Raw genomic sequence first — 115343 nt, forward strand, 5'->3', positions numbered from 1 at the left:
CGAGCAATAATCTTTATAAATAATGAAAGGTTTCACGCTGTAAAAGTAAGAAAAGATCAAAGCAATGAGCAAAAAAAAGCCCCATCAAGAGTATGATGGGCAAAGAATCAAACAGGAAATACAACGAGCAATAGTCTTTATCAATAGTGGGAGGTTATACGCTGTAAAAGTAAAAAAAGATCAAAGAAATGAGCAAAAAAAAGCCCCATCTAGAGTCTGATGGGGCAAAGAGTCAAACAGGAAATACAACGAGCAATAATCTTTATCAATATTGAAGGGTTATACGCTGTAAAAGTAAAAAAAGATCAAAGCAATGAGCAAAAAAAAGCCCCATTAAGAGTCTGATGGGGCAAAGAGTCAAACAGGAAATACAACGAGCAATAATCTTTATCAATATTGAAGGGTTATACGCTGTAAAAGTAAAAAAAGATCAAAGCAATGAGCACAAAAAGCCCCATCTAGAGTCGGATGGGGCAAAGAGTCAAACAGGAAATACAACGAGCAATAATCTTTATCAATAATGAAAGGTTTTACGCTGTAAAAGTAAAAAAATATCAAAGCAATGAGCAAAAAAAAGCCCCATCAAGAGTCTGATGGGCAAAGAGTCAAACAGGAAATACAACGAGCAATAGTCTTTATCAATAGTGGGAAGTTATACGCTGTAAAAGTAAAAAAAGATCAAAGAAATGAGCAAAAAAAAGCCCCATTGAGGGGCAAAAGGTCATGCAGTAATTTTTCCAGATAGTCAACGCCAGTTATAACAATCAATTCAAGGTGTTATTGACAGCTTTTTACTGGTGATTCTTTATCAAAAAATAAAGTGATTTCAGCCACAGTAACACCAAACTTCTTCATTTTTGTTCGGTTAAAAACTCGGTACTCATCAATTCGATACATCCAATCGTCAAGTGACAACTGTACTTCTTCACCGTCTATTGGTACCAGTAACTCATATTGCCATTGAAAGGCAAAGCCCATTTGTTGACCAACAGCTTTGCCAACAACGTCTCCAGCACTACCCAAGTATTTACCCTGCTTTAATTTTGTTAGCTGCCAGTTACGAAAAGTGACTTCACCATCAGCAAAATAAAATACTTCTTTTAACACCCCTTCGTCACCTTGCCATTGGCCATCAAGCTCAACACAAAAACGCCGAGTCACTTTACTGGTGAAATCTTGCACCATGCCCCAAGCTATCGACTTGCCAGAAAAATATTGCTGTATATCAAGTTGAGGAGCAGTAGCTTGGTAATCTTCTAATTTAGTTGTACAGCTTGAAAGTACAAAGACCAAGCAAAAAAGTGCCGCTGATTTAGCATGTTTATTCATATACTATTCCCTAATAGCTGTTGTCGTAGTTTAGGCTCACTGGTGTTTTCATCTAACCAAATACGAAGAAATATCTTGGCAAAAGCTAAACTTTCAATTTCACCTATTTTTTGCCTATTCAAATAGAATACGCTTGTACCTTTTTGGCTTAACATCGACAAGCGATCTCCAGCATTAATATCTAGCCATATTTCTTCTAGTAAAGGCAAAAAAGCTAGATATTCATTTTCATTAAGCGATAGATGTTGCCATTGCGATACGGTGTTATCTATCAATTCTTTTTTACTGATATCGCGTAAGTAATGTATTTCAAACAATGCATGCTGACATAGATTACTAAAGGGTCTTTGGCCATCGGTAGTGAATAACGAGCTTTCATAAATATCCCAAAAAAAAATGGAGAACTTGGCTTGACCCAATAAGGTAAAGTGCTGCTCGGTAGTCAACTTTGTTAAGTCGCTAGCTATAATAGTTGCTTGATCAGAAACTTGACACTTCATCAAACCTTCATCACTGACGACTGCCACTTCACTAACGGCCGCCACTTCACTAGGGGTAACACTTTCAATCGGGTTATTCGCTAGCGCATTTAAAGAAAACAACCAGACTAATAGTGTAAGCGTAGACATAACATTGACATTAACCAACATAACTTTTTTCCTTTATCAGTAACCAACGACTTAGCGCAAACATAAATACCATTAAAGGGCCCCACAAACAGGCTAGTAATAAATAACTAGCCTGTACTGATAGTCCTAAACCAACTACAGCTAATTTTGCCCCGGCAAGATAACTGAGTGGTGCTGATATTGCGCCAACAACAAACTGCAATAGCTTCGAGTTGGCTAGAAAAGCTAAACTATGGCGTATGGTACTAGCGAAAAAAATCCACAAGGTAATAAGCCAAAAAGGAATACCCTCGGTACCTGGAAAAACAAAAAAACCTGAATAAACTAAAGCAAGGTCTAAGAAAATACCAAGTGTTGCCACTAAGGAGATTAATAATATTTCGTTTTTAGTGCTCTTAAAATACCAAAGCTGTACGCCAAAAAAAGTGGCTGCAATCGGAATAAATAAATTGCCAATAAAAACCAAACCAAGCCAAGCCAGATTGAAAGCGACTAAATTCCATAGTGGAGATTTAATTTTCATCACCTTATTCTCCATAACTTTATTCTCCATAACTTTATTATGATACCCTTGCCCTTATGCAAACTTAGTCAGTCGTACTTACATACGTAATAAGCTGCAAACAGGATTAGTCTGCTAAGGTTTTTTATGATCTATATTCTAAAAAATTTCGTATGCTGGACGATGAACATTGAACATTGAAAAGAGCTTACAATGCAAATGCAACAAACCTTAGGTTATTTAGGATTAGCCCCCTTCGTACTAGCACTAGTATCTGAAAGTTTCAGTCCTACATTATTTAATATCGCCGCCGAGCAGGTATTTATATTTTACAGCGCCATCATCTCTAGCTTTATCGCTGGCACACTGTGGCGCAAGCACAATGATAAATTAAGTATTAAATTACAGCTCTGCAGTAACATATTCAGTTTAGTTGCTTTTTTTGCGCTGCTACTGCCAAACTGTCTAGCACTTGTCGTATTAGCGGTGATTTACCCAGCGACTTTATGGTGTGAATACTACTTTGATCACGCTAAAAATGAACACAAGGCTTATTTACGCATGCGTCTTAACCTTACTACGCTGGTGGTAATAATACATATCATTGCGCTTCTCTTGTGGTGTACCTAGCCGAGCAGATATATAGATTCAGTTATATATGTTCAGAAATGAAAATAAAACTTAGCATTGCTATAAAATACTGTGCTAAATATAAAAACTCGCTCACTATGGCAGTAAATGATTAGTGAGCATATACTTAGTTAGCATGTACGGACAGTTTATCGTTAAAACTATCAACAAAACTCATCGCAAAGGTATGCTTAATCTAATGCAGGGCTTAATCTAATGCAGGGCTTGATATAGTAGAGGGTTACTATTTTTCTAAGCCTGTAAATTTAGAGTAATGATTGGATAATTGGGCTTTACACCAGAACAGAGTATTATTAGAGTCCTTGTCAGGGATGTAAATAATATTTTCCCTAAATTTGCATTAACTAAAAGTAGTATTTAAATGTATCATTCGAGTACAATTATCAACCACATAGCTGATTTCACATCTCAGCGTAATACAGATCTATTAGCTTTCAGTCTATTAAAAAGCGTTAATAGTATGATAAGTTGCTCATCAACAAAGATAATTACCATTGATAAAAAGAAAGATATTAGAGCTAACATTTCCTTTGAGAACAATCATTATACTGTTCATGACACCTCTATTGAGATAGATAGTGCGTTAAGACATAGTTTTGAGCACATGAATAACTCTTCTATGGCAGCCTTTACCTTAAAAACTAAAATCGGTTATTCAGTAATACATCTATTGCACCATGATAGGAAAACCGAGCAATTCTTAATCATTAATTTAGAAAAAAAAATGGCCAAAGAAAATGCTTATATTCTGTCAGGTATTCTTAGCATATACAGCAACTTTATTAAACTATTAAATGAATCTCAAACAGATGAATTAACCGGGCTTGCCAATAGAAAAACATTTGACTCTGCTATTTCAAGTGTTTTTAATGCGTACCCTCAAGAGTACGAAAAAATAGAAGATGAAAGAAGAGCACCGAATGAAATCATAGTTAAAGAGCAACATAAATATTGGTTAGTGATAATTGATATTGATGATTTTAAGCGTGTTAACGATGAATTTGGACACCTTTATGGTGATGAGATATTAATTCATTTAGCACAAATTATTCGTTCAAACTTTAGAAACGAAGATTTACAATTCCGTTTTGGAGGAGAAGAGTTTGTTATTCTATTAAGTGCTAATAACCAAATGGAATGCATGCAAATTCTAGAACGTTTCAGACGTAATGTGGAAGAATATCAATTTCCAAATTTAGATACAGTAACTGTTAGTCTTGGCGTAGTTGAATTTAAGAAAGAAACCTTTCATATAACGTCTATTGATTATGCGGATCAGGCTTTATATCAAAGTAAAAGAAGTGGTAAAAATCAAATTACTTTTTTTGAAAATATGCTGAGTCAAGGACTAGCTAAAAAATCTGACATTCAAGGTGGTAGCGTGGACTTTTTTTAAAAAATTTTAAAAAAAGATAAATAAGTGCCAATTAACTTCTATGCCAAACATAAATAATTTTTTTTAGGACCATCAAAGTGGACGTTTGAGTACCTTTTGGCACTAATCAATATGTTCTGACAGAGCAGTGCTGTGTAGTAATATCTGTTTTTTCATTTGCAATAGGGGCAAGCTAGATAGATTCATAATATTAATACCAGCGCTTCGTCAATATAGTTAAATATACTAAAGCTAGCAATAGACTGAGTTCAAATGGTGGAGGCGACGGTACTGTTGTTGATTAGCATATGTTTATATTGTAATAACTCGCTTATAAAATGAGTTATTCACATGATTGATTTAATATTTTTTGGTTTTAAAATATTAAATCATATCAGAAAAACACAAAATAAAGCGTCAACTAATCCGTTTGCCAAGACTTACTGCCAGCCAAAGCGCCAGAGCGTAGGCTGTTTTAAATCTCGCCAGTTTATTGAGTATGCATTATGATTAATAACAGCGGTGATAAGACACTCAATAACATTTTTCTGCTCATCAAATTCTACCTCAGTGATGACAAAATGCTTTTCTCGGTTTTCAACACTCACCTTGGTCCACTTACTATGCAACAATACTTTTGGATTTACTCTGTTCATGCTTTTGCAATCAATAATTTATTTACCTTAGATAAGAACACATCTAAAGTTTCTTGCTGCTCGAAATCAAAAGTATAACGACCATGAAACAACATGGTTAAGGTCAAGTCTTTATACCCTAAAAAACAAGTATAACCATCGAAGTCATGCCAAGCGGTTATACCTTGATACTCATAATTACCCTCAGTTTTGCTACCTTGGGTGGTGACTAAATTAAACACCTGTAATAAATCACTTAAGGCGACAGTATTATTTTTCATCATTAGCACAAGATCCTCTGACGGTAACGGCTTTTCTTTGATTGGCCACACATTTCATCAAAAGCACTATCCATCTCAAGCAGTGCAGAAAATATATTGTTGCCTCTTAAATACGCTTTTGCTTCGACGATAGAATTGACAACTTCTACCGAATTTTCTCCTAATCCAATAAAGTTATCACTTGAATCGATAACCCCGACTAAATAATGGGTAGCACCTGCAACAGCGATAATAATGGGTTCTGAAGAAGGTATTGAACTTGATTGTATCATAAACCTCCAATGGTCTAATGCTCGTATTAATCGCTCATGTTTATTAACCACTCATACGAGTTAAATAGCAATAAAGTTCAATATTGTTGACATTATATAGCCGTTCTACTTCAAGCTGAGCTTTTCTCGGCTTACCAACAGGTAACTAAGCTAAAAGTGGAAAGGCTATACACTAGAGATGCTTATTATTGATAAGCGCCTTGAGCATAAGTTAATTCATAACTATGGCTATAAATCTCAAGAATATTACCAAAGGGAATTGTTTCTTTACTTAAATCTATTAATTATTAAGTCTAAAGCTACCATTAATAAGTAACCTTATGAGGGCCTCTTAATGAAGATACTGTAAGAGCGACCTCATGCACTTGAGGAGCTAAATCACTGAGGTTTCCCTTCAGACATATCGTGCCCATTAGAGAGTGATAAGAACATCAATCTAATAGGAAATCTTGGCCACTACAAAGTTAATGGTGATGGTAGTTTGTTGAGTCTGGAAACCAAAAAAGCCTCAAACCTATTCAGTTAGTACAAAATTGAAAAATCTTTTTAGATATATCATTTTTTTCAATATGATATATCCACGCCAGCACTGTCTATATCCGTAAAGATTTAAAGAGTCAATTGCCTTCAGTAGTTTTTAATACAGCTATTTGGTTATTGCTAATTTTCTCATAAAGCTTTGTTGCTTCTTCTTGTGCCTCTTCTAGTTCTCTAAGTAATAAATTTTTAGCAGATAGGTCTCTATTTATTAACGCACCTTTGTGGCCATTAGCTGCTGCTATAGCATTCCAAATATAAGACTGTTTATTACTTTGCATAACACCCTTACCATTGAAGTATTTATTAGCAAGAGTATATTGAGCATTTACATCACCTTGCTCAGCCGCTTTTAGATACCACCTAACAGCTTGCTTATGGTCTTGTATAACGCCTTTACCATTTTCATACATGACACCAAGGTTATATTGAGCACCTGTAATACCTCGTGCTTCAGCTTTTAAATACCATTTAACAGCTTGTTTGTAGTCTTGTATTAAACCTATACCATTATAATACATAAGACCAAGATTAAATTGAGCATCTGCATAACCTTGTTCAGCCGCTTTTAGATACCAGTTAACCGCTTTTTTATACTCTTGTATAATGCCTTTACCATTATAATACATAAGCCCAAGATTAAACTGGGCATCTACATCACCTTGCTTAGCAGCCTGTAGATACCAGTTAGCCGCTTGTTTATACTCTTGTATAACGCCTTTACCATTATAATACATAAGCCCAAGATTAAATTGAGCATCTGCATCACCTTGCTTAGCTGCCTTTAGGTACCACTTCACGGCTTGCTTATGGTTTTGTATAACACCTTTACCACTTTCATGCATAACCCCAAGATTATATTGAGCACCTGCATGATCTTTTTCAGCCGCTTTTAGATACCACTTAACGCCTTGCTTATCGTCTTGTATAACGCCTTTACCCTTAGAATACATATGCCCAATCTTATACTCAGCACTTATTGCACCTTGCTCAGCAGCCTTTAAAAACCAATTAAAAGCTTGCTTGTCATCTTGTAATGCACCTATACCAATATGGTACATTTCCGCAAGAGTTAATTGAGCAATTGTATGACCTTGCTCAGCAGCTTTTAGATACCACTTAAGGGCTTCCTTGTAGTCTTGTATTAAACCTATACCATCATAGTACATAACCCCAAGATGTGATTGAGCATATTCATTCCCTTGCTCAGCAGCTTTTAAAAACCACTTACCGGCTTGTTTGGCGTTTTGTAATACACCCTTGCCACCCCATCGATACATAAGCCCAAGATTAAATTGATCATCTGCAGCGCCTTGTTCAGCAATCTTTAAACGCCAGTTAAAGGCTTGCTTATGGTCTTGTATAACGCTTCCAACTTCATTGTACATAAATACAAGATTTTTTTGAGCAACTACATCACCTTGTTCAGCGGCTTTTATATACCAATTAAAGGCTTGCTTATCGTCTTGTACAACACCTCTGCCCATATTATACATTAAAGCAAGATTAGATTGAGCCTTACTATGACCTTGTTCAGCAGCTTTTAAATACCACCTAGCAGCTTGCTTAAAGTCATTTAATACACCCTGAGCATTATTATACATAAGTCCAAGCTTAAATTGAGCCTCCACATCGCCTTTCTCAGCGGCTATGGTTGTTGACAGAAAATCATCTGCTTCATTAGCGCATAAATTAAAGGTGAGAAAACAGATTAATAAAGGAATTATTATCTTGATGTTTTTAAGGAGATTAGTAATAAAGTACACCTTTTAATCAAAATCAAAATCAAAATCAAAAAATAACATAAAATAACATAAAATAAATTGGTTAGTACCTTAATTTCATTAAACTAATTATCCTGATCAATCTAAATAACACCTAATGCACTAAAACATTGAATATTAACAGTATTAAATTAGATGATGATACTTAATAAACTTAAGAGTATTCGTAGTATATTTATAAATTAGAACTATTATTATAAGCTAAAAGTTTCAATAAAACGTTTATTGTGAAAGCATAAAATAACGTAATCGCAAAGACTATCGACTACCCCCCAACACATATGTCTGTTTATAATCAAACATAATAAATTGAGAATAACGGCAGAGGATGTAGTGGTGACCCATGTGTGGCTTTCTGATTAGTTGTTCCATCAAAAAAACACTACATAATTAAGATATGAACACTAAATGTCTAAGTCAGTCTGTGTTACCGTTTGAATTGCAGTCTAAACAGATAGCTATGACGATAATCAATCTTATTTCTATATATCTCGAATAAAGCGTTATCAGAAAAGAAATTACTTTCATTTATCCAAGCGGTTGTAAACTCCTTGTTGATTGACATATCAAGGATATGAGAATCCATAATATCAAATACTCTTATACGCTAGCGTTTATTACTTAAGGCGACAGTATTATTTTTCATCATTAGCACAAGATCCTCTGACGGTAACGGCTATTCTTTGATTGAGCACACATTTCATCAAAAGCACCGTCTATCTCAAGCGCTACAGAAAATATATTATTGCCTTTTAAATACGCTTTTGCTTTGACGATAGAATTGACAACTTCTACCGATCTTTATCCTAATCCGACAAAGTTATCACTTGAATCGATAACGCCAACTAAATAATGGCTAGCACCTGCAACAGCGATAATAATAGGGTCTAAAGAAGATAGTAAACTTACTTGCATAATAAACCTCCATTGGTATATTTCTCGTATTAATCGCTCATATTTATTAATAACAAGAAATATACAAATAATTAACAAAAGTTTGACCACAAGCTAACAAAAAATAAGAGTTAAATAGCAATACGAGTTAAATAGCAATAAAGTTCAACATTATTTACCTTACATACCCGTTCCACTAGAAATGCTTATTATTGATAAGCGCCTTGAGCATAAGTTAATTCATAACTGTGGCTGTAAATTTCAAGGATATTACCAAAGGGGTCTTCCATGTAAATCATACGGTAAGGTTTTTCACCTGGGTAATAGTAACGTGGCTCTGCCATACGTTTTTTACCACCGGCAGCGACTATTTTATCAACTAACTCTTCAAGATTTGGATCTTGCACGCAAAAGTGAAAGATACCTGTTTTCCAATATTCAAAGTTATTTTCTGGATTTTGCTGATTTTTGAATTCAAATAACTCGACGCCAATACGATCGCCAGTCGACATATGGGCAATTTTGAATTTATCCCAATTAGCACCAAAAACATCAGTGCACATTACGCCAATGGCACTGTCGTCTTCAATAACCTCTGTCGGTGCCATAATTAAATACCAACCTAAAACCTCAGTATAAAATTTAACAGCTTTTGCTACGCTCGGTACTGATATACCAATATGTGAAAATGTTCTTGGATAGGCTTTGCTCATTTTAATAACCTCTTTAATAACTTATTTTAATGTGATGGACAAAGTATAGACAATGTTATAAATTATGAAAAATTATCATTAGTTATTAAATTAAGTACGTTTTGTTATGATAAATCTTGTTTGGTTAAAGACTTTTTGCACATTGGTTGATGTTGGCCATTTCACTAAAACTGCTGACCGGCTTTTTATGACGCAGTCTGGGGTTAGTCAACAAGTAAAAAAGCTAGAGCAGCAGCTAAACATGCTATTACTGATGCGCGAAGGCAAGTCTTTTTCGCTTACCGACGCCGGCATAAAATTGCATCAACAAGGACAAAGCTTATTGCAAAGCTCAGCAGAGTTAGAAAAATCAATCCAACAAGATGATCCTTACATAGGTACAATAAAAATTGCCTCGCCTGGCAGTATTGGCTTAAAGCTCTATCCTTATATGCTCGATATTCAACAACAGCATAGGCAATTAGCCATCGACTACAAATTTGCGCCAAATAAAAATATTGAGCAAGACTTAACTGAGCGTAAAATCGATATTGGCTTGGTCACTGAGTTGAGTAAGGCGGCCACTATTATCAGCCAAAAAGTCGCGATTGAGCCACTGGTGCTAGTCACAGCAAATACAGTCAGTACCCTCACTTGGCAAAAACTAACCAGACTAGGCTTTGTCGGCCATCCTGACGGTGAGCACCATGCACAGGCGCTGCTCGGTAAAAACTATACTCAATTTGAACACATTAGCCAATTTGAGCACCAAGGGTTTTCTAATCAAATTAGCTTAATTCTTGAACCAGTTAGTCGCGGACTTGGTTTTACCGTTTTACCCTTATATGCTGCCAAAGCCTTTAGTAAACCAGAAAAAATAAAGGTGCATTTATTAGCACAATCGGTAAATGAAACCCTGTATTTGTGTCAGAACCGACACTCACTTGAAAACAACCGCAGTAAATATATTAAAAGCGCCATTATTAACTTTATCGCTTAGTGATCTTGCTTATTGAAACAAAGCCACTATCACTGATGTAATGCTAACTGATGAAATTAGATCAGTGAACATGGTTATATTTAATGCCGTACAGAACGAATGTATTCGCTCACAGCCATTGTTAAGCACAGTAGCTAATTGCACCAAAATAAAGCAATTTTTTTATTAACTGCCCTTTATGCCACATTTTCATTTTTTAAATTCATTAACAAAAATAAAATAATCATTATTTTACAATAGATTACAGCCTAAATTTAGTGACTAAAATAATGGCATAAGAGTTGATAGTATAATCATATTACTATTTAGATAAAGTAAAAATTATGCTCTCAACTTTTATTAAACACCACAAACTGCCTGAAAAATTTAGACTAACAGCACAAGAGCACTACCAACCGCTCGCCGAGCGAATATTCAGTCAGTTTACAGAAAATAATGGCGCTTATTTTGTCGGTATTAATGGCTGTCAAGGCAGCGGTAAATCAACACTGACTGATTTTATCGCTGAATATTTAGCCACCACCTATCAATTAAGCATTGTAGTGATGTCGTTAGATGACTTCTATTTCACCGGTAAAAAACGTCAGCAGCTTGCTGATGACATTCACCCGTTATTAGCAACTCGTGGTGTGCCTGGCACGCACGACATGACAATGTTAGCAAGTACCTTAACAAAGTTAAAAGCCCAGCAAACAGGGTTTGCTATCCCAAGGTTTAATAAAGCCACTGACGAACCATATCCTGAAGCACACTGGCCAATAGTTAAAAAGCCAGCAGACATTATTTTATTAGAAGGCTGGTGTTGGGGCGTAAAGCCACAAACTGACGAGCAATTAAAAGCCCCCGTTAATGAACTTGAACTCAAGCATGACAGCAAGGGTGAATGGCGCCATTATGTTAATCAACAACTTAAAAATAACTATCAACCTTTATATAAAACAATGAATTTCTGGTTAGCACTGCAAGCACCGTCATTCGACTGTGTTTACCAATGGCGCTTAGAGCAGGAGCAAAAATTGCAAGACAAAAATATGGGTTTACCGAATTCAAAAATAATGAAATCTGCTGGTATCTTAAATTTCACGCAATATTTTCAACGATTGAGTGTGCAAGCATGCCTGAGCATCTCACAGTCTGCTGATGCTATTTTTTACTTAGATTATGCAAGAAACATTTCAAAAACGCCCTTCATGGAAGGTCTATGAGTGCGACAAAAACCATTATTTTCAGTGATCTCGACGGCACGCTACTTGACCATTATAGCTATCAGTCAACGCCGGCAAATCAAACACTGCAACAGTTAAGCAAAGCCAACATTCCGGTGATCTTAAATAGCAGTAAAACACTGGCTGAATTAGTCATTATTCGCGCTGAACTCAAGCTTAATACACCCTTTATTATCGAAAATGGTGCTGCCGTTTACATCCCTATTAACACCTTTATTACCCAACCGGCAGATACAGAACTCATCGGTAACTATTGGGTAAAATCATTCTGTTTACCAAGGCAGCATTGGCTAAAATTGCTTAACGAGCACAGTAAAAAATTCCAGCCATATTTTCACGGCTTTTCAACCCTGTCAGCAGCAGCCTTATGCAAAATAACGGGCTTAGATTTAGCGCAAGCTGAACGGGCAAAGCAACGACACTACAGTGAGCCCGTAAAATGGTTAGGTGATAAAAGCACCAAAGAATCCTTTATCGAACATTTAGTTGCATTAGGCGCCAGTATTGTCCAAGGAGGACGCTTTATTCATGTCGGTGGTTATTGTGATAAAGGCCAAGCGCTCATTTGGTTAACCCAACAATATCGTGAATATTTTAGCCGCCACACGGTTTACACCATTGCCCTAGGCGACGGTGAAAATGACACGCCAATGTTAGAAGCCGCAGATATTGCCGTGCAAATACGCTCACCGGTGCACGACTTTCCGCCACTGTATCGACAATACAAAACCAGCCAAACCCAATTATATGGCCCCGAAGGCTGGGCAGAAGCGATTCAACAACTCTTAGCAAAACAACTAGGTTCACAAGCAACTTAATCTGAGGTAAATCATGGCTGACTTCTATCAAAATGGTACGGTAACAACATTACATAACTTGGCCCAGCGCAAACCAGAAAATATGGCCACTGAGTTACTAGCGTTTTCGAAAAAGCGTTCCTTAGGGCTCATTTTACCCTCGCTTTTTTCCGAGTTAGAAGGTAAAGCTTTACCCGATATTATTCATAAAATAAAAGAGGTAAAGTATCTATCTGAAATTGTTATCGGCTTAGACCGAGCAGATTTAGCGCAATACCAACAAGCGTTGTCATTTTTTTCTCAGCTACCTCAACACCATAGGGTCTTATGGAATGATGGCCCTAGACTACAAGCAATAGATGCAAAATTACAGGCCTTAGGTTTAGCACCAAAAGAGCTCGGCAAAGGCCGCAATGTTTGGTATTGCATGGGCTATATTTTATCCTCAGGTAAAGCCGAGTCCATCGCCCTTCATGACTGCGACATTCTCACTTATGAAACAGAGTTACTCGACCGACTACTGTATCCCGTGGCCAACCCATTATTTAACTATGAATTTGCCAAGGGGTTTTATGCCCGTGTTGCTGACGGAAAAATAAATGGCCGGGTTTCTCGCTTGTTGGTCACACCGTTGATCAAAGCGCTGAAAAAAACGGTTGGCCATTGCGACTACCTCGAATATATGGACAGTTTTTTGTATCCCTTAGCAGGTGAATTCTCCTTTCGACGCGATGTATTAAATGACATTCGTATTCCAAGTGATTGGGGTTTAGAAATTGGTGTATTATCTGAAATGTATCGCAACTATTCACCAAACCGCTTATGCCAAGTGGATATTGCCGCCACTTATGATCATAAGCATCAAGACTTATCGTTAGATAATACCGCTGGTGGTCTATCAAAGATGTCGATTGATATCAGCAAAGCTTTCATTCGTAAACTTGCCACTCAAGGTGAAACTTTCAGCGCTGAAAAATTTAGAACCTTAAAAGCAACTTACTATCGCATTGCTTTAGATTATGTTGAAACCTATCGCAATGACGCGATGATGAATGGACTGGAACTTGATATTCATAATGAAGAAAAAGCAGTAGAAATGTTCGCGCAAAATATTTTAACTGCAGGTAACACTTTCTTAGAAAATCCAATGGAAACGCCTTTTATTCCCTCTTGGAACCGTGTGGTGAGTGCTATTCCCGATATCTTATCTCAATTAAAAACCGCCGTAGAGTTAGACAACGCAGAATTTAATCAAACATAAGGGAAGATGTCGCCAATGCCAACAAAAATTGAACCGTTAAAAAACAAGTTAATTCAACAGCTTTCAACTATTTATCACGAGGTAGCACTTGAGCAATCAACGGATGATATTGCCGATGCGCTGATGGAAATTATGCGCTTACCAAGCGAAGTACTGACGCCAACACCTTTTAGCAATCATTGGTCAGAGGCAGACATTGTCTTAATTACCTATGGTGATAGCATCATAAAAGCAGCTCAGCCACCGTTACAGACTTTAAAAGTATTTTTAGATAATCATCTAAAAAACACTATCAACAGTGTACATATATTGCCATTTTTTCCATATAGCTCTGACGATGGTTTTTCGGTCATTGACTACTCCTCGGTTAATGAGTCACTGGGAACATGGCAAGATATCACTGAAATAAGTCAAGCTTATCAACTGATGTCAGATCTTGTGATTAATCATTGCTCAAGCCGCAGTGTTTGGTTTGATAACTTCATCAAAGGCGAAGGAACCGGGCATGATTTTTTCTTTACCGCGCAGTTAGATGATGATTTATCTGTGGTGGTGCGACCACGAACATCACCCTTACTAAAAGAAGTGATCACCGGCAAAGGGCAAAAATTTGTCTGGTGTACCTTTAGCCACGACCAAGTCGATTTTGACTTTCGTAACCCCGAAGTATTAAAAGCATTTGCTGCAATTATTCGGCAATATCTTGATAGCGGGGTGAAAATATTTAGGTTTGATGCCATTGCCTTTATATGGAAAATTGTTGGCCGCGATAGTATCAACCTCCCTCAAACTCATGAAATTGTGCGCTTATTGCGCACCTTAATTGAATCTGCAGACCCGCAAGCAATTATCATTACTGAAACCAATATTCCTAACACCCAAAACCTTACCTACTTTGGTAACGCTAATGAAGCGCACGGTATCTATAACTTTTCACTGCCTCCCTTACTCATAAACACTTTACTAACCGGTAATTGTTTATATTTAAAACGCTGGCTAATGAGCATGCCACCTTCACAAGACGGCACCCTGTATTTCAACTTTATTGCCTCACATGACGGCATTGGTCTGCGTCCAGCAGAAGGATTATTAAGTGACACTGAGCTTGATAGTTTAATTCATACTGTTGAGAGCTTTGGCGGTAAAATTTCATGGCGAACCTCAAACACTGGCGAGCAAAAAGCTTATGAAATGAATATTGCCCTTTATGATGCTCTACAAGGAACGGTTGCAGGTAAAGACCAATGGAACTTTGAACGCTTTATTTGTGCACATGCTGTTATGTTTGCCCTTGAAGGTATACCCGGGATTTATATTCACAGCATGCTAGGAACACAAAACGACTATAAAAAATTGACCAACACGCATAATAACCGCTCAATCAATCGCCATCGTTGGCATGAAGAGGCCCTAGAGACCGCATTGGCTGATAGTAGTTTACATCATGCAAAAGTGCTTTTAACCTTAAAAACATTGTTAAATATTCGCATTAGACAACCCGCATTTCATCCCAACGCCACCCAATTTACTTTACATTTAGGCTTACAGTTATTTGGTTTCTGGCGACAAAGCCAAAACAGAAAACAAAGTATATTTTGTGTCAGTAACGTCTCAGACCAAGCTATCACCTTGCCATTAAGCGAACTTAATTTGATCGTTACAGAAGCTTGGATAGAATTAATCACAGGGGCAAAAATTACCGAGTTAAGCCAAGAGATAATATTATCTCCTTATCAAACCGTATGGATAGCTAACAAAAGTTGATAAGTTCAAACCTGATAATTTTAAGTGCGTTGAGTGATCGCAAACCTACCTAATTACGTATGAAAGATACACAAGTTAACTTATATGACAGCACTTACATGCAATATATTATCAATCACGACGAACTGGTTAGTATGGAACCTCGCTATAGAGCACAGGTTATCAACAGCTTGTCTGGTTTTAAAAGTGCTAATCTTATTGGCACCCGCGACGAGCAAAATATCAATAACTTGGCTATGTTTAGTTCAGTATTTCATCTTGGGGCTTCACCGGCTTTAGTGGGTTTTATTTCACGCCCCGACAGTGTTAACCGACACACGTTAAGCAATATTCAGCAAACTAAACAATTTACGATTAACCAAGTGAATGAAAGCTTTTGGCAAGCAGCTCATCAAACCTCTGCACGCTACGGCAATGACGAGTGTGAATTTAAACAAACTGGATTAACACCACATTTTATTGATGGAGTTAATGCGCCATTTGTGCAAGAAAGTCGACTTAAATATGCTTTAACGCTAAAAGAAATAGTGCCAATAGAGCTCAATAACACGGTATTAGTTATCGGCGAAATAACTGATATCCTCTGTGAACAAGACGCGATTAAAAGTGATGGTTACATTGATATTGAGTCATTAAATACCGTCATGGTTTCCGGGCTCGACAGCTATCACACCAGTAAACGATTATCGCGTGTTAGTTATGCAAAGCCTGATGAATCGCAACAAAAACTTTCAGTCGATGGTCAAGCAGAAAAGTAATCGAGCTAAGCATTAATCTGATGTTAAGCGTGTTAAAGGTAGAGTAAAAATCACCTCGTTATGCCAACTTAATGTATTGAGATTTTTCCGAGGCTTAAATGCCATATATAGTAACTTTTAGGGCTAATTTAATGTTAACAATATTTTATGATGGTAACTGCCCATTATGTGCCACAGAAATGGCTCAGTTAAAAAAACATGATCAAAACGATTTAATAAGTTTGGTAGATATTCACCAAGAAAATTTTGCTACGCTCCACCCTAGCGTTAGTTTTGATGGCGCAATGAAAATATTGCATGGCCATTACAACGGGCAAGTTTTACTGGGGCTAGCTGTTACACACCGAGCATGGACTTTAGTTGGCAAAGGCTTTTGGGTTGCACCACTTAATTGGCCAGTCATTAAAACTTTCAGTCATTGGGTCTATTTAGGCCTAGCTAAATATCGTCACCCAATTTCAGCGCTACTCGCCAAACTGTTTAGTATTAAAACCACTCACTGCAATTCAGGAACTTGTCATGATAACCCAACAAACACTGATCATCGGCGCAAATAGCGATATTGGCCAAGCCATTGCTGCGCAAATACAAGCTTCAGAAAATACTGGCTTAATACTTATTAGTCGGGACTTAGCGCAGCCTAATCCTGTTGCTAGTGACTTGACAGCCGCTAATGTGACAAAAATTAGTCTTAAAGACTATCAAGCAGAATCAATCGACCAAGCGGTCGCAGAATTATCTCAGCACAAGCATGTGCCAATAACACGGGTATTTGTCTGTAACGGCATACTGCATAATGATCATATTCGTCCAGAAAAACGTTTAGAAGACTTCAATGCACAAGCCTTTATTGAAATTATGACCGCAAATTCTCTCACACCAATGTTGTGGATACAAAAATTAACCCCTTTATTGACCGGGAAGTCACCCTGCAAATTCGTGCTATTTAGTGCCCGAGTAGGCAGTATCAGTGAGAATCGTTTAGGAGGTTGGTATAGTTATCGCGCGTCGAAGGCGGCATTAAACATGATAGTTAAAACTGCATCAATAGAGTTAGCCCGTAGAGCCAAAAACATAAAGCTAATCGCTTTTCATCCAGGTACTACTGATACGCCATTATCAAAACCGTTTCAAAAAAATGTTCCAGCTAATAAACTTTTCACTCCAGAGTTTGTCGCCAAACAACTGCTAGACATTGTTGAGCACACTGCGTTAGACCAAACAGCAAGCTATCTCGATTGGCAGGGAGAGTCTATCAATTGGTAGTCTTAAGTAAAGGCTATGACAATACCTAGTCAATAGCATCACTGCTAGGTATTGTGCTCAATAGGATCAACACTCGTTACTGCTGCTATTAGGTTTCTCACAAGCTTTCTTTGTTAGAATCAACAGGAAAGCTTGATTAAGTCATTGATAAATAATTAATCAGCCGTTGTTTATAAAGCAATTAGTTATCTTTGAGTTAGAGTTCTATTTAACTGGTTTTTTCTAAACTCTGTAACTATGGTAGTTACACACTGGCAGTTTAGTCGGAATACGCTGTAAACTGAGCGTTAGCGTGTAAAGCTCAGATTATAAATACTTAATTACACCCTAGTAATAGAAGCAACCTATAAGCCAAAGCCATAGGCTAGTTTATTGAAAAGACATACTAGCAATAACTAAAGAGAATTCGCCACCGACTTTACTAGTCACTAGAAAACCCACTTCACGAATTTTTTCAGATTTTAGTACCGGCGCATTGGGTATCTCGCGGCCTCGAAATGATGCTTGAAAGTCAGCCAGTGTAAAACTTAGTTGTGTTTTTTGGCCTGCCACCGTATCGAAACTCTGTTTATAAGCCATACGATAACCGTCAAGGTTAACAATCATTCTTAATTGATAAGTCAGTCCATCACCTTCAATATCTATTGTTACGGTTTCAAGCGCTTTAACTAAGGACTCGACTGGCCGAAATACTGAGCTGAAACCACCGTTATTAGCAAGTGATATATCACCTGAAAATATCGCTTTGTCCGCTTGTAATGAAATCTGACCTTGAGATTGACCTCCCATGACACCGTCATTAGTAATGCGCCAACTATCAAGGCTTTTTAGCTCAGTAAAATTAATCATAAGGGCAGACTCTTTTTTAGCCATAGCATGAAGCTGCTTATCTTGCTTGGCCTGTATTTGAAGATCAGTGCTAGCAAGGCTATAACCAGCAAAAACAGTAGATAATAAAAGTGTATAAATGTTAACTCGCATTAGGCTTGCGCTCCTATTCTTGACTGGTGAATGTTGAGTGATAAACTTTAGCCAGAAACACCAGCAGCCTCACCCGTAAAAATTTGCCTAATAACCTCACTTAACTCGGTTAGTTCGTTCACTACAATATTCGCTAAGTTGGCATAATCAGGCGTTTCGCCATGTGTAACCAGACACGACATAGTATTAGCATTTTTTGCGGCTTGTAGATCGTATAAATAGTCACCGACATATAATAAATTTTCAGCAGGTGCTTGCCATAATTGTGCTAAGTGCAATAAAGCATCAGGCGCAGGTTTAGCCTTGTGATCGGCCCTAGTTAATAGCAGGGTAATAGCAATATTATTATTTTGCATTTTTATCAAAGCCGCTTGACGACAGTTTCGCGTAACAATAGCACAAGGTATATCCAATTCAGACAATAGCGCTATAAGTTGGTCAGTGCCGAGCAGTTTTTTCGCATTAAGCGCGTCACTAACTTCAAATTCAACCAACGAGCTATTGGCATGCATCTGCTGCTCTGTTGGCAAAGCATCAACAAAATCTAATAAGTCGATATCTTTTGCGCAACCTAAATATGCTCTTATTTCTTCAAAATTTAAAGATGAAGAAACTAAAGTATTATCTAAATCAAATATAACGCCTAATAATTTCTGAGCTAACAATGTTCAATCACTCCTATTTTTTTTATAATCCATTCATCAGAACGGTGAATTAACTTTACCCTTAATTAAACTACAGCTAACGAGTATTTATTTAACTAGAGCTAAATACGCAAAAAAATGAAATTAAGATCAAACTGTCCCCGCTTTAGCTCTACAACTCAGACGATAAAATTAATAAACACTCTTTTAATAGCAAATATTTAACTATCTTTTAGCTAACTTATATACCACAGTACAAGTATTCACTTTTGTATCAAATGCCATGTAGAGCGTGTATATTACCGAAAAATCCCGCTAAATATTCATGCCATGCCTGAGGTTTAATATTAATGAATCACGACTATAACGGTATAACTGTTGCAGCGCTCACAACCACTTATGATCTCAAATTAGTCTTTCTATCCATGGTAATTGCCATGTTAGCCTCATTCACTGCTTTTGGCATAGTTGAACGAAGTGTGTCGAATTCCCAACAAAGTCAGAAAATATTATGGAATTTATTTGGTGCTTTAATGATGAGTCTCGGTATTTGGGCAATGCATTTTATTGCCATGTTATCGTTGACATTTCCAATACCGGTTAGCTATGACGTAGCCACAACTATGGTATCTATTCTACCAGTAACTTTTGCCTCTACTATTGTCCTGTGGTTGATGACACTAAAAACATTTAGTTATTATCGATTATTAATTGGTGGGCTGTTGTTAGGTCTAAGTATTGGCCTTATGCATTACATAGGCATGACCGCCATGAGATTACAAGCCGTAATGGTTCATGATATAACTTTAGTTTATTTGTCGATCTTGATTGCGGTAATCTTGGCTATGGCGGCACTAAAGATACAGTATCGTGCTATTAATCAAAACCGATATCAATTTATAACTAAAAAACATTTAGTGAGTGCTGTGGTAATGGGATTGGCATCTTCGAGTATGCACTATAGTGCGATGACAGCCGTGCACTTTATTCCGCAAACTACAGATCAAGTCATAGATGCAGTCCCTCCCACCACATTAGCCTTAATTGTCACTGTGGTGATTTTAGTGTTATTACTGCTTACTATGCTCATTCCGCACTTACTAAGGTACAAACAACTAGTCAACCACTTAAACGCAGAAGTGCTAGTTCAAACAGAAATTTTACATGAACTTGATCACCGGTCTAAAGCACAAACAGAACAAAAAACTCAAGCGGTCAAAGCTGCTCAGGCTGCGCTCCTAGCACAAAAAGCAGCCATGGATGAACATTCGCTAGTGTCGATTACTGATGTTAAAGGCACGATTAACTATGCCAATACCAAATTTTGTACGGTCAGTGGTTATAGTCAAGAGGAACTCATTGGCGCCAATCACAGCCTGCTTAATTCTAAGCAGCAACCAAAAGACTATTGGCGTGAGATGTATTTAATTATCTCTAAAGGCGGCTTCTGGAATGATGATATCTGTAATCTTGCCAAAGATGGACAAGAGTATTGGGTTAATACCACTATTATACCCTTGTATGTAAACGAAAAGCTTAGTGGTTATACTTCAATTCGTACCAATATTACTGAGCATAAAAAAAGTGAGAAAAAGCTTAAACTTGCCAATGAAGAGAAAGATAAACGCGCAGCTGAGCTAGCCCTTGCCGCTATTGTATTTTCTCACACTCGTGAAAGCATTATAATCACTGATGCGAGTACGAGCGTAATCAAAGTCAACAATACCTTCACTGAAGTCACCGGTTACTCACGTCAAGAGGCAGTTGGTAAGAACCTACGCTTCTTTCAATCAGACAGTCAGTCAGCTGAGTTCTATACTTTGATGTGGCAAGCCGTTAACACCAAAGGCTATTGGGTTGGTACCATTTGGAGTCGTCGTAAAAATGGTGAAGTATGTCCAGAAAACCTGACCCTAAGTGCGGTGAAAAATGCGGCTAGCGAAGTCAGCCATTATGTTGCACTCTATTCTGACATTACAAAGCTTAACAAAACCCATCAAAGTCAACTGCAGCAGATGGCTCATTACGACGACTTAACCGATTTGCCCAATCGCACATTACTTGCTGAGCGCCTGAACCAAGCTATATTACAAAGCAATCACCAGCATAACTCCCTCGCTGTAGCATTTCTAGATTTAGATGATTTAAAGACTGTTAATGATGCCCATGGCCATCATGTCGGTGATGAACTGTTAATTATTATCTCACTACGCATGAAAGAGGCGTTACGTGAGGGCGATACACTTGCCCGTATAGGTGGTGATGAGTTTGTCTTGGTATTAACCGATTTAGAAAAAACTGAAGAGATTAGCAAGATATTAGAGCGTTTACTGCTGGCGGTTTCAGAGCCAGTAATAGTTAATGATCTGGTATTAAATGTCTCTGCTAGCATAGGTGTTACCCAATATCCTCAAGATGATGCCGATGCAGAAATACTTATCCGTCATGCCGACCAAGCCATGTATATGGCGAAAAAAGTGGGTAAAAATTGTTATAAATTGTTTGATAGCGCCCTCGATGACGCCGTTAACCTTGAACAGGAAAACATCAACAATATCAGTGCAGCACTCGATAAAGGTGAGTTAGTTTTGTATTATCAACCGAAAGTCAATATGTCTACGGGTGAAGTAGTAGGTGTAGAAGCGTTGATCCGCTGGCAAGATCCTGTCCGTGGTTTAGTGCCGCCACTAGATTTTTTACCGCTAATAGAAAACCACGCTACTAGCCTTGAGATAGGTGAATGGGTTATCGATAGCGCGCTGAGCCAAATAAGCCAGTGGCAAAGTATCGGAGTTACTGTCCCCATTAGCGTTAACATCAGTGCTTATCAGCTCCAACAAATTGATTTTGTTGCACGCTTGACCACATTATTGGCTGCACACCCTGATGTGTCACCGCATTTATTGGAACTAGAGGTATTAGAAACCAGCGCATTAAATGACATCAACTATATTATAGCGACCATGAAATCTTGTATCAGCCTTGGTGTGCAGTTTGCCCTAGATGATTTTGGTACTGGGTATTCCTCACTAACTTATCTCAGGCGCCTACCCGCTAGCCAGATCAAAATAGATCAGAGTTTTATACGCGACATGCTCAATGACCCCGAGGACTTAGCCATTGTTAAGGGGGTTGTTAGTTTGGCGAAAGCCTTCCAACTTGAGGTGATCGCAGAAGGGGTAGAAACTATTGAGCATGGCACTGAATTATTACAACTGGGTTGTAAATTAGCACAAGGTTACGGCATTGCAAGGCCAATGCCCGCCAGTGAAGTGCTAGTATGGCTGGACAGTTGGAAGCCTGATAGCGCTTGGCTGTCCTAAAAAATATACTTTAATTATTTCTGGCAATAGTTAGGCTTTACAATCTAGCGAACACCTTGCTTTTTAGTGATTATAACCGTTTCATTAATTAGCGGGTCTACTTTATATGCAGGAAAAACTAATCGATAGTATCGATAATAATCACTTCACAGTCGGTAGCAGCGCTGAGTAAAATAACATTGGACTGGGTAACTTCCAGCCCATCGCCCTTGTTCACCGTTACCGTTTTTAAGCTGTCTGCTACTTTAAACATACCATCAGAGGCTAAAATATAAGCTTGATGGCTTATTTTATGTTCAATAACGGTTCCTTTAGCTAGTTTTCCACCATAGATTCGCGTTTCTTGGTTAAGAAACAATGCCTTACTTTTATCTTCTGGATAACCTGAAACTAACAACGTCAGCTCTGAGCCATACTCGCTAGGAAATTTTTTACTTTCCCAGCGAGGTGTTACGTTATCTTTATTGCTTTCAAGCCAAATTTGATAGAAAGTTAACGGTTTATTCGTTCGGTTATATTCTGAATGCACGATCCCCGTACCTGCACTCATCACTTGTACTTCACCTGCTTTAGTTATGCTTTTATTACCTGTGCTGTCTTGATGAGTAATAGCACCTGAGCGAATAAAACTAATAATTTCCATATTACGGTGTGGATGCGAAGGAAAGCCCATACCGGCTTCGACCCAGTCGTCATTGACTACGCGTAGTTTTCCAAAGCCCATACGTGTTGGATTATAGTAATTAGCAAAACTAAAGTGATGGGTAGACTTCAGCCAGCCGAAGTTAGCTTTGCCTAAACTTTTATAGGGATAATGTTTGATCATGGTCTTTCCTCAGCACTCATTGAATAAAACCGTGTAACTCATGGCTTTGGTAATACATTTTTAGCGCTATAAAGCTATATTTGTTAGTTAAACGATTAACACTTTTTAGCTCTTAATATTGACGGTCTCTATCGTGTGGCGCATCAAAGTGTTGACTCGCACCTAAAGGGACAATACGAGTAGGGTTAATCGTTAAATGACTCGCGTAGTAATGGATTTTAGTGTATTCCAGATCAACCGTTCCTTTCACACCAGGCATTTGATAAAGCTCATTAACATAATTACTAATATGATGAAACTCAATCAGTTTTTCGCGATTACACTTAAAGTGACCATGATATACCGCATCAAAACGAATCAGGGTAGTAAACAAACGCCAATCAGCTTCAGTCATGTTTTCACCCACGAGATAACGCTGTGTTGATAAAAGATCTTCTAACCAGTCCAAACTAGCAAACAAGGCCTGGTAAGCATTATTATAAGCGACTTGTGTGGTGGCAAATCCTGCTTTATAAACCCCATTATTAATGCTGTCATAAATACGGGCGTTCACGGTTTCTATTGCTGCTCTTTGAGCAAGCGGGTAGTAATCATCGACGTTACTCGTTAATTCATTGAATGCTGAATTAAACATTCTCATGATTTCAATTGATTCATTATTAACAATAGTTTGGGTCTTTTTGTCCCATAAAATAGGGACAGTAACACGGCCTTGGTAACTGGGATCTGCTTTTAAGTATAACTGGTAGGCATAATTTAACTGATAAAGCGGATCACCTTCCTCACCAAACTCCCAACCATTCTCCATCATAGCGGCTTCTACAACACTGACCGAAATAACATCTTCGAGTTGCTTTAATTGGCGAAATATTAGGGTTCTATGTGCCCAAGGACAGGCCAATGAAACATATAAATGATAACGACCTGCCTCGGGTTTAAATTGACTATTTTCTGTGGCTGAAATTTGACTTCTAAAACGACTATCTTGACGAACAAATTGTCCTTTACTTTTATTGGTGTCATACCATTGGTCGACCCATTTACCGTTAACAATTAATCCCATAATAAACTCCTAAATTTTTTTCTTTAGCCAATAGCATCGCTAATGCCTGTGATAAAAGATGGTAAGCGTCAGTTAAGCATTTTTGTTTAACTGACGATAAGCTGCGTTATCTATTGAGTATTTACCGCCGCCTTGAATAAATAAGGCAAGAGTCATAGCTAATAGCGCTAAAGCAAATTCATAGCCATTGTTACTGATAAATAAGCCACTCGTTATATGCACACTAAAAATGGCAACTATCATGGTAACGGCTAAAACAAAACTTGTCGGTCTAGTAAGAAAACCAACGATTAGTAACAAACCACCAAAAAATTCAGCACTACCGGCCAGCAATGCCATTAAAAATCCTGGTGTAAGCCCTATCGATTCCATCCACTGGCCTGTACCGTCTAGGCCATAACCACCAAACCAAGCAAATAATTTTTGCGCACCGTGAGCGCTAAAAATAAGCCCTGCGATTAATCGTAGTGGTAACTGTGATAAAGATTGCTCAGTTTTAGTGATGTTATTAATGATACTTGTAATTGCCATGATAAATGCCTTTGAGTGATGTTAATTGAGTATGTAGCTATTGTATAAGTTGAATTGCTGTTGAATAACCCCTAGTATTTGTTTGTTATGTTCAAGTAATTTGAACAATTAAGTATTTGGATTAAACAACATGAAGAAACCACCTATAAGCCTGGAAGCATTACTTGTATTAGACGCCATTGAAACTCGTGGCAGTTATGCGGGCGCAGCAGAGCAATTAAATAAAGTGCCTTCAGCGCTTTCTTATATTGTTCAGAAGCTTGAAGAACAGTTAAATGTCACACTATTTCAGCGTCAAGGTCGTCGTGCTGTTCTTACGCCAGCAGGCAAGCATTTATTGTCTGAGGGGCGTAAAGTTTTGAGTGCGATCAATACGTTGTCAGAGCAAACGCAAACCATTGCTAATGGCTGGGAGCCAAAAATTCGTCTTGCTTGTGATTCAATTATGGATATAAAAACTGTTTTTAATGGCATAGAAAGCTTTTTAGCTGTACATCACAGCATTGAGATTGATGTGCAAGAACAGGTTATGAACGGCACCTGGGAAGCGTTAATTGACGACCGAGTTGATTTGGTGATTGGCGCCCCTGCACCGGTGCCTAATCAAAAAGGTATCCGTGCAATAAAAATAGCGGAGTTAAACAGTGTGTTAGTGGTCAATAAAGCACATGAGTTATCACTTATTAAGCAGCCAATTAAATCAGAACAGTTATCAGGCTATAGAAATGTGGTTGTTCATGACTCAGCACAGCATCAAATTCCATGGTCGGTCAATATGATTGCAGGCAGCCAACATTTTTTTGTCAGCTCTATTGCCATCAAAACTGCCGCTATTATTGCAGGAATCGGTATTGGCTATTTACCCAAAAACCTGATCCAAAATCACATTGAGTCAGGCGAGCTTATTGTGATCAAATTAGCTGAAGAACGTCCACCTCAAGATTTATTTATGGCATGGAAAATAACGAACAAAGGCAAGGGCTTAAATAAGTTAATAACAATTTTATCAAGGCATTAAGACTAGTGTTAAGCATTAACAGCACAAATGCTGATACTTACGATGGAGACACTCAACAGTACAGAAAATAATGTGAATGCCACATTAACAATTCAGCAAATGGTATACAAATTCAATGGATATCAGTTATTGCAGACGAGTCTGTAAGTTCAATACCATGGCGTTTGTTATTTTGGGTTGGGGTTTTGGAGCCAGGACTAATAGCGTTAGTCCTGGCTAGATTTAAGGCCATCAATTTAATAGTTCAGGTTGGCAGTCAGCATTCGTCAGTTTGGTGCTTTTTTAGTGCTAATATTAATTTTATAAAGGCATTAGAAGCGACTGCTGGTCTTGCTTGGGCATCTTGCTTACTACTAGCATGTATGAGTTATCAATCATGCGTTCAACTTCACCTTGTGGAATTGAACCATCTAAAATGACCGTATTCCATTGCGTTTTGTTCATATGGTAGCCTGGTATAACCGCAGCAAAAACATCACGTAGCATGACCGCTTCCTCAGGGTCACATTTTAAGTTGATACAATAATGTCCTGCCATTTTACCATTAGTGCCTTTTTCATTACCTTTGCCTAACGATAATGTCGCATACATTTTATGCTTTACTTTAAAAACACTCACATCAGGACCAAATGGAGTATATTCAATAGTTTCAGTTTTATTCAGTAAATAACGCTTTGCTTGTATGTTATCCATATTTTCAATACTGCTTTTTACAACTAAGATTAAATATAGCCTAAGCTGTTTAGTAATGTTCGACAAGATAAATAACGCTGTGTTGTTCAAAGATAGCGTTATCAGGTGCTATATCAGACGAATTGATGACTTAACGATAATTAAAGACCTGAGTGTTAACGATAAGAAACCAACGCAGGTATGGTAAGAATGTTTTTACCTGCTCATTTTAAAGCGTAATATATGCTAAAAAATACTGCTATGATCACAACAATACTGATGAACAAGTGAACAGGTTGTGATGAAAACACCGTAAGTTGTTAACATGCTGCTGCCGATAAGTAGGCTAACGTAAAACTCCATAATGCAGCAAAAATTGCCCAACGAGTACCCACTTCATTTTTAATTGCCCCCATTTCTGCCGCGCATGGTGTATAAAGTAAAATAAAAAGCAAATAAAAAAATGCGCCAATTTTACCCGCAAAAGCGGCTTGCATGATGTGTTGCCGCAAGCTTGGCGCTCTAATTCAAGTGGCATGCCTGAGTAAGCAGCTAATGCTTCGGGCAGGGTCAATAAATGCCTAACGACGCTTGAGCTAGGAATATTTTGTAATGCGGCGGTGATTTTTTTGCCAGCATGTTTTCCAACACTATTTTAAGTGACTACTGGGCAACCTAACTGAGCAGATAATTTTTGCAGATCTATATTAGCGGCTTCTTTACGATCTGATTTATTTAGCACCACTATCATAGGTAAACCAAGCTCAAGTAGCGGTGTAGTTAAATACAGCTGGCGCTTAAGTTGTGTGGCGTCAATCACATTAATTAAACAATCAATGGGATTTTGCTTAATAAAGTCATGAGTAACCGACAGATTTTTACTTTGCTGACTTCGCTGCGCTAAAGAGCTAATGCCAGATAAATCAGATAGTAATGTCAGTTTTTGATTTAGCTGACATTACTGCTGTTTGGCGGCAACCGTGACACCTGTCCAGTTACCTGTTTTCTGTTTTGCCACCGCCAATGCATTAAAAAGTGTGCTTTTCCTGAATTAGCAAAACCGACCAGTACAATATTTTTTTCGATCATTTGCTTAATAACTCAATGTTAATTTGCTTGGCAATGCTCGCTGACAGGCATATTTTTGTGCCATGCAAATGAAAGGTAAGTGGACCGTTAAAAGGCGCTTTATGGGCTAATGATATTTCACTTTTCAATGCGAAGTCCTGTGCAATTAACTGCGCACTTAAAGCGAAGTTTGCCGGTAAATAACTGATATGAGCTGGCTGATTAAGGGGTAATTCGTATAAGGTCATAGTCACCCACACCTAAATGATAACAAGATATTAAATAAACGTTTTAACGGTAGCTTGATCTGATACCGCTTTCATTAAATTATTAGCCACTTATGTTAGTTAAAACACAACACGGCAATTTGGCTATCCATCACAATAACCTGCTGCGGTGATTGAGAGTATATTACCGACAAATATTTCGGCACTTGTGCTTAATCTGGAACAATAACAATAGGATTTTATGTGCCTTATCTGCAGACAACAAGCTCACAAAGTTAATACCTGTGATAAACGCATAATCTAACGCTGTTATTACTTAAATAGACACCTATTAGTTTCATAAGCTTCTGTAGGTATTAAGTGGGCATTCAGATAGCACAAATTAATTTGGCTATTCATCATGGCTTTTTCTGTCCCATTAAACGTATTGCATCAAGCAAAATAGTCATATTATCGGATAAAAGATGACAAATTTGATTACACTGGCACAATGGTAGTCAGACAAGATCTGCTTTGCCTAAATATCAAACAGCTCCCAAAGTAACAATACAAAAGGATATGCAATGAAAGCTATTTTTGCTCTGCTACTTATGTGCTTTAGTGCATTAAGTTTCGCAGCTGAGCAGGCCGAAGAAATTTTTAAACAACTGGCCCCATCACTTTATCAAATTCGCTTAATTGACAAAGCCAGTGGTGAAAAATCATCCATTGGTTCGGGTTTTCAAATTAGCAGCAGTGGCCTTATTGCCACTAATTATCATGTTATTTCCGGTTTTGCACGTCATCCCAATAAATACAACATTGAATATTTAGACAACCAAGGTAACCAAGCTCCATTAACCTTAAAAAGTGTTGATGTCATTAATGACCTAGCCATAGTACAACGTGAAGTCACGGCTAAAATGCCCTTTTTTCAGCTTGCCCAACAAGCCCCAACTAAAGGTGAAGAACTGTATTCATTAGGCAATCCGCATGATTTAGGCATGATAGTTGTGCCCGGCACTTATAATGGTTTAAAAAAGGAATCATTTAATGACCGCATTCATTTTACTGGCTCGGTTAACTCAGGTATGAGCGGCGGCCCAGTGGTTAACAAAAATACCGAAGTTGTTGGTATTAATGTCGCTACTTCGGGTAATCAAATTGGCTTTTTAGTACCGCACGATAAGCTACTTGAGCTTTATCTGGCCTATAAAAATAAGCCACCAAAAAGTATTGAGCAGCAAATGGCTGCACAACTTATGCAAAATCAAGAAAAGTTAATCACCACAATACTGAACAGTGATTGGCAACTAAAACAGTTAGGACAAGGCTTAATTCCAACCATTGACGTGCCTTTTGTACGTTGTTGGGGTGAATCCAACTCAGATAAAACCGACGCACAAATTATGGCGGCTGTTGCTAATTGTGACCTAGATGAGAACACTTACATTTCTTCTGACTTTTTTACCAGTTCGTTAGAAATGGAATATCGCTACATGGAATCAGATAAAATTAGTAGCACTAAGTTTTACCATATTTTTGAACGTCAGTTAAACCAAGCCGCGCCAGGTAATAAAGCGGGTAAAGATGATGTCACTGAATATCAATGCCACCATGACATTGTTATGCCCAACAGCAGTAATATGAAGAATAAAGCGGTGTTTTGTACCCGCGCTTATAAAGACTTCCCCGCACTTTACGATGTGCTCTACATTGCCATCTCGGTAGATCACGAACAATACGCATTGCTCAGCCATTTTACGATTTCAGGTGTTGCACAAGAAACCTCATTAGCCTTTCTAGCTAAATTTATGGAGTCGGTTTCATGGAAATAATTATTGAAGAAATCAGTCATGGCCATAAATTATTAAGCCGCCACAAGTTTGCCTCAAATAACATTACCATTGGCCGCGGTTACGATAACGATATTATCATTAGTGACCCTCACGTTTGCGCTGATCACCTGCAACTGCGTTTTAATGGTGAACATTGGCTAGTCAATGATCAAGGTTCAATTAATGGCAGTTACCTTGAAGACAGTAAAGACAACGTTATTCAACACCAAGTACGTTCTGGCGACATTATCACTATTGGAAAAAGCCAAGTTCGTTTTGTCTTTCCCAGCCATCCGGTTTCAGAAAGTATCGCGATTAGTCCATTTGAAGGCTTAATTAACTTAGCACGTCACCCTATGGTACTGGCGTTAAGCATAACCTTATTTGCCTTTATTGGCGGTTGGATTATTAATTTAAACAATGTTAACGAAGTTAGCTTAACGCAAATACTCGTGCCAACTATTGGCTTAACGCTAGGTTTTGCCTTATGGCCAGCAGGTATTGCTTTAGTGTCGCATTTAACCAAACACGATGGCCGTTTTTGGACCCAAATGGGCATTAGCTTTATCTTCTTTAACTTAATGTGGCTCAGTGATATTTTTGAAAACATTGTGCACTTTAATACCTCAAGCAACGCTTCAATGTTATCGCTACTCGCCATTATTCCTTTGTTATTGGCGTTTTGTTTGTTTTGGCTCAACTGTTACGTTGGCTTTCATATGACATTAAAACGCAGAAGTTTCGTGTCTTTATGTTTGGTATTGTTGTTATTTGGCGGTAGTTTTATCGTCCAATTAAGTAAACAACCCGACTTTAATCCTCGACCGCGGTTTGACACCACAATAATGTCGCCAGCCTTCTTGTTTACACCGAGCAGTGATGTTGAAAGCTTTGTCAGTGACAGTGCTAAATTATTTGAAAAAGTAACGAAAAAGGCGGCTGAAGATAATAAAGAGTAGCGTTCATTCAGCCCTAAATACTTAAACAGGCTTAAGACTGCATTGAAAAATAAAAACTAAAAAGCCGTCGTAAATACGACGGCTTTTTTATGTCTGACTTAATTACTAGTTTAATAACGCATCAGCATGAGTAGTGCAGAGATTAAGGCTTAGCGATAAAACCAACCGCCTGATAAACCTCCGCAAGCAATTTACTCGCACGCGCAGAGGCTTTTTCAGCACCTTTGCGCATGACTTCATCCAGATAAGCTTGGTCATTACGAAATTGATGATAACGCGCTTGAATGGGCGCTAATAAAGCAACCACGGCTTCAGCTACATCACCTTTTAAATGACCATACATTTTATCTTCATATTCAGGGACAAGTTCAGCCACTGATTTACCGGTTGTGCACGATAAAAGTGATAACAAGTTTGACACACCTGGTTTTTCAGCTATGTCAAAATAGATATTCGCTTGCTCGTCCGAGTCAGTTACTGCACGTTTAATTTTCTTGGTAATTTTCTTGGTGTCTTCTAATAAACCAATAAAATTACCCGGGTTAGTATCAGACTTTGACATTTTTTTAGTGGGCTCTAATAAACTCATCACCCGGGCGCCAAATTCTGGAATATAAGGCTCTGGTACTTTAAAGGTTTCACCATGTAGATTATTAAATCGAGTTGCTATATCGCGGGCTAATTCTAAATGTTGCTTTTGGTCATCACCAACCGGCACTTTGTTCGCGCCATACAATAAAATATCTGCCGCCATTAATACCGGATAAGTAAATAAACCTGAGTTCATATTAGCTTCAGACTTTGCTGACTTATCTTTGTATTGCGTCATTCGGTTTAACTCACCCATTTGGGTGTAGCAATTTAATACCCAACTCAATTGCGCGTGTTCCGGCACATGCGACTGAATAAAAATGGTGCTTTTTTCTGGGTCAACACCACAAGCTAAATACAAAGCTAAACCATCTAAGGTTGCTTTACGTAAATCTTCAGGTTTAGGGCGCACCGTAATCGCATGTTGATCAACCAGCATATAATAACATTCGTGGCTATCTTGCATGTCCACCCATTGCTTTAACGCGCCAAGGTAATTACCAATAGTTAACTCGCCCGATGGCTGACAGCCACTTAATACAATAGGTTTGCTCATTTTTTATCCTTCAACTTTTCTTAATGTCAATGTAGTTTAATCGTGTTTTAATCAATAATTTTTTATTTTACTTTTGCAAGTTCTACACGCATTTCATCAATCGCGACTTTGTAATCTGGCTTGGAGAAAATAGCTGAGCCCGCAACAAACATGTCAGCCCCCGCTTTGGCTATTTCAGCAATATTGTCAACTTTAACACCACCGTCAACTTGCAAGCGGATGTCGTAACCACTGGCAGCAATTTTTTCACGTACTAAACGTAACTTATCTAAGGTGGTAGGAATAAAAGATTGGCCACCAAAACCAGGATTAACTGACATTAATAAAATAACGTCGAGCTTATCCATAACAAAATCTAAAACATGCAGTGGCGTTGCTGGGTTTAACACTAAACCTGCTTTACAGCCGTGATCTTTAATCAACTGCAAAGTTCTATCAATATGATCGCTCGCTTCTGGATGAAAGGTAATAATATCAGCGCCCGCTTTGGCAAAGTCAGGAATAAGGCGATCAACGGGTTTTACCATCAAATGCACATCAATCGGCGCAGTAATACCGTAATCTCGTAATGACTTACATATCATTGGACCAAAGGTCAGGTTTGGCACAAAATGATTGTCCATTACATCAAAATGAATTACATCAGCACCAGCGCTGAGTACATTAGCAACGTCTTCACCCAAACGAGCAAAGTCTGCCGATAAAACTGAGGGAGCAATTAAAAAATTAGACATAATGATAACCTTAAAAAAATTTTTGCTACTTTACCTCAATTATCGTGATTTTGCGACTGAGAACCCACACAAAAATCGATATTAAAAGCAATAATAACAGCTAGATTAACGCTAAAGTTTTGGCTCATGACGCAATATTGAGCTCAATACTGGTGGTTATTGTGAGCAATGCTGTGCACCTTTTTTGTACATTAGTCTTTTTTTTGCACCAAGCCTGTACAAAGTGGCCAATTGGCTAAAACAAGAAACACCTTAATAAAATTACTAACTAACTGAAAATAAAGACTTTATAAAAAATTAATTAAATAGGCACTGTCTTTGCAGTGTCCTTAGTAATTATAAAAACTTAGTGGAATAAAATATGAACAAAACAATGACCTCTCTATCAATTGCGATGATATTAACAACTTCTGTACTTACAGCAACGTCAGCATCTGCTACTGGCATAGAAGGCTTAAGTGCCAATGTTGGCGCGGTATCACAATATATTTTCCGTGGTGTAGTACAAACAGACACTGCCTCAGCTAGTGCTGGTGTTGATTATGAAAACAGTGGCTTTTATATTGGCACTTGGGCAGCTGACGTGCAAGAGGGTTTAGAAGTAGACGTTTATGGCGGTTACGGTGGCGAACTCGACGGTGGTATAAGCTATAGCCTTGGCTTTACGACTTACCAATACACGGGTGATTTTGATACTTCTTATAATGAAGTAAACTTAGGCTTAAGCTACGGCATGTTTTCACTTTCTTATAATGTCGGTGAGTGGGAGGTTGAAGGTGCTACAAACCAAGACTATGACTTCTTATCTGCAACGGTTGAACATAAAGGATTTTACGCCACTTACGGCACTTGGGGTGACGATTTTGATGGCGATTACCTAGAAGCGGGTTACAGTACAGCAGTTTCAGGTTTCGACGTGGGTATTGCTCTTGTGGCTAATTCAAAAGAACTATCGGGTACTGAAAGTGACGAAAACCTAGTATTTAGCATAGGTACATCTTTCTAAGTAATCGCTTATTAACAGCTAACAAAACAAGAACAACACTTTTTTGATGGCTAATAAAACACAGGTTAATTAATTTCCTGGTGAATTTGGTGCGATACTTTTATTATAAAATATCGCACCAAAGCTTTACTTAACCTTCCTGGTAACGCTATTTATTTCCCCTTGGCATAACTTCCTACCAGCAAAAAAATTTAATTTAAACCTTTGATTTTAACTTGCTGCTGACGATGATTTAGCTGCTGGCAACTAATGACTAAATCAGCATGAATACCACCCGCAGTGACATCACGTCCAGCACCTGGACCACGAATAATCAGCGCATTTTCTTGATACCACTCGCTTTTAATTTGAAAAATATTATCACATGGGGTTAATTGTGCAAACGCGTCGTTATAGCTTAATTCTTCCAAACTAACTTTCGCACTCACTTGACCATTATCACTGATAAACCGAGCAACATAACGAATGCCACAGGCTTTTTCCTGTGCTTGCTGTAAGCGCAATAAAAACAACTCATCAAGTTCAGATGTTCGTTGCAGAAACTCCTCTAAGCTAATATCTCGTAATAACTCTGGCACTAAATTCTGACAGTCAATATCAGCTAAGGACAATTCAAAACCTGCGGCACGTGCTAAAATTAATAATTTACGCTGTACGTCTCGCCCTGATAAATCTTCTCGCGGATCCGGTTCAGTCAACCCTTGCGTTAAGGCATTCGACAACAGCGCCGAAAATGGCGTTGTACCATCGTAAAATTGAAATAGCCAGGATAAAGTGCCCGAGAATATACCCGAAATTTCTGTTATTTTATCACCGCTATTGATCAACTCTTTAATGCTTGAGTTAATAGGCAACCCAGCACCAACCGTGGTATTACCCAGCCATAAGCTATTATTTTTTTCTGCTGTTTTAAGCAATTGCTGATAATTTTCAGTACTTGAAGATGCCGCCCACTTATTGGCGCCAATAACATGAATGCCACGGGAAAAAAATTCTTCATACAACTGACTAAAGTCTTCGCTGGGTGTAATATCAACAACAATCAACTCGTCATAAGGGTGATTAGTCAACCAAGTTAACAGTTGCTTACTGTCGTAGGGCTGCGCTTGTTGTTGATAATGTAACAAAGCATTAGCGACATCGATGCCATCGGTATTTATTAAGGCTTTACTGGCACCCACTAAGGCGACTAAATGTACATTGTCTAAACCTGGAACACGCGCTATTTGCTTGGGTAACAGGGTTAAAAATCGTTGGCCAATATTACCTAATCCGGCGACAACAAGGGCAATATTTTTCGCGTCTTTGGTCATATCCGCGTGAACATTATTGAGTATTTCACTCGAGCATGGCTCAGGTAAAATCGCAATATAACTGTGTTCATTAAAGGCATGTAAAAAATGTAAGCTTTGTTGATGCTTAAGCGCTCTTTTAAATCTAGCGCGCATATCGCCTTGTTTCGCCACACTATGACCAACAATGGCAATAATTGCTACCGGCCTAAAGGTCACTTCGGTGTCATGACTGGCTAGCCATTGGCTGACCGCCTTTTGTTGGGCCTGCGTGACGACTATATAACCTTCGTCAATATTGTAGCAAATCGGTGAAAATTCACTTACCGCTAATTCACCAGACTTAGCTAAAAAGCTGCTTGATTTCGCTAATATTAAATCGTTTAAACTGGTGACTGAAAGTTCTTGTTTCGCTATTTGGCCAAACTTGCCTATTTCAGTGCCGCTAACCTCTGGTGCAAAACTACTGGCAACATGTAAATGGGTATTATGGTTGGTTAATGGCTTTAAGGTTTTGGCATGTAATACTGGGTTACCCAAACGGCCAAGTTCATTGGCAACCGCATTAGGTAAACGGTGTAATTTTCTCGCTAAGGGTACAAGCCTTGGGTCAGCACTATAAATACCATCAACGTCAGTCCAAAGCGTTACATTGCCCGCGCCTAACAGTGCCGCCATTATAGTTGCTGAGTAATCACTACCATTGCGCCCTAACGTGCAAGCTTGTTGCTGTTGATTACGCGCAATATAACCAGTAACGATCACCAGTTGGTCTTGTTGTTGAAGCGGTAAAAAGTTTTCTTGGCTCACGCTATAGTCAACGGCACAATTTTTTTCATCTTTTAGTAAAAGAAAGTCTCTGGCATCCAACATATAACTTGGACACACACTTTCACTCAATACCGCAGATAATAATCGTGCTGACCAAATCTCACCAAAGGCCAATAAATCATTTTGATAACTAAATAGATCACTAAGGGGATCACTCAGCGGATCACTGAGTAAATTTTCTGTTATTTGTGCAACATCCTGCTTCAGTAAACTTTTTAGTCTAGCAGCACTACTGACATTTAAGAGTTGATCAATTAACTGAGCTTGCGTCGCATCAAGTGCAGTAATAGTTACCCCTAAATGCTCACGCAAGGTTTTTACGTCATGACTCTTGCTCACTTGCTCAGTGTTAAGGGAAGTTATTTCCTGAAGCTCAACCGCGAGTTGATAAATATTAAATAATGCATCTGTGGTATTGCCATTGGCAGATACCACAATAATGTCATTGAGCTGGCAATGCTGCCGAATAATATCCACCACACGTTCCACACAAGCACTGGTTGCTAGACTACTGCCACCAAATTTATGGACATTACAGGCAACTTTTGCCAAGTGATTTTTTGCAGAGCTAAGCTTTACCGCTGTATTTGAATCGATCATTTTACTACCACAGGTATGACAGCCTTGTCATACCGCCTTTAAATTATTTATATATAACGCTTAAGATTATAAGTAACTGCTTTAAGCTTGGCTGGCATCGAGCGCCTGAGATAGGTCGGCCAGTATATCGTCAATATCTTCAATACCAACAGAAAGTCGCACTAATGACTGGGTAATACCGGCGGTAAGTTGTGCTTCAATTTCCATCCCAGCATGGGTCATGGTTGACGGATGACAGATTAAACTCTCAACACCACCAAGTGATTGTGCCAGGGTGAACAGTTCAAGTTTATCAAACAGTATTTTGACGGCTTCAACGCCGCCTTTAATCTCAAAACTCATCATAGCGCCAAAATCATACTGCTGTTTTTTAGCTAATTCATGTTGCGGATGGCTAGCTAAACCCGGAAAATAAACCTGTTGAATAGCTGAATGCTGTTGCAAAAATTTTGCCACAGCATTGGCATTAATTTGATGCTGCTTCATCCGTATTGGCAAAGTTTTTAAGCCACGTAAAGCTAAAAAGCTATCGAAAGCTGAACCCGTAATACCAATGCAGTTTGCCCACCAAGCTAGTTTTTCACCTAAAGCTTGTTCTTTGGTGACTAGCACACCGCCTACTACGTCGCTATGACCATTAATGTATTTAGTGGTGGAGTGAAAAACAATATCTGCACCTAATAATAAGGGTTGCTGCAATACCGGCGACATAAAGGTGTTATCAACCGCCACTAATGCGCCAACTTGATGGGCTTTTTTGGTAATAGCAGCAATATCAACTAAGCGTAACAATGGATTACTCGGTGATTCAACTAACACTAATTTAGGTTTTGTTGCTAAGGCTTGGGCTAAGGCTTGTTGATCGTTTTGATCAACCACCACGAGAGTAAACTGACCCCGTTTGGCAAGATGGGTAAATAATCGAAAACTTCCACCATAGCAATCATGCGGAATAACCACTGTGTCTTGTGTATTGAGTAATTGGCAAATAAGATGCACCGCTGACATGCCGGTATTTGTCACAATGCCAACGGCACCCTTTTCTAAATCTGTAATAGCTTGGGCAAACGTAGCGCGAGTTGGATTACCAGTGCGTGAATAATCAAACTGACGCTTGTTGTTAAAACCTTTCAGTGCATAGGTGCTTGAAAGATGAAGAGCTGGAATAACAGCGCCATGGTGTTGGTCGCTATTAATACCTGCTCGAACAGCGGTAGTGGCAATTTTTTTCTCGCTCATGTGTACTCCGGTAAAAATATTTTCTTTATAGATGTTTGGACGTCTATCAATCTAAATGCTTTAAAGCTTGCGGTCAAGTACTTTAGACTTCTAAACTTCTACACATTCGTTATTGACTCACGCCCCACAACCAGTAAAATCAAGTAGTAAGAATAAATTTATCACAAACTGGCCTACCAGACCGGTTTAACAACGATAAATTTATCTCAATTAATTAGCATAGAGGAATATTCATGGCAGAGTGGAATGGCGAGTATATTAACCCATACGCCGAACACGGGAAGAAAAGTGAACAAGTCAAAAAGATCACCGTGTCTATCCCTTTACGTGTGTTAAAAGTGCTCACTGATGAACGTACACGTCGCCAAGTGAATAACTTGCGTCATGCCACCAACAGTGAGCTGTTATGTGAAGCGTTTTTACACGCTTTTACTGGCCAACCATTACCTGATGATAGTGACTTGGCTAAAGACAACACACAAAAATTACCCGCGAGTGTTCGTCGGGCTTTGGCAGCAAAAGGTATAACTGACTTTAGTGAACACGAAGCGGAATTAGAAGATTAAAACCAGTAGTACAACAAGCAAATAAACAAGGCGCTGATTAGCGCCTTGTTTATTGCTGAAAATATAGGTGATTAGCAAGAGTTGCTTTGAAATATAAAGCGGGATGACTCCTGTAGTATGTGGCTAAAGATCAAAAAATAATTATTTTTGTTCATCAGAATTATTTGAATATACATCAAACTTGGACGATATTGCTTTAGTTTGCATTGAGAGTGCTGCCAACAAAGTCAGCATCGTTTAAATAAAGTAAAATTATGCCCGTCACTCATATGGCCTCATCCACCTTTACATCATCTTGATTTACTTAAACTTAATTTCTCATCGTTGCCACAAATTAAAAAGCTTAATAACTGAACTTGAATATCATCGAATTTAACTAAGCAGCTAAATTAACTCATGACTGACGGCTGATAACTGATAGCTATGAATCTACCCAGTCGCATCATGCAACTGCAATAAATCCCACTTAGTACCATATAAATCTTTAAACACGACAACCGTGCCATATTCTTCCACACGCGGCTCTTCGTTAAACTCGACACCTTGGCTTTTCATCTGTTGATAGTCGCGCCAAAAGTCATTGGTTTGCAGAAATAAAAATACTCGTCCGCCCGCTTGATTACCCACTGATTGACTTTGCTCGTCGTTACTGGCTTTAGCAAGCAGTATGTTGGTGCCATTTGAATTTGGTGGTGATATTTGTACCCAACGTTTTCCACCGCCTAAGTCAGTATCTTCAATAAGCTGAAAGTTTAATTTTTTGCTATAAAATGCAATCGCATCATCGTAGTCTTCAACCACGAGGGCAATATTTGATATGCTTTGTTTGATCGTTTTAGTCATGCTTTGTTCTCTATTCATTTTCATTACTCATCGTCCAAGTAACGCTATTTTAACGTATTTTTTTCTCCGTAATGAACTTTGCATGATTTAATTAAAAAAACCTCACCTAGAGGTCTTTTTTCACCATAACTAGCCACTAGCTCTACCTGCGACAACATTTTGGTGATTATTGGGCTTCTACCCACCAAGCCAGCAGACGACCACTCTTGCGCTAACTCGTTCTGTAGATCGGTATTTTCAGCCTGAAGTTGCTCAGTAAGCGATTGTACATTTTCCAAGGCACTGCGCAGTGCCAACTCAATTTGTTGTTGCTGACTAACATCACGAAATACCGCAACAGCACCAATAATATGGTTATTTTTATAAACCGCTCGTGTTGTGTACTCAACAGGGAAGTTACTGCCATCTTTACGCCAAAAAACCTCACTACTAACCTGTCGAGAAATACCATCAAGCGCGGTATTGAATATTTTACATTCACAAGCAGGATAAGGCTCACCATTGCTATAACTATGATGATGAAACTAATGAATATTTTGTCCCAATAGTTCAGCGTAAGACCAGCCGGTCATGGCTTCTGCAGTCGGGTTAATAAAAATAGCCCGCCCTTGTGTATCTGAACCGTAAATACCTTCACCTATGGAGTTTAGTAATAGTTCAGAATCGGCGAGATAGGCTTTAATTTCTTTATCCATTAATATTCCTAAAGTGACTTACTAGGTGCAAATAAACTCTGTTATTTACGCTAAATATCGAGGTTAATCTTAAGCCACGATATAGCGTGGCTATATTGGCAACAGCCTTGATAGTGGCAATTTTTTAACGACGGTAGCAAATTTTGCCAATCACATTCACTGTTATCAATTTATTAGCAATGTTTGATGTCGGCGGTACCTAAGTTAAAAGTTGAATTTAAGAGAGCCCAAAAAGAAAGGGAAGCTATAAGCTTCCCTTCTATTTGATTATCAGTTTAAAACTGCATTACTTAAAAGCGCAGCCGTTAGCCTTGGTAATTCTCTGGCATTGCGAGTGCCGCTACACCTGAGTCTACCGCCGCTTGTGCAACCGCAATAGCGACGGCCGAACGTAAACGTGAGTCCATAGGTTTTGGAATAATGTAATTTCTACCAAAATTTAAGTCGTCACAGCCACTAGCCGCTAATACTTCCTCTGTCACTTGCTCTTTTGCTAAGGTGCGAATGGCATGTACGGCGGCAATTTTCATTTCGTCATTAATGATGCGTGCCCTTACGTCTAAAGCGCCACGGAAAATAAAGGGGAAACAAAGTACATTGTTAACTTGGTTTGGGTAGTCTGAACGACCGGTAGCGATAATTAAATCATTGCGTGTTGCCAACGCCAGTTCAGGTTTAATTTCTGGATCTGGGTTTGAACATGCAAAAATCACTGGCTTAGCGGCCATCAGCTTTACGTGTGACGGTAATAATAAGTTAGGCCCAGATACACCAATAAATACGTCAGCACCATCGATGGCGTCTTCTAGCGTGCGCTTATCAGTATTGTTAGCAAATAATTTTTTATATTCATTTAAATCGTCACGGCGGGTGTGAATAACACCTTTCGTGTCGAGCATATAAATTTTTTCACGTTGTGCGCCGCATTTAATCAACAATTCCATACAGGCAATGGCTGCAGCACCAGCCCCCATACAAACAATGTTAGCGTGTCGAAGTTCTTTACCTTGAATTTCTAGCGCATTTATCATTCCTGCTGCCGTTACAATAGCAGTACCATGCTGATCGTCATGAAATACCGGTATTTTACAGCGTTCAATGAGTGCTTTTTCAATAACAAAACATTCAGGTGCTTTGATGTCTTCTAAGTTAATGCCACCAAAGCTGTCAGCAATATTGGCTACCGTATTAATGAAGTCTTCAACGGTTTTATGGTTAACTTCAATATCAAACGAATTAATGCCAGCAAAACGTTTAAACAATAACGCTTTTCCTTCCATCACAGGTTTAGAGGCCATTGGCCCTAAGTTCCCTAGACCTAAAATAGCGGTACCGTTGGTAATAACAGCAACGGTATTACCTTTGCCAGTATATTTATAAACGTCATCAGGGTTTGCAGCAATAGCGCGAACAGGCTCAGCAACACCGGGGCTATAAGCAAGTGAGAGATCTTTGCTTGTTTCAGCAGGGGTCGTTAATTCAACACTAATTTTGCCCGGCGTTGGGTATTGGTGATAATCAAGTGCTTGTTGGCGAAGATCTGTCATGTTTATTCCTAATGTGTGAGTCTACTACGTTAATTTTATGTGTTAACTTGAGTCGATACTATTATTGTTGTTTACATGTTATTGCAATGCGCTGGCTAATTTCAAGCTATTTTGTATATATTAATTCGCTACAAGCTATATTTAATATAGGCTTTTAAAATTCATATTTCATATAACTTAGCTAAATATTCAACATATATTGTTAACTATTCATAGAGAAATAGCGCTTAGAATCGCTAATCAAACCATAAGTAACTTAATCATAAGCTTTAAGTGTAAATCCGCTGCTCTACTTATGAAACTCAGCACCTTTGTATCATTTCATGATAGATAACAGAATTTCACTGCTATTCTTCTAACCTGACTTCTTAGCAGAAGCTAAACTGGTTAACCTCTTTACTTCAATTGCCATCCAACAGGATAGCACTTTAGATACTACAGGGAGCTTATCTTGAATGAATAGTTAGGTAATTGGAGGTATAAAAAAACCACCTAAAAGGTGGTTTTTTAAAACGATTCAATGAAATTTAATTATTCGTCAAACGGATTAACTAAAATCATGGTCTCGATACGATCTGGGCCAGTTGAAATAATATCAATAGGTACGCCAGTAATCTCTTCAATACGTTTAATGTAAGCAATCGCATTGGCTGGTAGAGCGTCAATAGAAGTGGCACCAACAGTGGTTTCACTCCAACCTGGCATTTCTTCATACACTGGGGTAATTTTTTCGTAACCCTCAGCGGCTGTTGGGGGCACAGTAATAATATCGCCTTCAGCTGTTTTGTAGCCAGTACATATTTTTAATGTTTTTAAGCCGTCTAAAACGTCAAGCTTAGTTAAACAAAAGCCACTAATACTGTTAACTTGCACCGCACGATGCATAGCGACAGCGTCAAACCAACCACAACGACGTTCACGGCCAGTAGTTGCACCAAATTCGTGCCCTACAGTGCCTAAGTGATTACCTACTTCGTCATTTAATTCAGTTGGGAAAGGACCCGAACCAACACGTGTTGTGTATGCTTTAGTAATACCTAGCACGTAATCTAAGTAAAGTGGACCAAAGCCGCTACCAGTAGCAACGCCACCAACTGTGGTATTTGATGAGGTGACATACGGGTATGTTCCGTGGTCAATATCAAGCAATGTACCTTGTGCCCCTTCAAACATAATAGATTCGCCCGCTTTACGCGCTTGATCTAGCATTTCAGAGATATCAGCAACCATACCTTTAATTATGTCAGCAACAGCCATAGCATCAGCAAGTACTTCTTCATAACTTACTGGTTCAGCTTGGTAATATTGCGTTAACACGAAATTATGGTATTCCATAATTTCTTTTAATTTCACGGCAAATGATTCTGCACAAAATAAATCACCGACACGTAAACCACGACGAGCCGCTTTATCTTCATAAGCTGGACCAATACCACGGCCTGTAGTACCGATAGCTTTGCTACCACGCGCTTTTTCACGAGCGGCATCTAATGCGTTATGATAAGGAAGAATTAATGGACATGCATCGCTGATTAAAAGACGGTCACGTACTGGTACGCCACGTTCTTCTAACATGGCCATTTCTGTCATAAGTGCTTTAGGACAAAGAACAACACCGTTACCGATTAAACATTTTACGTTGTCACGTAATACGCCAGATGGAATAAGATGTAAAACGGTTTTTTCACCATCAATGACTAGTGTATGACCCGCATTGTGGCCACCTTGATAGCGCACTACATATTTGGCTTTATCAGTAAGTAAGTCGACGACTTTACCTTTACCTTCGTCACCCCATTGGGTGCCTAGAACTACGACGTTTTTACCCATGTTCACATTTTGGTAAGAAAATTAGGCGAGGATTCTATCAAATATCAATATTGAGTCCAAGCAATAATTGTTGAATTTTAATGCGTTATTAAAAAAACCAGTGGTAGTGCAGAGTTAGCAAAGGAATTAATTTACCGTCCAAAGCAGCATAATACCGATTAACAGCAAAAATAAACCTATTTGACGAATAGTATTAACCGGTTCATTAGCTAATTTTAAGACATAGGCTCGCCATTTATTCGGAAATAGTGCTGGAATCACTCCTTCAATAATTAACGCAATAGCTAGTGCCATGAGTAACGTAGACAGCATATAAATCCCTTATCTAAACCAATACAATCAAAACCAAATTTAAGACGCTTTGAGTGCATTTTTTAAGTGATAGAAACACAAAAGCCATGACAATGTCATGGCTTTTAAATCACTATTTAACCTTAGGTACTAATTAGTTTTTTTACCATTCTTTAGGTAATTAAAGAAGTCACTGTCAGGTTTAACAATTAAAATATCACTCTTAGAACTAAAACTGTTTTCATAAGCTTCTAAACTACGGAAGAAGTTATAAAACTCAGCGTCTTGGGTGTAAGAGTCTGCATACACTTTCGCTGCTAGGGCATCACCTTCACCACGAACTTCTTGTGCATTCTTCTGTGCTGTTGCTAACATAACAGTTACTTTAGCATCAATAGTGGCACGAATGATTTCAGCTTGCTCTTGACCTTGTGAGCGATGTTCTTTCGCCACAGCGGTACGTTCAGCACGCATACGTTCGTAAATTGAATTACTGACCTCTGTAGGTAAGTTAATAGCTTTGATGCGAACATCAATCACTTCAATACCTAAATCTTCACGGCTACTTGTAGCACTTTCTAATGCTTGGGCCATGATGTCATCTCGATCACCAGAAACAATTTCTTTAATCGTACGTGTACCAATCTCGGTACGTAAGCCATTATTTACTTTCTGTTTCAATAACGCACGAGCGTTCTCAATTGAACCTGTAGTACGTAAATAATAGGTTGAAAAGTTAACAATACGCCATTTAACAAATGAGTCGACCATTAAATCTTTCTTCTCAGATGTTACAAAACGATCTGGCTCTTCGTCCAAGGTTTGTATACGCGCATCAAGTTTACGTACTGTGTTAATAAATGGAAATTTAAAGTGTAAACCTGGCTCATAAACTTTCATGTCGCCGGTATCACTGTCACGCGTAATTTTTGAGAACTGGAAAACTATGCCACGTTGGCCTTCAGTCACAACAAAAACAGACGAAACTGTTAGCACAAGTATTAAGGCAATAATTGCCAATATAAAATTCTTCATGGCTTAGTCTCTCCCATTATTGAAACGATCATTACGACCGGATAATGCTGGTGCAGTATTAGTACTATTTGACGACTGGTTTATCGCCGGTGCTGATTGTTGCGTAGCACGTTGACTACTAGACTGCTGTTGCATAATTTTATCTAGTGGTAGATAAATCATGTTATTGCCGCCGTCAACATCAACCATTACTTTACTGGTGTTGCTATAAACTTTTTCCATCGACGTTAAATACATACGCTGACGTGTAACTTCAGGTGCTGCTTGATATTCAGGTAATAACTTGTTGAAACGAGCAACGTCACCTTCTGCATCAAGTAGTATCTGCGCTTTATAAGCGAATGCTTCTTGTTCTAAACGCTTAACACGACCACGAGCACGAGGTTCAATGCCTCTTGCATACGCCTCCGCTTCACGTAAGAAACGCACTTCATCTTCTTGTGCAGCAATGGCGTCATCAAAAGCGTCTTTGACTTCTTCAGGAGGACGAGCGTCCTTGAAGTTAACATCGACAACAATCAAACCTAAATTATAAGGTTCAATAATTTCTTCTAACTCTTTCCATACCGCTTGGCGCACAGCTTCACGACCACTGGTCAAAATGTCATCCATTTTTGAGTGACCGACCACATAACGCAAAGCACTATCAAGCGATTCACTTAAGCTTTCATCGGCATTAGTAACGCTGAAAATATAATTACGTGCATTAACCACACGATATTGAATTTGCATTTCAACACGAACAACATTCTCATCTTTTGTTAGCATAAAGCCTGAAGAAGGAAGGTTACGCGTGGTTTGCATATCAACTGGAATAATACGTTCAGCGAACGTCCACTTCCAACGTAAACCAGGTTCTACCGTGCCAGCATACTGACCAAAGCGTAAGACGATACCTTTTTCAGCTTCTTTAATGGTAAAAAAGCCAGCGAAGGCATAGCCCAAAATCGCCACAATAAGCACTACCATGATGCCGATACTAGAAAAGTTTTTCCCTGCACCGCCTCCTGATTTGTTGCCACCGAAAAGACCGCCAAATTTATTGCCGATATCCTTTAATAAATCATCTAAGTCAGGTGGGCCTTGATTTTTGCCACCTTTGTTTTTCCAGGGGTCTTTCTCATTATTCCCCGGTTCATTCCAAGCCATGCTATTCTCCGCTATAAAAAATTAATGCGCTAACTGCTATATTAACCACGCTAATATAGCAGTCTGTTAAGTGTGAATAAAGTGCTCTATTTCTGCTTCGTCTTGTTTTAGTAACTGATTCCATTCTCTCACCGGTAATTTTATATCTAATAAACAATTACCTTTCTCGTCATAATGCTCATTAGTAATACAATTTAACTGGTAAAGTTGACCGCGAAGTTTACCGGCACTAGGCGGTAAACAGAGCAAGTGTTTAATGATTTGTTTACCTAATCGTTCTGACAGTGCTTGAAATAAGAGCTCAATGCCAATGCCTTTCTGGGCTGACAGCCAAACACGAATAGGTAGCCCTTGATCATCACGATCAATTCTGGGTTCAACATCATCTAACTGGTCTATTTTATTACAAATCAATAGTTGTGGAACATCGCCCGCTTCTATCTCTTTTAAAACTTCTTCTACTTGTTCAATATTTTCGCTACGTCGTTCATCAGCAATGTCAATAATGTGCAGCAACAACTCTGCTTCTCTTGTTTCAGTTAACGTCGCTTTAAATGCGGCCACTAAATCATGGGGTAGATGACGTATAAATCCTACGGTATCGGCCAAAATGACACGGCCGACTTCATCCACTTCAATTTTGCGCAGAGTTGGGTCTAAAGTGGCAAACAATTGATCGGCCGCGTACACACCTGCCTGGGTTATTTGATTAAATAATGTTGATTTGCCGGCATTGGTATAACCCACTAAAGAAAGTGTTGGGATTTCAGCTCTAGTTCTCGCCCGACGCCCCTGTTGCCTTTGCTTTTCAACTTTCCCCAAGCGTTTACGAATGTTGACCATGCGCTCACGTAATAAGCGCCTATCTGTTTCCAACTGAGTTTCGCCTGGCCCACGTAAACCAATACCACCTTTTTGGCGCTCTAAGTGAGTCCAACCGCGAATTAATCGTGTACTCATATGGCGTAACTGTGCTAATTCTACTTGTAATTTACCTTCGTGAGTTCGAGCTCGTTGGGCAAAAATATCTAAAATTAGCGTCGTACGATCAACCACACGACATTGACACAAGGCTTCAATATTTTTTTCTTGAGATGGCGATAAACTATGATTAAACAAGACAATATTCGCATCGAACATACGCACAGCATCAGCCACTTCTTCTACTTTACCAGTACCAACAAAATATTTCGGGTGCGGGGTAGCGCGTTTACCTGTGATGGTATTTAACGCACTTATACCGGCAGAACTTGCAAGCATTTCAAATTCTTGTAAGTCTTCACGGGTATTATCGTCGGGAAAATCTAAATGAACAAGTATAGCCCGCTCACCTGCCTGATATCTATCAAACAAATGAGCAACTCAATACAATACTAGCTTTTTGCATCAATCTTCTATGTCCTGATTTATTTGTGGGACTGGCATACTAGTTACAGCTCTAGCCGGCACTACCGTTGATATAGCGTGCTTATACACCATTTGACTAACGGTATTTTTAAGTAAAATTACAAACTGATCGAATGACTCTACTTGCCCTTGTAGTTTAATGCCATTAACCAAGTAAATTGCTACAGGAATACGATCACGACGTAACGCATTCAAAAATGGGTCTTGTAAAGATTGCCCCTTTGCCATTATTAGGTACCTTTTTTATTTTTGGTGAAAGTTAAATATTCTATTTGAATATTTTATTAAAAATACTTTATTAAAATTATTCAATAAAACTAGCTAGTTAATACACAGCCGTTTTAATTATACATCAATGTTTAAAGTTTGCTTACTGCCGATAAAATAACTTTTAAGTTATTTTCATCATCCATATGTAACCACTGTAAGTTTTGCCAATTCCGTAACCAGGTTAACTGTCTTTTTGCTAACTGACGTGTTGCACAGACACCTCTGAAAACCATCTCATCGTGATCATAGTCACCCGCTAAATGTTGCCACATTTGTCTGTAGCCAACACAACGAATAGCCGGCAAGTCAAGATCCAAATCAGCCCTTTCTTTCAAGCCGGTAACTTCTTGTTCAAAGCCTTGTGCTATCATTTGCGTAAAGCGTAACTCTATCCGTGCATGCAAGTCACTACGCTCTTTCGGTGCTATCGCAAATTGTAAAATATTTCCGTTGACTTTATCACCTTTTATTTCGGTCAATTGTGTCAAAGTGTTACCTGTTTTTCGATAAACTTCTATCGCTCTTGCAAGTCGCTGCGGATCATTTGGATGAATGCGCTCTGCTGAAACAGGGTCAAAACTATGTAACTCTTCGTGCATAGCAAACCAACCTTTTTCAGCCGCTTCTAACGCTATTACATCTCTAATATTTTGGTCAGCTTGAGGCAATGGCGAAATACCATCAATCAAACTTTTAAAGTACATCATAGTACCGCCAACCAATAAAGGAATCCGACCATTTTCTCGACTTTTTGCAATGGCCTTAAGCGCGTCTTGACAAAAATCAGCGGCAGAATAACTTTCACTGGGATCTTTAATATCGATCAATTGATGTGGATAAGCAGCTAATTCATCCGCTGTTGGTTTCGCCGTACCAATGTCCATACCTTTAAAAACTAACGCTGAATCAACACTAATAATGTCACAGGGTAGTACATCATATAATGCCATTGCTAGAGCAGTTTTACCTGAGGCTGTGGGCCCCATTAAACAAATAACGGGTGGCTGTTTATCGTCAATATGCTCTTGGTTTGCCAGCTTAGTCATTTCGGTAATATTTTATCTAACTCATTTATAGAAGATGTGAGGTCTATGGCGACCGAATTCAAGCGTAGTTGCTGTTCAAATTGACAATTAAAATCACTTTCAGCATTTCGCCACACCTGTAATGCCTGTGCTTGCGTACATTCTTCGCTTAGCATAAGGCTAGCCAATGCCATTTGCCAATCAATTTCAGCGTAGACACCTTCTTGATTTTCAACGTCTAACTGTTTAATTAGCTTATCAAAACTATAAGCTATATCTTTATTTCTTAGCAAAGCAGGAAATTGTCGAATTTGTAATGTGCTGGTCTGTAACTGGCGAATTTCCATACCCATATGCTGAAATTGTTTTTCATTTATTTGCACAAATTTAGCTACTTTTTCACTGACCTTAATTTTTATTGGCAGTAATAACGGCTGGCTCACCAATTTTTCATGCCAACGTTGCTGGATGACTTGCAGCCGTAACAAGTGTTCGAGCTTGTTCACTGATAATAAACGTAACGCCTGGCGTTGTTGAATAACAAGATAATGTGGTGCCTGCCAGAATAAAATTTTTGTCGCATCTGTCATTTCGTCTTGCGTTGATGATGCAGTATTTACCAATATTGGCATGGCGACTGTTGACGCTAACTCAGTCGTTATGGCTGGTAGTTCAGGCTCAGTTACCTGTGAATTAAGCGCTAACGGTGTCATTAAATCACTGTAGGCTTTACTCGCTTGAGGATTTATTTTTGTCGAATAATGTCGCGCGTTAGCTTGAGAAGAATTGCTGCTAATTCGCTGGTCTGTGTTATCACCGGTATATTCGGCTTTTTGGCTTGCAGCCTGATCTCTAGCTAAAGTATTACTTTGCAGATCACTATCAGTACTTGCCCGTAAAGGGGTAATAAAGCTAGAGGCTTGAATCTCAGCTTGCTGATGGCTTTGAACCCCGTTATCAGGCGTTAGAATTTCGCCGGTACTATTGTCAACCTTGAGCGGTAACTCATGGGTTAAGGCACGATTACAAACCGAATAAATAAAATCATGCACATAACGCCCTTGATGAAAACGTACTTCATGTTTGGACGGATGAACATTGACGTCAACTTCACAAAAATCGAGTTGTAGAAACAAGACAAATGCAGGGTAGCTATCACTGGGCAATAAATCAGCATAAGCTTGACGAATAGCATGATTAATTAACTTATCGCGCATCATACGATTATTAACATAACTGTAAGTAAGATCATTTTGGTTACGATAATAACTTGGTTGGGCAATCCAACCCTGTAAATTTAGGCCATCATGTTCGCAATTAATTTCTATCGCATGATCAATAAATTTTTGTCCACAAACTTGTGCAACCCTTTTACTGCGCTGTATCGATGAATTAGCGATGCGAAATTGTTTAACCACTTTATGGTTATGGGTAAGAACAAAAGTAATAGCAAAATTTGCCAAAGCAATGCGTTTAATCACTTCTTCAATATGAGCAAACTCTGTTTTTTCTGTACGTAAAAATTTTCGTCTTGCTGGCGTGTTAAAAAATAAGTCGCTCACATCAATTGTCGTACCATTTGGGTGAGCAGCAGGCTTGATTGACACCACCATGTCACGCCCTTCCGCATTCGCTTGCCACGCTGACGCTTGTGCTTCAGGCTTAGAGGTTAAAGTTAACCGGGCGACAGAACTAATACTGGCTAATGCCTCTCCACGAAAGCCCAAACTACTAATGGCTTCAAGATCATCAAGGTCTTTAATTTTACTGGTGGCATGTCGGCTCAGCGCTAACGCTAACTCTGCTTTAGCAATACCCTTGCCGTTGTCGATAATGCGAATCCGCTTGGCGCCGCCTTTTTCAATGTCTATTTTAATGCTTGTCGCGCCAGCATCGATACTATTTTCTACCAGTTCTTTAACCACAGAGGCTGGACGTTCAACGACTTCACCGGCGGCAATTTGGTTGGCGAGACGAGCGGGTAATATGGCAATGGTCATGCGAAGGTTAATCTGCCTGTGGTATTTTGAGTGTTTGGCCAATTCTAACCAAATTAGATTTAAGATTATTGGCAGATTTTAATTTTCTAACGGATACTTTATAACGCTCAGCAACTACAGAAAGCGATTCACCGCGGCTGACCTTATGTTCACGAAATCGTGTCGCAGCGATTAATGTGCCATCAGGTGGATTGCCAGAGAAATAGTCATCTACAGCAATATATATTGCCTTAGCCAACTTATACTGATGATTGGCATTATTTAAACGTCTTTCTTCCTGTGGATTAGAAATAAAACCAGTTTCAATTAATACTGACGGAATATCAGAAGATTTTAATACCGCTAAGCTTAAACGTTCTGGCTTATGCTTATGTAGCCTTGTGACTTTCTTAAGCTGCTTAACCACATGTTCAGCAAAATCATAACTGCTTGCCATAGTATATTCTTTCTTCATATCACCCAGTGCTATCGCTAAGTTGTTATCCTTGGTTTTTCTAATAGTTTCACCTGCACCACCTAGTAGTTCAGAATTTTTTTCTCGGTTTTGAATCCAGTGGCTAAATTCTGAATCAGCACGACGCGTAGCTTGTACTAACACTGAAGCGCCGTTGGGCTGTGATGACGTAAAGGCGTCAGCGTGAATAGAAATAAGCAGATCAGCCTTAGATTTTCTGGCTAATTCAGTTTTACGATCATGGTTAACGTAATAGTCACCACTGCGGATCATCACCGCTTTTAGACCTGATTTTTTGTTAATTAAATTAGCGAGCTTTTGGGCTATCTTTAAGGTTATACGTTTTTCATAAGTTCCTGCAGCACCTATAGAACCTGGATCTTCACCACCATGACCGGCAACAATAGCAATCACGATATCGCGTTTACCTTTGCTATTGTCGTGTTGTGCAATGCTCTGACTTTGTTTATCGTAGAGATCAATAACCAGCCGGTCACCATATTGCCCCGCAGGCGCCAGTGGAAATATCGAGATACGAAAGTTATCCGCTAATTCAAGTACTAAGCGAGTTGTTCCTTGCTGTTTTGAGCGACTGGTACGAATTTTTTTCACGCGACGGTCAGCTTTTATCACCGACATTAAATCGACATAGTTTTTACTATTTTTAAAATCAATCACTAAGCGTTGAGGCGATTGTAATGAAAAGTATTTAAAATCAGGTTGTTTACTAAGATCAAAAACAATACGGGTATTTTCAGGCGCAGGCCAGACCCGCACACTGTCAATACTGTTGCCCGCGTTAGCAATACTTGCTAAGCCTAGACAGAGCATAAGTATGACTATGATTTTTGTTGAAAAAATGGCTAAACGCATTGAATTAATTACCTTTTACGGGCCTTTCAAGAGCCTTTTTTAGCGGTTACTTTTCTTATTACACTGCGCTGGAACTGCCTGTGTTCAATAAAGCGCGCTACGGCGCTAAAATTGACAGTAAGTGTGTACCTAAAGCTGTTTTAGCCGAGAGTGAAACTTGACGCTGCTCTTCATGATAAGCTAAGTTTATAATCATATCTGGCTCTGGTAACATGCCCTGACCTTTTTCGGGCCATTCTATAAAGCTACAACACTGGCTATTAAAGTAATCTCGAATGCCCATATACTCTAATTCTTCAGGGTCAGCTAGCCGGTATAAGTCAAAATGATACACTTGCCAGTCTGCTAAGTCATAGGGTTCAACTAAGGTATACGTTGGGCTTTTAACATTACCGACATGCCCCATTCCTTGCACAAAACCTCGTGTTAAGGTGGTTTTACCGGCACCAAGATCACCATTTAAGTAAACAATAATCCCTTGTTTTAACTCTGCTTTTACAATATCAGCTAATTGTTTACCCAAGGTGATTGTTGCCAATTCATCGGCCAATATAAAGTTTTTTTTTGTCACAAAATTATTCATCGTATTGTTATTACTTCTAAAGTATCTTATCTGCAGCGCAATTACCATTAATTAGCCACTGAATTTCGGGGTATAGATCACTCGCAAGTAACCCTATTCGTCCGTGCTTTAGGGCAATAATATCAGCTGCACGACCATGAATATAGACACCTAAGCGGGCTGCGGCAAATAAATCCTTACTTTGTAAGATTAGTGCGCCAATAATACCACTGAGCACATCACCCATACCACCACTGGCCATGCCTGAATTCCCCGTACTATTGACCCAAACAATATCGCCATCAGATACCAGTGTACCTGCGCCTTTTAACACACATACGCCGCCATATTGTTGCGCTATTTTTTTTACCGCTGAAAATCGGTCCGCTTCAACCTCAGTAATCGAGCATGATAACAAAGCCGCCGCTTCACCGGAATGCGGTGTTAATACCCATTGAGCACTTTTTAATGAACTTTTGCCAAGTAACCTTAAGGCATCAGCATCAACTACTTTTGGCTCAGGCCGCTTAATTACCAACTTAAATAACGCTTTTGACCATAGCTCTTGCCCTAAGCCAGGCCCAAGTATAATGACTTTTATTTTTTTTAGTAGCGCTGAACGGTTTAAGCTTTCGGCTGAATTTGCCACTAACATTAGCTCTGCTTGTCTGGTCAGTAAAGTGTTACGTGACTTTTCGTGACAACAAACACCGACTAGTGCAGCACCCGTTCGCAAAGCCGCCTCTGCAGCCAAACAAATAGCGCCGGTAAAGGTGTGAAAACCACCAACCGCTAGCAACATGCCAATATTACCTTTATGGCTGCAAGGGGCTCTGGGTAACATAACCGGTAAGTTTTTCTCACTTTGGCGAAAACATACTGATGAGGTTAACGCAGCTAACGCCCGATTTACGCCTAGCGTTTCAAGCTCTAAATTACCGACATAGTTTGCCGCTTGCCCAGTCAATAAACCTTGCTTATAGGCTATTAATGTCACCGTTAAATCGGCCTTGACCGCAACACTTGATACTATACCTAGGTCAGCATTAAGTCCTGATGGCACGTCAACCGACACCCGTGGGCATGGCTGGTTATTTATCTGAGTAATCAAGTCGACAAGGGATGGAGATAGTACTCCACTGAAACCAATACCAAATAAGCAGTCAACAATAACACCTCCTTGAAACCCAGCTACAAGGGTTTCCATTGCCTCACTTTGTGGGCAAAAATCAATTTTTATTGGCAGCGCGGTAAGTAAGGTTAGCGCTTGTTGTGCATCGCCAGTAATAGATTCACGCTCAGCATTAACCAGTACAGTGACAGCTAGACCGGCTTGATAGGCTAATCTGGCAACAATATAACCATCGCCACCATTATTGCCTTTACCGCACACAATAAGGAGCTTAATCGCGGTAGGGAAATGTTGCTGTATTTGACTTAACACCGCACGGCCTGCTCGTTCCATCAGCTGAAATAGATCGATACCAACAGCTTGTGCTGCGTCAGCCTCAAAGCGTTGTAGTTGATTAACCTTATAAGCATGATGTGTTAAACTATTTGACACTTTTAGTACCACCTTTATTGTTTGAAAATTCGGCTGCCATGACTACACCTGCTCTTAACTATCAAGATTTAACAGAAAAAATCAAGCTTTGGGGCCAAGAACTTGGCTTTTCACAAGTAGGTATTAGCAATGTCGACTTATCTGAACACGAGGCCGCGTTAACCCGTTGGCTAGACAATAACTATCACGGCACTATGGATTATATGGCCCGCCATGGCTTAATGCGTGCCAGAGCTAAGGAATTAGTTGCCGGCACCCTGAATGTTATTAGCGTGCGCATGGATTATTTGCCTACTGATGCGAAATTTGCCCGCACTTTAAAAAACCGCGATCATGCTTATATCAGCCGATATGCCTTAGGTCGCGATTATCACAAATTAATGCGTAAACGCCTAAAGCAATTAGGTGAGATCATTAAAACCCATTGTAACAACTTTAATTATCGCCCTTTTGTTGATTCTGCGCCAATACTTGAAAGACCTCTGGCTGAGAAAGCAGGTTTAGGGTGGGTGGGTAAACATTCATTACTGATTAACAAGCAAGCGGGCTCTTGGTTTTTTATCGGCGAGCTCTTGGTTGATATACCGCTAATTAGTGATACTAAGGCAGAAAATCACTGTGGTAGTTGTGTGTCTTGTATCAAAATTTGCCCAACTCAAGCCATAGTTGAACCTTATGTGGTCGATGCAAGACGCTGTATATCCTATCTAACGATAGAATTACGTGACGCCATACCCGTAGAGTTTAGGCCTTTAATTGGCAATAGAGTGTATGGTTGCGATGACTGCCAATTAATTTGCCCATGGAACAAGTTTGCCAAGCTTGGCAGTGAAGATGATTTTAAACCTCGACAAAACTTAGACAATATCACTTTATTAACTTTGTTTTCGTGGGATGAAGCAACATTTTTAAGTAAAACTGAAGGCTCACCTATTCGTCGTATTGGCTTTCAGTGTTGGCAGCGCAATATCGCTGTTGCCCTGGGTAATGCCGACTTCTCAACAGCTAATATTGAGGCGTTAACAGAAAAAACAGCAAGCTCAGCCCCTATGGTTGCTGAACATATTGAGTGGGCAATATCACAACAAAAACTTAAACAACAAGCTTTAACTAAAGATCAAAATTTACGTTTAACCGCACGGTTAATTCGTTCGGTTGAAAAAGGTATGCCTCGCGATGCTTAGCAACTAATGCATTAAATAATACCCGTTTCATTCATTAGCGGGTCTGCTTTATTTATTAAAAAAACAGAAAAATACATGGTTTTTATTTTAATAACGTAGTAATAAATTTTTTACCCTGATGAAATGCTCAGGGTATTAGTGATATTGGTAAAATCATGGCGTTTGCCACTAGTTTAATTTTTGCCATTTCAGTGTTAATTCGTTAAGCGTTGCCAGGCCTTTACCCGCAAAATTTAGCGTTGAAAGTACAGCGAGAATACCCTCTACTGACACCCGATGCTCAGGTGTGTCCTGATCTTCTTGCTTAATTTTTATCAATATTTTTAATTGGCTAAACAGTAATTTGACATTATTTGGACTCAGTTGTAATGCTTGTTGAATGGCCTTTAACGCCGGTAGTAATCGATGCTTATGAAAGTGCTCAACCGCCATGCGGTTAAGTTCTTTGGCAGTAAAGTGTATCTCTTCACGCTGTTGACTTTCTTGCGCTATATAATGCCTAACCACTTGGCTATTTAACGAATTACCAGCAATTTGATTATTGATGGCTTCAAGTAATTTTATTGCCTCTTCACGCATACCTAACTCATGCAATACTTTCACCCGATCTAAATTATCCTCTACTACTTTGCTGGGTATAAGCGACATATGATTTTCAACTAATTTTATCGCTTTAGCTTGTTCATTACGGACATTGTGTAACCTAGCTTTAACCACTAATAGTGGTTGTTTAAAAAGGCTCACATCTTTGCAGACATGCTCAAATTGTGTGATATAACGATCAGTTTGCCGCAATAATTCATTGGCACTGTCATCTGGAGTTGCACAAGCAAGATCAATACCCGCTCTGATCACATTCAGTAAAAGTTCGGGGGAGTCATGAATTGAGTTTTTCGCTTGTTGTGCTATGTTGCGCGTCGCTACATATTGTCCTTTATAATCATGAGTTAAGCGGGCTAAATCCCACGACTTTCTATTACGTTCAATATTTCTTGGTGCCAATGCCATGGCTTTTTTAATTTCTTCATAGGCCTGTTGGTATTGTTCTTGTTCGATGAAATACTGCGCCATCATATCGTGGGCACCAAAACGTGTGTCTGGCTTATCAATCAAGGTGTTTATCATATCGCTAATTTCACCCAAGCGACCTTGCTTTAACAAAGATTTCGCATAGCCTAAATACACCCACGAGTATTTATAGGTTTTAAATAATCGGCGATAAAAAGCTTCTGCTGTTTCAAACTCGAGCAAGGAAAGATATGACTCACCTTTAATGCGGTTAATATTAGGATGATAATGGGCTAACTTTTCATTTTGCAGGTGTCGATCAGCAAAATAAAGTGCTTTGGCGTAGGCTTTTTTGTCTATCGCATTGTTGATATTAAAAAGTACTTGCTTGACCTTTAATATCGCGATGAAGCGGGTTCTCACTTTTTTTATCGCTAACGGTTTTGTCCAAAAGTCATCGGGTTGCAACTCGATGATAGAGTTTACTAAAGGTTCATTGGTTTCTGTACTGAGGAATATTAATACCGTAGTTTTAGTTACATGGCCTTTAAATTTCAATTCTTCTAATAAGTGAAAACCGTCTTTGTCGCTTTGAATGTTAAAGGCGCAAATAATAATATGAAAATACATTTCATCGCACAACCTAAGACCATAATAAGCATTTTGTACACAACGCACTTCCTTTATACCAAGCGCGAATAGGGTTGTTTTTAAAACGCTGTGTACGAGCAGGTTATCGTCGATAACTAAAACATTAAGTTGATCAAGTTGCGCTAAGGTATTTTTTTCAACATCTTGCATGATTTACCTTACTGGCTATGATCTTAGCCTGCTACTTTCCATATTGTAGTTGACGTTGTTGGCACTGGTTAAGTACCTCTTTTTTTGCCGCGACATCAAGCTGGCGCCATGTCATAATTTCATCAATATTGCGAAAGCAGCCTAAACAAACATCGTCCTCATTTAGGCCACAATGACTTACACAAGGACTAACAATATCTTTAACTTTGTCTTTTGACTGGTAGTATTGAACACTCATATCGCTTCTGCAAATTCAGTTAACTGTAATAGACATAGTTTGAGGTGATTTAACTGACGTTGCAATGCCTCTTTTTCTAGTACTGAAAAAGAGGCATTTAACGCTTTTGGGCTAAGCAATTGACTTAACTGTCGACATTGCGCCAATAAAGGTCTGGCAGCAATAACATTAGCTAAGGTAGTTAACGACTGTAACAGCGCTAAAGCGAGGCGGTAGTCTTGCGCCGCTAGTGCCGAGCTTAACGCTTGGAGATTGGTGCTAATGTCCACCAAATATTCATCTAACATATAAGCGGCTAACTCAGCAGAGCCTTGATTTTCTGCGTATTGGTTTAAATCCAAAGCCTCTGCTGTTGATTTATTTATTTGCTCAAAGCCAAAAGAGAAGTCTAACGACTGCTCAATATCCGCCATATTCAATACTTGCTCACCAGTCACATTGCTCTTGTCAGGTACAGAATTTGGTATGGCCGTGTACTTATTATCTTGCTTACTTAGCGGTGGGGCTAATATGGCTTGATTTTCACCCGTGCCTGCAGCTGACTTTAACCAAGGAGATAATTGCTGAATTAATTTTTGAATATCTAATATTGGAGCTAAATAGCCACTATGCCAAGACGTTGGTAAGTTAAATTTATCGAAAAAATCGTCTGACTTATCCTTATTATCGCTCAAAGCAAACAGGCCACGAACAGAAGTTAATGTATTATTAATAGTACTATTAAAACTGGAAAACTCATAAATAGCCACTAAGTAACGCCCTGACTGCCATAAGTTTTCGAGCTGTTCTTGTTGAGAAACCACAGTCACCTGTAAACCAAGCCAATGCAATATTCTCAGTAAAACTTGGTGTTTACTGGCCATGATCACACCAAGTAAAACTTCAACTTGGCTAGGTATAAAACGATAAGGTGAGAAAATCTCTGGCTCAACTAATAAGTTAATCTTGTTGTTATTACTTAACAACGCAATAATATTGGTGATTAACTCACCGGAAAACCAAGGTAAGTTACTGGCTGAAAACAACCCTGCTCGTTGTAATGTAGTACAGTTAACTGGCTGAATAACTAATATTTTAGGTTGTATTTTAGCCGGTAAACTCGCCAAGTGTTGGGTGATCAAATCATAATCTGAAAAGTAGACTTCAGGCGATAAAACAATCACATCCAAGCGATACGTCATTAGGTGTTTTATACTCATTTGGCGACGAAATAGTGACAAATCTTGCATTGTTTCCACTGTAGCTTTGCTGTGGCCGAGTTGATGACAAATTCTTTCGCGGCTAACTTTGTCAGTAGCAATAACTAAAAGTGCACACTTGGTTAAATTTATTTGCTGGTTTTCGCTAGTTTTATTCAACTCTTCAGCAATGGTTAACGAACACTCAAAAGAAAATTTTCCAGCCGATTCTAACAGTTGACTAGCTTTATTACTGACATTAAAAACCAACTGCAAATCTCGTAAATAATGCTCAGTAGTATGAGTAAAGTCTGCCGTTATTTCATCATCGAACACTAACTCGTTAATCACCTGAGATAGCCTCTGTGCATCAGATGGCTTATTAAGCAAAAAGCTTATCTGTACAGTTTGTTGGCCGCTATTTATGTCAATCACTTGCAAAGCAATATCAAGCTCAGCACCCCGCTGCTCCGTCAGTATCTTATGACATATTGTTGCTATCATGGCCTGAAAAAATTCACTTTCAAGTGTCACCGAAGAGGCTAAATTCTCTGCCATATGCAAATAAATGCAGTTGTTACTTTGCGCTACAGCCAAACTCACATTAGCTAAAACTGTATGCATTTCATTAGCAAGTGTTACCCTAGATAAGGTCAAGACAAAGTCGTTTAGACGTAATTGGGCACAGGTTTTTTGTTGTTCACCCCAGCGCGCTAATTGACGTAATTGCTGGTAGGCAAGTTGTTCGTCACCCTGAGTGATGGACACTAACTGCCTTTGTAGCATTACGCTATTCACTAGCTCTGACGCTTTGTCGCTACGGGTAATAATAGCGAGTTTATCTGCTTGGTTTTGCTGTTTAAGTTGTTGTTGTAACTGTGCATTACTATCTTTAAGCACTTGATGTTCTTCTGCATTAGCTAAACTGCCACACCACAGGCCACCAATATATTCAAGCGTTAAAGCCAGGGCTTTTTCTTGATTGCTCATTAACGAAATTTTTTCAACACTCTGATGTTTTTTGGCGTGTCGCGCAAGAGACAAAATAGCCCGAACATCTGCCCGACTAAAGCACTGACGCCAATGTTGAATGTTAACGTTAACACCGAATAAGGCTGACAATTGTTGTTGCTTTTCTGACCGCAAAGGCATTTGCCAAAAAACAACCCCACTATGACGAGACATAAATACTATTTGCGTTTGGTATTCTTGCTGCTGTTGTCTGAAGTCGGCTTCACGATGTAAAGGTTGAGACAGTTGCTTAATAGCATTAAGCGTTGCTGTGACTTCAAGCCCAGGTATTTTTGCTACCACGTTACCTGTAGTCACAAACTCTTTAACGACAGCGACACTTTGTCTACCAAAGTATTTAATTTTTCTTCGTAAACTGAAAAGTAAACTGATAAAAATCAGGCTGAGTAAAAGAAAAACACCGGTAATAAGCCAAGTGTAATGCTTAGGCTGCACGTCAATATTAGCTTTTACCAACCATGCGAAGAACTGTTGTTTGATAAGCGATGGTTTAATGGGTTGCACGACAATTGTATTATCAAGTAAGGGTATTAGCTCAGCTTTCTGTTTTATTAGTTCAGCTTTCAAGTCATCTACCCTGCGTAATTGACCACGCCACTTTGCAAAAGTGTTTTGCTCACTAAACAGCAGGGTATTAAGCACTGATATTTGTTCAACCAAGCCTTTTTCATTTAAATTTTTATTCATCACATTACTGGCATTTGCCAGCCAACGAATTATATCGCGTTGAATCTCTTGCTGAATATAACTAAATTCGACTAAATCATACTGTAAATCAAGTTGGTTAAACATCACTAAAGTGTCCATGATACCTTGATGCAACTCACGATTAATATTTAAGCTATTTACTAAGTTACTTAATGCCTTCGCCCGTACGCTAATTACCTTCTGGGTTAAGTTGTTTTGGCTGATTTGACGATATAAGTCATTTTGCTGACTTATTTGCTCGGCGATTAAATGAGATAAACTATCCGTCACTAAGAGCAATTGAATAATAACACTATCTTTAAGTTGAAGGTTTCGTCGAGTACTTTCAGTTAAGCGCGTGACATTTTCTGCCTGCGTCTTTAAACGCTGAGTTAACTGCGCTAATAACCACTTATTGTTTTGACTTAACGCAGAAATTTTTTTTAAGTTTTCACTCAGCATTTGATAGCTTTCATCAAATTTTAGCGCCGACTTACTGTCGAGCAAATCATTGAGTAAGCGATTATTTTTAATTAACAACAATTGTCGTTGATGCTGCTGTTCAAGGGCCGGCAATTGTTGATATTTAACTAGCGCTAAATCTTGTTCTGATTGAAAGTACAACCAAAACCCCAGCAAAAAAAGTAAGGAAAAGCTCAAAGCCAATAAAAAAAATTGGCGACTAAGCTGACGATATAGCGGCAGTGTTGAATCCATGCTTGGGTAATATCCTAATAAATAAAATACATAATATTTTTATATACTTATATAACTTAGTTACGCCAAGCTCTATGGTGCAACAACTTAGCGTAAATTAGTTATTCCATTAATAGTGTATGGCTTTAAGATTAATTAGCAAAGATTAATCATGCCCGCAGAGCATTTTATCTTAACTTACATATACCCGTTCCACTTCAAGCTGCAGTTTCAACGTTAAACTAGGGAATAAGATCAGCTGGGATAAATCAGCTGTAACGAGTGAAGGTCAAATAAGCTCCATAGTTTAGCAACAGCGCCCTGAAATAGATCAGTGATTACTTGGTATTGCCTTATCTACATTCATTTTTTAATATTTGTGATGATTAGCGCTGATTACTTTTTGGTTTTTTACTGATCCATGCCCATGTCATTTTACATTCAATTGGCTGTTCGCCTGATTCATCAGTGATGGTAACCGCAATGTTCATATTGCCCTTTTCTTGGCTCAATAACGCAATTTGCTGATCTGAAATGGTTGCAATAGCGGTTAAATCTCCCTGCATTCTGCGCTGATAGTTAATCGTCATCGACTTTAATAAAGGCAGACAGCTATCGGGTAAGTTCAAACCAAAAACGATACCTGTCGCTGATTCAGCTAATAACGCCGCGGCAATAGCGTGCACACCACCAATATGATTTTGTACTCTTTTACAATTTACCATGGACAACTTAACTTGCTGCTGCTCTATATCGACCAGAGTGACCTTCGACGTGCTGGCGTATTTAACCTGAGAGCAAAATAATTTTGTTAACAAAAATGAATGACTGATTTTCGGTAACTTTTTAATTTTTTTAACGATCCGACTAAAGCGATTAACCATAAATATCCTAGATAAATGTTTTGCAAAATGCGTTAATGATTGTCAAGCAAACTGGTCAGACCTTCAAGTTTTTTATCTTATTACGCTTTAAAATTTAAATCATAATTTCTTAAAACCATCAGCTAACTGTAAATATAAGTTATTAGCGTAATATAAGAAAAATCATTAAGGTGATTAATACTGCGCAGCGATGAATGGCTAACAACAACAACGCACAGGTACTTGAATAACTGTAAACGATAAGCGACAAATAGGAGCGCAATTTTGGAGCAAGATTAAGCTCGAAAAATGCCGCGAAGGCCAGAATATATCAATGAACTCTGAGCATAAAAAAGACGCTAATGCGTCTCATTATAGGGCTTACTGTGTTTTAAATGCCGCTACTACAGCTTAAAAAAATGTTCCTGATAAACTTTCAATTCAGCAATAGATTCAAGAATATCATCCATGGCTAAATGTGCTCCCGTTTTAACCACTTTACTTAATACTTCTGGCTTCCAACGACGCGCCAACTCTTTTACTGTGCTAACGTCAAGATTACGATAATGAAAGTAATCTTCAAACTCCGGCATGTATTTATTAATAAAGCGTCTATCTTGCCCAATGCTATTACCACACATAGGCGATTTACCTTGTGTAACGTGTGGCTTAAAAAATGCCAAGGTTTCCGCACTTGCTTGCGCTAAACTCGTGCTACTTTCTCGACATCTTTGGGTTAAACCTGATTGGCCATGATGCTCGATACACCAGGGATTCATATTATTTAATATTTCATCACTTTGATGAATAGCAAACACTGGCCCTTGAGCTAAAATATTAAGTTGGCTATCGGTAATGATTGTCGCAATTTCTAAAATAACGTCAGTACTCGGTTCAAGGCCGGTCATCTCTAAATCTAACCAAATTAAATTGCTATCGTTAGCGTTCATTGTCATTCCTACGTTATTTACTGTTGATCAAATTATATATATTAGCAGATAAACTACAGAGAGTGTGCCTGCAAAGGCACGATTACACATGCATTTAAGCGCTACTTGAGTATATAATACGGCAGAACGTAACACGATTAAATTTATTTATCGGTTACTAACAGAGATTAAAAATACAAATTCTGAGTTAACATAAAAAGAGAATAACTTGTGGCTAAAGCCAAAAAATTAACCAAAGGTCAAACGCGACAGATCAAAGCGAACCAAAGTAAGAAATTACGTAAATCTACTGAAAAAGTACAATGGCAAGATGATGAACTCGCTGCAATTGAAACCGGTACTATTATTAGTCGTTTTGGCCAACATGCAGATGTGGAGGGCAGCGATGGCGAAATTTTTCGTTGTAATATGCGCCGCAGTATTGCTTCCTTGGTTTGTGGTGACAAAGTGCTTTGGCGCAAAGGCAAAGAAACGCAACACAGTATTTCAGGCGTAATTGAAGCAGTTCATGAGCGTAAGTCTGTACTGAGTCGCCCTGACGTTTACGATGGTGTTAAGCCTATTGCGGCCAATATTAGCCAAATACTGATTGTTTCATCAGTGTTACCAGCCTTTAACGCTGACATTATTGATCGTTACTTAGTCGCGGCTGAACAAACCGGCATTACCCCAGTTATTTTATTGAATAAAATTGATTTATTCGATGATAGCAATCGTGATGAAATTGAAAATCAACTGAATATTTACCGAGAAATTGGTTATCAAGTGACTTACATGAGTAATGAAACCGGTGAAGGTATTACTGAGTTAAAGTGTCAACTTAGCCAGCATACCAGTGTATTTGTCGGTCAGTCTGGTGTCGGTAAGTCAACACTGACTAATACCTTGATGCCTGAATTAGGTGTCGTCACTAAAATTGTCTCAGAAAATTCAGGGTTGGGTCAGCACACCACAACGGTTGCTCGATTATATCATTTTGAACAAGGTGGCGATCTGATTGACTCACCCGGCATACGAGAATTTGGCTTGTGGCATTTATCACCCATACAGGTCAGTAATGGCTTTATCGAATTTAACCCCTACATTGGGACCTGTAAATTTCGTGACTGTAAACACCAAAACGATCCCGGCTGTGCGTTAATTGCGGCGAAAGATGAAGGCAAAATCTTCCCAGAGCGCTTAGCCAGTTTCCAAAAAATATTAGCTAGTTTAGGTGATAATACCCTAACCTCACGCTTTAATGATTAAGACAGTTAAACTCACAATAAGGAAAAAATAGTGCTAGTTAATAAATTGAAAATCGCCCTACAACACCTAATGCCAAAACATGGAATTTCGCGACTAGTAGGTAAATTTGCCGCTGCAGAGGCTGGCTGGCTTACCACCAAGGCCATTAGTTATTTTATCAAAGCTTATGACATTAATATGGCAGAAGCTAAGTTAAAAAACGCCACTGATTTTACCACCTTTAATGACTTTTTCACCCGTGAATTAGCAGAAGGCGCACGCACTATCATCGCAGACCCAAACACTATTTGTTATCCTGTGGATGGTGCCATTAGTCAACAAGGGCCAATTGTACAAGGTCAACTTATTCAAGCGAAAGGTTTTAACTACAGTTTGGAGACGTTACTGGGTGGCGATCAAGCAACTGCAGCACCTTTTCAAGATGGTGAGTTTTCATGTATTTATCTGGCACCGAAAGATTACCACCGTATCCACATGCCTATTACCGGCACCTTACGAGAAATGATTTATGTGCCCGGGGATTTGTTTTCAGTAAACCCGTTAACCGCGAATAATGTACCCAACTTATTTGCCCGTAATGAACGTGTAGTCACAGTGTTTGATACTGCACATGGCCCGATGGCGATGGTGCTTGTTGGCGCAACCATAGTCGCTAGTATTGAAACAATTTGGGCTGGCACGATAACACCTCCTGCAGGTAAAGATGTGTTTCGCTGGCAATATCCTACAGAGGGCGCAGGTGCAATAACACTAGAGAAAGGCGCTGAAATGGGTCGATTTAAACTCGGCTCCACTGTTGTCACCACCTTTGCGCCAAATATGGTGAAATTTAATCCGCAAGCGGGGCCAGAAACAGTGACTCGCCTTGGTGAACATTATGCAGATTTAGTGAAATTGGCTGCCGATGCATAAATTTTGTCCCATCGCTTCAAAGCTCAGTGATAGGTATTGCAAAAAATGTAAATAATTGCTCATCAAGGGCTAGTGGTGAGTTTATTAAGAGCTCACTGCTAGCTTTTTAGTAAACGCCTATGTTGCTATATTGATAAACTTTATACAGCGATCACATCATACTGTAAGAGCAATAATTAATACTATCTGCTAATAAACATTTTCAGTACTTATGATTTGAATCTAATGACAATTAAATAGAGCAATTCAACTATTACTATTGCTCATTTATTCGTCGCAAGCTAGGATAGCAATAATAAGATACGAGTGTATTCGTATAACAACACCAAACTGACTACTTCTCGTTCAGTAAGCAGAATATTAGTTTGCTTGGTATAATATTAGATAAATTTGCCTTAAGGAATCTCAATGTTACGAGATAAATCAAATATTAAGCCTACAGAGGCGGAACTAACGCTGCTTAATATTCTATGGAAAATCGGACCAGCTACAGTTCGACAGGTCCATGACACGGTTAGCCAAAGCCAAAAAACTGGTTATACTACTGTGCTGAAGATATTACAAATCATGCACGAAAAGACCTTAGTTATTCGCGACGAAAGCAACCGAGCCCATGTTTATGCGCCCTCGAATAGCGAGATGGTTACACAATCGTCTTTATTAAAAGATTTAGTGTTAAAAGCCTTTGGTGGTTCAACATCAAAGTTAGTCATGCGAGCGTTAGATAATTCAACAAGCAAAGAAGAAATTGAAGATATTAGACAGTTACTCAATGAATTAGAACAACAATCTTAATTAACTAAGACTCAAAAGGTAACTTAAACAGGCATGATTGAGGCAAGCTTAATACATAGTCCATCATTGGCAGCTTTAGCCATAACTCTTATCCATTTTTTATGGCAAGGAGTTTTAATTGCAGTGGTATTAAAAGCCCTACTGTCGCTAATATCCTATCAAAAATCTCAATTACGCTACGCGTTAAGCTCTATGGCGATGCTAGCCAACCTTATTTTACCTATTATCACTTTTTTTCTTGTTTACGATACTCACTTTCGTCAAGTAACAAACTTTGTTCATGCCCAGCCTCTACTGGAGCAAGATTTTTATCTAGAAAAAACAGCCACAAACCCTTGGTATATGGAATGGTTGGAATATTTCCCTCTAGTCGCTATGGTTTGGTTTACTGTTGTTACAACACTTGCGCTTAAGTTAATCATAGAGCTGTACAATGTTAATAAACTGCCATTGCAGGGCTGTACTGCCGTTGATATTGCACTGCAAAAGCGTTTTGATGTGCTGCTTGTTAAAGTCGGCTTGTCGAGAAAAGTGGCCTTATTACTTTCTAACAAAACCGATGTTCCTATGGCAATAGGTTGGTTAAAGCCTGTGGTACTGATCCCATTCAGTATGTTGTCAGGCTTAACACCTCAACAGTTAGATATGCTATTACTACACGAATTAGCACATATTCGACGTCATGATTACCTGGTCAATTTTTTACAAACGCTTGTTGAAATATTACTGTTTTTTCATCCTGCAGTAAATTGGGTGTCAAAACAAATGCGTAACGAAAGGGAGTATTGCAGCGATGATGTTGCCGTACAACACGGTGGCAGTTCATTGGCCTATGCGCATACTTTGGCAGATACCGCCTCTTTGTGTGAGCAACATCGCCATCTCACCATTCCAAATATGGCCATGGCGGCTTCTGGTGGTGATTTAAAACAACGGGTTGTTCGACTCTTAGACCAGCAGCAGCACTGCACAAAAACTGCCGATACCGGCAAATGGCTTGCTTCATTTACCATTTTATTGAGCATTATTTTTCTCTTGTCTAAGTACTCGCTAACCTTGCCAATTATTGATCTACAGTCAGGTAGTATTTCATTGTATGACTCTGTAGCAGTGCAAAATAAAAACTCAATAGCACCGACACCTGAAGCCTTTCAGCAAACAAATGCCAACACCACATTTGCTAGCCATTTATTAGCTAGAAATCACACAAGTACCGGTGCATTACTGGCACCAAAAAAAGTAGGAAATTCAGCTAAAACTATTAATGAAAAGCAAAAAACCAAAGAAATAATAGCCAACAAAAAGCTTAACATTTTAAGTGATTATTCAGCTAACTCCTATTATAACGAGTTACCTTTTGTGGCTGTAAATGCAAATAATAATAAAAATGTAGCCCAACATCATGCAGAATTACAACACGAAACACAAGTTAACCAACAGCCAGATATAGCAAGCAAAAAATCGATTTCAACATTAGCATTTGAACGCACTGACTCTAAACATGTTGGAGCAGAGGCAAACCCGTATAAGCAACAAATTAATTCACTGTTAAACGAGCCGATAATATCCAGAGATACCCCAATAACGGCATTAAGCCGAAGCCAATTTGGTACTAACTACCAACAACAGACAGATAATAAATTTAGTAGTACACGCTTAGGTCAAAGCCAATTAAAAAAAAGTGTTATCAAACATGAGGCTTTTAAAACTAGCCGGGTAACAGCACGACTAATAAACTCAGCTGAACTTAAATATCCTGCTTCAGCAAAAAGAAAAGGCATAGAATTAGAGATCATGGTGGAGTTTAATATAGACCAAAATGGCTTAGTTAAAGACATTCAGTTTGAGTCTAAAAGCAAAGTTAACTACTTTCGCAATACCATTCGTAACGCTATGGAAAAATGGCGTTTTCTCCCTGCAAAAGAAAATGGCCGCGCAGTAGAGAGCACAATGTCAAAAATATTCTCCTTTAGTCTTTTAGGGTAAAGTTTAACGGTGTTCCCCCTGGTTAAAAAATTTTTCTGCTGCTCTGATGTTAACACTTGCATAACACCATGGTGAAATTTTGCCCTTTCCATTGCTGCTTGTTGAAAATTTAGCTGATGTTGGGCATAGATAGCTATAAACTTATTTTCATCAAATTCGCGCGCTTTTGCCCCTGTTTATCTTCTTTCATACTGACAAAAATCAGCTTGATTTCGCTACGTTGGGATTGACTTAGATCTAACTTTTTCGCTAAGCGATGTAAGCGTTTTCCGGCTGTGCATGCTGATGATCACGACCTTAATGCTGTTGATGACTCATGTAATAGCCATTGTGATGGCATAATATTTTTTTGTGGCCCATGGCATTGGTGCTAAAGGTACTAAGGCTGATAATACCAAGCACAAGTATGCTGATCGCCACATGGGGTTTTATTGTTGAATACAGCTTTGTGTTTTCATCAGTTTGTTCCTCAATAAATTCACCCTCAGTATAATTTGTGCAACGAAAATAAACGCAATACAACGTAAATTTTGTGTAAAGATAGCCCTAGCGCTAACTTATACATTATTACATAGCGAGAATAGTCTTACGATTATCATTGAACTACCCTTTGATATCAGTAAAAATAGTGCGAATGAATCATAAAAAATTTTATCCGATAGTTTTCTTTTGGCTATTTTTAGGAATTTCAGCCATGACTAAAGCAAAAAGCTTAGAGAGTAAGCAAGCACTTACATTAGAAAAAATTGCCGCCATTGAAAGCTTTTGGCAATCAGTAACTCAAACGTCATTCAAAACAGATGACAATATTCGCATCGCTTATGCAACTAACTTTAAACGCCCTCAAAAGCCTTATATTGTTATTGTACCTGGGCGTTCCGAAGGTTACCTAAAATATCAAGAGTTGGCTTATGACCTAGATAATCAAGGCTATGATAGCGTTATCATTGATCATCGAGGACAAGGGCTTTCGATGCGTTTAACAACAAACCACTTACAGGGTTATGTGGAAAACTTTGATCACTATGCGCAAGACCTACAACGATTGCTCCACCACGTCTTACCTGAAAAATACCCACAACATCAGCAAAGCTCTTTTATGCTAGCACATTCAATGGGTGGCGCTATTGCACTAAGATATCTGCAACTTTACCCACATAAGATCAAGGCATTAAGTTTAAGCTCTCCCATGATAGCGATATCAAGTGGCGGTACGCCAGATTGGTTAGCAAAAGCATTAATAAAAACAGGCTCAACAATAAACCATTGGTTGTCTGATACACCATGGTATTTTTTTGGACAAAATGATAGTAATCAGAGTTCATTTGAACAAAATCGCTTAATGCATTCAGCAGAGCGTTTTCAGCGTTTTAAGTCATTATATCAAGCCCAGCCAGAACTAAAACTGGGGGGAGTCACTTTTAATTGGCTAGAGCAAGCCATGATAAATTCGGATAACTTATTTATTGATATCGAAAAATTGTCGCTACCAATACAAATGTTACAAGCAGAAGATGAAGAGATTGTTGATAATAATGCTCAAGATAACTTTTGTACAACACTCAATAGTTTTAATCACAATGCTTGCCCTGGCGGTAAGCCCATAATCATCTCTGGCGCCTATCATGAGCTTTTTTTTGAAGTGGACGAATACCGAGATATCGCGATAGATAAAACCATCACATGGTTTTCACAACATCAATAACCCATAGCCAAAAGCCAATGAGTAAAACATAAGAAGTTATGCCTTAATCATCGGCTTTTCGTCTTTAGCCTATTCGTGGTTGGACGCTGGCAAAGGGTCGTGATGAATAAATACTTCACAGGGTGCTAAGGCTAGAATAATTTCTGTTTCAATGGCCTCGCCAATACTATGAGCTTCTAACAAAGATAACTTACCGTCTAATTCTAAGTGAAATTGAATAAAACGATCGGGCCCTGCTTGTCGTGTTCTTAACTCGTGTAAACCATGAGTGCCTTCATGCGCCAAAATAATTTTCTTAATGGTATTAAGCTCTTCTTCAGTAAGTTCATGATCCATTAAGTGATGCACACTGTTCCAGATAATTTTACCTGCGCCAATGAGCAGGAATATAGCCACAGCAACAGTAAAAACCCCATCCGCTTGCAACCAATAACCTTGGCTTAAAAACAGGGCCGCAAGCACGCCTAAATTCAGAATTAAGTCAGATTGATAATGCAAAGCATCGGCACTGATGGCGACAGATTTTGTCCGGTTAATGACATATTTTTGCAATATCACCAACAACAAGGTCATGACAATAGCGATAATTGAGACCACAATACCCACTTCGGTACGCACCACTTCCTGTGGATTAATAATGCGGTCAACACCATTGAACACCAGTAATAATGCTGAACCCAACACAAAGGCAGCCTGTACCAGTCCAGCTAAACTTTCCGCTTTGCCGTGACCAAATTTATGTTCTTTGTCGGCCGGAGCCAGAGCGAAACGTAAAATCACCACATTCATGATGGAAGCGAATAAATCTAAAATCGAGTCAGTCGCAGAAGCTAACATGGCACTAGCGTCAGTAACAAAAAAAGCATAAAGCTTCAACACTACTAAAATCAACGCCGTTGTTGTTGCCGCAAATGCTGCTAGCTTTACTAAGTAAGCATATTGGTTTGAATCTATCTGGTTAGCTTGCACTAAGTCCTCCTAATGAATAAATATTGCTTAACATTGATAAAGCAAAGCCGAATCAAGCACGGTATAATACCACTTAATTATACAATTTATTAAGCACTTGATATGTTAGATGTCGTTTTATTTCAACCTCAAATTCCACCCAACACAGGTAATATAATTCGCCTATGTGCTAATACCGGCTTTAGGTTACATCTAATTGAGCCACTCGGCTTTGACCTAGAAGATAAAAAATTGCGCAGAGCCGGTTTAGATTACCATGAGTTTGCGGCGCTTAAGCGCCATAAGAATTATCAAAGTTTCATTGAAAGTGAGCAACCTAAGCGCATATTAGCGGTGACAACAAAATCTACCGGTTATTATGGTGACATCAGTTTTCAGTCCGGTGATTATCTTTTATTTGGCTCAGAAACCGGTGGTTTACCTGAAGATGTTAGGCAACAAATACCTGACCAAGACAAAATTAGAATACCTATGTTAAAAGATAGTCGTAGTATGAACTTATCAAACGCCACCGCTGTGATTGTTTATGAGGCATGGCGCCAGCTAGGTTTTGCAGACTCAGTATAAAAATAAATCCGTTATAACCTGATGACCCTTATGCTAAAGCGGGTTAAATTTCATTTAACTTGTGGACTAAAGTCCAGCCTTCATAGAGCCTAAAGGTGATTTCAACGTTCATAGCTTTATTGCCGGTCGGATTTTAGTCCGTGAAACCTTGATCGGGGGATTAATGTGATAGGTAAACAAACATCTGTAGCGAGTACTATTTTTTATAATCTGTAAATATAGATTAAAAAATTAATGTTGTTTATGGCGAAAATCGTTAAATTTCATTTAAATTGATGGACTAAAGTCCAGCCAACGTAAAAGTTACGTGTGAACTTCAACCTTGGCTAATGATTTAAACTGCCCGCTATTTATTCAATTACCAAAATGTGGTTTATTTGACCTTATTCAAATTTACGGTCACGAGATAATAAATCTGCTGCGGCTAATTTGGCGTCTTTAGCGCAATAAAGTACCTGATAAACCTGCTCAACAATCGGCATTTCAACACCCATGCGCTGTGCCAACATATAAACTTCTTTGGTGTTGCGATAACCTTCAACCACTTGACCAATATCAGCAATCGCTTGCTCAACACCTGCGCCAGCACCTAACGCTAAGCCAAAACGACGGTTACGTGACTGGTTGTCAGTACAAGTTAATACTAAATCACCTAGCCCTGCCATGCCCATAAATGTCGACGGTTCAGCGTTTAATGCACAACCTAAGCGGGTCATTTCGGCTAGGCCACGGGTAATTAAAGCCGTTCGTGCATTTGCACCGAAGCCAATACCGTCAGCCATACCGGCACCAATGGCAATAACATTTTTAACGGCTCCGCCTAACTGTACACCGATAAAATCGCTGTTGCTGTAAACTCGAAAGGTTCGCCCACAGTGTAATAAGTTAGATATATCTTCAACAAAGGCGTCATCGGTTGAAGATAAAGATATCGCCGTTGGTAATCCTGCGGCCATTTCTTTTGCAAAAGTAGGGCCAGAAAGCACAGCTAACGATATGTCATTACCTAAGATCTCTCGTGCTACGTCTTGCAATAAGCGCCCTGAATCGTGCTCTAAACCTTTAGTAGCCCAAACTAAACGCGCATCTTTTCTTAGATAAGGTTTGATTTTCTCCAGCATTTCACCAAATACATGGCTCGGCACCACCAATAAAATATTTTTACTGGCCGCGACTACGTTGGCCAAATCATCACTCACCACTAATGCTTTTGGAAACTGGCTACCGGGTAAATATTTTTCATTAGCGCGCGTGCTCACCATTTCAGCAACGTGATTAGCATCACGTCCCCAAAGCAATGTTTTATGACCATTACGGGCTAAACATATGGCTAGCGCTGTGCCATAAGAGCCAGCGCCAATAACAGAAATTGCTGCAGAATCAGGGCTCATAAACTAGTGAGTTTCTGTACTTGCTGGTGCTTGTTCGGCATTCGCTTGTGCTGCACGTTGTTGTACATAGTTGGCGAATAAAGCTTCAAAGTTTACCGGGGCTAAGTTAATTTGTGGGAAAGAGCCACGACTAACTAAGTTCGCTACTGATTCACGCGCATAAGGGAATAAAGTGGTAGGACAAAATGCACCAATAGTATGGGCTAACTGTGCTTCAGGCAGGTTACCTATGGTAAAAATACCGGCTTGTTGAACTTCAGCTAGAAAAGCAGTTTGGTCTTCAACTTTAGCCGTCACGGTTAACGACAAGGTTACTTCATAAGTATCATCAGCAAGTTTAGTTGATTTAGTATCAATATCTAACTGGATTTCTGGCTTCCAATCTTTTTGAAAAATTGCCGGTGAATTGGGAGTTTCAAATGAGATATCTTTGGTATAAACGCGTTGAATCGCAAATTGTGGTGCTTGTTGTTCAGTTGTTGCTTCTGCGCCGTTTTGAATTTCGTCAGCCATGTTATGTTACTTCCTATATAGTTACGCCTTTTTTAAGGCATTTTTATTCTATGTTTTTTCACTGATATTATTGTGATAAGAGTGAAGCTAATTTTCCTTGCGCATGCAATGCAAGTAATTCATCACAACCGCCGATATGCTCGTTGTTAATAAATATTTGTGGCACTGTTGCGCTGCCCTGACTGCGTGTGATCATTTTTTCACGCAATGGTGCATCACCATCAATTTTTATTTCGTTGTAAGTAACCTTCATATCATCAAGCAAAGCTTTCGCTCTCATGCAATAAAAACAAGTTACTTTGGTATATATGTCAACTGCCATTATCATAATCCGTTGTTTGGTTGCATACTACTTGGTTACAGGTAAGCCTGCACTTAACCAAGCATTCATGCCGCCTTTAAGTAAACTTACTCGAGTAAAACCCGCTTTTGCTAGCTGGCTAGCCACTTTGCCTGCGCTCATGCCAGCACTACATACTATAATGATGGGATTATCTTTATGTTTTTCAAGACTAGAAAATTCATTTTTACTGACTTTATCATTGCCAAGGTGCAAGGCATCGACAATATGTCCGGCTTTAAAGTCTTTCTCGCTTCGGCTATCAACAACAACACCTGACTCTCTATTAATTAAAAAAGTCATTTGTTGTGTGCTTAATTGTTTAATAGGTGACATTTGAATTCTGACCGTCATGACAATAATCATCAAAACAATAAACAGCCAAATAGTGCTGAGCAATGATTGACTCATTGCGAAGGTAATAAGTTGGTCCATAAGTTTTATATTCTAATTAACTAAAATTTGCCAATAGTATACAGGCTAATAAACTAAACCCAAACTGAACTTTTCATAGAAAAACAGATTTACTTAATATCTTAATACGCATCGACAAATTTTGTTCTTATCGCTGTAACTTTTCACGACATAATTGACTGATAAAAGCTGATGAGATCAGAAATATTTTCTCTACTATTTTCTCTACATAGACAGAAGATATTCACTGCGTGTCTTGATATACTGCTGCTGAAAATTATTTTTATCTCTCATTACTCGTATAAAGGAAGCCGTGATGCCACACAAAAAATCAACAGTTCTTATTATTTTAGATGGTTGGGGATATAGAGAAAACCCAGAGTCTAATGCTATTTATCATGCCAAAACCCCGGTAATAGATAACTTAATGGCGAATAAGCCAAATATGCTGATTGAGACCTCAGGCATGGCGGTTGGTTTACCTGACGGGCAAATGGGTAACTCTGAAGTAGGTCATGTTAACTTAGGCGCTGGCCGTATTGTTTATCAAGACTTCACTCGCATTACCAAAGCGATTAAAGATAAAGAATTTCAAAGCAACCCTGTTTTAGTCAATGCAGTAGAAAGCGCCGTTAGCAACAATAAAGCGATACACGTTTTTGGTCTATTATCTCCAGGTGGCGTCCATAGCCATGAAGATCATATTTTTGCGATGTTAGAAATGGCGGCTGAAAAAGGCGCAAAAAAGATTTATTTACATGCCTTTTTAGATGGCCGTGATACGCCACCACGCAGTGCAGAAGCTTCGTTAATAAAAGCACAAGCAAAGTTTGCTGAATTAGGTTGCGGGCAAGTTGCCTCGGTAATTGGCCGCTATTATGCTATGGACAGAGATCAACGCTGGGAACGCGTTGAATTAGCTTATAATTTAATGGTTTCAGGCCAAGCCGATTTTCACTATAGTCAGGCGACTGATGCTTTGCATGCTGCTTACGCGCGCGACGAAAATGATGAATTTGTTAAAGCCTCAGCAATTACCGACGAACAGGGTGAAGTGATTAAGGTGCAAGATGGCGATGCCATGATCTTTATGAATTTTAGAGCCGATCGTGCGCGCCAATTTACCCGCTGTTTTACCGACACAAAATTTTCAGGCTTTACACGCCAAAAACAACCCAAACTCGGCAGTTTTGTTATGCTAACCGAATATGCCGCCGATATCGATGCACCGGCTGCATTCCCGGCGGTAAAACTTAATAACGTGTTAGGAGAATGGTTAGAAAAGCATGATAAAACGCAACTGCGCATTTCAGAAACAGAAAAGTATGCGCACGTAACGTTTTTCTTTAGCGGTGGTAAAGAAGATACTTTTGTCGGTGAACAACGAATATTAGTGCCATCACCACAAGTAGCGACCTATGACCTACAACCAGAAATGAACTCAACCCTGTTAACCGATAAATTAGTGGCCGCAATAGAAAGCGGCGAGCATGACTTTATTGTTTGCAACTATCCAAATGGTGATATGGTAGGTCATACCGGTGATTTTAATGCCGCAGTAAAAGCCTGTGAGGCCGTCGACACTTGTATTGGTAGAATAGTGACCGCATTAGAGAAAACTGGCAGCGAGTGTTTAATTACTGCTGACCACGGCAACGCAGAACAAATGATGGATAAGGTGTCAGGACAAGCGCACACCGCACATACTTGTGAACCTGTACCGTTAATTTATATTGGTCGAAACGCAAAAATGGCCAAAACAGGCGCGCTAAGTGATATCGCTCCCACTATTTTATCATTAATGAATATGCCTCAACCCAAAGAAATGACCGGGTGTAAATTATTAACCTTAACTTAACTTAATTTAAACATGCTTTTTAAGATGAATATCAGCAAGCCGATATTAAAACGTAGCCAGTTTAGCACTGGCTACGCTTTTTTTATTGGCCTAGTGCTGATGTTTTGCTCGTTTAATATTTTGGCCCAAACAAGTGCTAATGTTAAAAATAGTACCCAAAGCAGTGCAAAAGCCAATCAGCAACTGTCTGATATTCAACAAGCTATTAATCAACAAAAAAAAACCTTATCAAGTACTAATGTAGAGATTAGTGATCTAGAGCAACAATTAAAAACAGACGATATCGCCATAGGTGAAGTGGCCCGAAACTTAGCAAATACCAGTACTAGCCTAACCACAACACGCCAAAAACTAAGCCAGCTTAGCGCAGAAAAAAAACAATTAACACTGGCCAAAAAACAGCAAGAGCAGATATTAGCCAAGCAACTTAGAGCCGCTTATTCCACCGGCCATCACGACTATATAAAGTTAATCCTTAACCAACAAAAACCCAGTAACGTACAGCGTACTATTACTCATTATCAATACCTCAATGCTGCCCGTATTAAAGAAATTGAAGCCTTTAAAAGCACGATTACACAACTGAATAACGTAACAGCACAGTACCAGCAGCAAGCTGAACAATTAACACAATTAACACAAACCCAAAGTCAACAAAAACAACTGCTCGAATTATCAAAAAACAAACAAAAACAAACCTTAAAAGCGCTCAATAAAAAGGCGCTTACCGAACAACAGAAGCTGGCTAAATTAGAACGAGAAGAGTCAGCATTGGTTGCCTTGTTGAAAAAAATAGCTGCTGCCACACAAAAAGTAGATAATCTAGTCGGTTTGAGTAAATTAAAACGTAAGCTGAGTTGGCCAGTTAAAGGGCAAATTCGTCACCGTTTTGGCTCAAGTAAGCAAGGCTACTTGAAATGGAAAGGGGTATTTCTTTCAGCACCGATTGGCCAACAAGTTAAAGCCATTCACAATGGCACTATTTTATTTTCAGATTGGCTTAAAGGTTATGGACTGGTCTCTGTTGTTGATCATGGCGATGGTTACATGAGTTTATATGGTCATAATCAAGCGTTACTTAAAGCTGTTGGCGACCGTGTAGAAGCAGGTGAACCCATAGCTTTGGTGGGTCAAAGTGGTGGTCAAGCCAACTCAGGCCTGTACTTTGAAATTCGACATACCGGCATGGCCGTCAACCCTAAACTTTGGTGCAAATAAGCTTATGCAGTGTTAGGCATTTAACTAGTCGATTTTGACCATCTGAACTGTTACCCTAAATAATGATTTATTATCTCATCAAAAAAAACTAACCGTGCTGCGACTCCTACTAACCTTTAGCTTACTTTGGCCTGCTTTGCTTTATGCTCAACCGGCACAAGTAGCGATCATTATTGACGACATTGGCTATCGAAAAAGCGACGTTCAAGCACTCTATTTGCCCGGAAATATCAGTTACGCGATTCTTCCCCATACGCCCTATGGAAAAATATTGGCGTTGCAGGCAAAAGCAAACAAAAATGATGTTATTCTGCATATTCCCATGGAAGCGAAAAATGGCAAAAAACTCGGCCCCGGCGCGTTAACTAGTGCCATGAATGAAACGGGTATTCGAGCAAGCTTAACTCATGCTTTTGCTGAAATTCCTTTCGCTTTGGGTATCAACAACCACATGGGCAGTAAACTTACCGAGCTATATCAACCTATGGCGTGGACCATGCAATTTCTGCGTGAACGAAATTTAATGTTTATTGATAGCTTAACCACTGGCGCTAGCCAAGCAGAAGAAGTTGCCATAAGCTTTGGTGTACCGAGTTTACATCGACATATCTTTCTCGATAATAAATTAGAACACGCCTATATTCTCAGTCAATTTGAACAACTCATACTCGATGCTAAACGTTATCGTAGCGTTGTTGCTATCGCGCATCCACACCCTGAAACAATCAGATCATTACATCAACTTTTACCCTTGCTCGATAAAAACAACATAGAGTTAGTGCCGATATCAAGGCTACTAAACAATAAAACGGCCATATCAAATCAGCAAACAAATGCTGAAGATTAACCCGCTTTTTTACTTTACCAGCGGCTGGAGTTATCAGGTAAGATATAGCCACTAGCCCTTTATATTATGCTTTTTTAATAGTTGATGTAGATACTTCACGGGTATCGCATAGGTAATGCCGCTCGGCTTACTGATCACTGTTTCTTTACTCTGCTGAACAAAAACTTTATTAATAATGCCAATAACCTCACCTGTTTTAACATCATACATAGCACTACCACTGTTGCCCGGATAAGCGGTTGCATCTAATTGATACACTAAATAAGGATCTCTTAAGCGCTTAAGCATAGCTATGCTTATTTGTCTTGTATCATCAACGGGTATAATAGTGGGTGTTACGGCGGCAATAATACCTCGGTGTGTTACAGGATAAAGCCCCAAAACGGCGCCAATCGGGAATCCAGTAAATGCGATAGCACTGCCTTCACGTCGAAAGTCATTGTTTGCTAAAGATAATGCGGGTAACGCCTGCCCTTCAATTTTAAGAATAGCAAGGTCATGATCCTCATCATGGGCAATCAATTTAGCTAATTTTACTTTCGCCGCTCGGCCCTTACCGGTAAAAACAGCTAATTTCTGTAATAACCTATCATCTAACTCTTGCTCAATAACATGGTGATTAGTCACGATATAAGTGCCATCACCAATAACAAATCCCGTGCCATAAAGTTTATTTTTTGGCTGTCCTGTCGGCGTATAAACACCAATACCGACCACAGAAGGTTTAAGTAAGCTCACCGTACCCGCTAAATCAGCACAGGCTATTGAACTGAATATCAGCCCAATAAAGCTTAATAATGGTAATAATTTATTCATATTTTCACTCCTTTTAAAAATTTAAGACTTTACCTGAACTTAGCACATTTTTTTGTTAGCGATTTTGCCATTTTTACCCATAATTAAATAATAGGATACAGCGAGGAGATATATGTGGCGAATATAGTGCCTATTTTAGCTGGCGGGGGAACACGCTCACCCGCTCATATCGGCGTTTTGCAAGCATTAAAAGATTTGCATATCGATTTTTCTCATCTTGTTGGCGTATCGGGGGGGAGTATAATTGCAAGCTTGTATGCTGCTGGATTATCGATAGCAAAAATTAAACATATTGCGATAACTACCGACTACAATCAATTTAAAGGTTTCTCATTAGTGTGCTTAATTCGTAATGGCGGTTTAAGTTCTGGTGACATTTTTGAACAATGGGTTGACCAACAGTTAGCAGGTAAAAGGTTTATCGACCTAAATCGAAACTTACATATCGTAGCCACCGATGTAAAAACTGGCCGACCCGTTATTTTTAACCGCGCAAGAACACCTAATATGAAAGTTTCTTTGGCCGTGCGTTTTTCTATGTCAATTCCACTGGTTTTCAGCTTTAAACCCTTTGGTAAACATTTAATGGTTGATGGCAGTATTTTATCTGAAGATGCCTTACACCGAGATTGGGCTATGGACGGCACACCCGTATTGTGTTTTCGTCTGCGCGGTGAGCATGAATATGACGAGCTTAAAACCGATGGGCTATTTCCTATCGTAAATTACATGACGTTATTGATCAGAACCTTTATGACAACCATATCACGTGAGTATATTAATGACGCCTTTTGGCACAATACCATCATTATCAATACTGGCTTACGCTCAGCCATTGATTTTGGCATGAGTGAAGAAGAAAAGTTTTCACTCTTTGATATTGGCTATGAAACTGCAATGAAAATTGTGCCCATTAAAACTCATCATGGCCGTTAAGTGCTTAAATTATTTATTAACAAATAAATAACAATTATATTTCATAATAATCACATAAAGTGGTAAGTTAATTATGTAGCTATACTAAAAATAAAATAATTATCATCATGCATAACCGACTAAAAGTCAGGAACTAAAAATAATGAATTGGAGCAAGAAGTTGCTAAACGTGCCTGTGCTTGGAGCCATCACCAAACGCATTGCATCAATGAAAGTTAATCATGATGCGATGAATATTGCTGAGCATTTCACCCAATTCTTGCAGCCAGAATTTGCCAATACTGATGAGTTACGCGACGAGGTTTTCCGCATTCGCCATAATGTGTATTGTGAAGAGTTGGCCTATGAAAAAATAAAAGATGGTGGCAAAGAGCAAGATGAATTTGATGCCCAATCTATTTTTGCAATGATAAAACACAAACCTTCAGATACTTATACCAGCTGTGTACGAGTAGTGAAATCAGCAAACGAAACTGAACTATTACCGATAGAGAAATACTGCCTAGATTCCATACAGAATAAGGAACTGCATCCAAGCAACTTTCCACGCCATGAAATAGCTGAAATATCACGCCTTGCCGTAAAAGCAGAATTTAGACGTCGTAAAACAGATAAATTCAAGGGCTCAGCAGTCGGTACGATTAACGAACCCACTTACTCAGAAACAGAACTACGTTGCTTTCCATTTATAGCCATTGGGCTATATATGGCAGCAGCAGCAATGGGTATGGAAACAGGTGTTAAACATGTTTATGTCATGATGGAACCTAGGTTAGCACGTAGCATGAAGTTCGTTGGTATCAATTATATTCAGCTTGGAGAAGCCATTGATTATCATGGTTTACGAGCACCGTACTATATTAATGCAACCATATTTATGGAGGATTTATCTCCTGGATTTAAATGTTTATATAAAGCCATAGCTAAAGATATTTGCAAAAATTTATCGTTAGTCAAATAAAAATATTTTTCACCCTATTATTTACACTACATTTAAGTACAACATTATCTTAAATAAATACCAATAGGAAAGTAGATGTTTGATTATAATAAAGCATTTTCCAGAAATGTTGGCTGGGTCACAGAAGAAGAACAACAGCAATTAAGACATAAAAAAATTGCAATTGCCGGTATGGGTGGTGTTGGAGGAGCTCATCTAATAACTCTTGCCCGCTTAGGTGTCAATAATTTTAACATCTCAGATTTTGACAGTTTTGAAGTACACAATTTTAATCGTCAATCGGGTGCATTCATGTCGACCCTAGGACAACAAAAATCTGATGTAATGGAGGGAATTGCCAAAGATATAAACCCAAATATCGATATACAAGTTTTTCCAGAAGGTGTATTTTCTCATAATGTAGATGAATTTCTAAGTGGTGTAGATATTTACGTTGATGCTCTCGATTTTTTTGCCTTAGAAGCTCGAAAAACAGTTTTTCAGAAATGTTATGAGAATAGCATTCCAGTTATAACCGCAGCGCCGCTTGGAATGGGCTGTGCATTTTTATGTTTCATGCCGGGTAAAATGTCTTACGAACAATACTTTCGCTTCGACGACAAAGACACTGAGAATGACCAACTAATTCAATTCCTCATCGGTTTATCTCCTGCTATGCTGCAACGCTCTTACCTTGTTGATGAAAGTCGCGTCAGTTTTATTGAAAAACGCGGGCCTTCAACGCCTATGGCCATAAATTTATGTGCCGGAATTGCCGAAACTTATGTTTTAAAAATATTACTTAATAGAGGGCCAGTTTTGGCTGCCCCGTGGGGCTTGCATTTCGATGCCTATAGAAATAAGTTTGCCAAAACATGGAGACCATTTGGTAATGCCGGTATATTACCCCGATTAATGTTTAAAATAGCTAAAAAAATTGTCATGCGGCCAACAATAAATATAAAGATTGAGACTGAATTAAAACCGATAGAACAAATTTTTGAATACGCCAAATGGTCACCCAGTGGCGACAATATGCAACCGCTAAGAATTGAAGTACTAGACGAACATAGCTGCATCATTCATGGTCATGATACCCGAAAAGATGTTGTTTATGATTTAAAGGGTAACGCCAGTAAACTTGCGCTGGGTTGCTTTCTAGAAAATGCAAAAATTGCTGCGCAATCTCTTAATTTTGAAATATGCTGCAGCCAAATAAGTAATAAAAACGGCTTTGAGCCTGACCAAGAAAACTATGACTTATTTCCTACTTTTAAATTAGCAATACAAGCGTCTAAAACATCACTTTCAACTCACGCTCTTTTTCCCTATATAAAAACCCGTTGTGTACAGAGAAAAAGGATGGGAACAAGGCCGTTATCGACAACCGAAAAACAAAAATTAGCAGCAATACTACCTGAAGGCTATTCAGTGATTTGGAAAGAGTCCTTTGCTGAACGTTGGCGAGTGGCTAAGTTGATGTACGGTAATGCCACCACACGATTAAGTATGGAAGAAGGCTTTAACGTACATTCAAAAATAGTGGAATTCACTCCTATTGAGCAAGATACCAGCCTGGAAAAAAACTGTAACTCAACGTTTAGTAAAGATAAGCTACCAGCAAAGTCTTTAGGTATAGATCCCTTAACTATTGCCTTGTCTCGTTGGTCATTAAAAAGCTGGTCGCGCTTTCACTTTCTTGATAAGTATCTGGCCGGTACTGTGGCTCCTAAGCTCTTATTGGACTTTTCAACTGCAATAAAAAGCTCTGCGCACTTTGTTATTATTGCAGACAAAGAGCCCTCTGGGCTAGCAAGCTATTTAGAGGCAGGAGCGGCAGTACAAAAATTTTGGCTGCAAGCCACAGCGTTGCAACTTGGCTTTCAACCCGAGCAAACCCCTGTTATTTTTTCTGAGTATTTACGTACGGATGTAAAATTTACTGAAAATAAAAAGGCCAGAGAAAATGCTATCAAAATGGACCATTGTTTTAAAAGCTTAATAGGCGAAAGTAATGCTAGTCGTGCTATATTTGCCGGTCGTGTCGGGCGCTCATCACTCCCTACCAGTAGATCAGTAAGGTTAAGCTTAGAAGAGCTTAGGTATGTAAAAGACTCACAGTAACTCGATGATAAGCCCCACAACACGTGTTAACAATTATTTGTTAACACGTGTTGTGGGCTGGCGCTTCAATATCAGAGCGATGCAGATAAAAATGAATCACGGCATAAAACAATAAAACAAAAATTATGGCAATAAATAACCATTTTAATAACGTGATCAAACCTGACACTAGGGCAAGGATTTTGATTGCAGTGGGAAATTCAAATAGCATTAAAATAATACAAATGTTCTCAATAATATCAACTAACATAATAAAAAAAGGCAGTACTCTTACGTACTGTATTTTATGATGCTTTACATAACTTCGCGCAATAAAAAAAGTCAGTCGTAAGCTGAAGAAAAGTGAATAAAACAGTGGCTACACCATATCAATAGTGATGAGTCCCTTAATATATGCCAGGCGATTTTCAACGCCATAAGATGCGATAAGTGTATTGGCCTGCATTGGTGTTTAATAAAGCTATAAGTCTAACGGCTGACCTACCGGCAGAATTTGAGGTAATAAGTATAGTGGAAAAATAAAATAGATTAGGAAGAACAAGCATAATATTTTTTTAGTCGCGTATTTTTCTTGTCTGCGGAGAAATGCTTCTAACACTGTGACACTCCTGTGCTATTAAATCGTATAAAAAAACCTCGCTTGTACGAGGTTTTTTTATACTTCATATTATTGCTAGCACAATAGATGATTAAACTTTTTTTCTCGCACTAAAGGCTAATCCGATTAAGCCTAAGCCAAAAATAGCCAATGATGCAGGCTCAGGTACATTTTTTACACCAAATTCGCTAAATACTACGTCTACAGCTTCTAAATCTGATGTTAACAAAAGTGAAACATAATCTATTGCTGCAAAATTAGCACCTCCGCCTATCCCAGCAACAAAGCTACTAAAAAGTACATTAGTACGGGTAGGACCATCTACTACAGCTAATACACCTGAATTAGCACCGAAGGTACTTGTCTGTGTGCCAGTGCCAGAGCCAACAGTCACTAATATTGAAAAACCTAAGTCAGAGCTTACCAGATCATAATAAAAACCATCGAAAGAACTAAAATCGGCAGGAGTAAATCCCGGAGCAAATATTTCTGAATATGTTATCAATAAACTAGATTTCATTGTAGCATCATTACTAAGCGCCATGTTGCCAGGAGTAAAGGTGACAGCAGATGTCTCTGTGTTAGCGACACCGTCAATATAATTTAATTCATATACAACATCACCGCTAAAGGCGTTAATATTATTTCGTTGGGTCGTATCAGAAATATTATTCACATCAACTACAAGATCTATATCTGGGTCAGGCGTGTAGTCAAAATCATCCAAAACTAAGTCCGCATAACTGTAACTCGCCATCCCTAAGGTTAGCACCAGTGTCATTAATATTTTTTTACTTAAATTTAACATTTTCATTCTCCCTAATTAAAAATTATGCAAGTTACAACCGTTGCGAGTAAACAGATGCATTAAATAGGCCAAATATAAAAAATCAATTGAACACAACCACCTAGTAAATAGTCTGCTTTTCGCACCACTCAAGTTGTAAAAAAAGCTGACAACAATTAGCCAATGTAAATAGGCCTCTGTCTTGATGAATTATTATCGCTATGAGGTAAAGGAGAGAAAGGTTAATAATTTTTAAATGATGAAGATATTTTTAACAAAAAAACCTCGTTGAACGAGGCTTTTTTCTATAATTTGATAATACAGGAAAGAAAATCAATAATTATAATTTTTTCTTGCAGCAAAGACTAGACCGATTAGCCCTAAACCAAATATAGCGAGGCTAGTAGGCTCTGGAACCGTACCAAACTCAGTAATTATCATGTCCGCACCGGCAGTGGTTGTCGAAAGCAACACATAAACATAGTCTACAGAAGCAAAGTTTGCTCCTAAGCCTGCAACTGCATTAAAATCACTAAAACTAAGCGTAGTACGAGTTAAGCCTCCAACTGATGCTGATACTGATGAATATGCACTTTCATTAACACTACGGCGGGCTCCAAAGTCAAAGCCGCCCGAGCCTACAACAACACTGATATCAAAACCGATATCAGAAAATACAATATCATAATAAAATGCATTTTGGTTTCCACTAGCCGTTAAATCAAGAGGCCCACTAGGTGTGCCATTAGTGCCAGTGTAAAATAATGATAAAGTGGATAGCATTGTAGCATCATTATTCCAAGCTAAAGCGTCATCACCACCAAAGTCTATACTTGTCGAACTTGAATCAAGTTGCCCGTCATTATAAATTAACGTGTAAATTACGTCACCACCAAGAGCATTGATATCTTCTCTTGTTGTAGTGGCTGATGTTGTACTTAAGTTAACCTCTATATCTACAACAGGGCTATAGCTAAAATCATCCAATATTATATCGGCGTGACTAGAACCAACTAAACTTAAAGTTAGCAATGCGGCTAAACCTAATTTTTTTCTTAAATTAAACATCTTTACTTCCTATTAAATTAATTTATTACAACTGTATTTTTTGGTTATCAATAACTTCTTATCAAAAAACACTACCGACAGAATAATTGCAAAAATCAAGCCGAGATTAAATTAAACTTATTTAACAATAGCTTAATATAAACCGAGGTGATGAGAAAAGTGAAGATGTAAAAATAGTAGACATATGTAATGCGTAGTGTAACTAAAAATTTCAAAAATAAAGATAAGGGTCTATTTCGAAACAAATTACCAATGAAAAATATGAATATAGTCAGATGTTTTGGCTAATTATCATTCGTAATATATTCTTTGCCCTAAAGAACATATAGACGCTAAAAATCAATCGTTAACAAAGCAAGTCAAATTGAACACTCGATTATATTGACAACGGTAAACATAAATACCAAATTAGACCTAATAACAGCCTTATTAGGTCCTATAACAAGATCTGTGTAACTGCCTGTGGTTTTACCAAGATTAGGGTTTAAGGCAGACGATGAATAAGAAAACACTTGTGGCGTTTACGAAGCAAGCCGCCAAATCAATTAAGAGTGAAGTAGACTTAACTGATTTTCGTAAAATGTTCACCAAAGTGACCGTTCAAGCAGCACTCAATACTGAATTAGACGAGCACCTTGGTTATTCACGTCATGAGCAGTATTATTCATCTAAAACTATACGTACAGAGGATGGTGCAGTCGATTTAGACGCGCCGCGTAATAGAGACGCAAGCTTTGAGCCTCTGCTTATCAAGAAAGATCAAGCCCGCTTTACCTCGATGGAGAACACGACTTTCTACCTGCCTTCTAAGGGTATGACGACGCGTGACATTGTCTCGACGTTTAAAAAAAAGTACGGTATTGATGTATCAGCAACGCTTATTTCTGGGTTAACTAACGCTGTTATTGAGCAAGTTATAGAATGGTAAGCAAGGCTTTTAGACGCGGTTTATCACATCGTTTATTTTGCCTGTTTTGTGGTTAAAATAAAACAAGATAAACAGCTGACCAACAAAGCCGCTGACCTCGCTTCAAACGTCAAAATTGATGGCCATAAATAATCACTCAGTATTTAGATCACCGAAGAGGAAGGCTTAATGACGTTCGAGAAATTTGAACAGCGCAGGGACAGTAAATACCCAAGTATATCGCGCTCATAACCTAATAATTGACAAAATGTCAGCACGCGATAACTGCCTTAGTGATATACGCAAAGCCATTTATACCACTAATGTAATTAAATCATTGAACAGTGTTATTCGTAAGGCCATTAAAAAACGCAAATTATTTCTGCATGATGAATTGGCTAAAAAATTAATTTATTTAGCGATTGAACAAGCCTCAAAAAAATAGACAATGGCAATAAAAAATTGGAAAACGGCCTTGAATCGATTTATGATTCAATTCGAAGACCGTTTGAAAGAGCTTGTTTAAACCTAGCAGTTACACAAAATTGGTTACTGTGTACCTAAATACCAAATCACCACTGACAGCAGCCAACGATGAATTAATTAATTTCACTTAGTAGTTTATTAATTTGTTCACGCTCATCAGGCTGTTGAGTTTTAATCGATGTTAGGAAGGATTTGGCCAATTCACTTTGACTGTCTGCAATTAACGCCTCTGCCTTATGAATAATTATTTGAACTTTAGGGTCGCTATTTGACGATAGCGCTAAATCGTATTGTTCAATTGCCTGCTTTATTTGTCCATTGGCGACTAGGGCTTGTGCATAGGTGTCAATAAAATCAGAGCTTGTGGGGTTAACTAATAACGCCTTTTTAGCATAATGTAATGCCTCCGTGGTATTATTTTGTTGTAACTCCAAGTTTGCTAAGTTGTTTAACGCGACACTATTATTCTTTTCAATTTGGAGAACCGCTTTATATGTAGCCATCGCTTTCTCTGGTTTTTGTGCAATAATATAGCCGGCTGCCAACATCATTTTCGCCTTAATCGCCAGCGGTTCAGATGATACATGCGCTTCCAATATTTCCACTGCTTGTGCTTTATCACCTTTCAAGCTTGCTGATTTTGCCCAATACATTGCGTTATTTTCATTTGGTTGTTTCTTATAAGCGGCATTATAATAATTGCTGGAAGCTTTAAAATCTTTTTTCCGATAAGCCAAATGACCGAATGTTTTATCTGTAAACCAATGAGCCACGATATTTTCATTCGCTTTAATTTCATCTAAATCTTGAGGATTTGGTTCTTCACCTAGTAGAGATTGATAATAAACTTTCAGCAAGACTAACCCTGGTTTGTCTTTATGAGAAGTAATCGACTCCTTTACTAGCGCAAGGGCTTTATCAAGTTCTCCCATTTGCTCATACAGTGAAAATAATTTATGTATTACCTGTAAATCTTCAGCTTCATTTTTGTTATATGTTTGATAAGCTCGTTCTGCATTGCGCCAGTCTTTTATTTGTCTGTAGCTATCACCTAAAGCAAGTTCAATTCCAAAAATAGGATCTCTGCTTTGTTCAATCTCTTTGAATAATTCGATGGCTTCTTCAGGAGTATTGTTTTGATTATGTATCAACGCCAAACCAAATTTTAGGTAATTATTTGATGGATTATCTTCCAGTGCAGTGTGATAAAATTGAATCGCTTTACTTGATAAGTCCATCTTAGTTGTCATTGAAGATGCAATTAAGCGAGTGAAGTTGATCATTGCCCTATGATGCTGAGGTTGCAGTTTTATCGTTTTGGTATAATAGTTGAACGCCTCACTATTCATGTCATTTTTATGTAAGTGTACGGCCAACCTAAACAATGCAGCCGTATTGTTTTCATCAATTTCTATTACTTTATATAAAAGTTTTTCGGCCGCTACTGAATCTCCTTGTTGCTCCAATACTAAACTTTCGAGTAAATAGCCCTGCACCTTTTTAGATTCAATACTCTGCCACTTTTTAGCAAATACCAGCGCTTCTGTAAACTGACTATTCTTTAAATACCCCATGACAAGACTTTGTTCGGCAAATTCTAAATTGGGGTCTAATTTCAAAGCTTTTTCTAAGTTTTCTATGCCTTTTTCTGTTTTATTAAGGAAAAGTTGTGTGAGGCCTTGTTTAGCGACCTCTTTAGGATTTTGGCTATTTAAATCAATAGAATATTGCAATAGTTCTTCAGCGACTTCTTTTTTACCTGACGTCAATAATTCATTACTCGCCATAGTAAGCAAAGCTGGATCGGCTGTATTTAACTCCACCATGGCTCTTAAGTCTGCTACTGCATCAATTTCATAGCCCAGCTTAAGCTGTATCTCAATAATTAGTTGTCTTACAATATGCTGAGCAGGTAACATTGCTTTCACGCTATTTAAGTAATTATAGGCTTGTTCTAAGTCCCCTAACTTATAACTGCTAACACCCGCAATAATTTTAGATATGTGAAAGCCTTCCCCTTGCATAAGTGACTTTAGAGCGTACTCTTGAGCGGCTTGATAGTTTGCTCTGGAAAATTCTATTTCAGCTTTAAATTGATTAGCTAAAGGGTGGCTAGCTGACACTTTTAATAGCCTGTCTACTTCTAATTCGGCGGCATCAAAATTTTGTGCGTAAATGTAGTTTTGAGCGATAAAAAAACGTACTTGAACATCTTTAGGTCTAAGCACTGCATATTGTGAAAATGTTTGAGCTGCAAATTCAAATTTTTCGGTTGCTTGTAATAAATAACCTTTTAACATAATCGCATCAGCCATATTAGGAGCCGTAGCTAAAAGTGTTTCGACGGTATTAAGTCCTTCTTGAAAATCATTCTCACTATGAGATATGTAGGCCCGTCCTATTTGTCCATATATTGAACTATCACTGATCGCTAATGCACTTTCTACATAAAATTTAGCTTGAATATCTTTACCTTCATTAATAGAAGCAATACCTGCATACGTTAGGATCACAATCATATCATCGTCTTCGTATACACTAGAATGCTCAGCTACTTGATAAATGTAATCATATTTACCCAGTTTATATTTTACTTGCACTAATTTTGACATTAACTGTTGTTTATTAGGACTAAGCGCTAATGCACGTTCAAGCTCTTTCTCAGCACCCACATAATTACCTTGATTAAGATAAGAAACCCCTAATAGATATCGAGTTAGAGGATGGTTACTGTCTAGATTAATCGCATTTTTCAACACGATTATTGCACTGGCATAATCCCTTTTTTCGGAATAGCTTTGCGCTTCTGCCATATACTCTTCAACAGTTTTCGGATCTGAGCAGGACATAATATTTATTATTATTAAATATACGAATATGAGTTTTAAACTTATACGAGGCATTAGTGGAACTCCATTTGTTGTAATATCTTCATATGTGGTTATCATATTGGCAAAACACTTGCTGTCCAAAGCCTAATAACATTTATTTAGTTAAGCATATTATTAGCGGTATAATAGGCATAATTTGAAATTTTATTTACTTGCTACTTTTGGACAACAAAAAATAGCAAGTAAATGTTTATAGACAAGATAAGCTGCCAACCTTCAATCGTTAACGAACATTTAATAAAAAGCCAATAAAAAACAAAGTTTTACTGCTTTTCTGCAAGTGTCATCAGCGACGCTTTTCTCAGGCTAAGCTTATTGTTACTAGCTGCTGATTGTTGCAAGAGTGCTATCGCCTCTTTATTAAGGTTATTAGCAATTAATACTTCTGCATAATTAAGTGCGATACTCATATCCTGCCCATTGCTTATTTTATATGCTTTTGATAACGCTTTCCATGAGGCTAATCTTTCCCCTATTTTAAGTAGTACCATTCCTCTTGTATCGATAACATTTGGATTTTCAGGGGCAAGTTTAATCGACTTTTTAGAATGTAATTGTGCTTTTTCTAATTCGCCTTTTTCCAAGTATAGCCATGAAAGGTTATTGAGAACAATGACATTACTAGGTTCATTAATAAGCATTTTTTTGTAAGCTAAAATTGCACTGTTAGGCTCTGTAGCTAAATAGCTATCAGCCAACATCATACGTACACGGTTGTCTTGCTCATTCTTCGCCAAATATTCCTGCAAAACCTTTTGTGCTTGTACTTCTTGGTTGTTACCTTTAAACGCTAGCGCAAGTAATAAGACATTTTTTTGTGATGGATAAGCTTGGTAAAAAAGCGTTAACTTTTGAGTGGCCTTAACAAAATCTTTTTCTAGAAAAGCGATACGCCCTTCTATACCTGATTTAAACTCAAACTTAACACTCTGCACCTGTTGATCTTGATACAGTTTTTTGGCTTCATAAAGCTTATTTATGTCCAACAACAATTGAATTTTTACGATTTTTAATACTAAGCTTTCTTCATGATGATCCAACAACGCTTTATCTAGATACTGCAATGCTCTGTCTACTTGTCTTTGCTTAACGTAATAATCAGAAACCATGAGAATAGGTTCTATATGATAAGGGTTAGCCTTTAACCACTTCTCGATGGTGGTAATTAATTGCAGCTCATTCTGTTGCTTTGTATAAATAGCTATACGTTGTAACCAGGCCTTTTTGGGTGTTTTAACATTGCTTGCCATGCCATTGGAAATAACGAGCGCTTGTGTTAAATCATCTGAATTAATAAGCGCATCAATATATAACAAAGTTAATGCGATATTATCGCTACTTTTTTGATAAGCCTGCTCAATTTTAGCTAAAGCTTGCTCATCGGGTTTTAATGCATAGTAATAGCGTAAAGCTTTTGCATTGTCTGGATATTCTTCAATCGCACGTAGAGAAAATTTTTCAGCTGCTGTTTTATTACCTTCCGTGTAATTAAGCTTCGCTAACTCGGTAAGTGCAAATAGATTATTGGCTTCTTTAAGTAAACTTGTTTGTAATGCTTGGGTAGCAAGCTCATTGTTTTTTTGCGCAATATAAACAGCAGCAAGCATATTATAGCTACCGGCTATATCAGGCCGTTTTTCTTGCCATGCCTTAGCAAGTTTAAGCGCTTTATCGTAATTACCTGTTTGTAATGCAGCATAAGTAATCACAAGTTCTACGCCTTCAAAATTTGGATTTGCTTCAAGTGTTAATTCTAAATCTTCAACCCCTGAAGGATCATTAGTCATTAATTTTAATATACCGCTGCGAATACTTTGCTCTGCATTCGATTCGGCTGCACTCTCATTAGCTTGCTTTGCTAGAATCTTAGCTTGGTCAACGGCCCCTAGTTCAGCAAGTTGAAAGCTCAAACTAGATAAAAAACGTACTTCTTCAGAAGTAGTAGCGTTAAAGCCAATGAGTGTTTCATTTATATCATCAATTAACCCCAACTGAAGCTGGCTTATCGCCAACATTTTCCTTGAATAATGGTTGGCTGGCATTTGTTTTACAATAGCGTTTAAATGATGATAAGCGCTTTCATAATTATTTACATTGAATGCACTCGTGCCAGCAATTAATTTTAACACCGGCAAATTATAGTTTTGATTAAGCGCAGTTTCGGCATGTGACTTGGCAAGTGTAAAATCCTTTTTATCGAACATAGTCACAGCTTTTACATAATTGGCTAGAGGTTGTTCACTGCTAAGTACAAGTATATCATCGGCATATTTTTCAGCTTCATCATATTTATTATCGCGTAATAATGCATGAGCAATAAACAATTTAGTGACGCTCACTTGTGGCTGATATTTTTCATATTGCTTGAAATTTTCTGCCGCACTGGCAAATTTATTTAAAGCAAAAGAAATATGACCTTTTAACAACAAGGCATCAATGTTTTGAGAGTCTGCTAGTAAAGCTGCTGATACTAAAGAAAGTGCCTCTTCATTATTATTTTTGGAAAAATTAACGTAAGCATTTGCTAACAAGGTATAGGAGTGGGACTCAGACAGTGACATGATTCTCAGGGTTATTTTTTGAGCTACTTCAAGTTTTCCGCTAAAGACAGCGCCAATACTTTTAAAGGCTAAGTATCTAATTTTACTATCTATAACTAAGTATTCACTGTCTTCAGATAGGCTTGAAATATCTTCATAATTTTCCGCTAAAAAATAAGCCCTTGCTAATAAAGGCACAACTTTATTAGCGTCGTAGTTTAATGAATGCGCTCGCTCTAACTCTTTAATAGCCACTAAACTATTACCTTGAGATAAATACAACTGACCCAATAAAAAGCGTGCTTCCGCGTTTTTCCCATCAACTTTTAAAGCATTTTTTAGTTCTATTTCACTTGTACTTAGTTCGTTTTTTTCTATTGCAGACTTCGCTTTGACAACATGCTCTTGTGAAGTCATGTTTTCACCGCAAGCAGATATAAAAACCGCGACCCCTAAATACGTTGCTAATTGATTGAATTTCAAAACATCTACTCCTTGTGTTTTATTCTTAATATTTAAGTATCTTCTTTTCAATAACTTAGCCTAGCATTGCTATTAAATCTTTCATCAAAGTTAACGTTAATACCTAGAAAAATACTATTCTCATCACTGATTCCTTAATGTCTCTAGTAAATATAACCACTTATAAGCCTTTAAATAAAGACAAACCATTAAAATATTGTTAACTTAATTGCAACAAAATAAATTCCATTGAATAAATTTCATTATTGTAATTAACAGTAGCGTTAATTACAGATAAGCTTTTCATTTATTCTCCCAGTTATATTATAGATAAAGTAAGATGATAAAATTGAATAAAAACATTGAAATCGTTAACATTTTCTTTAAAACACCCTTGTTAGGTATCTTGCTCATTTTTTTCACCATTGCATTATTAAACATACCTATTTTAGTCACTTTATGGCGACATAGTTTTGATGATGGCACATACTCTCATGCTTACTTAATACCCATTATTTCACTGTATCTATTTTATATATTACAAAAAGCAGGAAAGTTGACTTTTCGAGAGAAACTATCGATTCCTGCAACAGTAATATTTACTTTTTCTTGTTTAACATTATTTATAATGAGTAATGCCCAAATAAGTTTAGGTTATTGGTGCTCTCTGCTAGCCGTTCTAGTCACTAGTATTAATATGCTTTACAAATTGAACGGGTATATAGTTTTCCCTAGCGTATTTCTAATTTTCATCATGCCCGTTTGGGGCATGATGAACAATATACTTCAAACAATATCAGTCAGCGTAGTGACCTACTTTATGAGTTTTACCGGTGTGCCAACTTATGTTGACGGTAATTTTGTCACTATTCCTGCAGGTGTTTTTGAAATAGCCGATGGTTGTAGTGGTTTAAGGTACATGATCGTTTCATTAGCGATCAGTTCACTATTTAGCTTTCTATATATTAATAATATCAAAAAGGCGTTAGGATTTTTTGTCCTTGCTATTTTTGGCGCATTACTCACTAACTGGATAAGAATTACAGCGTTAATATTAATTGGTGAGTATACCAATATGGAAAGTAGCTTGATGGAAGATCATAATACTTTTGGCTGGTATTTGTTTATTCCATTTATGTTCATTTTGTTTTGGTGGGGTAATAAAAATGCTGATATTGATTTAACTGCCACACAATCAGACTGCATTCCAAAATCAACTAAACAATTTAATACGTCACAAGTTGAAAGCCATACTAATAAGCCTGCTTTAGCGGTTTTATTAGTAATATTGGCTTTGTCATCCACCACTTTCAGCACAATGTTGATACCTGCTCCGACCGCTAGTAATTTAACCAGCGATGCTGCATTTGAACTGAAGCCAGAAATTCATTTTTATACTTTTGTTACTAAGACATCAGTTTCGAAAGATAAGGCTATTGAGCTTACGTATTTTTTTAGTGGTAAAAAATTAGACGGTAAGCCAAGTTATTACGAGAATGATTTAATCCCTAGTGGCTGGCAATCTATTGAGCAAGATGTTCGCAAAAATCAGAAAATATATATCGTATTTAAGGCCGGTAAAACTGCAGTAATGGCTACCAGCTATGAAATTAACAAGCAACTGTTTGCATCACTTAGAGCGTTTAAGATCGCCCGATTAACCATGGCGGTCAAGAACATTAATCAGACAAAACTACATTGGAAATTTATCCCCTGTCAGCAACGCCATTGTAAAGCTGAATTACAAAGCCTCTAAGGTAATATTGTCAACTAAAACACTATCTTCATAGTAATTGATAGGGAGTTCGCCAAACTTAAAGTATCCAGGATACGCACTGCCACCAGGCCATGCTTAAAAATTTCACCCAAAAAAACCGGCTCACTATTATTAATACAGTCTGGCACTAATTCTTCTGGTGTTTGATTGTAATGATAAATACAGTGATTACGATAATCTATTCTATCGGTATATATAGTTTGCCCAACATTTTTAAATCGGCCTTCAATAGCATATTCATAGTCAATAATCATTGAGCAACAAGCTCTTTAACCAAGGTAAATCACTGGTCGTTGAATACATCCAACCAAAACGTCGCGGCGGCCTTAGCACCCAGTAATTTTTCTCACGCTTACTTTTCTGTGCTTTTTTAAATCTAGTATAACTTTCTGCACATTGCTCTAATAAAGCATTAAATAACATTTTGACAAGAAAGTTATCTTGATTGTTTTTTTTCTTAATATAGGCTGACTTACCCAATAAAGCCCCTACATCACAAGCATGTTGGGGATCAGTCCATTGATTCAACTCTTCTTGCTCAGGATTCTTAATTGATACAATATATTTTGGAATCACAATATTCTTTACTCTGGCATTGCCGTAATAAATGCCATAATTTAAAATAAAATCACCAAAGGCATCAATTAATGACGCAGCACGCACATCACCCGTTAGTTGATAAAAACGCCATAACGCATCACCGAGTAAAGCCATCATCCAAGGCGAACAAGCTGGCGTGTCATCACCCCACCCTTCATGTGATTTAAAACTATGCTGAGGACAACCTATTAATGGCCAATCATTGCTAGGATTAAACGTCATTGCCACAGTGGCATCAATAATGTCATTGATACGCCCTAGCGCCAGTTCATCATTAGTAAGCTCCCAATAAGAAACAGCCACATTTAACGCTGCCGCTTGATTACGCTCAGTCCAAAAACCACGCCGTAAACTATAGCTTTCATCCCAATCTAGTGAACGTTCAAACATTCGCTTAAGTGTTTTTTTTGCTTCAACGTCACCAGTAAGTAAGTAACGATACAACAAACCTTTAGGCATTAAATATTTAGGGTCAAAGTTTTTTTTTAGGACAAATAGGCCACTTTCATCAATATTTTTACTATAAAATTCTGCAAGTTTATTGGCTTTTGTTAACCATTGATTTTCACCTGACATTAAAAATAATTGATAAATGGCTTGCGGACGGTCAAACAACCATTGGCTTGCTTGGCGTGCTGGATAACCTTTTTTGCTCAACAAGGCCTGATTGGTTAAATAATGGGCGTATTTTTTTTGCGGCTCGGTGTACCAACTGGTGTCTATTGCTTTATCCGGGTGTAGTAATATGCTTTGCACCAGCCATGGTGTTGAAGGATAAACAAGCTGGCTTAAATTAGATTGATTAGCATTAATTTGCTGAACAGCAAGTGCTTTATCTGAATCCAACCAAGTAAGCGTCAGTTCTTTAGGCGTCGTTTTTTTAGACCCAAGTGCTTCAGTAAAGTCTTGCAAACGACTAAGGTCAATCGACAGCAGGCGAATAAATGGCTCACTCTTCATCGTTGGCCAAGTATTAAGCACCTGGTAGTTAGCTGTGATCGGACGGTTATTTGTAGTTAGAAAAAAACTACTGTTCAAAGCAACACGTTGATTTGGCATGGGTAGCAATAAAAATATCGACTCTTCATTGCTTGTTTTATTAATGGTGGCAAGATCAAGTGTAATCGTATTTTCAACACTTAAGCTATGAGTTGAAAAAAAAATCAAAAAAATATAAACCGCAATAAGCGCTAATTTTAACATCACAAATCCTTTTATTAATTTCACCTATGATACTAACTAAGTAAGCCATTTAAATGGTCTAACTATCTAATAGTATGGTTGCTTGCAAACACACACGCCAGCTATTACTCAACAAGATGTTCTTGCATTATTCTAGAGGCTTTCATCAACATACAAGGCTTTACTAATGTCCTAGAGCTATGTTCTAAAGAGATATAAGCACCCATCAAGCACCTTGTTGTAAAAAATTTGCTCTCATTACTTATGTAAAGTCAGGGTTAAGGTAAAGCTGAATCCTTAATTAATTTAATAGGTATTACCTACACTAAAAGTAGCAAACACGGGCTGATGATCACCATTTATAACCTCAACAACATCAACAGCCTTTAACTTAAAATCATCAGAATATAAAATATGATCGATTCTTACGCCATGCCATACCGTATGCTTAGTCGCGTTAAAACCAATACCTTTGATGCCAATCGCATTATTTAAATGTGTAAAATTACGCTGATAAGTATTTTCATCTTCCGGCATATTAAAGTCACCCACAATTAAGGTGTAGGGTTTGTTTTTTGACCACAAGCTGACTAATTCAGCTTCAAATTGCCGGTTACTCTCTATGGTGTTTGCCAATGTAAAATCAAAAAAACGATAAATTAAGCCCATCAGTACTGAACGCGGCGTTTCAAAGTGTACATTCGCTAAAGAAACTTGACCAAACTGGGTTTCAATTTGATAGAAAATGGCAAAAGTCCCCCACCCCTCAAATAACTTTCTACTCAGTACTTTAACTCGTTTGAAAGGGTATTTACTAAAAATACATAAACCAGAAATACACTCCTTAAAATCATAATCAATAAATAGCGTTGAAAGTGCTATGTTTCTAGCTTCCTGCAATAAAATTATGTCTGGCTTCCTAGTGAAGCCAATATAATCAAGCTCTCGCTTAGAGCCGCCACCACCAATATTAGCACTAAGCACTGATATTTTATCTGAAGTTGAAGTTGAAAAGTATGAACCTGGGCTAGGCAATTGAAAGTCTAAAAAATTTAGTGATAATAAAATCAATAATGAAGAAAACCATAATTGTGCTTTTGACAAATAACGCCAGAAAAAAAACAAACCAATAACAGCAATCAACAACCACCAACGTGGACCAAATAATAACGCATACTTAGGAATAGTCAGTATTTCGTAGGTCGGCCACCAAGGTAATAATGTGACCAAAAAGCACATACCACAACAGAAAATAAAATACCCTTGGCTTAAGTGTTTAAACATGTAGCTTCTCTATTTTTCATAAAGCTCAGCATATTTTTTAGCTGATGACTCAATAGAAAAATTGTCTGTTATATAAGCAAGAGCATTAGTACCTATTTCATCAACAAGCGATCTATTATTCATAATATTCAGTATTTGTTCTGCTAATTTTTGATCATCATCAAATTCAAACAACCAGCCAGTTTCATCATGTTTGACTAGTCTTGGATTACCACCCACATTAGTCGCGACAACCGGAATACTATTGGCCATAGCTTCAATAATTACCATCGACAACCCTTCCGTTTCGGAAGTAACAACGAGTAAATCTAAAGAGGAATAAATCTGTTCACGGTCGTTCACCATGCCATGAAAGGTAACAGCTAGAGTAGGCGTTTTTTCTTTATAGAAAGTTTTTAAATCTTCTAAACTTCTGCCATCACCAAAAAAGTGTACTTCAACATTAGTTTGTAGGTCTGCAGGTAAACGTTGGATAGCTTTAAGTAATCCTATCTGGTTTTTTAAAGGAATAACCCTACCGACTGAACCAATTCTTAAAATTTCATTTTTAGCAGGTACTTTATTTACTGGTTCTATCAAAACACCGTTATCAACCACAACGCTAGTCACATTTCCCCATTCATGAGCTTGATGAAAGTTGTCTTTACCTTCTTGAGAAACAAAAGTAACGGCAGCTATATATTGCTTAATTTTTTGGTGAAACCTTAACCAGGGTGCTGAAGAGTATGGTGCGGCACCATGTCTTGTATAAACAACCGTCTTTCTTAGCAAAGGTAAAAATAAGCTTAAATATTTTAACGCATGAGGAGAATGTACATGAATTACATCAAACTTTAATAAAACCATCAACACTCTACATAACTTTATATATGAGTGACTGGAATAAGAGGCAACCGGAATGTTATTGATGTGGCAAGTACCAACCAAATCATCGGTTGGGCTGCCTAATGAAATAATTGTAGGTTGTATATTGATTTTTTTTTGCGCTATCGACAAATCGATAATAAAGCGTTCAGCTCCGCCAATTTTTAAGCTACCAATAATGTGAGCTACTTTTTTACTTGTTTTTTTTTGTTTCATAACAAACTTAGAATGAACATATAATAAATATGAATGTGTAAAAATACCTCTTGTGAAGTGTTAGCCTCAAAAGAGGTGGAAATAACAATATAATTAAGTGGACACTAACGATTCGGCTCTGGATTACCTATTTCTTGAGATAATTGTCTTGAATCACCGATTGGATCTTTCAAAGGATCCCAGTCTTTACAAAAAATTCTTTTAGCCAGCCCGGTAATTTTATTTGCTAAGGGAATAGGAATAAAAAAGAATCGGCAAATCAAAAAAGCTTTACGGCGAAATACCCAATTATAAATAGACTGCTCTGAATAAAAATTATAACCCCATCTTTTTTCAAACTCTCGATGCGATTTTTCATTAAGCTTATGCGACCAAACAAAAAAGAAATATTGCATATCTTTAATGGTTAATCGAGTACATAAATTATCAAATATCACTTTTGAAAAGGGGTTGGCAACCATAGTTTTACCCTGTGCTCTTAACTGCATAGGAATATCTATTTGTTGTCTCATGACCATATCTGGAAAATCAATTTCTTGTAGATCTTCAGTTTTAAAAGCTACGGTATGCCACTCAAAAGTTTCTGTCGGCCTAATTTCTAACGGTATATTCTCTGGTAGCTCTCTTCTATATTCTTTAGCTTCAATTAAGTAATCAACACCCTCATATTCAACAACTAATATTTTACAAGTATATAAATGGTTTCGAATCTTGGCGCCTTGATCAACGCCCTCTTTTTCAAGCGTTAATGGGGAAACAAAAGCAGCGCCATCATTAATACTTTCAATCAGTGGCGGCATCCAACCAGGCAACACAGTAGTATCCGTTTCAACCCAAACCAACATGTCGGTTTTAATAATAGGCACTAAATGCTCAAACACTTTCATAGGTGTGACCATGCCACCATAATCAATTATTTTAGCATTCGGTATACTTTTAATACGCTGTTCAACTTGCTTAATAAGAGCCTTTGGGTAGCCAATATCCGTTATTATTAAATCAAATGGCTCATCAGTATTTTCACAAACAGCGTCAATGCACTCAATAACACCGTAATATCGCTCTCTTGGAGTTATCACTATGGTAATAGTAGTCATTATATTTCCTTTATGACTTATGGTTAATTTTATTTTAAAACTTCTCTATAAAAGTCGACATGGCGATTAAAATAATGCTCTCGAGTAAAGTTGAGGTAACATCGTTTAAAGCCCTCCAGTCCCATAGCGCCTCTAAGCTCATTATTAACAATTATTTTATGGGCTGCATCAGCCAATTGCTTGGGCGTGTCGCTATCAACCAATAAACCGGTTTCATTTTCTACTATAGCTTCAGGCACACCACCAATTAAAGACCCAACTATAGGTAAACCTGTCGCCATTGCTTCAAATAATACCGTAGCGCCATTTTCTTCCCTTGGAGAATGTAAGAAAATATCAAATGCCGAAAAGTAAGATTCAGGATCAGGATGAAAACCGGCAAAAATAACGCCTTCAACCTTAAAGTCACTGATCAGCTTTTCTAACCGACTAGTGTCTTGCTCATTGCCCTTGCCTAAAATCATCAGGTGTACTGACTTACCTTCTTCACCTAGGCGCTGTTGCAAGTCAGCAAAACCTTTAATAACTACATCAATGCCTTTTTCTAGGCCAAAATGCCCCATGGCACCACAAACAATGTCGGTTGGTTTAATGGCAAAGCCATCCCTAATACGATTTCTAGCATCAAGATCAAATGAAAATCTGTTTATATCTGCAGAAAGATTAATTAACTGTAATCGTTTAGGTTTAATTAAATTGCTGGCAATAAAATCTCGACCGCGAGCATTTGACACAGTAATGACACCTTCGCTCACTATGAGCGAAAACATATTACGTAATTTGTTTTTAAAGCTTGCTGTTTCAAAGTTTAATGAACGATGAAAAGTCATGATTTGAGGTGGTGTTTTATTGAAAGAAAATTTAGCGAGCGATGAAAAAAACAAACTGCCAGCATCATGTGTATGTATTAAATCTATGTTATGCGAAGCACAAAATAGCGCTAACTTTTTTGCCGCTGCAAAGTCGAACAGTTTTTGCCGATCAAATACAATGGTGTCTTCAAATACGGTTAAATCTATCTCATCTGCACCTAAATGAGAAACACAACCTAAAAAAACCTTGTGTCCAGCTCCTTGCATACCTGCGGCGAGGTTTCTAATAGCTTCTTTGCGTCCGCCATTCTCAAATGACAATGTTAACTGCAAAATATTCAGCGACTTTTCATTTTTTTGCATTATATTCCCTTATTTGCATTATATTCCCTTATAAAAGCTACTTACCAAAACAAATTGTCTGTAATAATAAACATCACCTTTTATTGTTTATAAATTACTACATCTTCCTTATCATTAAAAGAAATAGGTCTAAAAGCTTGTATGGAAATTAGAATAAAAGTACATTTAGTAGCTAATTAACTGAAACAAACAATGGAATGTTTAATGCTCCCCTCTATTAGTGTCGTAATTCCTTTTTATCATGCTGAAGCGTTTTTTGACGAAACATACCAATCAATAAAGCAACAAACAATTCAACCTCAAGAAATTATAGTAGTAAATGACGGTTGTGGCGCTAAAGCACTAGAATTTTTATCTCAATATACTGATATAAAAATCATCGATTTCACCGAAAACAAAGGTGTATCAACGGCTAGAAATGAGGGGGCAAAAGCGGCCACCAGTGATTTAATTGCATTTTTAGACGCTGATGATATTTGGCTACCAAATAAACTTGAAACACAACTAACTTTTTTAGAAGAGTACCCACATTTTTCAGCTTGCCATACAGGCGTCACTACATTTAATGATAAAGGTGATATTTCAACATTTGTTAATAAACCCTTTGACTTAACAATTATTGATTTATTAGAATCGATGCAAGTTACTCCACCCTCATTACTTATTACTAAAGCATCACTAGAGGCAGTTGATTTTTTCGATCAAGACATACGCTGCTCTGAAGATCATGATTTCAGCATACGCCTAGTTCAACAAGGCTTTAGAATAGGTTTCATTGACCAAGCGCTAACAAAAGTCCGGCGAATGGACCATGGCAACATTTCATCTAATGGCCGCTCGATACTAATTGGCCATTGCCAACTATTAAAAAAGCACTGGCACACGTTTAGGCAACACAAGGGAATGACTTCTAAATATTTATATAAAACATTCATGACTGCAGGTGGTAAATCCACTGGCATTGAGCGAAAGCTTTATTATCTTACAGGTCATATTATTAAGCTTATCTTTAGTGTTAAAGAATAATACGATAACAAACTATCGGTAATCTAAACCTACCTGTTATAATTTGTAGCATAATTATTTGCAAATAAAAACAGACACTTAAGAGATAAAAAAGTCTTAGGCTTGTCCCATACCCCACGTAGCAGATAGCCTATTTTAATTTCTATTTAGTGCTCACCACAATATAAGATGAGCGCTAAATAGCAGCTAATAAGAAGTAAACTCAAAACACTAAGAAGCGTTTGTCGAACTACTATTTACCATGTTTCTATCTCGGCTAAACTGTACTAGCTTTCCATATGTATTAGATACTTTCATTAACGATAAACAAATTTCACTCTTCTTAAAGGAAAACGCCTTAACCAAGACCTTCAATATGTCAGTCAATAATACTTTAAATAAGTATCTGGGCATTCCAAAAAAATTAGGCATTTGACCAACCGGATTATTATACACATAACCACCGCCAGCGTTATAAGCTCTTTTAATTAGCCAGCCCAATGTTAACTGCTCATCTCTGATCTGGTGACGTACCTCAGAATCTTTCAAGTACATTGTGGTATTTCCTGCATTTTTAAGACGAATCAATAACTCAGTTTCACTTCCTGTAATATGGTTATTTACTACAGTTATCTCTTTTGAAGCAAAACGGACACCTTGATCGAATATACCTTTACGAATAAGCATATTTCCTCCCCACAAGGCATCGGCATCAATCACTCTATTCTCGTCACCTAAATCCAATATACCTAAAGCTGTTTTAATACTTGGTGATGACACCTCAATCCATTTTGGAAGTACTCTGTCTGGTAAAATTTTACCGCCAAAAATATTTATATCGAGCTTACTTCTTGCATGATTTACATATTGATCGACTAAATTTTTATTTGGTAAAATATCGTTATCGGTAAACCAAATTAGGTCGCTTTTTGCATGAGGTATCGCTTTATTAAGAGCGTTATTCTTGCCTGATTCAGACTTTTCAATAAAGTGAATTGGAAGTTTATCTTTAAATAAGTCAATTACTTTTCTCGTTTCTTCACGATAAGCATTATCAACAATGATTAATTCCCATTGATAGTTAGACTCAATTAAACAATAACACTCCAGAGATTTCTGCAAGATTTCTTCACTATGGTAGGTTGCAAAAATAATAGAAAGATCCATTGTTTATCCTGTTCCTAAAATTAACACATTAATAAATAGTACTGTTTAAAGTATTTTTTCGGCATCAGGGCAATAACGTAAAAACTGTTCTAAAGCTTCAGGATTTAAATTATTGACTTGATGTGCACTATAACTCTCACTAAGAAACTCATTTTGAGTACAAAATTTTATACAATCGGATTTTTTACCTACTTTCCCTCCAAGTAATTCTATATGAAACGCAAAAAAATCATCTTCACCACCTTGCCAATTATGATTTGAAAATCTACGCACACTTTCAATTGAGAGATCGTAATCTCTAATACTAAAACCGCCAACACCGCCATCTAATATTAAACCATTGGGTAGTAAACGGTCGTGCCACCAAGCACCAATATAATCAAACTGCAAAAATTCTTGTAGACTGTATTTCGAATTGTGGCAAATTACACTATCCGTTTGGAATACTAATATTTTTTTTCTGCCTACGATCAACTCCCAGAACTTTTCGGTTAAAAATAGAGAATTATAATAATTCGCATTTAACGCCTCTATTTCTAACATAACTAAAATTACTTTATTTTGAGTAACTAATCTGCCTATATTAGAATTTAGAATAAAATCAATATTCTCTATCCCATGAAATAACTGCACCTTATTTCCTGTTTGTTTAATAAAGTCACAAACAACGAATTCTAAAGCAGGATGAGACCTTGTTTCAACAATGACTCCTAGACAATCATCATCAACGGTTGCCAAATTTTTCGAATTTTTAAAAATATTCGAGATAACTTTTTTCCCTTCATAAGTAGCAGAGCTCCGCCACGGTTTCATTTTTTTATAAATAAAACTTAGGTCCTTTGCTGTTACTTTAGCTATGCTCACACCTGTTCGCTTAATAATTCCGGCTACATTTTTGGCGCTTGTCTGTTGATAATTTGCTTTAAAATATAACCAACGCCAATAAATATTTTTTAATTTTATACTTAGCAATTTAGATTCCTAACAAATAAACTCAAGGGCATTCCGATTTTTAGTAAAAAAATATCCTAACCCTTTTTTATAAAAACTTAACAAAATAAAGAAAGTTTTATTTTACTATTTTAAACTATTTCATTGTGATGATAACTTGTATAGAATTACTTATACACTAATTATTAACATACTTATAACAGGCCATTAATGTCAAATAAAACTTTAATAATTCTTGGGATGCACCGTTCAGGTACATCACTGACAGCTAGATGGTTACAAGAATGCGGCCTTCACATCGGGGAAAGATTAGCCGGCTCTGGAACTGGCAATAAAGACGGTCATTTCGAAGATCTTGACTTTCATGATATTCATGAAGAATCTTTTGTACAACGAAAAATCCCTTACGGGGGAATTGAAAAAATAAAACCATTAGAATTAACAGAATATGAAATTTTGAAATTGAATTTCCTTATAAAATTCAAAAATGAAATGAATCATATCTGGGGATTTAAAGAACCTCGAACGTGTTTATTTTTAGAGTATTACAACCAATTAATACCTCAAGCAAAATACTACGTAATCTATAGACATTATACAAAGGTAGTTGATTCATTAATTCGACGGGATATAAAAATATTAATTAAAAAGCATACATCTAGTGGTCAATATCAACGCTATAAATTTTATCTCAATAAAGATAAATTAATTCACAAAATAAATAATAAAGCCAATATATATTTAAAAGCTTGGAATATTTATAATAAAAAGATCCTTAACCATCTAGATAAAGTCCCTTCCAATAACTTCATCATAAATGATATTGAAAATGTAAATAGTAGCAGCGTACTTAGTTCTTTGAATCAGTGGCAGTTTAACCTTAATAACATCCCTTTTTCTAAAATATATAATCCTGATTTATTGAATGAAAAAAATATTAATATAGAATTTAACAACAAGCTCTTAGTAGAAAGTAACGAAATCATTTTAAATTTACAAAACTTACATACCTAAATGAAGCTTACGAAAACTCAAAACCTTAGATAACCACACTTATTATGTCATATTTATCTTGGCATCACATTGAGAGTAACACATTGAAATTTAATGAAAAATATTATTTTAGAACTAAATCTACTAGCATTTTCACACGAAAAACTGCCTTGAATCAAAATAAAGCCAATGAAAAAAACGATAGTAAAGGCTTTTAGCTATTGGTTTTATTTATTAACTGATAAGCTAAATATCAAAAACAACTATCTAGCTAGGTATAATTTTTCCTATAGAAGCTCAATAATAAAGAAACATATTGTATATGAAATTGATTACTAAACAGAGTGATATACGTTTATCGCTGATCACCTCGTATGATCAGTTGAAAATTTTATTCTGTGAATTTGAAAAAGCGAATAAAAAACAATCTTTACTAGATTCCACTGTCTGGCTAATCACTTGGTATAATTATTATTGGCAAAAGCAGTGGCGGTTACATTCTTTGGCTTATTACCATGACGATAAATTAGTTAGTTTAGTGCCATTTTTCATAAAAAAAAGTAGTCTTTTTCCGTTGGTCAAAACACTACATTTAATCGGTCAAGGTGAAGCAGAGTATGCCGAAGTCGCACTTGAGTATTTAGATATATATATAAAACCAGCATATGAAAAAACAGTTTATCCATTGCTTATCAACGAAATAAATAAACTCAATTTTGATCAATTTATTGTTAAAGCTATTTTCGAAAATTCACATATCGCTAATATACTACCGCATATTAAAGGTGTATTAACCCGACAGCATTACGCGCAATATAGGGTTAACAATACGCATTGGCAACTCGCACAGTTAAGTAAAAATAACCGATCACGTATTAACCGATGTAAAAACCAATTAACTAAACTTAATGCCACTGTGCGTTGGCTTAACCTTGATGAATACAACAGTGCATGGGCGTTATTAAAAAGCTATCATCAAAGTCGATGGCAAAACAAAGGTAAAGCTGGCGCGTTTGTTGCGGCTGAGTTTAATCAATTTCATAAAACGCTGCGTGAAAAAAACAGCAATACAGTAGCAATGAGCGCGGTTTTTATTGGTGAACAGCCTATCGCTATTCATTATTATTTAGTTACCGAAGATACATATTTTTTTTATCAAAGTGGTTGGGACGAGAAAAATTTTGCCAAACTGTCACCGGGGTTATTCCTGCATTATTGGTCGATAACCCATTGCCCTAAAAAATATTACGACTTTATGATGGGGGGTGTAAACAATAGCTATAAAGCAAAATTTAATGCTGATACTCGAGCCATGACATCGATAACGCTTGTTAAAAACCCCATAAAGCTATTTGTTAGTAAGATTGTTAATAAGCTCACCCACCCATTTAATTAACGACCTATTAACAAATTAATGTTATAAATACTTTATCACTATAAAAATAATTAAAGTCAGCTAATGCATAACTTTATTTTTCCTTATAACTACCTGACAAAAGCTAAATATACCATTCAATGAAAAAACAATTACTCACCAGCTCTCTTTTTCGGTTTCTTGAACGTGGCATCGTCGTATTAACGTCTTTTTTGCTTACGCCGTTTTTTCTTAATGAATTAGGCAGTACACATTATGGTTTATGGCTATTAATTTTATCTATATTAGGTTGGTTTAATGTTGTTGATTTAGGTTTTCCGCAAGCGATACAACGCCAAATAGTACAAGCCTTAGAGCTAAACGACAAAAAGCGCGTTAATGTTATTTTTTCAACCGGCCTAGTGCTTTTTACCGTTTTAGGTGGTTTTTCTGTTTTAACTTTAGTTGGCTTAACTACAGTACCCGCTATTTTTGGTGTTGAGGGTTTAGACCAAATTACTTTAGTTGATATTTTATTAATATTATCGGTGAAGATACTGTGGGGGTTTATGATGAACCCTTTTCATGGTTTTTTTTCTGGTATGCTGCGTTTTGATATTGATGCAAATCTGTCTTCACTAAACGCTATTGTAAAAGCCATTATGGTGTTTTTACTCTTATCCGACTTGAATATTTGGGGCGCTGTTGTCGCGACACTGGCTAGTGATGTATTAACCAATATCCTGAAAATTCATTATGCTAAACGATTATTTCCTGAGCTTAGGTTTAGCTTTAAGCTCGCCAGCAAAAAAGAACTTATTGATTTATTTGCTTACTCAAAACACTTAGTCATTAACGGTATTGCCAATACTATTGGCACAAAATCACGTCCTTTAATTATTACTCAGTTATTCGACCTACCTTCTTTGGCCTTGGCGAGTATCGCCAGTAATTTAATTATGCATACCTCAGCATTCGTTAGTTCGATTACCGGGGTATTTTCACCTTTATTTAACAAAAAAGCGGCTCGCAATGAAAATATGGAGCAGCTATTTAATCAAACCACCCGTATTAACTTATTCGCTTCCACGGTGTTATTTTTATCGCTATTTATTTTTGGTAAGGTGTTTATCCTTTTATGGGTAGGCTATGAATTTGAATACGCGGTTAATTTATTGTATTTAGGCGTGATTTCATCTTTGTTTGCTGCTTTTAGCAATTCGGCCAATACGGTTTTATTTGCCCAGGCAAACCATAAATATATCTCGGTGATCACTATTACATCTGTGGTATTTAATATTACTTTAAGCATTATTTTAGGTTTGAAATTTGGCCTTATCGGTTTGGCCGCAGGCGGTGTAGTCAACAGTGCTATTTTTAATGTCTTTGCCAAAGTATTTCTTTTTAAGCAATACAATAATTATAATATGCGCGAGCTTTATTGGTGTTTATCAAAGTCTTTATTGATAACCATTATTTTAGGCATGACCGGCAGTTACTTATTGGATTATTTAGCGATTAACACTTGGTTAGAATTTTTATTATCTGCTACGTTAGCCTTCCCTTTTATTATACTTATTTGTTGGGTATTGTTACTTAATAAGGACATTAAAAAGACTCTGTTGCATTATGTTATTGCACGTATTGTCCCGGGTGTTAAGAAAAAATTTATAAAGGAATTATAAAAGTATGGCTCGTTATTTCCCGAAAAATAAAACCGAAGACTCGCCGTTAGGTTTCTTCTTTTTATTTTTATATACCGCCTCAGTGCTTATTCGTCCTCATGAAATGTTTCAAATAAGTCTTCAGTGGATAACCATTCAAATTTTTATCATTATTGCCTTTGGCGCCACTGTTGCCATGCATAGGCCAATAAAAATGTATCCACAGCATTGGATGATATTAGGCTTAGTGCCGTTAATTATAGTCTCAGGGTTCTTGAACGGTTCAGGCATGATAGGTGTCGACCAATCTAAGCGCATAATGATCAGTGCGCTGTTTCCTCTCTTCTTATATTCAAACTGTATAACCAGTATTAAGCGCCAACACATACTTATGGTTGTTTGTCTTTTTGCTGCATTACTTATGGTGCATAACGGCCATATACAACAAACAGCATATCAAGGCGCAGGTTGGGCATTAGGCACATACTCTGTTGGTTACATTAATCTTGGTGAGCGGCGCATTACTTATTTAGGGTTTTTTAATGATCCAAATGATCTAGGTATGTTTTTAGTGATGAACATTCCTTTTGCTATTTATTTTTATAAAAAAAGCCAAGCGGTCAGTAAAGTAATCATGCTTAGCGTATTGGTGGCGCTATTTTACGGTATTTATTTAACTGGTTCTCGTGGCACTATGCTCGGCGCGGGCGCTTTAATTGCGGTATATTTTATCGTAATGAATGCAGGACCAAAACTATTTATTACCATTGTAGTTCTCGCCCCTATTGCGGCTACAGTAATAACATCTCTACAAAGTAATATGGACGAGTCTGCCGATGGCCGCTTAGAGGCTTGGTATGCTGGGGTTCTCATGCTATTAAATAATCCTATTTTTGGTATCGGCATGGGGCAGTTTCTTGAAGAACATGGCTTAGTGGCACACAATTCATATATTCATGTTGCTGCTGAATTAGGGGTGCCTGGATATTCTTTATGGGGCGGGGCATTGATTTTTACCGCGTTAACGGGATATCTATTTGTTCAGGATAGAATTAGCAAGAAAAAGCTAGACGACGCTGAAACAACTCTTCCGCCTGAAGAAGAAGCAGAGTTATTTCTAAACAAAACCCTGTTCTTTTCTTTGGTCGGCTTTATGATAACGGGCTTTTTTATCAGTAGAATGTTCACGCTATTGCTATTCATCTTTTTAGGTATGGCAATAGCGTCTCACATTAGACTCGTAAAGCTCAATCCAGAATATGCAATACACTTTTCTACACGCCTTGCTGTTCGATCTATGCTTTATTGCTGGTCAATTATAGTTGCTGTTTATATTTCCTTAAAGCTAGGATTGTAATGTGAGCTACCAAAATAAAATAGCATTGAGCAACGTTATTGATAGTAAAAATAATAATTTCAATTTAATTAGAATGTTAGCTGCACTCGCAGTTATTATAAGTCACAGCTATGCGCTTGCTTTAGGGAATAGACAGTTAGAGCCGATTCAAAACTTGTTAGGTATTAGCCTAGGGTCTATAGCTGTAGATATTTTTTTTATTACAAGCGGTTTACTAGTTACAAGAAGCTTGTTAGTTCGTACCGACTTGAAATTTTTCATCATATCAAGAGTATTGAGAATATTTCCTGCGCTGTTAGTTTCTGTACTATTTTGCGTAATTTTAGGCGCTTATTTGTCTAGTTTTTCATTGCAGAATTACATGCAAGATTCTGAACTGTTAAATTTTATTATATACAACGCCACAATTATTTTAACCGACTATCAAGAATTACCTGGGGTATTTTATACTGCACCGTTCGATAGAAGTGTTAATGGCTCGTTATGGACTTTGCCATGGGAACTACGAATGTACGTGGTACTTATAGGCTTAGGTGTTTTAAGCTATGTATTAAAGAAGGCAAAAATCACTTTCCCTCATGTTCAGATAATTGTTCAGGCAATTATAGTATTTATCGCCTTAAGCAGTACTGCACTGTATTTTTATTTTCACTTTAGCGAAAATTTTCATTGGTTTTATTATAAGTTTTTTAGATTTTCATCTGCATTTTTTATTGGCGGGGGGTTATATGTTCTTAGAAAGTATATACATTTAAACGCTATGTGGGTAATAACAGTTTTATCGTTGCTTCTCTTTGCGCTTTATATGAGTAAAACAACTTTCTTTATAGCTTACATTTTCAGTATGCCCTATTTAGTACTTTGTGCGGCTTACCTTCCAAAGGGTAAAATATTAAAATACAACAATGTAGGTGACTTTTCTTACGGTACTTATATCTACGCTTGGCCAATACAACAAACGTTAGCCATTACAATAATTGGTATTAGCCCTACTGAAATGTCTATTCTATCAGGAGCTATAGTTATAGTTTTATCGGTAATATCATGGAACTTTATAGAGAAGCCTTCTATGAAGTTAAAGTGGTATTTTATATAAATATGCTGTTTGTACAGTCTGCCATCTCCGCTAGCGATGGTTATGCCTTAAAAATTGCACAACTGATTTTAGCTCTTATGGATAGATTCTTTTAAATGTGTAAAGCCGAGTCGTCACTTTCATATTATTAGTTTGTTTTATATGAGTTATGAATAAAACCATTCCCACATCAAAAGACACTTAATTTAATGTGTTGGGTATATTGTTCTAACTTCTGTATTTTCCAACTGTGTGTTAATACTATTTTTACGGTAAAGCGACAACTGTGCGGGGTTAATATATCCTGCTATTTTTTCCAAATCATTTAATTTTATTCCTTGCTCAGACAGAAAAGTAAGATAGGTATGTCGCAAGCTTTCTAGGCTAATGCCTTCTGGTTTTGCTAACGCTGCGTCATGAGCGCTATTAGTGATTAAGTGAGATAGTTCTTCAAGTGAATAATCTTCATCAAAAATATTGTCTTGCGTGTTTTTATACTGCATAACGTCTGCAGTTAGCAGACTGACTTCAGGTGATAACACTATATTTCTGGCGAACGCTCCGTTAACTTCAAGGGTGTTTTTTTCTAAATCAACATCCTGTAACTTAATTGCTAATAACTCTTTAATATTCACGCCACTTAATACTAGTAAAATAACAAATTTTCCTTGTTTACTAGCAAAACTCACCAGTTTATGACATTCACCAGCACTTAAAAGTCGAAAAATTTCCATAGCAGATTTTTGTTCAAGCAGTGCTTGATTTTCGGAAATTTGAGCTTCTTGTTGATGAAGCAGTTGTCGCTTATCGCTCATGTCATTGGGCACTACGGTATAGTTTGAAAAAACTGTTGATGCCTGTTTTTGTCGTACAATATAACTAAACAAGAATAATGCTAATAGTGAAATAACAACCGCTACTAGCAGGCTAATCAAAGAGTCTCTTTGGTTATTCGGTGCAATCGGGTAATTAGGCACAAACGGATATTCTAGCACCTTAAATTGAGACTTAGCTACTTGCTGCATTTCCTGTAAAAGCAGGCTATCTTTTAGGCTTTGCGCTTGCGTTACCAACTGATTTAATGAATCGTTCAAACGAGTATATTCTTTTAAACTACGATTAAAAACTTGCGCTTTTACACTGAGAGTATCAAGTTGCTCGGTTAATAGGCTTACCTTGTTTTTTGCTACCAGCAAGTTGTTATTCGCTTCTTTTACGTACATAGTCTGGCTTAATAGACTCTGTTCTTCTAATTGGTTTTGCAGATTTAATAATGTTTTTTGCATCGAAATTATTCTAGGATCTTTCTCCATATATTTTCGCGTATATTTCTCAGAAAAGTCACTCAATTGATTTTCAATTTTAGCTATATTTTGTCTTATCATTGCAAGAGTAGCTTCATCTTCAGGATGAATAATTAACCTATTTTCTTTTTCAGCATAGTTAATGCGGTTTACTATTTCTTGCTGGTTAAGGTAGTCTTGTTCGGCAGTATGTAGCAATTTCCCCAGCGAATTTACTTTATTTAAAATTCTATTTTCATCACGCTCAAGAGAGACAATGTTATTATTTTGGCTATAGGCAATTAACACTGCTTTTTGCTGCGATATTTTTTCCTCTAAAGCATTAAGCATGTTACTTATGCTTAATATACTGTCAACATTATTACTATTGTTTTCTGCACTAAAAGTATGAAGGTATTCTTCTACCCAAGTAGACAAGATGGGCTGCAATTGTTCACGGTTACTACCTGTTGCCTTAAGGTTAATAATTTGACCATTTTGAAGCTCTGCACTTAGCATTTCACTCAGTAACTGCACATTGCTTTGTATACCGTAATTAACGAGTATACTGTGATTAACTGCTGTTAATATGCTGTGGCTTGTTAGGCGCTGCTGACTTTGCAAGCTATCTGTCATCAAAGTAGCAGAAGACTGCTCAACGGGTATTTGCGTTTTAGAAAGCTGGATAGTCGCTTGGCTTTCAAAAATATTTTCTCTCGTCCATACCAAAATCAACGATACTATAAGAACAAATAAAAATGTTCCTATCAGTACTTGCCATTTTTTCGTTTGTAAAATTTCGTTTTGAATATTGGCATCTAATTCTGTATTTTGGGCTTGATATACGGGAGATATCACATCTACGCTCCGATCGAAAGACACTAGTTATTACTCATTTGTGTTGTGTATAAGAGACTAAGATTAAGAGTCAATAGGTTTAATAAATGGCTAACTCATTTAATCTATAGAGATTAAATAGTATTTCAAATGTGTGACATTAAAATGACAAAGATGAACCACCAGATCGCTACTTAATAACAGAGTTTAAGCTGTATTTTAAAAGTTAGTAGTTGTGCTTAATAAAACCAAATAGAAGTTTTCATTTGATCTGCTGGTTTTAATTTATTTCTCTTACTATTTCAATAATTTCAGTGGTTGATATTGAAGGTGTTCTCGGTAAATAAATAACTTCGCATATAGCGTTAAACTCATCAAAACGCCCTTGCCAATCATCGCCCATCACTAATATATCAGCCTTAGTGTCGATGATATATTGACGCTTTAACTCCAGTGAGTTTTCGAAGAAAACTTCATTAACACATTTTAATTCTTTAATTATTTCCATGCGATGTTGTTCATTGCATATTGGATTTCGCTGCTTTTTAGAGAAATTTAACGCATCGGTTGATACACCAACAATTAAATAAGCACCTAGGGCTTTTGCCCGTTTTAATATCTGTAAATGACCAATATGAAATAAATCAAATGTGCCAAAGGTAAGTACCTTTTTCATAAACTTATATCCTTATTTGTTATTTGTTATTTGGTCAGTTCATTATAAAGTTGATTTGAGAATGGCGAAGAATCATGTTGAGTTTTATCATGAAACTTAGCTTTTAAGTGATCGTACTGCTTTTTATACTCTATTGATTTACTATCATTTTTTAGCATAATCAATCGATCTAGTATGTCATTCCAACTATAGCAATAGGGCTTTAATGTCACCTCCTCAAATTCAAAATAAAGTGCTCGTTCACGTTTTTTATAAAGGTCTAAGTCGAACGGTGCAAACACAATAGGCTTATTTGACAATAGAAAGTCAAAATAAATACTTGAATAATCTGTGATTAAGCAATCATATTGGTTGATTGTTTGGTATATGTCGTTTCCTGCATCTAACTGAATATTTTTTGAATTTTTTATTTGTTTTACTATTTGATAAGGCGGTTTATTTACTGGGTGCATGCGTAACGTTAACTGAATATTATGCTTTGTAAGTTCAGTTTCCATTTGCTCAATGTCAAATCCGTACTTTTCAAACAGATCACATTCAGACGCCATTCCACCTCGAAATGTTGGCATGTAAATACATTTAAATTGTTCGTTTTCAATATTTTCAATATTTTCAAAAAAAACATCATTACGAGGAAAGCCACAAGTTAATACCTTGTTTAGAGGAACTCTAAATGCTTTTGCTAATACATTTTGCGTAAGTTCACTGGTGGCGACAACAATATCATTTCGGTGTTTATTATAAGGTGACAACCAATCAATAAACCGCCCCATTGAGTTTTTTGGATTTTCACGTTCACCAAAGACGTCAAACATTATTTTTTTTAAGGGAATACCATGCCAGAGTTGAACAACCTCTGTTCTCTGCCCTATAGAAGGAGAAAATAGATCATCGTGCAGCGACTGACAAATAAAAGCCTTACTCGCTCGTAATTGATGCCAAATTCCTTTATAACTTCTCTCATGATAAGCGCAGTAACCTTTTTGCTGAAGCTCTATCAATATATTAGGCTTTTTAGTGATCCATACGGCTTTAGTCTTATCACCATGATACTTATTTACGAATTCAAAGAAAGCTTTAGGGTTGTCACTATATTTTTGACCAAACCATGCGCTAAACACCCATAAACTTTTACGCTTTGGGATAATTTTACCAAGCATATAAAAAAACAAATTAATAACTAATGCACTAGCAAGTTGTATTTTATTCATCAAAAAAATCCTTTTATTCTTTTTTATTACTTCATCCAACTTGCTTCGAAAAACTGTTTATAGTGAAAAAAACCAACAGTAAACCTGAATACAGTGTGATTATTTAGCGGCTATTTTACGTTTGGTTTTTTGCAGTATATGCCAAACAAAGTTTGGCACTAATTTTATGAGCCAGCCTTTTAAAAAGCACGGAATATTTTTTTTAGTTCGGTGCGCACGAATAAAAGTATTACCGGCTAAATTATACAAGCCCGAATAAATATAAGATTTAGTATACCTAAGGTGTAGCTGTTGTTTGATTAACGACCAGTCTGCAGTTTTTTGATAAATAGCCGCTATTGTTTCAATTTTTTTTAAACATACCATTTCAGCTTCATGCATTTTTTCATCGTTTAATGAGTAATTGTCGCCATGAAATACGTGAACAGCAAGGTGTTCTGCAACAAAATCAAACTCACAAACCATGGCTAATTTAAGCCAAAGGTGCCAGTCGTCTACCCCCATTAAAGCTCTGTCATCGTCAAAACCATTGACTTGCTGTAAGTCGCTTTTCCGAACTACAGCGGTACAGCAAGTGAGCATATTCAATTGAACTAATTGCTCGAACACCTTGCCTTTGTGCTTATTTTTAAAACCCGATTTTGACTGTCTTTTATATAAAATATAATCAGTAATGGCGCCACAGTAAACTAGACCAACTTTGTTATTACTAAACAATGGCATTTGTTGACTGAGCTTGCTTGGTAGCCATAAATCATCTTGATCACAAAAGGCGATAAAATCACCTTTTGCTTGCGCGATACCAAAGTTTCTAGCGTGAGCAACACCGCCATTACTATTAAAAAAAGGCTTGATACGAGAGTCTTGCGCTACAAGTTGACGAATAATAGCGCTTGAATTATCTACAGAACCATCATCAACTAAAATAAGTTCAATATTTTCATAGTCTTGAGCTGATATCGACTCAACAGTTTTTTCTAGATATTCTGCACCGTTATATACAGGTACAACAACAGAAACTAATACTTGCGACACAAAAACGTCCTTTTATTTACTTCTCTGTGTAATTCACACAGGTAACCATGTAGTCAAACTTTAGCTTGCCAGGTTAACAGCATAAATGCCGCCCTAAATGTAAGTACATAAATATTTAGTTAAAATAGTTAACGCTACAAATGCCTTTATTTAAGTCATAACAACTGCTGTATTTTTATCAACAAAGCCGTCAATTTTTTATTATCTAGGAATATTACTATAAAAACGTTACTTTTATGTAATTAATTTGTTAAATTCAAATGATTGAACGACTAAAAATAAAAGGACGATTTTTACTGATGTATACCGCAACTTTTCGTCATGTATTAATGCCGATGTATGAACTTGTTAAAGGTAAAAATCTTGTTGAACATATCACCCATTATGAACAACATTTAACCTGGACGCCTGAAGAGTTAAAACAACATCAGTGGCAGCAGCTGCGAAAACTGCTTGAGCATGCATTTAACCATACCAGCTTTTATCCCAAATTTTGGGCTAAAGTTGGCATTCACTCTATTGATGACATTAATACTATGTCAGATTTTGCCAAACTCCCCTTAGTGACTAAAGATGATATTACCGAGCATTACCGTGACATTGTCGCCAATAACGCAAAAAACAATATCAAAAAAGCGACCGGTGGCTCTACAGGGCAACCGTTTCGTTTCGAACTTGATATAGGAAGCAATACGCGCCGAGAAGCTATTATGTGGCGCGGTTATGGTTGGTTAGGCGCAGGCTTAGGCCAAAAAACGTTATACATTTGGGGGGCTGATATTGGTCAACCCACATTATTTAAAAGTATAAAAAATAATTTGTACCATAGGTTTTACAATAGAA

The 115343-nt window shown here is 37.7% G+C and carries 101 protein-coding genes and 3 pseudogenes (1 of these 104 running past the window's edge); 39 read left to right on the top strand and 65 right to left on the bottom strand.

The genetic code is table 11. From position 1 onward, the window contains the following. Positions 1–777 precede the first annotated feature (777 nt). From H4J46_RS11895 to H4J46_RS11905, 3 genes are read right to left on the bottom strand one after another with little or no spacing between them, the layout of a single operon-like run. On the bottom strand, positions 778–1329 hold the full coding sequence (locus H4J46_RS11895) for a DUF3833 domain-containing protein (protein ID WP_182233724.1): 552 nt from the start codon (positions 1327–1329) through the stop codon (positions 778–780). Further along, positions 1326–1979 (bottom strand): chalcone isomerase family protein, encoded by a 654-nt coding sequence (locus H4J46_RS11900; protein ID WP_182233725.1) that lies wholly within the window; start codon positions 1977–1979, stop codon positions 1326–1328. The genes H4J46_RS11895 and H4J46_RS11900 overlap by 4 nt, the downstream gene beginning before the upstream one ends. Further along, a complete protein-coding gene (locus tag H4J46_RS11905; RefSeq protein ID WP_182233726.1) occupies positions 1969–2481 on the bottom strand; it encodes a DUF2878 domain-containing protein in 513 nt (170 codons plus the stop codon). The genes H4J46_RS11900 and H4J46_RS11905 overlap by 11 nt, the downstream gene beginning before the upstream one ends. A gap of 192 nt (positions 2482–2673) precedes the next feature. On the opposite strand from H4J46_RS11905, the gene H4J46_RS11910 reads away from it, so the two are divergent. Both H4J46_RS11910 and H4J46_RS11915 read left to right on the top strand, forming a co-directional pair. Further along, entirely contained in the window at positions 2674–3090 is a 417-nt protein-coding gene (locus tag H4J46_RS11910; protein WP_182233727.1) for a DUF3429 domain-containing protein, read from the top strand. A gap of 382 nt (positions 3091–3472) precedes the next feature. Further along, a complete protein-coding gene (locus tag H4J46_RS11915; protein WP_182233728.1) occupies positions 3473–4507 on the top strand; it encodes a GGDEF domain-containing protein in 1035 nt (344 codons plus the stop codon). A 419-nt stretch (positions 4508–4926) separates the two neighbouring features. Here the strand turns inward: H4J46_RS11915 and H4J46_RS11920 are convergent, their stop codons facing one another. From H4J46_RS11920 to H4J46_RS11940, 6 genes and pseudogenes are all read right to left on the bottom strand, one after another. Further along, positions 4927–5142, bottom strand: coding sequence for a TIGR02450 family Trp-rich protein (locus H4J46_RS11920; RefSeq protein ID WP_182233729.1), 216 nt, complete (start codon positions 5140–5142; stop codon positions 4927–4929). Continuing rightward, on the bottom strand, positions 5139–5405 hold the full coding sequence (locus H4J46_RS11925; protein ID WP_259365821.1) for a DUF3081 domain-containing protein: 267 nt from the start codon (positions 5403–5405) through the stop codon (positions 5139–5141). Before H4J46_RS11925 ends, H4J46_RS11920 begins: the two co-directional genes overlap by 4 nt. Continuing rightward, on the bottom strand, positions 5405–5674 hold the full coding sequence (locus tag H4J46_RS11930) for a DUF6482 family protein (protein ID WP_182233730.1): 270 nt from the start codon (positions 5672–5674) through the stop codon (positions 5405–5407). Before H4J46_RS11930 ends, H4J46_RS11925 begins: the two co-directional genes overlap by 1 nt. Positions 5675–5859: 185 nt before the next feature. Continuing rightward, positions 5860–5931: pseudogene (locus H4J46_RS17280) on the bottom strand (glyoxalase); the annotation flags it as partial. A 360-nt stretch (positions 5932–6291) separates the two neighbouring features. Beyond that, positions 6292–7977, bottom strand: a complete 1686-nt coding sequence (locus H4J46_RS11935; protein WP_182233731.1) for a tetratricopeptide repeat protein — start codon at positions 7975–7977, stop codon at positions 6292–6294. A gap of 1121 nt (positions 7978–9098) precedes the next feature. Next, complete coding sequence (locus H4J46_RS11940; RefSeq protein WP_182233732.1) at positions 9099–9602, bottom strand: lactoylglutathione lyase family protein; 504 nt, start codon at positions 9600–9602, stop codon at positions 9099–9101. A gap of 106 nt (positions 9603–9708) precedes the next feature. Between H4J46_RS11940 and H4J46_RS11945 the strand changes: the two genes are divergently transcribed. The 8 genes from H4J46_RS11945 (at position 9709) to H4J46_RS11980 (ending at position 17653) form a co-directional block, all read left to right on the top strand. Then, a complete protein-coding gene (locus H4J46_RS11945) occupies positions 9709–10581 on the top strand; it encodes a LysR family transcriptional regulator (protein ID WP_182233733.1) in 873 nt (290 codons plus the stop codon). A gap of 323 nt (positions 10582–10904) precedes the next feature. Further along, positions 10905–11786 carry a kinase gene (locus H4J46_RS11950; protein WP_182233734.1) on the top strand — a complete coding sequence of 294 codons (882 nt, stop codon included), beginning with the start codon at positions 10905–10907 and terminating at the stop codon, positions 11784–11786. Beyond that, a complete protein-coding gene (locus H4J46_RS11955; protein ID WP_182233735.1) occupies positions 11783–12625 on the top strand; it encodes an HAD-IIB family hydrolase in 843 nt (280 codons plus the stop codon). The genes H4J46_RS11950 and H4J46_RS11955 overlap by 4 nt, the downstream gene beginning before the upstream one ends. Positions 12626–12638: 13 nt before the next feature. Continuing rightward, a complete protein-coding gene (locus H4J46_RS11960; protein WP_182233736.1) occupies positions 12639–13865 on the top strand; it encodes a glycosyl transferase in 1227 nt (408 codons plus the stop codon). Positions 13866–13880: 15 nt separating this feature from the next. Next, the gene (locus H4J46_RS11965) at positions 13881–15629 is read left to right on the top strand and encodes an alpha-amylase family glycosyl hydrolase (RefSeq protein WP_259365822.1); all 1749 of its coding nucleotides are present in this window, start codon (positions 13881–13883) and stop codon (positions 15627–15629) included. Positions 15630–15688: 59 nt separating this feature from the next. Further along, positions 15689–16387, top strand: coding sequence for a flavin reductase family protein (locus tag H4J46_RS11970; protein ID WP_404851790.1), 699 nt, complete (start codon positions 15689–15691; stop codon positions 16385–16387). A gap of 131 nt (positions 16388–16518) precedes the next feature. After that, on the top strand, positions 16519–16944 hold the full coding sequence (locus tag H4J46_RS11975; protein WP_182233738.1) for a thiol-disulfide oxidoreductase DCC family protein: 426 nt from the start codon (positions 16519–16521) through the stop codon (positions 16942–16944). Further along, a complete protein-coding gene (locus H4J46_RS11980) occupies positions 16907–17653 on the top strand; it encodes an SDR family NAD(P)-dependent oxidoreductase (RefSeq protein WP_182233739.1) in 747 nt (248 codons plus the stop codon). Before H4J46_RS11975 ends, H4J46_RS11980 begins: the two co-directional genes overlap by 38 nt. Positions 17654–18022: 369 nt before the next feature. Here the strand turns inward: H4J46_RS11980 and H4J46_RS11985 are convergent, their stop codons facing one another. Together H4J46_RS11985 and H4J46_RS11990 are read right to left on the bottom strand one after the other, a co-directional pair. Next, positions 18023–18634: a CIA30 family protein gene (locus tag H4J46_RS11985; protein WP_259365823.1), complete on the bottom strand. Its 612-nt coding sequence runs from the start codon at positions 18632–18634 to the stop codon at positions 18023–18025. A 47-nt stretch (positions 18635–18681) separates the two neighbouring features. Next, positions 18682–19299 (bottom strand): HAD family hydrolase, encoded by a 618-nt coding sequence (locus tag H4J46_RS11990; protein ID WP_182233740.1) that lies wholly within the window; start codon positions 19297–19299, stop codon positions 18682–18684. Between the two features lie 329 nt (positions 19300–19628). Here H4J46_RS11990 and H4J46_RS11995 point away from each other — a divergent pair, with 329 nt between their 5' ends. After that, positions 19629–22601, top strand: coding sequence for an EAL domain-containing protein (locus H4J46_RS11995; protein ID WP_182233741.1), 2973 nt, complete (start codon positions 19629–19631; stop codon positions 22599–22601). Positions 22602–22719: 118 nt separating this feature from the next. Here H4J46_RS11995 and H4J46_RS12000 read toward each other — a convergent pair whose 3' ends face one another. From H4J46_RS12000 to H4J46_RS12010, 3 genes are all read right to left on the bottom strand, one after another. Further along, on the bottom strand, positions 22720–23427 hold the full coding sequence (locus H4J46_RS12000; protein ID WP_182233742.1) for a pirin-like bicupin family protein: 708 nt from the start codon (positions 23425–23427) through the stop codon (positions 22720–22722). Between the two features lie 112 nt (positions 23428–23539). Then, positions 23540–24490 (bottom strand): glutathione S-transferase family protein, encoded by a 951-nt coding sequence (locus tag H4J46_RS12005; protein WP_182233743.1) that lies wholly within the window; start codon positions 24488–24490, stop codon positions 23540–23542. Positions 24491–24562: 72 nt separating this feature from the next. Then, positions 24563–25021 (bottom strand): DoxX family protein, encoded by a 459-nt coding sequence (locus H4J46_RS12010; RefSeq protein WP_182233744.1) that lies wholly within the window; start codon positions 25019–25021, stop codon positions 24563–24565. Between the two features lie 130 nt (positions 25022–25151). Between H4J46_RS12010 and H4J46_RS12015 the strand changes: the two genes are divergently transcribed. Then, positions 25152–26039 carry a LysR substrate-binding domain-containing protein gene (locus H4J46_RS12015; RefSeq protein ID WP_182233745.1) on the top strand — a complete coding sequence of 296 codons (888 nt, stop codon included), beginning with the start codon at positions 25152–25154 and terminating at the stop codon, positions 26037–26039. 300 nt (positions 26040–26339) lie between these two features. On the opposite strand, the gene H4J46_RS12020 is transcribed toward H4J46_RS12015, so the two are convergent. From H4J46_RS12020 to H4J46_RS12040, 5 genes and pseudogenes are all read right to left on the bottom strand, one after another. Next, positions 26340–26732: an MmcQ/YjbR family DNA-binding protein gene (locus tag H4J46_RS12020; RefSeq protein WP_182233746.1), complete on the bottom strand. Its 393-nt coding sequence runs from the start codon at positions 26730–26732 to the stop codon at positions 26340–26342. Positions 26733–27031: 299 nt separating this feature from the next. After that, positions 27032–27223, bottom strand: a complete 192-nt coding sequence (locus H4J46_RS12025) for a nucleoside recognition domain-containing protein (protein WP_259365824.1) — start codon at positions 27221–27223, stop codon at positions 27032–27034. Between the two features lie 143 nt (positions 27224–27366). Continuing rightward, a pseudogene (locus tag H4J46_RS12030) lies at positions 27367–27729 on the bottom strand (FeoB small GTPase domain-containing protein). Further along, positions 27660–27800, bottom strand: coding sequence for a hypothetical protein (locus H4J46_RS17530; RefSeq protein WP_310650246.1), 141 nt, complete (start codon positions 27798–27800; stop codon positions 27660–27662). Before H4J46_RS17530 ends, H4J46_RS12030 begins: the two are co-directional and overlap by 70 nt. Continuing rightward, positions 27797–28027, bottom strand: a complete 231-nt coding sequence (locus H4J46_RS12040) for a FeoA family protein (RefSeq protein WP_182233747.1) — start codon at positions 28025–28027, stop codon at positions 27797–27799. The genes H4J46_RS17530 and H4J46_RS12040 overlap by 4 nt, the downstream gene beginning before the upstream one ends. Positions 28028–28569: 542 nt before the next feature. On the opposite strand from H4J46_RS12040, the gene H4J46_RS12045 reads away from it, so the two are divergent. Both H4J46_RS12045 and H4J46_RS12050 read left to right on the top strand, forming a co-directional pair. Beyond that, a complete protein-coding gene (locus tag H4J46_RS12045; protein WP_182233748.1) occupies positions 28570–29823 on the top strand; it encodes a serine protease in 1254 nt (417 codons plus the stop codon). Beyond that, positions 29814–30782: an FHA domain-containing protein gene (locus H4J46_RS12050; protein ID WP_182233749.1), complete on the top strand. Its 969-nt coding sequence runs from the start codon at positions 29814–29816 to the stop codon at positions 30780–30782. Before H4J46_RS12045 ends, H4J46_RS12050 begins: the two co-directional genes overlap by 10 nt. Positions 30783–30924: 142 nt before the next feature. Here the strand turns inward: H4J46_RS12050 and trpS are convergent, their stop codons facing one another. After that, positions 30925–31929: a tryptophan--tRNA ligase gene (gene trpS, locus H4J46_RS12055; RefSeq protein ID WP_182233750.1), complete on the bottom strand. Its 1005-nt coding sequence runs from the start codon at positions 31927–31929 to the stop codon at positions 30925–30927. A 62-nt stretch (positions 31930–31991) separates the two neighbouring features. Then, positions 31992–32663: a ribulose-phosphate 3-epimerase gene (rpe, locus tag H4J46_RS12060; protein ID WP_182233751.1), complete on the bottom strand. Its 672-nt coding sequence runs from the start codon at positions 32661–32663 to the stop codon at positions 31992–31994. A gap of 361 nt (positions 32664–33024) precedes the next feature. Between rpe and H4J46_RS12065 the strand changes: the two genes are divergently transcribed. Further along, complete coding sequence (locus H4J46_RS12065) at positions 33025–33669, top strand: TorF family putative porin (RefSeq protein ID WP_259365825.1); 645 nt, start codon at positions 33025–33027, stop codon at positions 33667–33669. 191 nt (positions 33670–33860) lie between these two features. Here the strand turns inward: H4J46_RS12065 and metL are convergent, their stop codons facing one another. Both metL and metB read right to left on the bottom strand, forming a co-directional pair. After that, on the bottom strand, positions 33861–36392 hold the full coding sequence (gene metL / locus H4J46_RS12070; RefSeq protein WP_182233752.1) for a bifunctional aspartate kinase/homoserine dehydrogenase II: 2532 nt from the start codon (positions 36390–36392) through the stop codon (positions 33861–33863). An 81-nt stretch (positions 36393–36473) separates the two neighbouring features. Then, the gene (gene metB, locus H4J46_RS12075; protein WP_182233753.1) at positions 36474–37631 is read right to left on the bottom strand and encodes a cystathionine gamma-synthase; all 1158 of its coding nucleotides are present in this window, start codon (positions 37629–37631) and stop codon (positions 36474–36476) included. Positions 37632–37864: 233 nt separating this feature from the next. Here metB and metJ point away from each other — a divergent pair, with 233 nt between their 5' ends. Continuing rightward, positions 37865–38197: a met regulon transcriptional regulator MetJ gene (gene metJ / locus H4J46_RS12080; protein ID WP_182233754.1), complete on the top strand. Its 333-nt coding sequence runs from the start codon at positions 37865–37867 to the stop codon at positions 38195–38197. A gap of 429 nt (positions 38198–38626) precedes the next feature. On the opposite strand, the gene H4J46_RS12085 is transcribed toward metJ, so the two are convergent. From H4J46_RS12085 to H4J46_RS17535, 15 genes and pseudogenes are all read right to left on the bottom strand, one after another. Beyond that, positions 38627–39040 (bottom strand): VOC family protein, encoded by a 414-nt coding sequence (locus H4J46_RS12085; RefSeq protein WP_182233755.1) that lies wholly within the window; start codon positions 39038–39040, stop codon positions 38627–38629. Positions 39041–39084: 44 nt separating this feature from the next. After that, positions 39085–39318: a hypothetical protein gene (locus H4J46_RS17290; protein ID WP_259365878.1), complete on the bottom strand. Its 234-nt coding sequence runs from the start codon at positions 39316–39318 to the stop codon at positions 39085–39087. A 21-nt stretch (positions 39319–39339) separates the two neighbouring features. Next, positions 39340–39735: pseudogene (locus H4J46_RS17295) on the bottom strand (PAS domain S-box protein); the annotation flags it as partial. A gap of 305 nt (positions 39736–40040) precedes the next feature. Next, positions 40041–41282 carry a malic enzyme-like NAD(P)-binding protein gene (locus H4J46_RS12100; protein WP_182233757.1) on the bottom strand — a complete coding sequence of 414 codons (1242 nt, stop codon included), beginning with the start codon at positions 41280–41282 and terminating at the stop codon, positions 40041–40043. A gap of 531 nt (positions 41283–41813) precedes the next feature. Beyond that, positions 41814–43112: an adenylosuccinate synthase gene (locus H4J46_RS12105; protein WP_182233758.1), complete on the bottom strand. Its 1299-nt coding sequence runs from the start codon at positions 43110–43112 to the stop codon at positions 41814–41816. Positions 43113–43238: 126 nt separating this feature from the next. Further along, positions 43239–43424: a DUF2065 domain-containing protein gene (locus tag H4J46_RS12110; RefSeq protein ID WP_182233759.1), complete on the bottom strand. Its 186-nt coding sequence runs from the start codon at positions 43422–43424 to the stop codon at positions 43239–43241. 129 nt (positions 43425–43553) lie between these two features. Next, positions 43554–44438 (bottom strand): protease modulator HflC, encoded by an 885-nt coding sequence (hflC, locus tag H4J46_RS12115; protein WP_182233760.1) that lies wholly within the window; start codon positions 44436–44438, stop codon positions 43554–43556. A gap of 3 nt (positions 44439–44441) precedes the next feature. Next, the gene (gene hflK / locus H4J46_RS12120; protein ID WP_182233761.1) at positions 44442–45587 is read right to left on the bottom strand and encodes an FtsH protease activity modulator HflK; all 1146 of its coding nucleotides are present in this window, start codon (positions 45585–45587) and stop codon (positions 44442–44444) included. Between the two features lie 66 nt (positions 45588–45653). Next, the gene (gene hflX, locus H4J46_RS12125; RefSeq protein ID WP_182233762.1) at positions 45654–46940 is read right to left on the bottom strand and encodes a ribosome rescue GTPase HflX; all 1287 of its coding nucleotides are present in this window, start codon (positions 46938–46940) and stop codon (positions 45654–45656) included. 33 nt (positions 46941–46973) lie between these two features. Beyond that, positions 46974–47222, bottom strand: a complete 249-nt coding sequence (gene hfq / locus H4J46_RS12130) for an RNA chaperone Hfq (protein ID WP_182233763.1) — start codon at positions 47220–47222, stop codon at positions 46974–46976. A 131-nt stretch (positions 47223–47353) separates the two neighbouring features. Continuing rightward, positions 47354–48310 carry a tRNA (adenosine(37)-N6)-dimethylallyltransferase MiaA gene (gene miaA, locus H4J46_RS12135; protein WP_220463021.1) on the bottom strand — a complete coding sequence of 319 codons (957 nt, stop codon included), beginning with the start codon at positions 48308–48310 and terminating at the stop codon, positions 47354–47356. Beyond that, complete coding sequence (gene mutL, locus H4J46_RS12140; protein WP_182233764.1) at positions 48307–50289, bottom strand: DNA mismatch repair endonuclease MutL; 1983 nt, start codon at positions 50287–50289, stop codon at positions 48307–48309. Before mutL ends, miaA begins: the two co-directional genes overlap by 4 nt. Positions 50290–50296: 7 nt before the next feature. Then, positions 50297–51616, bottom strand: coding sequence for an N-acetylmuramoyl-L-alanine amidase (locus H4J46_RS12145; RefSeq protein WP_182233765.1), 1320 nt, complete (start codon positions 51614–51616; stop codon positions 50297–50299). Positions 51617–51713: 97 nt separating this feature from the next. Then, on the bottom strand, positions 51714–52199 hold the full coding sequence (tsaE, locus tag H4J46_RS12150; RefSeq protein WP_220463022.1) for a tRNA (adenosine(37)-N6)-threonylcarbamoyltransferase complex ATPase subunit type 1 TsaE: 486 nt from the start codon (positions 52197–52199) through the stop codon (positions 51714–51716). 16 nt (positions 52200–52215) lie between these two features. Then, complete coding sequence (locus H4J46_RS17535; RefSeq protein ID WP_182233767.1) at positions 52216–53742, bottom strand: NAD(P)H-hydrate dehydratase; 1527 nt, start codon at positions 53740–53742, stop codon at positions 52216–52218. A gap of 38 nt (positions 53743–53780) precedes the next feature. Between H4J46_RS17535 and queG the strand changes: the two genes are divergently transcribed. Next, positions 53781–54926: a tRNA epoxyqueuosine(34) reductase QueG gene (gene queG / locus H4J46_RS12160; protein ID WP_182233768.1), complete on the top strand. Its 1146-nt coding sequence runs from the start codon at positions 53781–53783 to the stop codon at positions 54924–54926. A 168-nt stretch (positions 54927–55094) separates the two neighbouring features. Here queG and H4J46_RS12165 read toward each other — a convergent pair whose 3' ends face one another. The 5 genes from H4J46_RS12165 to orn form a co-directional block, all read right to left on the bottom strand. Further along, positions 55095–56735, bottom strand: a complete 1641-nt coding sequence (locus tag H4J46_RS12165) for a response regulator (RefSeq protein ID WP_182233769.1) — start codon at positions 56733–56735, stop codon at positions 55095–55097. A gap of 31 nt (positions 56736–56766) precedes the next feature. Then, positions 56767–56973: a DUF1289 domain-containing protein gene (locus H4J46_RS12170; protein WP_182233770.1), complete on the bottom strand. Its 207-nt coding sequence runs from the start codon at positions 56971–56973 to the stop codon at positions 56767–56769. Continuing rightward, positions 56970–60587: a hypothetical protein gene (locus tag H4J46_RS12175; RefSeq protein WP_182233771.1), complete on the bottom strand. Its 3618-nt coding sequence runs from the start codon at positions 60585–60587 to the stop codon at positions 56970–56972. The genes H4J46_RS12170 and H4J46_RS12175 overlap by 4 nt, the downstream gene beginning before the upstream one ends. A gap of 365 nt (positions 60588–60952) precedes the next feature. Continuing rightward, positions 60953–61450, bottom strand: coding sequence for a DUF4442 domain-containing protein (locus H4J46_RS12180; RefSeq protein ID WP_182233772.1), 498 nt, complete (start codon positions 61448–61450; stop codon positions 60953–60955). A 383-nt stretch (positions 61451–61833) separates the two neighbouring features. Beyond that, a complete protein-coding gene (gene orn, locus H4J46_RS12185) occupies positions 61834–62379 on the bottom strand; it encodes an oligoribonuclease (protein WP_182233773.1) in 546 nt (181 codons plus the stop codon). 210 nt (positions 62380–62589) lie between these two features. On the opposite strand from orn, the gene rsgA reads away from it, so the two are divergent. The 5 genes from rsgA (at position 62590) to H4J46_RS12210 (ending at position 69025) form a co-directional block, all read left to right on the top strand. Next, entirely contained in the window at positions 62590–63627 is a 1038-nt protein-coding gene (gene rsgA / locus H4J46_RS12190) for a small ribosomal subunit biogenesis GTPase RsgA (RefSeq protein ID WP_182233774.1), read from the top strand. A 69-nt stretch (positions 63628–63696) separates the two neighbouring features. Continuing rightward, the gene (gene asd / locus H4J46_RS12195; RefSeq protein ID WP_182234044.1) at positions 63697–64539 is read left to right on the top strand and encodes an archaetidylserine decarboxylase; all 843 of its coding nucleotides are present in this window, start codon (positions 63697–63699) and stop codon (positions 64537–64539) included. Between the two features lie 408 nt (positions 64540–64947). After that, the gene (locus H4J46_RS12200) at positions 64948–65334 is read left to right on the top strand and encodes a BlaI/MecI/CopY family transcriptional regulator (RefSeq protein ID WP_182137305.1); all 387 of its coding nucleotides are present in this window, start codon (positions 64948–64950) and stop codon (positions 65332–65334) included. A 123-nt stretch (positions 65335–65457) separates the two neighbouring features. Next, positions 65458–67320 carry a M56 family metallopeptidase gene (locus H4J46_RS12205; protein ID WP_182233775.1) on the top strand — a complete coding sequence of 621 codons (1863 nt, stop codon included), beginning with the start codon at positions 65458–65460 and terminating at the stop codon, positions 67318–67320. A gap of 694 nt (positions 67321–68014) precedes the next feature. Then, complete coding sequence (locus tag H4J46_RS12210) at positions 68015–69025, top strand: alpha/beta fold hydrolase (protein WP_182233776.1); 1011 nt, start codon at positions 68015–68017, stop codon at positions 69023–69025. A gap of 69 nt (positions 69026–69094) precedes the next feature. Here H4J46_RS12210 and H4J46_RS12215 read toward each other — a convergent pair whose 3' ends face one another. Continuing rightward, entirely contained in the window at positions 69095–69994 is a 900-nt protein-coding gene (locus H4J46_RS12215) for a cation diffusion facilitator family transporter (RefSeq protein WP_310650241.1), read from the bottom strand. 102 nt (positions 69995–70096) lie between these two features. Between H4J46_RS12215 and trmL the strand changes: the two genes are divergently transcribed. Then, positions 70097–70561 carry a tRNA (uridine(34)/cytosine(34)/5-carboxymethylaminomethyluridine(34)-2'-O)-methyltransferase TrmL gene (trmL, locus tag H4J46_RS12220; protein WP_182233777.1) on the top strand — a complete coding sequence of 155 codons (465 nt, stop codon included), beginning with the start codon at positions 70097–70099 and terminating at the stop codon, positions 70559–70561. 383 nt (positions 70562–70944) lie between these two features. Here the strand turns inward: trmL and gpsA are convergent, their stop codons facing one another. From gpsA to H4J46_RS12240, 4 genes are all read right to left on the bottom strand, one after another. Continuing rightward, a complete protein-coding gene (gpsA, locus tag H4J46_RS12225) occupies positions 70945–71952 on the bottom strand; it encodes an NAD(P)H-dependent glycerol-3-phosphate dehydrogenase (protein ID WP_182233778.1) in 1008 nt (335 codons plus the stop codon). Positions 71953–71955: 3 nt separating this feature from the next. Further along, positions 71956–72465, bottom strand: a complete 510-nt coding sequence (gene secB / locus H4J46_RS12230) for a protein-export chaperone SecB (protein ID WP_182137297.1) — start codon at positions 72463–72465, stop codon at positions 71956–71958. 67 nt (positions 72466–72532) lie between these two features. After that, positions 72533–72793 (bottom strand): glutaredoxin 3, encoded by a 261-nt coding sequence (gene grxC, locus H4J46_RS12235; protein WP_220463023.1) that lies wholly within the window; start codon positions 72791–72793, stop codon positions 72533–72535. 21 nt (positions 72794–72814) lie between these two features. Next, entirely contained in the window at positions 72815–73240 is a 426-nt protein-coding gene (locus tag H4J46_RS12240; RefSeq protein WP_182233779.1) for a rhodanese-like domain-containing protein, read from the bottom strand. A gap of 292 nt (positions 73241–73532) precedes the next feature. Between H4J46_RS12240 and gpmM the strand changes: the two genes are divergently transcribed. From gpmM to H4J46_RS12255, 3 genes are all read left to right on the top strand, one after another. Next, positions 73533–75077 (top strand): 2,3-bisphosphoglycerate-independent phosphoglycerate mutase, encoded by a 1545-nt coding sequence (gpmM, locus tag H4J46_RS12245; RefSeq protein ID WP_182233780.1) that lies wholly within the window; start codon positions 73533–73535, stop codon positions 75075–75077. A 24-nt stretch (positions 75078–75101) separates the two neighbouring features. Beyond that, positions 75102–76295 (top strand): murein hydrolase activator EnvC, encoded by a 1194-nt coding sequence (locus H4J46_RS12250; protein WP_182233781.1) that lies wholly within the window; start codon positions 75102–75104, stop codon positions 76293–76295. 94 nt (positions 76296–76389) lie between these two features. After that, positions 76390–77142, top strand: a complete 753-nt coding sequence (locus H4J46_RS12255; RefSeq protein WP_182233782.1) for a divergent polysaccharide deacetylase family protein — start codon at positions 76390–76392, stop codon at positions 77140–77142. A gap of 51 nt (positions 77143–77193) precedes the next feature. On the opposite strand, the gene H4J46_RS12260 is transcribed toward H4J46_RS12255, so the two are convergent. After that, positions 77194–77958 carry a S1C family serine protease gene (locus tag H4J46_RS12260; RefSeq protein WP_182233783.1) on the bottom strand — a complete coding sequence of 255 codons (765 nt, stop codon included), beginning with the start codon at positions 77956–77958 and terminating at the stop codon, positions 77194–77196. 114 nt (positions 77959–78072) lie between these two features. On the opposite strand from H4J46_RS12260, the gene H4J46_RS12265 reads away from it, so the two are divergent. From H4J46_RS12265 to H4J46_RS17540, 3 genes are all read left to right on the top strand, one after another. Continuing rightward, positions 78073–78894 carry a patatin-like phospholipase family protein gene (locus H4J46_RS12265; RefSeq protein WP_182233784.1) on the top strand — a complete coding sequence of 274 codons (822 nt, stop codon included), beginning with the start codon at positions 78073–78075 and terminating at the stop codon, positions 78892–78894. A gap of 142 nt (positions 78895–79036) precedes the next feature. After that, on the top strand, positions 79037–79855 hold the full coding sequence (locus tag H4J46_RS12270; RefSeq protein ID WP_182233785.1) for a PEP-CTERM/exosortase system-associated acyltransferase: 819 nt from the start codon (positions 79037–79039) through the stop codon (positions 79853–79855). A gap of 75 nt (positions 79856–79930) precedes the next feature. After that, positions 79931–81958, top strand: a complete 2028-nt coding sequence (locus H4J46_RS17540; RefSeq protein ID WP_182233786.1) for a ThiF family adenylyltransferase — start codon at positions 79931–79933, stop codon at positions 81956–81958. Between the two features lie 689 nt (positions 81959–82647). Here H4J46_RS17540 and H4J46_RS12280 read toward each other — a convergent pair. Then, on the bottom strand, positions 82648–83364 hold the full coding sequence (locus tag H4J46_RS12280; protein ID WP_182233787.1) for a PEP-CTERM sorting domain-containing protein: 717 nt from the start codon (positions 83362–83364) through the stop codon (positions 82648–82650). A gap of 312 nt (positions 83365–83676) precedes the next feature. Further along, entirely contained in the window at positions 83677–84411 is a 735-nt protein-coding gene (locus H4J46_RS12285) for a PEP-CTERM sorting domain-containing protein (RefSeq protein ID WP_182233788.1), read from the bottom strand. A gap of 514 nt (positions 84412–84925) precedes the next feature. On the opposite strand from H4J46_RS12285, the gene H4J46_RS17695 reads away from it, so the two are divergent. Together H4J46_RS17695 and H4J46_RS17700 are read left to right on the top strand one after the other, a co-directional pair. Then, entirely contained in the window at positions 84926–85339 is a 414-nt protein-coding gene (locus H4J46_RS17695) for a transposase (RefSeq protein ID WP_404851791.1), read from the top strand. A 247-nt stretch (positions 85340–85586) separates the two neighbouring features. Then, complete coding sequence (locus H4J46_RS17700) at positions 85587–85763, top strand: transposase (protein WP_404851792.1); 177 nt, start codon at positions 85587–85589, stop codon at positions 85761–85763. A gap of 154 nt (positions 85764–85917) precedes the next feature. Here the strand turns inward: H4J46_RS17700 and prsT (H4J46_RS12295) are convergent, their stop codons facing one another. Beyond that, positions 85918–88752, bottom strand: coding sequence for an XrtA/PEP-CTERM system TPR-repeat protein PrsT (prsT, locus tag H4J46_RS12295; protein WP_182233789.1), 2835 nt, complete (start codon positions 88750–88752; stop codon positions 85918–85920). Positions 88753–88958: 206 nt separating this feature from the next. Then, a complete protein-coding gene (prsT, locus tag H4J46_RS12300) occupies positions 88959–91718 on the bottom strand; it encodes an XrtA/PEP-CTERM system TPR-repeat protein PrsT (protein ID WP_182233790.1) in 2760 nt (919 codons plus the stop codon). 328 nt (positions 91719–92046) lie between these two features. Between prsT (H4J46_RS12300) and xrt the strand changes: the two genes are divergently transcribed. Further along, positions 92047–93453, top strand: coding sequence for an exosortase (gene xrt, locus H4J46_RS12305; protein WP_182233791.1), 1407 nt, complete (start codon positions 92047–92049; stop codon positions 93451–93453). Between the two features lie 14 nt (positions 93454–93467). Here the strand turns inward: xrt and H4J46_RS12310 are convergent, their stop codons facing one another. The 6 genes from H4J46_RS12310 to H4J46_RS12335 form a co-directional block, all read right to left on the bottom strand. Beyond that, complete coding sequence (locus tag H4J46_RS12310; RefSeq protein ID WP_182233792.1) at positions 93468–93728, bottom strand: hypothetical protein; 261 nt, start codon at positions 93726–93728, stop codon at positions 93468–93470. Then, the gene (locus tag H4J46_RS12315) at positions 93718–95277 is read right to left on the bottom strand and encodes a hypothetical protein (protein WP_182233793.1); all 1560 of its coding nucleotides are present in this window, start codon (positions 95275–95277) and stop codon (positions 93718–93720) included. The genes H4J46_RS12310 and H4J46_RS12315 overlap by 11 nt, the downstream gene beginning before the upstream one ends. Before the next feature lie 285 nt (positions 95278–95562). Then, entirely contained in the window at positions 95563–96540 is a 978-nt protein-coding gene (locus H4J46_RS12320; protein WP_182233794.1) for an endonuclease/exonuclease/phosphatase family protein, read from the bottom strand. A 9-nt stretch (positions 96541–96549) separates the two neighbouring features. Further along, on the bottom strand, positions 96550–97620 hold the full coding sequence (locus tag H4J46_RS12325; protein WP_182233795.1) for a glycosyltransferase family 4 protein: 1071 nt from the start codon (positions 97618–97620) through the stop codon (positions 96550–96552). A gap of 104 nt (positions 97621–97724) precedes the next feature. Beyond that, the gene (locus H4J46_RS12330) at positions 97725–98717 is read right to left on the bottom strand and encodes a glycosyltransferase family 2 protein (protein ID WP_182137280.1); all 993 of its coding nucleotides are present in this window, start codon (positions 98715–98717) and stop codon (positions 97725–97727) included. Positions 98718–98746: 29 nt separating this feature from the next. Then, a complete protein-coding gene (locus tag H4J46_RS12335) occupies positions 98747–99892 on the bottom strand; it encodes a glycosyltransferase family 4 protein (RefSeq protein ID WP_182233796.1) in 1146 nt (381 codons plus the stop codon). Positions 99893–100096: 204 nt separating this feature from the next. On the opposite strand from H4J46_RS12335, the gene H4J46_RS12340 reads away from it, so the two are divergent. Next, entirely contained in the window at positions 100097–100918 is an 822-nt protein-coding gene (locus H4J46_RS12340) for a glycosyltransferase family A protein (RefSeq protein ID WP_182233797.1), read from the top strand. 210 nt (positions 100919–101128) lie between these two features. Here the strand turns inward: H4J46_RS12340 and H4J46_RS12345 are convergent, their stop codons facing one another. Together H4J46_RS12345 and H4J46_RS12350 are read right to left on the bottom strand one after the other, a co-directional pair. Then, positions 101129–102064 carry a glycosyltransferase family 2 protein gene (locus H4J46_RS12345; RefSeq protein WP_182233798.1) on the bottom strand — a complete coding sequence of 312 codons (936 nt, stop codon included), beginning with the start codon at positions 102062–102064 and terminating at the stop codon, positions 101129–101131. Positions 102065–102109: 45 nt separating this feature from the next. Beyond that, a complete protein-coding gene (locus H4J46_RS12350) occupies positions 102110–103036 on the bottom strand; it encodes a DUF5672 family protein (RefSeq protein ID WP_182233799.1) in 927 nt (308 codons plus the stop codon). Between the two features lie 189 nt (positions 103037–103225). On the opposite strand from H4J46_RS12350, the gene H4J46_RS12355 reads away from it, so the two are divergent. From H4J46_RS12355 to H4J46_RS12375, 5 genes are all read left to right on the top strand, one after another. Further along, positions 103226–104029, top strand: coding sequence for a hypothetical protein (locus H4J46_RS12355; RefSeq protein ID WP_182233800.1), 804 nt, complete (start codon positions 103226–103228; stop codon positions 104027–104029). Between the two features lie 301 nt (positions 104030–104330). Then, positions 104331–105404, top strand: coding sequence for a GNAT family N-acetyltransferase (locus tag H4J46_RS12360; protein WP_182233801.1), 1074 nt, complete (start codon positions 104331–104333; stop codon positions 105402–105404). A 119-nt stretch (positions 105405–105523) separates the two neighbouring features. Next, the gene (locus H4J46_RS12365) at positions 105524–107047 is read left to right on the top strand and encodes an oligosaccharide flippase family protein (protein WP_182233802.1); all 1524 of its coding nucleotides are present in this window, start codon (positions 105524–105526) and stop codon (positions 107045–107047) included. Positions 107048–107051: 4 nt separating this feature from the next. Then, complete coding sequence (locus H4J46_RS12370; RefSeq protein ID WP_182233803.1) at positions 107052–108383, top strand: O-antigen ligase; 1332 nt, start codon at positions 107052–107054, stop codon at positions 108381–108383. Position 108384: 1 nt separating this feature from the next. Beyond that, the gene (locus tag H4J46_RS12375; RefSeq protein WP_182233804.1) at positions 108385–109479 is read left to right on the top strand and encodes an acyltransferase; all 1095 of its coding nucleotides are present in this window, start codon (positions 108385–108387) and stop codon (positions 109477–109479) included. A gap of 185 nt (positions 109480–109664) precedes the next feature. On the opposite strand, the gene H4J46_RS17545 is transcribed toward H4J46_RS12375, so the two are convergent. The 4 genes from H4J46_RS17545 to H4J46_RS12395 all read right to left on the bottom strand — a co-directional run bounded on the left by H4J46_RS17545 (position 109665) and on the right by H4J46_RS12395 (position 114500). Next, complete coding sequence (locus H4J46_RS17545) at positions 109665–111599, bottom strand: tyrosine-type recombinase/integrase (protein ID WP_182233805.1); 1935 nt, start codon at positions 111597–111599, stop codon at positions 109665–109667. Between the two features lie 259 nt (positions 111600–111858). After that, a complete protein-coding gene (locus H4J46_RS12385) occupies positions 111859–112254 on the bottom strand; it encodes an adenylyltransferase/cytidyltransferase family protein (protein WP_182233806.1) in 396 nt (131 codons plus the stop codon). A gap of 26 nt (positions 112255–112280) precedes the next feature. Further along, positions 112281–113465 (bottom strand): CDP-glycerol glycerophosphotransferase family protein, encoded by a 1185-nt coding sequence (locus H4J46_RS12390; RefSeq protein WP_182233807.1) that lies wholly within the window; start codon positions 113463–113465, stop codon positions 112281–112283. A 99-nt stretch (positions 113466–113564) separates the two neighbouring features. Then, positions 113565–114500, bottom strand: coding sequence for a glycosyltransferase (locus H4J46_RS12395; protein WP_182233808.1), 936 nt, complete (start codon positions 114498–114500; stop codon positions 113565–113567). A 299-nt stretch (positions 114501–114799) separates the two neighbouring features. Here H4J46_RS12395 and H4J46_RS12400 point away from each other — a divergent pair, with 299 nt between their 5' ends. Next, positions 114800–115343, top strand: partial view of a phenylacetate--CoA ligase family protein gene (locus H4J46_RS12400; protein ID WP_182233809.1) — the 5' end (the start) only. It continues 797 nt past the right edge of the window; 544 of the gene's 1341 nt are visible here — the first part of the coding sequence; the start codon lies at positions 114800–114802; the stop codon falls past the right edge of the window.

It is taken from the genome of Colwellia sp. MB02u-6, assembly GCF_014077095.1.
In the GTDB taxonomy this organism is placed as follows: Bacteria; Pseudomonadota; Gammaproteobacteria; order Enterobacterales; family Alteromonadaceae; genus Cognaticolwellia.

Excerpts from the sequence above, each read along its gene's own strand:
- H4J46_RS12050 (WP_182233749.1), top strand. The coding sequence starts at position 29,814 with ATGGAAATAATTATTGAAGAAATCAGTCATGGCCATAAATTATTAAGC.
- H4J46_RS12015 (WP_182233745.1), top strand. The coding sequence starts at position 25,152 with ATGAAGAAACCACCTATAAGCCTGGAAGCATTACTTGTATTAGACGCC.
- H4J46_RS11995 (WP_182233741.1), top strand. The coding sequence starts at position 19,629 with ATGAATCACGACTATAACGGTATAACTGTTGCAGCGCTCACAACCACT.
- H4J46_RS11905 (WP_182233726.1), bottom strand. The coding sequence starts at position 2,481 with ATGAAAATTAAATCTCCACTATGGAATTTAGTCGCTTTCAATCTGGCT.
- H4J46_RS12170 (WP_182233770.1), bottom strand. The coding sequence starts at position 56,973 with ATGAGTGTTCAATACTACCAGTCAAAAGACAAAGTTAAAGATATTGTT.
- H4J46_RS11980 (WP_182233739.1), top strand. The coding sequence starts at position 16,907 with ATGATAACCCAACAAACACTGATCATCGGCGCAAATAGCGATATTGGC.
- H4J46_RS11985 (WP_259365823.1), bottom strand. The coding sequence starts at position 18,634 with ATGCGAGTTAACATTTATACACTTTTATTATCTACTGTTTTTGCTGGT.
- H4J46_RS11910 (WP_182233727.1), top strand. The coding sequence starts at position 2,674 with ATGCAAATGCAACAAACCTTAGGTTATTTAGGATTAGCCCCCTTCGTA.
- H4J46_RS12310 (WP_182233792.1), bottom strand. The coding sequence starts at position 93,728 with ATGATTATTGACTATGAATATGCTATTGAAGGCCGATTTAAAAATGTT.
- H4J46_RS12270 (WP_182233785.1), top strand. The coding sequence starts at position 79,037 with ATGAATTGGAGCAAGAAGTTGCTAAACGTGCCTGTGCTTGGAGCCATC.
- mutL (WP_182233764.1), bottom strand. The coding sequence starts at position 50,289 with ATGACCATTGCCATATTACCCGCTCGTCTCGCCAACCAAATTGCCGCC.
- prsT (WP_182233789.1), bottom strand. The coding sequence starts at position 88,752 with ATGATAACCACATATGAAGATATTACAACAAATGGAGTTCCACTAATG.
- H4J46_RS12335 (WP_182233796.1), bottom strand. The coding sequence starts at position 99,892 with ATGCAAAAAAATGAAAAGTCGCTGAATATTTTGCAGTTAACATTGTCA.
- H4J46_RS17530 (WP_310650246.1), bottom strand. The coding sequence starts at position 27,800 with ATGATCGAAAAAAATATTGTACTGGTCGGTTTTGCTAATTCAGGAAAA.
- H4J46_RS12250 (WP_182233781.1), top strand. The coding sequence starts at position 75,102 with ATGAATATCAGCAAGCCGATATTAAAACGTAGCCAGTTTAGCACTGGC.
- H4J46_RS12285 (WP_182233788.1), bottom strand. The coding sequence starts at position 84,411 with ATGTTTAATTTAAGAAAAAAATTAGGTTTAGCCGCATTGCTAACTTTA.
- gpsA (WP_182233778.1), bottom strand. The coding sequence starts at position 71,952 with ATGAGCCCTGATTCTGCAGCAATTTCTGTTATTGGCGCTGGCTCTTAT.
- trmL (WP_182233777.1), top strand. The coding sequence starts at position 70,097 with ATGTTAGATGTCGTTTTATTTCAACCTCAAATTCCACCCAACACAGGT.
- H4J46_RS12210 (WP_182233776.1), top strand. The coding sequence starts at position 68,015 with ATGACTAAAGCAAAAAGCTTAGAGAGTAAGCAAGCACTTACATTAGAA.
- H4J46_RS12165 (WP_182233769.1), bottom strand. The coding sequence starts at position 56,735 with ATGCAAGATGTTGAAAAAAATACCTTAGCGCAACTTGATCAACTTAAT.
- H4J46_RS12180 (WP_182233772.1), bottom strand. The coding sequence starts at position 61,450 with ATGGTTAATCGCTTTAGTCGGATCGTTAAAAAAATTAAAAAGTTACCG.
- asd (WP_182234044.1), top strand. The coding sequence starts at position 63,697 with ATGCCAAAACATGGAATTTCGCGACTAGTAGGTAAATTTGCCGCTGCA.
- H4J46_RS12325 (WP_182233795.1), bottom strand. The coding sequence starts at position 97,620 with ATGAAACAAAAAAAAACAAGTAAAAAAGTAGCTCACATTATTGGTAGC.
- H4J46_RS12020 (WP_182233746.1), bottom strand. The coding sequence starts at position 26,732 with ATGGATAACATACAAGCAAAGCGTTATTTACTGAATAAAACTGAAACT.
- H4J46_RS11950 (WP_182233734.1), top strand. The coding sequence starts at position 10,905 with ATGCTCTCAACTTTTATTAAACACCACAAACTGCCTGAAAAATTTAGA.
- H4J46_RS12200 (WP_182137305.1), top strand. The coding sequence starts at position 64,948 with ATGTTACGAGATAAATCAAATATTAAGCCTACAGAGGCGGAACTAACG.
- H4J46_RS11960 (WP_182233736.1), top strand. The coding sequence starts at position 12,639 with ATGGCTGACTTCTATCAAAATGGTACGGTAACAACATTACATAACTTG.
- H4J46_RS12365 (WP_182233802.1), top strand. The coding sequence starts at position 105,524 with ATGAAAAAACAATTACTCACCAGCTCTCTTTTTCGGTTTCTTGAACGT.
- H4J46_RS12100 (WP_182233757.1), bottom strand. The coding sequence starts at position 41,282 with ATGACAGATCTTCGCCAACAAGCACTTGATTATCACCAATACCCAACG.
- grxC (WP_220463023.1), bottom strand. The coding sequence starts at position 72,793 with ATGATAATGGCAGTTGACATATATACCAAAGTAACTTGTTTTTATTGC.
- H4J46_RS12390 (WP_182233807.1), bottom strand. The coding sequence starts at position 113,465 with ATGAATAAAATACAACTTGCTAGTGCATTAGTTATTAATTTGTTTTTT.
- H4J46_RS12065 (WP_259365825.1), top strand. The coding sequence starts at position 33,025 with ATGAACAAAACAATGACCTCTCTATCAATTGCGATGATATTAACAACT.
- H4J46_RS12145 (WP_182233765.1), bottom strand. The coding sequence starts at position 51,616 with ATGCGTTTAGCCATTTTTTCAACAAAAATCATAGTCATACTTATGCTC.
- H4J46_RS12040 (WP_182233747.1), bottom strand. The coding sequence starts at position 28,027 with ATGACCTTATACGAATTACCCCTTAATCAGCCAGCTCATATCAGTTAT.
- H4J46_RS12000 (WP_182233742.1), bottom strand. The coding sequence starts at position 23,427 with ATGATCAAACATTATCCCTATAAAAGTTTAGGCAAAGCTAACTTCGGC.
- hflC (WP_182233760.1), bottom strand. The coding sequence starts at position 44,438 with ATGAAGAATTTTATATTGGCAATTATTGCCTTAATACTTGTGCTAACA.
- H4J46_RS12045 (WP_182233748.1), top strand. The coding sequence starts at position 28,570 with ATGAAAGCTATTTTTGCTCTGCTACTTATGTGCTTTAGTGCATTAAGT.
- H4J46_RS11975 (WP_182233738.1), top strand. The coding sequence starts at position 16,519 with ATGTTAACAATATTTTATGATGGTAACTGCCCATTATGTGCCACAGAA.
- H4J46_RS17540 (WP_182233786.1), top strand. The coding sequence starts at position 79,931 with ATGTTTGATTATAATAAAGCATTTTCCAGAAATGTTGGCTGGGTCACA.
- trpS (WP_182233750.1), bottom strand. The coding sequence starts at position 31,929 with ATGAGCAAACCTATTGTATTAAGTGGCTGTCAGCCATCGGGCGAGTTA.
- H4J46_RS11945 (WP_182233733.1), top strand. The coding sequence starts at position 9,709 with ATGATAAATCTTGTTTGGTTAAAGACTTTTTGCACATTGGTTGATGTT.
- H4J46_RS12330 (WP_182137280.1), bottom strand. The coding sequence starts at position 98,717 with ATGACTACTATTACCATAGTGATAACTCCAAGAGAGCGATATTACGGT.
- secB (WP_182137297.1), bottom strand. The coding sequence starts at position 72,465 with ATGGCTGACGAAATTCAAAACGGCGCAGAAGCAACAACTGAACAACAA.
- rpe (WP_182233751.1), bottom strand. The coding sequence starts at position 32,663 with ATGTCTAATTTTTTAATTGCTCCCTCAGTTTTATCGGCAGACTTTGCT.
- H4J46_RS12260 (WP_182233783.1), bottom strand. The coding sequence starts at position 77,958 with ATGAATAAATTATTACCATTATTAAGCTTTATTGGGCTGATATTCAGT.
- H4J46_RS11925 (WP_259365821.1), bottom strand. The coding sequence starts at position 5,405 with ATGATGAAAAATAATACTGTCGCCTTAAGTGATTTATTACAGGTGTTT.
- H4J46_RS12370 (WP_182233803.1), top strand. The coding sequence starts at position 107,052 with ATGGCTCGTTATTTCCCGAAAAATAAAACCGAAGACTCGCCGTTAGGT.
- H4J46_RS12360 (WP_182233801.1), top strand. The coding sequence starts at position 104,331 with ATGAAATTGATTACTAAACAGAGTGATATACGTTTATCGCTGATCACC.
- H4J46_RS11970 (WP_404851790.1), top strand. The coding sequence starts at position 15,689 with ATGAAAGATACACAAGTTAACTTATATGACAGCACTTACATGCAATAT.
- H4J46_RS12280 (WP_182233787.1), bottom strand. The coding sequence starts at position 83,364 with ATGTTAAATTTAAGTAAAAAAATATTAATGACACTGGTGCTAACCTTA.
- metB (WP_182233753.1), bottom strand. The coding sequence starts at position 37,631 with ATGAGCGAGAAAAAAATTGCCACTACCGCTGTTCGAGCAGGTATTAAT.
- metL (WP_182233752.1), bottom strand. The coding sequence starts at position 36,392 with ATGATCGATTCAAATACAGCGGTAAAGCTTAGCTCTGCAAAAAATCAC.
- H4J46_RS12345 (WP_182233798.1), bottom strand. The coding sequence starts at position 102,064 with ATGGATCTTTCTATTATTTTTGCAACCTACCATAGTGAAGAAATCTTG.
- H4J46_RS12315 (WP_182233793.1), bottom strand. The coding sequence starts at position 95,277 with ATGTTAAAATTAGCGCTTATTGCGGTTTATATTTTTTTGATTTTTTTT.
- H4J46_RS12175 (WP_182233771.1), bottom strand. The coding sequence starts at position 60,587 with ATGGATTCAACACTGCCGCTATATCGTCAGCTTAGTCGCCAATTTTTT.
- H4J46_RS12110 (WP_182233759.1), bottom strand. The coding sequence starts at position 43,424 with ATGCTGTCTACGTTACTCATGGCACTAGCTATTGCGTTAATTATTGAA.
- H4J46_RS11965 (WP_259365822.1), top strand. The coding sequence starts at position 13,881 with ATGCCAACAAAAATTGAACCGTTAAAAAACAAGTTAATTCAACAGCTT.
- hflK (WP_182233761.1), bottom strand. The coding sequence starts at position 45,587 with ATGGCTTGGAATGAACCGGGGAATAATGAGAAAGACCCCTGGAAAAAC.
- miaA (WP_220463021.1), bottom strand. The coding sequence starts at position 48,310 with ATGACTAAGCTGGCAAACCAAGAGCATATTGACGATAAACAGCCACCC.
- hfq (WP_182233763.1), bottom strand. The coding sequence starts at position 47,222 with ATGGCAAAGGGGCAATCTTTACAAGACCCATTTTTGAATGCGTTACGT.
- H4J46_RS12085 (WP_182233755.1), bottom strand. The coding sequence starts at position 39,040 with ATGACTAAAACGATCAAACAAAGCATATCAAATATTGCCCTCGTGGTT.
- H4J46_RS12240 (WP_182233779.1), bottom strand. The coding sequence starts at position 73,240 with ATGGACCAACTTATTACCTTCGCAATGAGTCAATCATTGCTCAGCACT.
- H4J46_RS11915 (WP_182233728.1), top strand. The coding sequence starts at position 3,473 with ATGTATCATTCGAGTACAATTATCAACCACATAGCTGATTTCACATCT.
- H4J46_RS11900 (WP_182233725.1), bottom strand. The coding sequence starts at position 1,979 with ATGTTGGTTAATGTCAATGTTATGTCTACGCTTACACTATTAGTCTGG.
- orn (WP_182233773.1), bottom strand. The coding sequence starts at position 62,379 with ATGAACGCTAACGATAGCAATTTAATTTGGTTAGATTTAGAGATGACC.
- H4J46_RS12355 (WP_182233800.1), top strand. The coding sequence starts at position 103,226 with ATGTCAAATAAAACTTTAATAATTCTTGGGATGCACCGTTCAGGTACA.
- H4J46_RS12105 (WP_182233758.1), bottom strand. The coding sequence starts at position 43,112 with ATGGGTAAAAACGTCGTAGTTCTAGGCACCCAATGGGGTGACGAAGGT.
- H4J46_RS11940 (WP_182233732.1), bottom strand. The coding sequence starts at position 9,602 with ATGAGCAAAGCCTATCCAAGAACATTTTCACATATTGGTATATCAGTA.
- H4J46_RS11895 (WP_182233724.1), bottom strand. The coding sequence starts at position 1,329 with ATGAATAAACATGCTAAATCAGCGGCACTTTTTTGCTTGGTCTTTGTA.
- queG (WP_182233768.1), top strand. The coding sequence starts at position 53,781 with ATGACTACACCTGCTCTTAACTATCAAGATTTAACAGAAAAAATCAAG.
- H4J46_RS12385 (WP_182233806.1), bottom strand. The coding sequence starts at position 112,254 with ATGAAAAAGGTACTTACCTTTGGCACATTTGATTTATTTCATATTGGT.
- metJ (WP_182233754.1), top strand. The coding sequence starts at position 37,865 with ATGGCAGAGTGGAATGGCGAGTATATTAACCCATACGCCGAACACGGG.
- H4J46_RS12005 (WP_182233743.1), bottom strand. The coding sequence starts at position 24,490 with ATGGGATTAATTGTTAACGGTAAATGGGTCGACCAATGGTATGACACC.
- tsaE (WP_220463022.1), bottom strand. The coding sequence starts at position 52,199 with ATGAATAATTTTGTGACAAAAAAAAACTTTATATTGGCCGATGAATTG.
- H4J46_RS12010 (WP_182233744.1), bottom strand. The coding sequence starts at position 25,021 with ATGGCAATTACAAGTATCATTAATAACATCACTAAAACTGAGCAATCT.
- H4J46_RS17700 (WP_404851792.1), top strand. The coding sequence starts at position 85,587 with ATGTCAGCACGCGATAACTGCCTTAGTGATATACGCAAAGCCATTTAT.
- H4J46_RS11920 (WP_182233729.1), bottom strand. The coding sequence starts at position 5,142 with ATGAACAGAGTAAATCCAAAAGTATTGTTGCATAGTAAGTGGACCAAG.
- H4J46_RS12340 (WP_182233797.1), top strand. The coding sequence starts at position 100,097 with ATGCTCCCCTCTATTAGTGTCGTAATTCCTTTTTATCATGCTGAAGCG.
- H4J46_RS11955 (WP_182233735.1), top strand. The coding sequence starts at position 11,783 with ATGAGTGCGACAAAAACCATTATTTTCAGTGATCTCGACGGCACGCTA.
- H4J46_RS11930 (WP_182233730.1), bottom strand. The coding sequence starts at position 5,674 with ATGATACAATCAAGTTCAATACCTTCTTCAGAACCCATTATTATCGCT.
- H4J46_RS12320 (WP_182233794.1), bottom strand. The coding sequence starts at position 96,540 with ATGTTTAAACACTTAAGCCAAGGGTATTTTATTTTCTGTTGTGGTATG.